General features: G+C 60.1%; 89 protein-coding genes, 21 pseudogenes and 1 riboswitch. Of the genes and pseudogenes, 81 read left to right on the forward strand and 29 right to left on the reverse strand.

What is annotated here, in order from left to right:
- Window positions 1–304, forward strand: a 304-nt coding sequence (locus tag IVB01_RS05175; RefSeq protein ID WP_247494285.1) for an efflux RND transporter permease subunit, incomplete at its 5' end; no start/stop codon positions are given.
- Between the two features lie 656 nt (window positions 305–960).
- Here IVB01_RS05175 and IVB01_RS05180 read toward each other — a convergent pair.
- Both IVB01_RS05180 and IVB01_RS05185 read right to left on the reverse strand, forming a co-directional pair.
- Window positions 961–1,388, reverse strand: a pseudogene (locus tag IVB01_RS05180) (ABC transporter permease); the annotation flags it as partial.
- A 103-nt stretch (window positions 1,389–1,491) separates the two neighbouring features.
- A pseudogene (locus IVB01_RS05185) lies at window positions 1,492–2,592 on the reverse strand (ABC transporter substrate-binding protein); the annotation flags it as partial.
- A gap of 26 nt (window positions 2,593–2,618) precedes the next feature.
- Here IVB01_RS05185 and istB point away from each other — a divergent pair.
- Window positions 2,619–3,250: pseudogene (gene istB / locus IVB01_RS05190) on the forward strand (IS21-like element helper ATPase IstB); the annotation flags it as partial.
- Window positions 3,251–3,349: 99 nt separating this feature from the next.
- Here the strand turns inward: istB and IVB01_RS05195 are convergent.
- Window positions 3,350–3,604: pseudogene (locus IVB01_RS05195) on the reverse strand (6-carboxytetrahydropterin synthase).
- A gap of 860 nt (window positions 3,605–4,464) precedes the next feature.
- Here IVB01_RS05195 and IVB01_RS05200 point away from each other — a divergent pair.
- Both IVB01_RS05200 and IVB01_RS05205 read left to right on the forward strand, forming a co-directional pair.
- Complete coding sequence (locus IVB01_RS05200; RefSeq protein WP_247336984.1) at window positions 4,465–5,898, forward strand: MATE family efflux transporter; 1,434 nt, start codon at window positions 4,465–4,467, stop codon at window positions 5,896–5,898.
- 612 nt (window positions 5,899–6,510) lie between these two features.
- Window positions 6,511–6,922 (forward strand): annotated as a pseudogene (locus IVB01_RS05205) (Glu/Leu/Phe/Val dehydrogenase dimerization domain-containing protein); the annotation flags it as partial.
- Between the two features lie 212 nt (window positions 6,923–7,134).
- On the opposite strand, the gene IVB01_RS05210 reads toward IVB01_RS05205, so the two are convergent.
- From IVB01_RS05210 to IVB01_RS05220, 3 genes are all read right to left on the reverse strand, one after another.
- Window positions 7,135–7,398 carry a hypothetical protein gene (locus IVB01_RS05210; protein WP_247494286.1) on the reverse strand — a complete coding sequence of 88 codons (264 nt, stop codon included), beginning with the start codon at window positions 7,396–7,398 and terminating at the stop codon, window positions 7,135–7,137.
- Between the two features lie 274 nt (window positions 7,399–7,672).
- Window positions 7,673–7,846, reverse strand: coding sequence for a recombinase family protein (locus IVB01_RS05215; RefSeq protein WP_247494287.1), 174 nt, complete (start codon window positions 7,844–7,846; stop codon window positions 7,673–7,675).
- A gap of 142 nt (window positions 7,847–7,988) precedes the next feature.
- Window positions 7,989–8,735: an IclR family transcriptional regulator gene (locus tag IVB01_RS05220; RefSeq protein WP_247494288.1), complete on the reverse strand. Its 747-nt coding sequence runs from the start codon at window positions 8,733–8,735 to the stop codon at window positions 7,989–7,991.
- A 106-nt stretch (window positions 8,736–8,841) separates the two neighbouring features.
- Between IVB01_RS05220 and IVB01_RS05225 the strand changes: the two genes are divergently transcribed.
- The 6 genes and pseudogenes from IVB01_RS05225 to IVB01_RS05250 all read left to right on the forward strand — a co-directional run bounded on the left by IVB01_RS05225 (window position 8,842) and on the right by IVB01_RS05250 (window position 14,540).
- Window positions 8,842–9,630, forward strand: a complete 789-nt coding sequence (locus IVB01_RS05225) for an ABC transporter ATP-binding protein (protein ID WP_247494289.1) — start codon at window positions 8,842–8,844, stop codon at window positions 9,628–9,630.
- On the forward strand, window positions 9,614–10,387 hold the full coding sequence (locus IVB01_RS05230; protein ID WP_247336973.1) for an ABC transporter permease: 774 nt from the start codon (window positions 9,614–9,616) through the stop codon (window positions 10,385–10,387). Before IVB01_RS05225 ends, IVB01_RS05230 begins: the two co-directional genes overlap by 17 nt.
- Window positions 10,388–10,420: 33 nt before the next feature.
- Window positions 10,421–11,443, forward strand: coding sequence for an ABC transporter substrate-binding protein (locus IVB01_RS05235; protein ID WP_247336971.1), 1,023 nt, complete (start codon window positions 10,421–10,423; stop codon window positions 11,441–11,443).
- Between the two features lie 53 nt (window positions 11,444–11,496).
- Window positions 11,497–12,762, forward strand: coding sequence for a CoA transferase (locus IVB01_RS05240; RefSeq protein WP_247494290.1), 1,266 nt, complete (start codon window positions 11,497–11,499; stop codon window positions 12,760–12,762).
- Window positions 12,763–12,817: 55 nt separating this feature from the next.
- Complete coding sequence (locus IVB01_RS05245) at window positions 12,818–13,645, forward strand: citryl-CoA lyase (RefSeq protein WP_247494310.1); 828 nt, start codon at window positions 12,818–12,820, stop codon at window positions 13,643–13,645.
- Window positions 13,642–14,540: pseudogene (locus IVB01_RS05250) on the forward strand (SMP-30/gluconolactonase/LRE family protein). The gene IVB01_RS05245 and the pseudogene IVB01_RS05250 overlap by 4 nt, the downstream one beginning before the upstream one ends.
- A gap of 463 nt (window positions 14,541–15,003) precedes the next feature.
- Here IVB01_RS05250 and IVB01_RS05255 read toward each other — a convergent pair.
- Window positions 15,004–15,312, reverse strand: coding sequence for a GNAT family N-acetyltransferase (locus tag IVB01_RS05255; RefSeq protein ID WP_247494291.1), 309 nt, complete (start codon window positions 15,310–15,312; stop codon window positions 15,004–15,006).
- Window positions 15,313–16,102: 790 nt separating this feature from the next.
- On the opposite strand from IVB01_RS05255, the gene IVB01_RS05260 reads away from it, so the two are divergent.
- The 5 genes from IVB01_RS05260 (at window position 16,103) to IVB01_RS35420 (ending at window position 22,356) form a co-directional block, all read left to right on the forward strand.
- Window positions 16,103–17,317: an EAL domain-containing response regulator gene (locus tag IVB01_RS05260; RefSeq protein ID WP_247494292.1), complete on the forward strand. Its 1,215-nt coding sequence runs from the start codon at window positions 16,103–16,105 to the stop codon at window positions 17,315–17,317.
- A gap of 618 nt (window positions 17,318–17,935) precedes the next feature.
- On the forward strand, window positions 17,936–18,139 hold the full coding sequence (locus tag IVB01_RS05265; protein WP_247297430.1) for a 4Fe-4S binding protein: 204 nt from the start codon (window positions 17,936–17,938) through the stop codon (window positions 18,137–18,139).
- Window positions 18,140–18,876: 737 nt separating this feature from the next.
- Window positions 18,877–19,044, forward strand: a complete 168-nt coding sequence (locus tag IVB01_RS05270; protein ID WP_247354624.1) for a hypothetical protein — start codon at window positions 18,877–18,879, stop codon at window positions 19,042–19,044.
- Window positions 19,045–19,220: 176 nt separating this feature from the next.
- Window positions 19,221–19,421: riboswitch (cobalamin riboswitch) on the forward strand.
- 99 nt (window positions 19,422–19,520) lie between these two features.
- Window positions 19,521–21,836, forward strand: a complete 2,316-nt coding sequence (gene metE, locus IVB01_RS05275; RefSeq protein ID WP_247494293.1) for a 5-methyltetrahydropteroyltriglutamate--homocysteine S-methyltransferase — start codon at window positions 19,521–19,523, stop codon at window positions 21,834–21,836.
- A gap of 385 nt (window positions 21,837–22,221) precedes the next feature.
- A complete protein-coding gene (locus IVB01_RS35420; protein ID WP_256464830.1) occupies window positions 22,222–22,356 on the forward strand; it encodes a hypothetical protein in 135 nt (44 codons plus the stop codon).
- Window positions 22,357–23,748: 1,392 nt separating this feature from the next.
- Here the strand turns inward: IVB01_RS35420 and IVB01_RS05280 are convergent.
- Complete coding sequence (locus tag IVB01_RS05280) at window positions 23,749–24,816, reverse strand: cytochrome-c peroxidase (RefSeq protein ID WP_247354616.1); 1,068 nt, start codon at window positions 24,814–24,816, stop codon at window positions 23,749–23,751.
- A gap of 2,006 nt (window positions 24,817–26,822) precedes the next feature.
- Here IVB01_RS05280 and IVB01_RS05285 point away from each other — a divergent pair.
- Window positions 26,823–27,116 (forward strand): hypothetical protein, encoded by a 294-nt coding sequence (locus tag IVB01_RS05285; protein WP_247494294.1) that lies wholly within the window; start codon window positions 26,823–26,825, stop codon window positions 27,114–27,116.
- Between the two features lie 263 nt (window positions 27,117–27,379).
- On the opposite strand, the pseudogene IVB01_RS05290 reads toward IVB01_RS05285, so the two are convergent.
- Both IVB01_RS05290 and IVB01_RS05295 read right to left on the reverse strand, forming a co-directional pair.
- Window positions 27,380–28,172, reverse strand: a pseudogene (locus IVB01_RS05290) (IS3 family transposase); the annotation flags it as partial.
- Between the two features lie 11 nt (window positions 28,173–28,183).
- Window positions 28,184–29,071, reverse strand: a complete 888-nt coding sequence (locus tag IVB01_RS05295) for an IS1 family transposase (protein ID WP_247494295.1) — start codon at window positions 29,069–29,071, stop codon at window positions 28,184–28,186.
- A gap of 83 nt (window positions 29,072–29,154) precedes the next feature.
- Here IVB01_RS05295 and IVB01_RS05300 point away from each other — a divergent pair, with 83 nt between their 5' ends.
- Together IVB01_RS05300 and IVB01_RS05305 are read left to right on the forward strand one after the other, a co-directional pair.
- On the forward strand, window positions 29,155–30,288 hold the full coding sequence (locus IVB01_RS05300; protein WP_247494296.1) for a helix-turn-helix domain-containing protein: 1,134 nt from the start codon (window positions 29,155–29,157) through the stop codon (window positions 30,286–30,288).
- 12 nt (window positions 30,289–30,300) lie between these two features.
- A complete protein-coding gene (locus IVB01_RS05305) occupies window positions 30,301–30,783 on the forward strand; it encodes a hypothetical protein (protein ID WP_247494297.1) in 483 nt (160 codons plus the stop codon).
- Here the strand turns inward: IVB01_RS05305 and IVB01_RS05310 are convergent.
- Complete coding sequence (locus IVB01_RS05310) at window positions 30,780–30,950, reverse strand: RNA-binding protein (protein ID WP_247494298.1); 171 nt, start codon at window positions 30,948–30,950, stop codon at window positions 30,780–30,782. The two genes, IVB01_RS05305 and IVB01_RS05310, sit on opposite strands and share 4 nt — an antisense overlap.
- A 509-nt stretch (window positions 30,951–31,459) precedes the next feature.
- Between IVB01_RS05310 and IVB01_RS05315 the strand changes: the two genes are divergently transcribed.
- Window positions 31,460–31,780, forward strand: a complete 321-nt coding sequence (locus tag IVB01_RS05315; RefSeq protein WP_247494299.1) for a hypothetical protein — start codon at window positions 31,460–31,462, stop codon at window positions 31,778–31,780.
- 23 nt (window positions 31,781–31,803) lie between these two features.
- Here IVB01_RS05315 and IVB01_RS05320 read toward each other — a convergent pair.
- Both IVB01_RS05320 and IVB01_RS05325 read right to left on the reverse strand, forming a co-directional pair.
- Window positions 31,804–32,172: pseudogene (locus IVB01_RS05320) on the reverse strand (transposase); the annotation flags it as partial.
- 23 nt (window positions 32,173–32,195) lie between these two features.
- Window positions 32,196–32,384, reverse strand: a complete 189-nt coding sequence (locus IVB01_RS05325; RefSeq protein WP_247494300.1) for a hypothetical protein — start codon at window positions 32,382–32,384, stop codon at window positions 32,196–32,198.
- 243 nt (window positions 32,385–32,627) lie between these two features.
- Between IVB01_RS05325 and IVB01_RS05330 the strand changes: the two are divergent.
- The 20 genes and pseudogenes from IVB01_RS05330 to IVB01_RS05430 all read left to right on the forward strand — a co-directional run.
- Window positions 32,628–32,952: pseudogene (locus IVB01_RS05330) on the forward strand (ISNCY family transposase); the annotation flags it as partial.
- Window positions 32,953–34,376: 1,424 nt separating this feature from the next.
- A complete protein-coding gene (gene nifD / locus IVB01_RS05335) occupies window positions 34,377–35,879 on the forward strand; it encodes a nitrogenase molybdenum-iron protein alpha chain (RefSeq protein WP_247494301.1) in 1,503 nt (500 codons plus the stop codon).
- A gap of 80 nt (window positions 35,880–35,959) precedes the next feature.
- A complete protein-coding gene (nifK, locus tag IVB01_RS05340) occupies window positions 35,960–37,519 on the forward strand; it encodes a nitrogenase molybdenum-iron protein subunit beta (protein WP_247279069.1) in 1,560 nt (519 codons plus the stop codon).
- A gap of 119 nt (window positions 37,520–37,638) precedes the next feature.
- Window positions 37,639–39,288, forward strand: a complete 1,650-nt coding sequence (gene nifE, locus IVB01_RS05345; protein ID WP_247494311.1) for a nitrogenase iron-molybdenum cofactor biosynthesis protein NifE — start codon at window positions 37,639–37,641, stop codon at window positions 39,286–39,288.
- A gap of 9 nt (window positions 39,289–39,297) precedes the next feature.
- Complete coding sequence (gene nifN / locus IVB01_RS05350; RefSeq protein WP_247297510.1) at window positions 39,298–40,680, forward strand: nitrogenase iron-molybdenum cofactor biosynthesis protein NifN; 1,383 nt, start codon at window positions 39,298–39,300, stop codon at window positions 40,678–40,680.
- A 22-nt stretch (window positions 40,681–40,702) separates the two neighbouring features.
- Window positions 40,703–41,098, forward strand: coding sequence for a nitrogen fixation protein NifX (nifX, locus tag IVB01_RS05355; RefSeq protein WP_247279038.1), 396 nt, complete (start codon window positions 40,703–40,705; stop codon window positions 41,096–41,098).
- A gap of 10 nt (window positions 41,099–41,108) precedes the next feature.
- Window positions 41,109–41,579: a NifX-associated nitrogen fixation protein gene (locus tag IVB01_RS05360; RefSeq protein ID WP_247279039.1), complete on the forward strand. Its 471-nt coding sequence runs from the start codon at window positions 41,109–41,111 to the stop codon at window positions 41,577–41,579.
- 7 nt (window positions 41,580–41,586) lie between these two features.
- Window positions 41,587–41,786 (forward strand): annotated as a pseudogene (locus IVB01_RS05365) (CCE_0567 family metalloprotein).
- Between the two features lie 13 nt (window positions 41,787–41,799).
- Window positions 41,800–42,084, forward strand: coding sequence for a ferredoxin III, nif-specific (gene fdxB, locus IVB01_RS05370; protein WP_247279041.1), 285 nt, complete (start codon window positions 41,800–41,802; stop codon window positions 42,082–42,084).
- Between the two features lie 642 nt (window positions 42,085–42,726).
- Window positions 42,727–43,035 carry a hypothetical protein gene (locus IVB01_RS05380; protein ID WP_247494302.1) on the forward strand — a complete coding sequence of 103 codons (309 nt, stop codon included), beginning with the start codon at window positions 42,727–42,729 and terminating at the stop codon, window positions 43,033–43,035.
- Window positions 43,036–43,148: 113 nt separating this feature from the next.
- Window positions 43,149–43,316: pseudogene (locus IVB01_RS05385) on the forward strand (cytochrome); the annotation flags it as partial.
- Window positions 43,317–43,410: 94 nt separating this feature from the next.
- The gene (locus IVB01_RS05390; protein WP_247419172.1) at window positions 43,411–44,700 is read left to right on the forward strand and encodes a cytochrome P450; all 1,290 of its coding nucleotides are present in this window, start codon (window positions 43,411–43,413) and stop codon (window positions 44,698–44,700) included.
- A 1-nt stretch (window position 44,701) separates the two neighbouring features.
- The gene (locus IVB01_RS05395) at window positions 44,702–45,010 is read left to right on the forward strand and encodes a ferredoxin (protein WP_247297517.1); all 309 of its coding nucleotides are present in this window, start codon (window positions 44,702–44,704) and stop codon (window positions 45,008–45,010) included.
- Between the two features lie 16 nt (window positions 45,011–45,026).
- Window positions 45,027–45,563, forward strand: a pseudogene (locus IVB01_RS05400) (SDR family NAD(P)-dependent oxidoreductase); the annotation flags it as partial.
- 260 nt (window positions 45,564–45,823) lie between these two features.
- On the forward strand, window positions 45,824–47,167 hold the full coding sequence (locus IVB01_RS05405; protein ID WP_247297519.1) for a cytochrome P450: 1,344 nt from the start codon (window positions 45,824–45,826) through the stop codon (window positions 47,165–47,167).
- 148 nt (window positions 47,168–47,315) lie between these two features.
- Window positions 47,316–48,314 (forward strand): polyprenyl synthetase family protein, encoded by a 999-nt coding sequence (locus IVB01_RS05410; protein WP_247297587.1) that lies wholly within the window; start codon window positions 47,316–47,318, stop codon window positions 48,312–48,314.
- 281 nt (window positions 48,315–48,595) lie between these two features.
- Window positions 48,596–50,146, forward strand: a complete 1,551-nt coding sequence (locus IVB01_RS05415) for a hypothetical protein (RefSeq protein ID WP_247297589.1) — start codon at window positions 48,596–48,598, stop codon at window positions 50,144–50,146.
- Window positions 50,143–51,044, forward strand: a pseudogene (locus IVB01_RS05420) (hypothetical protein). The gene IVB01_RS05415 and the pseudogene IVB01_RS05420 overlap by 4 nt, the downstream one beginning before the upstream one ends.
- An 85-nt stretch (window positions 51,045–51,129) precedes the next feature.
- The gene (gene fni / locus IVB01_RS05425) at window positions 51,130–52,179 is read left to right on the forward strand and encodes a type 2 isopentenyl-diphosphate Delta-isomerase (protein ID WP_247494303.1); all 1,050 of its coding nucleotides are present in this window, start codon (window positions 51,130–51,132) and stop codon (window positions 52,177–52,179) included.
- Between the two features lie 417 nt (window positions 52,180–52,596).
- On the forward strand, window positions 52,597–52,881 hold the full coding sequence (locus tag IVB01_RS05430; RefSeq protein ID WP_247334074.1) for a hypothetical protein: 285 nt from the start codon (window positions 52,597–52,599) through the stop codon (window positions 52,879–52,881).
- Between the two features lie 165 nt (window positions 52,882–53,046).
- On the opposite strand, the pseudogene IVB01_RS05435 reads toward IVB01_RS05430, so the two are convergent.
- A pseudogene (locus IVB01_RS05435) lies at window positions 53,047–53,805 on the reverse strand (IS5 family transposase).
- Between the two features lie 193 nt (window positions 53,806–53,998).
- On the opposite strand from IVB01_RS05435, the gene IVB01_RS05440 reads away from it, so the two are divergent.
- The gene (locus IVB01_RS05440) at window positions 53,999–54,229 is read left to right on the forward strand and encodes a hypothetical protein (RefSeq protein WP_247297526.1); all 231 of its coding nucleotides are present in this window, start codon (window positions 53,999–54,001) and stop codon (window positions 54,227–54,229) included.
- A 271-nt stretch (window positions 54,230–54,500) separates the two neighbouring features.
- Here the strand turns inward: IVB01_RS05440 and IVB01_RS05445 are convergent, their stop codons facing one another.
- Window positions 54,501–55,091: a hypothetical protein gene (locus tag IVB01_RS05445; protein WP_247279047.1), complete on the reverse strand. Its 591-nt coding sequence runs from the start codon at window positions 55,089–55,091 to the stop codon at window positions 54,501–54,503.
- Between the two features lie 327 nt (window positions 55,092–55,418).
- Here IVB01_RS05445 and IVB01_RS05450 point away from each other — a divergent pair, with 327 nt between their 5' ends.
- The 13 genes from IVB01_RS05450 (at window position 55,419) to IVB01_RS05510 (ending at window position 66,396) form a co-directional block, all read left to right on the forward strand.
- Window positions 55,419–55,739, forward strand: coding sequence for an iron-sulfur cluster assembly accessory protein (locus IVB01_RS05450; RefSeq protein WP_247279072.1), 321 nt, complete (start codon window positions 55,419–55,421; stop codon window positions 55,737–55,739).
- A gap of 39 nt (window positions 55,740–55,778) precedes the next feature.
- Window positions 55,779–56,072 carry a NifU family protein gene (locus IVB01_RS05455; RefSeq protein WP_247279048.1) on the forward strand — a complete coding sequence of 98 codons (294 nt, stop codon included), beginning with the start codon at window positions 55,779–55,781 and terminating at the stop codon, window positions 56,070–56,072.
- An 18-nt stretch (window positions 56,073–56,090) separates the two neighbouring features.
- Window positions 56,091–57,284 (forward strand): cysteine desulfurase NifS, encoded by a 1,194-nt coding sequence (gene nifS / locus IVB01_RS05460; protein ID WP_247494304.1) that lies wholly within the window; start codon window positions 56,091–56,093, stop codon window positions 57,282–57,284.
- A complete protein-coding gene (gene nifT / locus IVB01_RS05465) occupies window positions 57,281–57,502 on the forward strand; it encodes a putative nitrogen fixation protein NifT (protein WP_247279050.1) in 222 nt (73 codons plus the stop codon). Before nifS ends, nifT begins: the two co-directional genes overlap by 4 nt.
- 480 nt (window positions 57,503–57,982) lie before the next feature.
- The gene (locus IVB01_RS05470; RefSeq protein WP_247494305.1) at window positions 57,983–60,094 is read left to right on the forward strand and encodes a prolyl oligopeptidase family serine peptidase; all 2,112 of its coding nucleotides are present in this window, start codon (window positions 57,983–57,985) and stop codon (window positions 60,092–60,094) included.
- A gap of 643 nt (window positions 60,095–60,737) precedes the next feature.
- The gene (gene nifB, locus IVB01_RS05475; protein ID WP_247334067.1) at window positions 60,738–62,294 is read left to right on the forward strand and encodes a nitrogenase cofactor biosynthesis protein NifB; all 1,557 of its coding nucleotides are present in this window, start codon (window positions 60,738–60,740) and stop codon (window positions 62,292–62,294) included.
- A 17-nt stretch (window positions 62,295–62,311) separates the two neighbouring features.
- Entirely contained in the window at window positions 62,312–62,536 is a 225-nt protein-coding gene (locus tag IVB01_RS05480) for a 4Fe-4S binding protein (protein WP_247297545.1), read from the forward strand.
- A 1,116-nt stretch (window positions 62,537–63,652) separates the two neighbouring features.
- Entirely contained in the window at window positions 63,653–63,973 is a 321-nt protein-coding gene (locus IVB01_RS05485) for a nitrogen fixation protein NifZ (protein ID WP_247297548.1), read from the forward strand.
- On the forward strand, window positions 63,970–64,209 hold the full coding sequence (locus tag IVB01_RS05490) for a nitrogen fixation protein NifZ (RefSeq protein WP_247279054.1): 240 nt from the start codon (window positions 63,970–63,972) through the stop codon (window positions 64,207–64,209). The genes IVB01_RS05485 and IVB01_RS05490 overlap by 4 nt, the downstream gene beginning before the upstream one ends.
- 11 nt (window positions 64,210–64,220) lie before the next feature.
- Window positions 64,221–64,580 carry a hypothetical protein gene (locus IVB01_RS05495; RefSeq protein ID WP_247279055.1) on the forward strand — a complete coding sequence of 120 codons (360 nt, stop codon included), beginning with the start codon at window positions 64,221–64,223 and terminating at the stop codon, window positions 64,578–64,580.
- A 135-nt stretch (window positions 64,581–64,715) separates the two neighbouring features.
- Window positions 64,716–64,853: a hypothetical protein gene (locus IVB01_RS35640; RefSeq protein ID WP_247448739.1), complete on the forward strand. Its 138-nt coding sequence runs from the start codon at window positions 64,716–64,718 to the stop codon at window positions 64,851–64,853.
- A 709-nt stretch (window positions 64,854–65,562) separates the two neighbouring features.
- On the forward strand, window positions 65,563–65,826 hold the full coding sequence (locus IVB01_RS05505; RefSeq protein WP_247279056.1) for a hypothetical protein: 264 nt from the start codon (window positions 65,563–65,565) through the stop codon (window positions 65,824–65,826).
- A 117-nt stretch (window positions 65,827–65,943) separates the two neighbouring features.
- On the forward strand, window positions 65,944–66,396 hold the full coding sequence (locus IVB01_RS05510; protein ID WP_247334066.1) for a hypothetical protein: 453 nt from the start codon (window positions 65,944–65,946) through the stop codon (window positions 66,394–66,396).
- Between the two features lie 257 nt (window positions 66,397–66,653).
- On the opposite strand, the gene IVB01_RS05515 is transcribed toward IVB01_RS05510, so the two are convergent.
- Window positions 66,654–67,208 (reverse strand): peroxiredoxin, encoded by a 555-nt coding sequence (locus IVB01_RS05515; protein ID WP_247334065.1) that lies wholly within the window; start codon window positions 67,206–67,208, stop codon window positions 66,654–66,656.
- Between the two features lie 522 nt (window positions 67,209–67,730).
- Between IVB01_RS05515 and nifH the strand changes: the two genes are divergently transcribed.
- The 9 genes and pseudogenes from nifH (at window position 67,731) to IVB01_RS05560 (ending at window position 76,590) form a co-directional block, all read left to right on the forward strand.
- Window positions 67,731–68,621, forward strand: a complete 891-nt coding sequence (gene nifH / locus IVB01_RS05520) for a nitrogenase iron protein (protein ID WP_026233535.1) — start codon at window positions 67,731–67,733, stop codon at window positions 68,619–68,621.
- 66 nt (window positions 68,622–68,687) lie between these two features.
- On the forward strand, window positions 68,688–69,416 hold the full coding sequence (locus tag IVB01_RS05525) for a nitrogen fixation protein NifQ (protein ID WP_247334064.1): 729 nt from the start codon (window positions 68,688–68,690) through the stop codon (window positions 69,414–69,416).
- Window positions 69,417–69,995: 579 nt separating this feature from the next.
- Window positions 69,996–71,143 (forward strand): annotated as a pseudogene (locus tag IVB01_RS05530) (homocitrate synthase); the annotation flags it as partial.
- Between the two features lie 118 nt (window positions 71,144–71,261).
- Complete coding sequence (gene nifW / locus IVB01_RS05535; protein WP_247279060.1) at window positions 71,262–71,594, forward strand: nitrogenase stabilizing/protective protein NifW; 333 nt, start codon at window positions 71,262–71,264, stop codon at window positions 71,592–71,594.
- 1,147 nt (window positions 71,595–72,741) lie between these two features.
- Window positions 72,742–73,854, forward strand: coding sequence for an electron transfer flavoprotein subunit alpha/FixB family protein (locus IVB01_RS05540; protein WP_247334088.1), 1,113 nt, complete (start codon window positions 72,742–72,744; stop codon window positions 73,852–73,854).
- Window positions 73,855–73,864: 10 nt separating this feature from the next.
- Window positions 73,865–75,172 carry an FAD-dependent monooxygenase gene (locus IVB01_RS05545; RefSeq protein WP_247334063.1) on the forward strand — a complete coding sequence of 436 codons (1,308 nt, stop codon included), beginning with the start codon at window positions 73,865–73,867 and terminating at the stop codon, window positions 75,170–75,172.
- Window positions 75,173–75,213: 41 nt separating this feature from the next.
- On the forward strand, window positions 75,214–75,510 hold the full coding sequence (locus IVB01_RS05550; RefSeq protein ID WP_247279062.1) for a ferredoxin family protein: 297 nt from the start codon (window positions 75,214–75,216) through the stop codon (window positions 75,508–75,510).
- 206 nt (window positions 75,511–75,716) lie between these two features.
- On the forward strand, window positions 75,717–75,905 hold the full coding sequence (locus IVB01_RS05555) for a hypothetical protein (protein ID WP_247334062.1): 189 nt from the start codon (window positions 75,717–75,719) through the stop codon (window positions 75,903–75,905).
- A 250-nt stretch (window positions 75,906–76,155) separates the two neighbouring features.
- On the forward strand, window positions 76,156–76,590 hold the full coding sequence (locus tag IVB01_RS05560; RefSeq protein WP_247494306.1) for a hypothetical protein: 435 nt from the start codon (window positions 76,156–76,158) through the stop codon (window positions 76,588–76,590).
- Window positions 76,591–77,598: 1,008 nt separating this feature from the next.
- Here IVB01_RS05560 and IVB01_RS05565 read toward each other — a convergent pair.
- Window positions 77,599–77,715, reverse strand: a complete 117-nt coding sequence (locus IVB01_RS05565; protein WP_346659329.1) for an RMD1 family protein — start codon at window positions 77,713–77,715, stop codon at window positions 77,599–77,601.
- Between the two features lie 155 nt (window positions 77,716–77,870).
- Entirely contained in the window at window positions 77,871–78,416 is a 546-nt protein-coding gene (locus tag IVB01_RS05570; RefSeq protein ID WP_247334060.1) for a hypothetical protein, read from the reverse strand.
- Between the two features lie 541 nt (window positions 78,417–78,957).
- Here IVB01_RS05570 and IVB01_RS05575 point away from each other — a divergent pair.
- From IVB01_RS05575 to IVB01_RS05585, 3 genes are all read left to right on the forward strand, one after another.
- Window positions 78,958–79,704 (forward strand): energy-coupling factor ABC transporter permease, encoded by a 747-nt coding sequence (locus IVB01_RS05575; protein ID WP_247334059.1) that lies wholly within the window; start codon window positions 78,958–78,960, stop codon window positions 79,702–79,704.
- A gap of 454 nt (window positions 79,705–80,158) precedes the next feature.
- On the forward strand, window positions 80,159–80,680 hold the full coding sequence (locus IVB01_RS05580; RefSeq protein ID WP_247297568.1) for a thermonuclease family protein: 522 nt from the start codon (window positions 80,159–80,161) through the stop codon (window positions 80,678–80,680).
- Between the two features lie 1,340 nt (window positions 80,681–82,020).
- Window positions 82,021–82,140, forward strand: coding sequence for an inorganic phosphate transporter (locus IVB01_RS05585; protein WP_247334058.1), 120 nt, complete (start codon window positions 82,021–82,023; stop codon window positions 82,138–82,140).
- Window positions 82,141–82,362: 222 nt separating this feature from the next.
- Here the strand turns inward: IVB01_RS05585 and sugE are convergent, their stop codons facing one another.
- From sugE to IVB01_RS05605, 4 genes and pseudogenes are all read right to left on the reverse strand, one after another.
- Entirely contained in the window at window positions 82,363–82,677 is a 315-nt protein-coding gene (gene sugE / locus IVB01_RS05590) for a quaternary ammonium compound efflux SMR transporter SugE (protein ID WP_247279066.1), read from the reverse strand.
- 112 nt (window positions 82,678–82,789) lie between these two features.
- On the reverse strand, window positions 82,790–83,497 hold the full coding sequence (locus tag IVB01_RS05595) for an SPASM domain-containing protein (protein ID WP_247334057.1): 708 nt from the start codon (window positions 83,495–83,497) through the stop codon (window positions 82,790–82,792).
- Window positions 83,498–85,499: 2,002 nt separating this feature from the next.
- The gene (locus IVB01_RS05600; RefSeq protein ID WP_247494307.1) at window positions 85,500–85,682 is read right to left on the reverse strand and encodes a hypothetical protein; all 183 of its coding nucleotides are present in this window, start codon (window positions 85,680–85,682) and stop codon (window positions 85,500–85,502) included.
- A 375-nt stretch (window positions 85,683–86,057) separates the two neighbouring features.
- Window positions 86,058–87,407: pseudogene (locus IVB01_RS05605) on the reverse strand (IS701 family transposase).
- 836 nt (window positions 87,408–88,243) lie between these two features.
- Here IVB01_RS05605 and IVB01_RS05610 point away from each other — a divergent pair.
- The 3 genes from IVB01_RS05610 (at window position 88,244) to IVB01_RS05620 (ending at window position 90,517) form a co-directional block, all read left to right on the forward strand.
- Window positions 88,244–88,852: a hypothetical protein gene (locus IVB01_RS05610; RefSeq protein ID WP_247334055.1), complete on the forward strand. Its 609-nt coding sequence runs from the start codon at window positions 88,244–88,246 to the stop codon at window positions 88,850–88,852.
- 391 nt (window positions 88,853–89,243) lie between these two features.
- Window positions 89,244–89,975: a hypothetical protein gene (locus IVB01_RS05615; protein WP_247334052.1), complete on the forward strand. Its 732-nt coding sequence runs from the start codon at window positions 89,244–89,246 to the stop codon at window positions 89,973–89,975.
- Window positions 89,976–89,977: 2 nt separating this feature from the next.
- Window positions 89,978–90,517, forward strand: a complete 540-nt coding sequence (locus IVB01_RS05620) for a GNAT family N-acetyltransferase (protein WP_247334051.1) — start codon at window positions 89,978–89,980, stop codon at window positions 90,515–90,517.
- Here the strand turns inward: IVB01_RS05620 and IVB01_RS05625 are convergent.
- From IVB01_RS05625 to ligD, 4 genes are all read right to left on the reverse strand, one after another.
- Window positions 90,470–91,048 (reverse strand): AAA family ATPase, encoded by a 579-nt coding sequence (locus IVB01_RS05625; RefSeq protein ID WP_247334050.1) that lies wholly within the window; start codon window positions 91,046–91,048, stop codon window positions 90,470–90,472. The genes IVB01_RS05620 and IVB01_RS05625 overlap by 48 nt on opposite strands.
- Entirely contained in the window at window positions 91,045–91,440 is a 396-nt protein-coding gene (locus IVB01_RS05630) for a hypothetical protein (protein ID WP_247334049.1), read from the reverse strand. The genes IVB01_RS05625 and IVB01_RS05630 overlap by 4 nt, the downstream gene beginning before the upstream one ends.
- Window positions 91,418–92,473, reverse strand: coding sequence for an N-acetyltransferase (locus IVB01_RS05635; protein WP_247334048.1), 1,056 nt, complete (start codon window positions 92,471–92,473; stop codon window positions 91,418–91,420). Before IVB01_RS05635 ends, IVB01_RS05630 begins: the two co-directional genes overlap by 23 nt.
- A gap of 281 nt (window positions 92,474–92,754) precedes the next feature.
- Window positions 92,755–93,696, reverse strand: coding sequence for a non-homologous end-joining DNA ligase (gene ligD, locus IVB01_RS05640; protein WP_247494308.1), 942 nt, complete (start codon window positions 93,694–93,696; stop codon window positions 92,755–92,757).
- 135 nt (window positions 93,697–93,831) lie between these two features.
- On the opposite strand from ligD, the pseudogene IVB01_RS05645 reads away from it, so the two are divergent.
- Both IVB01_RS05645 and IVB01_RS05650 read left to right on the forward strand, forming a co-directional pair.
- Window positions 93,832–94,032: pseudogene (locus IVB01_RS05645) on the forward strand (cell envelope biogenesis protein TolA); the annotation flags it as partial.
- 86 nt (window positions 94,033–94,118) lie between these two features.
- A complete protein-coding gene (locus tag IVB01_RS05650) occupies window positions 94,119–94,319 on the forward strand; it encodes a hypothetical protein (RefSeq protein WP_247334046.1) in 201 nt (66 codons plus the stop codon).
- Window positions 94,320–94,803: 484 nt separating this feature from the next.
- Here the strand turns inward: IVB01_RS05650 and IVB01_RS05655 are convergent.
- A pseudogene (locus IVB01_RS05655) lies at window positions 94,804–95,603 on the reverse strand (DNA ligase); the annotation flags it as partial.
- Window positions 95,604–96,064: 461 nt separating this feature from the next.
- Between IVB01_RS05655 and IVB01_RS05660 the strand changes: the two are divergent.
- From IVB01_RS05660 to IVB01_RS05695, 8 genes and pseudogenes are all read left to right on the forward strand, one after another.
- Complete coding sequence (locus tag IVB01_RS05660) at window positions 96,065–96,586, forward strand: thermonuclease family protein (protein WP_247334045.1); 522 nt, start codon at window positions 96,065–96,067, stop codon at window positions 96,584–96,586.
- Window positions 96,587–96,720: 134 nt separating this feature from the next.
- Window positions 96,721–96,903: a hypothetical protein gene (locus IVB01_RS05665; protein ID WP_247279078.1), complete on the forward strand. Its 183-nt coding sequence runs from the start codon at window positions 96,721–96,723 to the stop codon at window positions 96,901–96,903.
- 503 nt (window positions 96,904–97,406) lie between these two features.
- Window positions 97,407–98,363, forward strand: a complete 957-nt coding sequence (locus IVB01_RS05670) for a zincin-like metallopeptidase domain-containing protein (RefSeq protein ID WP_247334044.1) — start codon at window positions 97,407–97,409, stop codon at window positions 98,361–98,363.
- A 105-nt stretch (window positions 98,364–98,468) separates the two neighbouring features.
- Window positions 98,469–99,590: pseudogene (locus IVB01_RS05675) on the forward strand (ParB/Srx family N-terminal domain-containing protein).
- Between the two features lie 179 nt (window positions 99,591–99,769).
- Window positions 99,770–104,119, forward strand: a complete 4,350-nt coding sequence (locus IVB01_RS05680; protein ID WP_247494309.1) for a bifunctional class I SAM-dependent methyltransferase/DEAD/DEAH box helicase — start codon at window positions 99,770–99,772, stop codon at window positions 104,117–104,119.
- Window positions 104,119–105,180, forward strand: a complete 1,062-nt coding sequence (locus IVB01_RS05685) for a toprim domain-containing protein (RefSeq protein ID WP_247334042.1) — start codon at window positions 104,119–104,121, stop codon at window positions 105,178–105,180. Before IVB01_RS05680 ends, IVB01_RS05685 begins: the two co-directional genes overlap by 1 nt.
- A 332-nt stretch (window positions 105,181–105,512) precedes the next feature.
- A complete protein-coding gene (locus IVB01_RS05690) occupies window positions 105,513–106,436 on the forward strand; it encodes a DUF2493 domain-containing protein (RefSeq protein ID WP_247334041.1) in 924 nt (307 codons plus the stop codon).
- A gap of 251 nt (window positions 106,437–106,687) precedes the next feature.
- The gene (locus IVB01_RS05695; RefSeq protein ID WP_346658362.1) at window positions 106,688–107,056 is read left to right on the forward strand and encodes a hypothetical protein; all 369 of its coding nucleotides are present in this window, start codon (window positions 106,688–106,690) and stop codon (window positions 107,054–107,056) included.
- On the opposite strand, the pseudogene IVB01_RS05700 reads toward IVB01_RS05695, so the two are convergent.
- Window positions 107,031–107,191, reverse strand: a pseudogene (locus tag IVB01_RS05700) (DUF736 family protein); the annotation flags it as partial. The gene IVB01_RS05695 and the pseudogene IVB01_RS05700 overlap by 26 nt on opposite strands.
- Window positions 107,192–107,600: 409 nt before the next feature.
- Between IVB01_RS05700 and IVB01_RS05705 the strand changes: the two are divergent.
- From IVB01_RS05705 to IVB01_RS35425, 3 genes are all read left to right on the forward strand, one after another.
- Entirely contained in the window at window positions 107,601–107,921 is a 321-nt protein-coding gene (locus IVB01_RS05705; RefSeq protein ID WP_247278035.1) for a DUF736 domain-containing protein, read from the forward strand.
- Between the two features lie 662 nt (window positions 107,922–108,583).
- On the forward strand, window positions 108,584–108,829 hold the full coding sequence (locus IVB01_RS05710; protein WP_247334040.1) for a hypothetical protein: 246 nt from the start codon (window positions 108,584–108,586) through the stop codon (window positions 108,827–108,829).
- A gap of 79 nt (window positions 108,830–108,908) precedes the next feature.
- Window positions 108,909–109,031: a hypothetical protein gene (locus IVB01_RS35425; protein ID WP_256464831.1), complete on the forward strand. Its 123-nt coding sequence runs from the start codon at window positions 108,909–108,911 to the stop codon at window positions 109,029–109,031.
- 408 nt (window positions 109,032–109,439) lie between these two features.
- On the opposite strand, the pseudogene IVB01_RS05715 reads toward IVB01_RS35425, so the two are convergent.
- Window positions 109,440–109,659: pseudogene (locus IVB01_RS05715) on the reverse strand (IS5/IS1182 family transposase); the annotation flags it as partial.

Here is a 109,659-nt window from a genome sequence, read left to right on the forward strand (position 1 = left end):
CGACCGCCGCTCGGCCATCGAGATGTCGGCGCGCATTCGCCTGCGCCCGATCCTGATGACCACGGCCGCGATGGTGACGGGTCTGATCCCGCTCCTGACCGCGACCGGCGCGGGCGCGGCCAGCCGCTTCTCGATCGGCCTCGTGGTCGTCGCGGGCATGTCGATCGGCACGCTGTTCACGCTGTTCGTGCTGCCGGCGGTCTATGTGGTGCTGGCGACCGACCATCGCGCGGCGGCCGATTCAGAGCGGAACAAGCAGGTCAACGAGCTCGATCTTGGCTCCAAGGCCTTGCGGCCGACCTGAGGCGGGTTCAATCGAAGCCGAAAAGCGGCAATGGCAATCGCTGTTGCCGCTTTTTTGTTATGCCGTGCTAGTCTCCCGCCGGGTGTCGTTGTGCCCCGGCACGGACATCATGATGAGGCGCCGCGAATTCCTGGGCGGGCTCGGTTCTGTCACGCTGCGGCGGCCGTTTGCGGCAGCAGCGCAGGCGGGCAAGGTCTATCGGCTCGCGACAGTGACGCTGAACGCCCCGGCCACCGAAACCAGCCCGGCGGGCCAAATCCTGATCAAGGTGTTGGGCCAGCGCGGTTTCGTCCTCGGTCAAAACCTGACCTTCGAGCCGCGCGGGGCGATGAGCGATGTCGCAAAGCTTCCCGGGCTGGTTGCCGAACTGAAGACGCACCACGCTGATGCCATCGATCGGCTAGCTGACCGCAATGGCTGCCAAAGCGGCGGGCATTCCCACCGTGACGGCCAGCGGTCGCTTCCGTCCTTGAACGGGGAAGCGTGGTTGGGCGTACATTGCTCGATGGCAAGACGGTCCACGTCCCGGATGTGCAGGCCGACCCCGAATTTGCGCCCTCGTCCGCGCGAAGGCGTTCTAACCCACGTACGATGCTTGGGGTGCCTCTGCTCCGAGAGGGGCTTACCGATTGGGGTGTTCGTCCTGCCGATCAGGAAGTCGGCAGTGAGATACCGATAGCGAAACCGCCTGGAATAATTTGGCCAGCACGGTGCCGCGCTTGAGCGCCGAATAGACGCCCATCAGGATGCCGAAAACCATTGCAAATACGGTCGCCCAGATCGCAAGTTCCAGTGTTGCAGGCATACGCTCCATAAATAGCGTCGAGACCGGCTGGCGGAACTGATAGGAGACGCCGAACTTGAACTGCGCGGCATTGCCGAAATAGCGCATGGACTGCACTGGAACGGGGTCATCGAGACCGAGCGATTTGCGCACGGCTTCGCGTTCGGCCGCCGACGTATCGATCGAGACGATCTGGTTGACGGGGTCGCCGGCGAAGCGGAACGTCGAGAACGCGATGATGCCGACGGCGAACATGACGCCGATGGCCTGAACGGCGCGGCGAAGAGTGAAAGCGAGCATTCCTTCCACCTTCCTGGGTGTGTGTCTGGCTGACGTCTTTGTCAGCCGGAAAAGGAAAGGTCCCGGAAGCCTGACGCTGCCGGGACCCTGGGTTCAACTGGCGCTATTCCTGCTTGGTCGCCCAGTGGAACATGACGAGGTTGTCCGCGTGCTGCGGCAGGTTGACCTTTTTCGATACGCCCCAGGCCAGCGCCTGCTGGTGCAGGGGGATGTAGGCTCAGTCCTTGATGCTGATCTCATACGCCTGCTTGATCAGTTGATTGCGTTTGGCGGTGTCGGTTTCGACCAGCACCTTGTGATGGCGTCGAACTCCTTGCAATGCACCAAGATTGGCCTCGCCACGCGAGGATTTCGCATCGTCACGGCACCCCATGTGTCATTCAGCACATTGTGGGAATCCATCGTGCTCGGCGTCCAGCCCAGCATGAAGAACGAGGTCTGGTAGCCACCTTGCTTCAGCACCTTGGCGAAGTACTGCGCCTTGGGCTGTGCCAGCAGATTGATTTTGACGCCGATGCGGGCAAGCATGCCGACCACGGCCTGGCAGATCGCGGCATCGTTGACATAGCGATCGTTCGGACAATCCATGGTGACCTCGAAGCCGTCGGGGTAGCCGGCCTCGGTCAGGAGCTTCTTGGCGCCGTCCAGATCGAATTTCGGCGGCGTAAAATCCTTGGACCGTGCGAACAGCTCCGGCGCGATCATCAACGCGGACGGCGTCGAAGGGATTCCTGCCCTTGATGTTGGAGTAGAGCAGTTCGTCGCGGGTCTGATCGAAGCCGATGAAGATGGTGCGCAGCTCCGGGGCCTTCAGCACCTGGGCATTTGGGCTGGAATCGACGCGGGAGATGTCCTGGATCGGCACCGGGTCGATGGCGTCGACCTCGCCCGAGAGCAACGCGGCGACACGGGTCGCGTCGGAGGCCATCGGGGTGAAGATGATCTCCTTCAGGTTACCTTCCATCTTGCCCCAGTAATTGGGGTTGGCCTTGAACACCTTCTTCACGCCGGGCTGATGTTCGATGATGAACGGACCGGTACCATTCTCGTGTAGCGAGGCGTAGCTCGGCGAGGTCGCGGACACCGGCGTCGGCTCGACGGCCTTGTTCTCCTCCGCCCATTATTTGTTGTCCAGAATGTACCAGACATCCCATGCCGAATTCAGGATGGGATTGGGCGAGGGTAGGATGAAATCGACAGTGTACGCCGCATCGAGGTGGCGCGGACACCGCACACTTCCCGGCCGTGAAGGAGCTTGCGAGCTTCGACTTCGAGGCGCAGCCGTCGATCGATCCAAAGCAGATCCGTGACCTGGCCGCGTCACGATAGATCACCGACGGCGAGAACGTACTGCTGCTCGGGCCGCGCGGCGTCGGTAAGACGCACCTGTCCATTGCACTCGGGCGAGAGGCAATCCTGGTCGGGTATACGGTGCAGGTCACCACGGTGACGACGCTGGTCGCTGGCCTCGCCAAGGCGCACTGCGAGCGACGCCTGGACGAGAAACTGCTCGCGTTGTCGAAGCCAAAGCTGCTGATCGTCGTCGAACTCGGTTACCTGCCGCTGGAGCCCGAGGCGGCGCATCTGTTCTTCCAGCTAGTTAGGTTAGCCGCCGCTACGAAACCGGCGCCATGCTGATCACGTCGAACCGCAGCGTTGCCGAATGGGGCACCCTGTTCGTCGATCCCGTGGTCGCCACCGCCATCCTCGACCGGCTCTTGCACCACAGCCACGTGCCGAACATCCGCGGCGACAGCTACCGGCTCCGCGCCAAGCGAAAGAGCGCCCGCTGACGGCCCTCCGGTCGGCTCCGCCTCCCTCCGCCCGTCACCGGCGGAGCCAACCTTCAATCGACATCATGAACGCGAGGGTGGGGGCAGTTCTGCATGACGCAAAGGGGGCAGTTCCGAATGGCGTTTGACAGGCGCGCCGCATCGACACAGTCCCAACGAGCGCTGAATTCACCGATCCGGCCCGTCATATTCCGCCCAACAATCGGTCGTCTCGTACACCCTCACGCTCGAGAGTTGCACAAGGCGCGGTTTCGCGTGCTGCCAGATCCAGATGGCGATATTTTCCACCGTCTGATTTTCCCAGTCCCGGGACTTCATTCAGGCAATGGTGATCGAGTCTTTAGAAAGAAGGCCGAACGCTTCTTCCATGTTGAAGAAATCCATTACGAACCCGGTGCGCGGATCGACGGGCCCGTTCAGCACGATCTCGACGCGATAGGAATGACCGTGCGTCCGATGACACGATGTGTCTGCGGGACGTTTGGAAATCGGTGCGCTGCCTCGAACTTAAATACCTGAGATATCTTCATCTGATGCCGGGACGTGGGATTGCACGCTGATTCGACATTTCCGATGAGCGAGGCATTACGCGACGGCTTGCCGCATGGGGTCGACGGCGTCAGGGCCGTCTCGTGGGCCGAAGCAGAAATCGTCCGAGCTCCCTCTCATCGAACCGCCGGCATAGCTTCCGGCTGCGGCTACACGAATTTTGAGTTCGTGTCCGCGGGTGATGGCCAGCGCGGCGCGATTTGCTGACGCAAATCCAATTACCACGCCGGCCGGGACCAGCAGCCTGCCGTGGATCGTCGCCGAACCACAACTGTGGTTCTGGGCACGTTCCTTCCGTGTGCCATGCAGACGATGGAGCGTCTACTACAAGATCCGGTAGATGCCAAAGCCAACTTGTCGCCCTAGGGTCCGGCCGCGTTCCCCGCCGATCATCATCGAGGAAAAGAAATGAACGAAACCATGAGAAGTCAACAAAGGGCAGAACGGCACACTATGACTGGCAGAACCTGGGTGGCTACCCACGAACACCTCAATCAGGATCCTCGTTGTTCTGACTCAAGAGCCGCAGAAGGCTACGATTGGCGAGAGGCATATGCCTAGGGGAAAATCGACCAACGCAAAAATCAGCTTGTGAAACGTCAAATGGATCCACGCGATCACGGCGATCGATGGGCGCAGATAAACTTATGTACCACTGTGCAAGAGCAGCTCCGGCGAGGGTTGCGCTGAGTACGCGATCAGCGAATTTGGAAAAGCTCGCGACACGTTCATCCATGAATGAGCCGGATACAGAATTCGCGCTCGAGAGCGAGCGAAATTTGATGCCACAGAAGAAACAGCACATCGATCTATCGGACCCGAATCTCTCAAGCCTTATCCTGCGGCTCGCCATTCCATCTGTTGTTGGGTTATCGATCCATGCGTTACAGCAGGTCGTCAATGCGATCTTTGTTGGCGCACTTGGCGCGCAGGCGATCGCAGCTGTGAGCATGACCTTGCCGATCATGGTCCTGCTCGCGGCAGCCGGACAGGGGATCGGTGTTGGAACGGCGTCCTTCATATCTCGTCATCTGGGCGCTCGTGAGTACCTAGAGGCGAGTCGAGGCGCAAGTACAGCTCTCGCGCTCACCGCTCCGACTGGTATCATAGTTACCGTCGCTCTGCTTCCAAGTCTGCCAGCGATATTCGCAACCTTCGGAGCGACTCCAAGCATCATGCCCGTGGCGCTCGACTACGCGGGAACGCTTTTGTTCGGGAACACCCTGATGCTTCTAAACATCGTCAGCGGATTCATTGTCAGAGCCGAAGGCGATACGCGATTCAGCATGTGGGCAATGCTTACCGGGTTTCTACTGAACGCTGTGCTTGACCCCGTCTTCATATTCTTGTTTGACCTTGGTGTGCGTGGCGCAGCCCTCGCCACGCTGGTATCGCAGATCGCTGCTATCGGACTCTATATCGCGTATTTTACGAAGCTTGGCGGGACAGTTCTCGTCAGGATATCTCATATGTCATTGCGAGCAGATCGCATCAGACAGCTCGTGTCGGTGGGCGCGCCAGCGACAATGACGAGTATCTTATCGGCACTTGCGGTTATGCTCTTGTACGGAGCTGCTGCACCGTTCGGCGATGATTCCATCGCCGCAGTTGGAATAGCTGTGCGAATCTTGATGGTCGGCGCACTGCCTATCACCGGGTTCTGCATAGGCGCTCAAGCTGTCCTGGGTTTCGCTTGGGGCGCACGCGACTATGTTCGTATTCTGAAGGCTGCGAAGTTCATGCTCTTCGTGACGGTCGCATTCTCCATCGCGTATTCTGCGGCCGTTGTGGTTTTTGCAAGGCCTTTGGTGACCCTATTTAGCGATAACGAGAATGTCGCGGAAATAGCCGTCTCGTCCTGCATCGTGTTTCATCTCTTCTTTGGACTGTTTGGGGTTCAGAGTTTCGTGACGGCAATGCTCCAGGCGTTTGGGAGAGCACGCCTCAGTGCAACTGTGGCCCTGGCGAGGCAGGGCTATCTCTTCATACCGGCCGTACTGTTATTCCCGGTGGTTGCGGGTTTCGATGGACTGTTAGCTAGTCAAGCAATCGCTGAGCTGGGCGCCGGAATGATCGCTCTGTTCGTCATGTTCCACCAGTTCGGTGAGCTCAGACGAGCGCTCCAGCACCGTGGTTCAAAAGCGATCGGGATAGCGGGTTGGCCTTAGAACGGATGTCATCGAGCCCAGAGCATTGGGCGCAAGCCTCCTGACAAGCTCGCGGCAAGATGCGCTGCCAGTGGGCACGGATTTTGCGGGCTCGCGGGCGTGCGATCGGCACGGTCCTTTCCATCGGTGCTCCTCGCACTCGCGGATCGCACCGGCTCGCCTAGCGGACGGATCGGGCAGTTCGGCGAGCGATAGCCGATGTGCTCCCGCTCGCCAGGCGGGGTGCCTTTTTGCGAGCTCGGTTGGCGGGACGGCAAGGGTTCTACGCGCGAAAGGCTCGGCTTTAGCAGAGTGGGTGGTTTCTGCGCTTATGCAGGTTTGTCTCTTAACCCGGGTCTTTGGAGCTGACTTGAATGCCGCCGCTATGGGTCGACACTTCGCAGGATGCTCTTGAATTTTCGCCTGCCACGATTCGCTGTTGGGCCGTCGTGGCCGCCTCGGTCAATCTCGCTTTCATCGCATTGGTCATATTTTTGGCGTGACCGCGAGACGCAATCTTGCTGATTGGATTAGTTGTCTCGCCCACATCTGAAACGCGCAACACGCACTAGGGAGCTCGGTGCTCTGAAGCACAAGCAGTCCGATGTTTCATATCCAGCCTCATGAGCTATCGTGACTATCTACACTGGGCCAGTGTTTGAGATGGCCGTAAGGCAATTCGAACTGATCGCGAATTATCTGGGGATACCAGACGAGGTCAGACCCGCCTGCCGATGCCCGAAGCGATCTGTCACGGTGTCGTGCCCAATTCACCGTGATGACGGCACAACGGCGGTTTTTGAAGGCTCTCGGGTGCAGCACCTTACACTTGGCCCTACTAAAGGGGCACCAGATTCGGGCCAACCGTCGACCTTGGCGAAGTTGCAGCGCTTGCGATCTGGATGAGCTGGAAGTGTGCCCTGGTCGGATTGCCATATGGCGGCGCCAAGGGCGGAATTAACGTCGACCCTTCTAGCTTGTCGAACCGTGAGCTTCAGACTCTGTCGCGCCGGTATATGCGTATATGCTGGAAATGATCCCGTTTCCCGAAGACCATCGCACTGCGATTGGTAATGATGACGGGACCAACGCAAACCTCGTGCCGAAGAGAGTTCGAGGCTCTGCAGGCACTCCGTAAGGTGTGTAGCGTCAAGTTGCTGACATTTGCTCGAGACTGACAGTCTGCGCTGCTATCGTCCGACAGGACGTTGCGCTTCGAACAGTTGTCCCATCGCCCCTCAATACGCGGAACGCGCGTTAATGTAGGGCATTCAACTCCGCATCGTTCAGCGCGGTGATCGAGGAAGCGCTGCTCGGCGCCATCTGTCCCGGGGCGATCGCCGCTACAATCGCGGCCGCCAAGATCAGGTGCGTGATGCTCTCCGCCGACGTCATCCAGCCGTGCGCCAACTGGTGCTGATCGCCAGCGACGATCTCATTGCTGGCCTCCTCAATCGCAATGGCCTCAACACCGGCAACGGCAATCGCGTACCCGCGAGCGCGCCACATCAATGCGCTCAAACAACCACATCCCGGTGTTTAAGCCCGCCGATGGCGGAGTAGTGTGGTCGCCGCCGGGCCGTGTCCCCGTTGGTCTGCTTCACCGGCAGATCGACATTGTACTCGTGGGGGGCCAGCAAAGCGCCTGTCGCGCGCCGCCCAGTTCCTCGACCTTGTCGAACACATCTTGATCGCTTCCTGGACACGCCGATCCGGGTCTTTCACATAGCGGTCGCCGGCCTTCATGAAGCCGACGGGCGCTGCCACAACCAACTCGCCCGCGGCGCGCCTTCTATTAGCGTGCCGAGAGCGAGGGCTGGCGCAACAGATCCGGTTCGTACTCGTTGAGGCTGCCCTTGAGCCCGAGCAGCAGGCGGTCGTTTCCATGCGTCGATGCGTAGATGGTCTCGGTATCAACCACGCGGCACATCTCGATGAGTTGCTGCCAATCCCGACTGAAGATCCTCATCGAGCGCGTGCAGGATTGCGAGCGAAGCGCGAGACCTCGAGGGCGCAAACCGCACCAACTTACCAAGGAAAACTGCGCTCAGGAGAGGCCCTTGCGGCACCCGCTGAGCTGTGCGTCATAAACGGAACGCTGCCATTGTAGCTCAGCGCTCGCTTGCAGGCAGCAGACCGATCAGCGCTTTAGCCTCGGACTTCAGAACTACAATCGCAGCCTTCCGAGCATCTGCATCAAAGCGCGTCCGAATGGCGGAGACCGAGAGGGCGCCGCGCAATTGGCCATGAACGTCGATCACAGGCACAGCTGCGGCCGCGACCTCAGGATCCCGCTCGCCGATCGAGACGTAGGAGCCACGATCTCTGACCTTCTTTCCATCGGCTGATGCAGAATCGCGGTAGGCGGTAAGAACACGGCCGGCAGCGCCGCGGTCAATCGGCAATCGCTGACCCTCTTCGAGGTGATGCCGGACCGAACGCGGAGAATTGACGCGATAAAGGCAGATGCGCTCGTCGCCGTCCGCGATGTAGAAGGATGCGGTCTCTCCGGTTGCCTCGACCAGACGATGGAGCGAGGGTCTGATCAGGTCACCGAGGTCGAGCCCGCGCTGATAGAGCGCCCCAAGGCGCCATAGCTCCGGTCCGGGTCGAAATAGCCGGTCCGTACCCCGCACCAGGAAGCCATCCGCCTCCAGAGATGCGGCAAGGCGAAGGACTGTGCTCTTGTACAGGTCAGTCGCATCCGCAATCTCCGTCAGCGTCATCGCGGCGCGCTCCGGGTCGAACGCCTTAAGGATTGCCAGTGCCCGCGCGACCGCATCAACCCCTGTTCTTACCATCGATACCTCTGGTTCTGCTGTGCAGAACCAATAGTCAGAATGACGCCAGGAGTCCACCCAGTTAGCGCGAGGGCCATTCTGCACATCAGAATACGATTGACTCCTCGTGAGAACGCGAGCTACTCGGTTCCAGGTGCCAGAACAAGTTCTATGGAGCGAAACAATGGGGCGGCCGGGACTTGCCGTGGACTTGCACGAAGTCATGATTCGCTTTGGCGACTTCACGGCCGTCAAAAGCATGAACCTCCAGGTGGCCGAGACTGAATTCGTTGCAGTGGTGGGGCCGACCGGCTGCGGAAAATCCACCATTCTCAACACTGTCACCGGACTGCTGAAGCCCGCCGCCGGCGACGTTCGCATTTTCGGCAAGTCTCTTACGGGCCTGAACGGTCAGTCCGGCTACATGCTTCAACAGGAAGGGCTGCTGCCCTGGAAGACCGCCCAGGACAATGTCGGCCTCGGGCTCGTCTTTCAGGGCAGCTCGATCCCGAAAGCGCGCGAGCAGGCACGGCCCTGGCTCGCCAAGGTCGGATTGAAGGGATTCGAGAAGCGCTATCCGCATCAATTGTCCGGCGGCCAGCGCAAGCGCGTTGCGATGGCACAAACGCTGATCATGGAGCCCAAAATCGTTCTCATGGACGAGCCGTTCTCCGCGCTGGACGTTCACACACGCCGACTCATGCACCGCATCCTGCTCGACCTCTGGCAGGCGGACCGGCGCTCGCTCATCTTCATCACCCATGATCTCGATGAGGCGATCACGCTAGCGGACCGCGTCGTTGTGATGTCTGCCGGTCCCGCCAGCCGCATGGTTGCCGACGTCAGGATCACGCTGCCTCGTCCGCGCGATGTTTCTGCGCTGCAGACCACCGACGAATTCGTCGCGCTCTATCGTGAAATCTGGTCGCTGCTCGGCGCCGAAGTGGAGAAAAGCTATGTCACGCAGGGGTAGGGTCGCTCTCACGCAGTTCGCCATCCTCCTTGGCCTGATCCTGATCTGGGAATTGGGCGTGTGGGCCGGACTGATCGATCCCTTCTTCTTTCCGGCACCGTCGACACTTGTCGTAAGGATCGGGGAGTGGATGTCGATGGCGGACTTTTGGACCGATATTGGCATAACATTGCTGGAGACGGTCCTGTCGTTCCTGGCTGGCATCGGGATCGGCACAGCACTTGGTATCTGGCTGGGCTTAAGCCCGTTTGCTGCCGAAGTCGTTCAGCCCTTTATCAAGATGTTCAATGCAATCCCGCGGATCTTGCTTGGACCCATTTTCGTCATCTGGTTCGGATTGGGCCTCACCTCCAAGGTTGCGCTCGGCGTCACGCTGGTTCTATTCGTCGCATTCTTCAACACCTTCCAGGGCGTCCGCGAGGTCAATCCGGTCGTGCTGGCGAATGCCCGCCTGCTACGTGCATCGAAGTCCTCCCTGCTACGGCACGTCTACCTGCCGTCCGCCACGACGTGGATTTTGTCGAGCCTGCGGGTGTCAGTCGGCATGGCCGTGATGGGAGCCGTGGTCGCCGAATATCTCGGCTCGTCCGCAGGATTGGGGCACTTAATTGCGCAGGCCGAAGGCGTCCTCGATGCGACCGGAGTGTTCGCAGGAATTGTCGTTCTCGCCGCCTTCGTCGTTGTCCTCGATGCCATCGTCGACTGCGCGGAAAAGCGGCTCCTGGTCTGGCGGCCGGCGCCTGCGCACGAAAGCTGATCGTACGCTCTCCCATCAATCATGGAGGTTCGCATGCACGTTTCCATAAGACTGACGCCGGTCGTGGCGCTGGCCGCATTCTCGGTCATTTTGGCGCATGCCACCGAGCCCGAGAAAACAAAATTGAAGATCGCCGTGGGGTCACAGATCCTCAACTATATGCCTGTCGAAGTTGGAGTGAAGCTTGGCTCCTTTAAGGAGGAAGGCCTTGACGTTACCGTCGAGAACTTCCAGGCCGGTGGCTCAAAGGCTCTGCAGGCCCTGATCGGCGGCTCCGTCGACGGGACTATCGGCTTTTACGATCACACCATTCAGATGCAGGCGCAGGGTAAACAAATTTCCTGCGTGTTCCTGCTGAACGACATTCCCGGCGTCCTGCTCGGTGTCCGCAACGACCTCGCCGACAAGGTCAGAACCGCCGCCGACCTGAAGGGTCTCAGGCTCGGGATCACGGCGCCGGGGTCATCGACGGAGACTATGGCGCGTTACTACATCAAGAGATCAGGGTTGGGTCCACGCGATGTCAACATCATTGCCGTCGGCAGCGGCGCACCGGGCATGGTGGCGCTTGAGGCCATGAACGTCGATGCCTTGGTCTATTTCGATCCCATCGCGACGCTTCTCGCGCGCAAGAAGAGCGCGACAGCGCTGTTCGATGCGCGCACGATCGAAGGCTCAAAGCAGGCCTTCGGCGGATCCTATCCGACCGCGTGTCTCTACCTTCAGCAGTCCTTCATCGATAAAAATCCAGAAACGGTCCAGCGCCTGGTCAACGCCTTGCTCAAAACTCACCGCTGGATCAACGCAACCCCGACGGAGCAGCTCGTCGATACGATTCCTCCTGGTTACAAGACTGACAATCGCGAGGTGAATATCGAAATCATGAACGCATCGAAAGCGCTGTTCTCGCCGACCGGGCAGATGGACATTGAGGCGGCCAAGGTCCCGCTGGCTGTCCTGAGCGACTCTGATCCAAAAATCGCTGCCGCAAAGATCGACTTGAACAAAACCTTCACCAATCGCTTCGCGGAACGCGCCGCTCAACAACTGAAATAGCTGCTCGCAGACCAAGCCCTCACCATCGGATCACCTAAGGAAGGCTTCTTCAGATGTCTCTGCCGCTCACCGGCATCCGCGTCCTGGACCTGTCGAACGTGTTGGCCGGTCCGTTCTGCGGTTATCATCTCGCGCGTCTTGGCGCGGAGGTCATCAAAGTCGAAAATCCGAACGGCGGCGACCTCGCGCGGCGCCTCGGCGCCGATCCGCAAAGGGCAGAGCGCCTGCAGGGCCTCTCTTTTGTCGCGGTGAACGCCGGCAAGCAATCCGTGGCGCTGGACTTGAAGTCGGAATCGGGCCGCGAGGTATTCTTGCGGCTCGTCAAGGAAGCAGATGTGGTGCTCGAAAACTTCCGGCCGAAGGTGATGGAACGGCTTAGCCTAGGCTTTGATGTGCTCAGCAGGCAGAACCCGCGTCTGGTGTACTGCGCGATCTCCGGCTTTGGGCAGAGCGGGCCGTGGTCCGCCCGTCCTGCCTATGACCAGATCGTTCAGGGTCTGTCTGGTGCCATGAGCGTCACTGGCGATATGGCCTCGGCTCCCCTGCGCACGGGCTTTCCGATCTCCGACACGATTGCGGGACTGACTGCTGCCTTTGCCATCGCCGCGGCTCTGGTCGACCAGCGGTATAGCGGCCGCGGTCGGTTCATTGACGTGTCCCTGCTCGAAGCCACCGTCGCAGCGATGGGATGGGTCGTCTCCAACCACCTGAACGCTGGTGTCGAGCCGCAACCCATCGGCAACGAGAACTTCACCGCGGCTCCCTCCGGCACGTTCCGCACCGCAACAGGCCCGCTGAACATTTCCGCCAACGAGCAGAAGCAGTACCAAGCCCTATGCGACCTGATTGGCCGACCGGACCTGAAGACGGATCCACGCTTTGCTGGGCGCGAGATGCGCAAGGTCAATCGCGCAGCGCTGAACACGGAGTTGAACAAGGCGTTGGGTTGCAAGCCCGCTGACGAATGGGAGGCCCAAATGAATCTGGCTGGAGTCCCCGCAGGCTGCGTGCTGACGGTCTCGCAAGTTTTGCAGCAGCCACAGCTCCTCGAGCGCGGATTCGTCGAGACTTTGGCCCCAGAACAAGACGGTGCGCAGCCGTTACGAATCACGCGGCCGGGCTTCCGGCTGGATGAGGAGTTTTCGGTGCCTTCACCACCTGCGACGCTCGGAGCAGACACCGAGCGATGGTTGCAGCGGCTCGGCTATTCGTATGCGGAGGTCGAGCAACTGGTCTCAAGCCGGGCCGTCGGGACACCAAAGCAAGGAGGGGCTGATTTCCGGCCCGTCCGCGTGGCCGCGGACGGACCAATATCATGATATTCGACGGCTTGCGGCGGTTGGCAATCGGCAGGTTGAAGGGGCGGAACCGGAAATGAGCGAAGAAGAATTGCGACAGCAAGCGGCCCGTTGGTGGCGAACCTCCATCTGCGACATCGCGCCCGGTCGCATCGCCTATCGGGGTTATCCAATCGAAGATTTGATCGGCCGGATTTCCTTTCCCGCCATGATCTGGCTGATGTTGCGCGGCGATCTGCCGACGCCAGCGCAGGAGCGGCTGCTGCAAGCTGCGCTGGTCGCGTCCGTTGACCACGGTCCGCACGCGCCCTCCATCGCAATTGCGCAAATGGCGGTGAGCTGCGGGCTGCCCCTGAACGGTGCGATGGCCTCGGCGATCAATACACTCGATGACGTGCACGGCGGAGCAGGGGAGCAGGCGGTCGAACTCTACGAAGATGTGCTGCGGAGGCGCGATGGCCTAGAGATCGGCGAGGCCGCGGCCGCCGCAATCGACCATTTCACCGCAAGGCGCGGCAAATATCTGCCCGGCTTCGGCCACCGGTTTCATACGGTCGACCCGCGCGCGGCACCGCTATTGGCGCTGGTGGAAGACGCAGGTGCTGAGGGCAGTGTCAGCGGCGACTATGCCAAGGCCGCCCGCGCGATCGAGCGCGTAATGCAGCAGCGCAAGGGCAAACTCATCCCAGTGAACATTGATGGCGCGACCGCGGTCATTTATGGCGAGCTCGGCTTCGCGCCTCCGCTGGCGCGCGGCGTCTTCTGCCTGTCGCGCGCGGTCGGAATCCTGGCCCACGCCTGGGAACAGACCAGGCGCAAGGATCGTAACAAGGGGCCGATGCCCAAGCAGTTTGGCTACAAATATGAGGGACAGCCGCGCCGCACGCTGGGGGGCGCGTCATGATGTATCTCGACAAGCCGCCTCAGCTGGTTGAAACCCGCGTGTTCTCGTCGATGCCGGCGGAATTTCGTCGCCCTGGTGTTTCCTCGAAATGGGCGGATGCCAACCGCGGGGGCCATCCGGTGGATTGTTTCATCGAGGGGCCGTCGTTCGACAAGGCCGGGAATCTCTACGTCGTCGATATCCCGCGGCCGCATTTTTCCGGATTTCGCCCGGCGGCATCTGGTCTCTGATAATCGAATATGACGGCTGGCCGAATGGTCTGAAGATCGCACCTGATGGCCGGGAGCTGGTGGCCGATTAAATGAACGGCCCCATGGAGCTCGATCCGCAGCGGGATACTATCAGCCCGCTTCTGGGGCACCGCAATTCCGAGCCCTTCAGAGGCTGCAACGACCTGCATATCGCGACCAGCGGCGACATCTATTTCACCGATCAGGGGCAAACTGGATTGCGCGATCCGACCGGCCGGGTGTTCCGACTGTGTTCTGACGGCCGGCTCGATTGCCTGATTTCGAACGGGTCAAGCCCGAACGGGCTGGTGCTCAGTCCCGACGAGGCCGTGTTGCTCGTTGCAATGACGCGCGACAACAGCATCTGGCGCGTGCCGCTGATGCGTGACGGTGGGGTTGGGAAGGTGGGACGGTTCAGCCTGTTCTTCGGGAACAGCGATCCTGACGGGCTGACGATGGATCAAAAAGGGCGGCTCTTTGTCGCGCACGCCTCCCTCGGCCACGTCTTCGTCATGGCGCCGAACGGCGAAACGATCGCCCGCATCAAGTCCTGCGCTGGCGCGACCTGCACGAACCTCCTATTGGAGGCGGCAAACGGCACATTGCTCATTACGGAATCCTCTACCGGATCAGTGTTGATGGCTGATCTCGCTCACTTTCCTTGAACGTTCGCCAGCAGGAGTGACAAGGTGGTACCGAATCCTTTTACGCGACGGTCCACCGAATGAAGATGCAGGAAGGAGCCGGTAGATGATTGGCTTGCCAGTTGCCGAGGCATTGTACTTGGCGACGAATGGACCGCATTTGTGTGCGGTGATCCGAAACCGGCGTCAGTAAGTCGCATTGTGTGGGAAGCACGAAAGAACGACTCGGCCATCGTTTGTAAGGCTGGGGTCGGGCTTCGCCCCCCAACGGGTCGCCGCCGACCTGGCTCCGCGCCTTTTAGCCGGGCAGGTTTCGGCTCGCGGGTCCACGAGCCTTGAGAAGACCATGGTATCGCTTCGCACCATGAAGAACGATTTGATCGCTGATACCCGCCAAGAAGGTCGAAGAGGTAATCCGCTCGCAGTAGGAGTAAGCACCGCATCAGCGTCGAGGTTCTCGATCATCCTCGGCCGCGACGCACTGTCATAGCCTCTTGCGCGCGCGCAATCCTCCAACCCGATATCCCCTCTCCTCGTAGAAACGACGTACCCGTTGTAAAGCTGGATAGCCATCCGGGGGCAACGCAACCTCAATCATCTGCCAGCCTCGGCGCTTCGCCTTCGAATGTACCGCCTCGAGCAGATGCCGACCGTGGTCAGAGCTTCGGAAGTCGCGAGAAATCCATAGCTCCTGAAGCACACCGTACGCTCCGGCTGCTCTCACGGCCTGTACGGCCGAGGTGGCAGCGACCCCTACAATCTGCCGGGTGGCTTGTTCCTCGACGACAAACATGAAGCCTCTTCGGAATCCTGAATCAGGCGCAAAGCAGCCTGCTTCGCGCCTTCAAGGCTGAACTCTGGTCCGGGGCCACCTAATTCAGAAAGTAGCTTTCCGACGGCTTCTGCGATCGCGTTCTCATCTCCTGGCACGCCTTTGCGCAAAGCCGTGCCCCGTGGGGCAGGCCTTGCGCTTCAGCGCCAACACGAACACCCGTTAGTTAGATGAGGATATCCATGCTTCAGAAGGATACAGAAAACGCAACTGAGAGCAACTATCAAGCTCGATAGGGAATAGGACGTCCGCACTCGCTATCAGCAACAGAGGTGAGGTAAGTGCAAGCTGTTGCCATTCTCAGAATCGACTGCGGCTTGACCCGCTGCGAACTCATGATGGACTTCCTTCGATTGGAAAGGAAATCCACGAGACGGCAGATTCGCGCGTGGGCAGGCCGGCCATGAAGATCAAACATTTCGTAAGAGTGATTTCCGATCATCACTCACGAGCGACTCGATTCAGTAGATCTTGCGGCATGGTAATTGCCGTGCCATAGGGCGCATCAGCTCCGCGCGTCCGAAGGTGAGATTCCCCACACTCGTGTGCGTCACTCGTACAAGGTTGCGCGAGGCGGGAGAGGTATCATACGCGTGCGCCCGACAAAATCGTCTGAACAACATCGCGAAAGATTTTGCACGCTAATGCACTATCTTAAGCTTACCTCGAAGAATCGAAAGATAATGGCAAGCACAGCTTGTTTACCTTCCCTCCTCGTTTAAGGGACCGTCACGGAACGGGAGTGGTTGCAATGGAGCATGGGCAGGCCGAACTAGTCGGAGGAAAACCTGTAATCTTCGGACAGCGTAAGGTGCGGCCGCGAGCGTGCGTGGCCGTCGGCAAGCGGCATCTGCGCGCCTTTCTTCGGGATGTGCTGGAGGATATGGGGTTTGTTATCAGCGAATGCGGGACTGCTGACGAGCTGTCGCACGTACTCGGCACGGACTTCCCTGATCTGATCCTGCTCGGCATTGGCTCGGATCGCATCGAGCCTGGACGATTGCTCGAGATACTCGTACGCGAAGGATTTGCAGGCGGAGTGCTGGCGTTCGGCGCCCGCGAGTCGATCATCATGACGGCAGTGCAGCAGGTCGGGGGCGAATATGGACTTGATATGCTGCCGCCGCTGAGGACGCCGTTTGCAGCCGAGACGCTGCGCGATCGGGTCGCCATGCTCTTGCCCAGAGAGCCGGCGCCCCGTCCCGCGGTCCATGTCGGGGAAGCCTTACACGCTGGCTGGCTTGAGCTCTGGTATGAGCCGAAGTTTGACGCGTGTACCCTCAGCCGCCGCGGCGCCGAGGCGCTTGTGCGAATGCGGCACCCGACCTGGGGCGTTGTTCCACCGGCCTATTTCATCGCGGAGGCTCACGATCCGCATTTCAGGGAGTTGTCGCAGTTCGTGATCGACCGCGCGATCAAAGATTGGCAGTATCTTCTGGAGCAGCAAACTTCGATCGATCTCTCCATCAATCTCCCGGCAGCATTCCTGATTGACCCGCAAGCGGTACGCGATCTCTGTCAGCGCATGCCCTCGCACCCCGCTTTCGGCGGCTTGACGATTGAAATCGATAGCGAGGAAGCGATCCAGAACCTAGATCTCCTGATCGAGGTCGCACGTGAGGTTCGCTTTCACAACATTGGCCTTGCAATCGACAATGTCGGCGCCAATTGGCCGCAGCTGATGGGGATGGAAAAATTCCCGTTCATGAAATTAAAAGTGGACCGGCAGTACGTCGCCGGTTGCGGAAATGGACCCCTGAAGCGAACGGTGTGCCGCCATATCGTCGATCTAGCCAAAGAGTACAGCGTGCGCACCGTCGCCGCAGGTGTGGAGAGCCACGCCGACCTGATCGCTGTGACCGAACTCGGATTCGACCTTGCGCAGGGCCATCTGTTCGGAAAGGCCATGCCGCTGAAGCAATTTGCACAGTCATCTTTCAGCCCTGTTCCACTTCGTCCAAAATAGTTGCATGAGGAGTGGCTGAGCAGAGCCAGGCAAAGCGTACCAGCGCTCGCCCGCGCCGCCATGCCTACTCGGCACCAGGCATGCGGCTGACTGCAATTAAATCGGTCACTTTGCAAAGCCAGTAACGCTTCTCCCGGCGGAACTTCATTTCCCTCCGAAGCGAGCCCGAAAGTTATTGTAGCACAAACCCTTTTTATCAGGCGTCCAGCGAGTCAATCCGCGGAGTTAACGTTGCAGCCGTGAGCGAGGCTTGCACAAAACCTCCAGTCAGGGCGTGTGACCGGAGGTTTGCCGAGATCCGGTGTAGACGTGCGTCGGCTCGCGGCTTTTAGTCGCGCCGCCGGTTTCGGAATCGTCGAGCGTCGCTTGGCCCCGCGCTGCCATGCAAGACAAACGACGGAAGCGCCCAGCGGTCGAGTCGCGACTGACTCTCGGAGTAGGGCCTGAGGGCTCGCATAGCTTGAAATTGAAGTGGCCCGTTGCTGTCGCAGATGCAACATGGTCTCAGACCCGGGACAGCACCCCTGGGCAAATTGACCATCATTGAGCGCGTCTGTCCTTGGCACGGCATTTGAAAGGGATCGCCAATGGCATCGCTCGCCTAAGGAGTCGCAAGGCATGGCTTACAAGATCGTCGCTTCGCAATGCACCGTTTGTGGGGCATGTGAGTTCGAGTGTCCCAACGCGGCGATCAGCCTCAAGCGCGACATTTACGTTATCGATGCCAAAAAGTGTACGGAGTGCGAGGGCCATTCCGACACGCCGCAATGCGCGGTGGTCTGTCCGGTGCCTGACACCTGTGTCCAGTCTAAGACAGCATAGGCAGCCCGCGTCCAGAAGGCTTCACCGCTCGATTTTGCGAACGAAGTAATAGATGTCGCGCTTGAGAAGGCCGCCGACCGCGTGGGGCGCATCGAGGTCGATCAACATCGTTATGAGTTTAAGGCGCTCATCGACTCCGAGAAACCATCGAAGGGCTCTGTCAGAGAACACCGTCAAATTTGTCTCGAATAAGGACAAAGCCGCCTCGATGCTCCAGTCGCCGTGTTGGGGCTTATCGTCGCTGGCTGAGGAGACGAGGCGAGGTGGACGGGCGTCGACATCCCAAGATCGACTTGCAGGATATCTAAAGCTACGTCACGGCCGAAGCCGAAGAGACGGTCTCCACGCGCGACGAGATCGGTCCGGAGATCTTGAAGACATACGAGAAGCTCGGCATCCGCGCACCATGCACGAGTGCATGGAGCCTAGGGTCATAGCAGATCCCCGCCGCCCGCGCTCTCGCCGCTTACTCCAGTTTCGCAAGTCAGCGTGCATCCTGAGGTCCGGAACTGTTCCCGCGATGTCGCGCATGCCAACGTCCAGGCTGCACTACTCGCCAGCGGCGACGGAAACAACGAAGGCGCGCCAAAGTCGCTCAGCACGTAAGTGCTTGGCGCACCGAGGAGATCATCTTGACCAACGCCACGGAGGCGATCGAGCTCGCGGCTCGTCGCGGGGTCCGCCGAACACAGGCAGTCCGACCTGATCATCCGTGCGATCCTGGAGCAATCCCGGCCTTGGCAATTCCTAAGGAGCCTCATGGCGCTGTGTTCAAGCGGATGTCGGCCGAGCATGATCGCAACTTCCTCACGGGCGAGTTCGAGAAGCTGCTGACGGAAAAGAGCAGGCTTGTCGCGATCACGCAGATGTCGAAGCGCCCAGCGCATTCGTTCTGCTCGCGTTAGCTCACGACTACGCCAAGAGGGCGTTGAGCGGACGCATTCATAAGCGGAGGCTTCACAGATCCACGCGTTTTTACCAGGCCGGGAGTAAGACCGTTGTGCCCTACCTGGTACAGCTGGCAATCGCTTGGGCAATATCGCGGCAACACTTAGTAGGTTGACGGATCGATCCTCGTGCGTCTAATGCCAGCCGTCGTGGTCTTCGGATTTCGTTTGATCCGGAGCTAAGAGGGAAGCCGGTGCAATGCCGGCGCTGCCCCCGCAACTGTAAGCGGCGAGCCGATGTCCAACGAAGTCACTGAAGCCATGCGGCTTTGGGAAGGCCGGACAGCAGCGACGACCCGCGAGCCAGGAGACCTGCCTCGACATTATATCGTCCACGGGCGGGGTGTCCCGGTGTGCGCCAAGCAGCTGTCGCTCACGCGATATTCGCTGCACGCGTCCGCCATGGCCTTTGCCCCAATTATGGGGTCTGATCTATGTCTATTCTTTCGCTTCCCGTTGCCACATTGGGGACGTCACGCATCGGCCCACGACGCGAACTCAAGTTCACGCTCGAGAGCTACTGGGCGGGAAACTCCAGCGAAGCCGAGCTCCTCGAGGCGGGGAGTGGACTTCGTGCCGCTAATTGGGCACGGCAGAAATCCTGCGGTGTGACGGTCATTCCTTCCAATGACTTCTCGCTCTACGACCAGGTGCTCGATACCAGCGTAATGGTCGGAGCCATTCCCGACGTCTACGGCTGGACCGAAGGTCCTGTGTCGCTCAAGACCTACTTCGCCATGGCACGTGGCGCTCAGGACGGTGATCACACTCAGCATGGGCCTGGCGTAGCAGCACAGGAAATGACGAAGTGGTTCGATACCAACTACCACTACATGGTGCCGGAATTTCACCAGGATCAGATCTTTAAGTATTCCTCTCGAAAGCCGATCGAGGAATATGAGGAGGCAAAAAGCCTCGGCTACCAAACGCGCCCCGTCTTAGTTGGCCCAGTCACTTTCCTGAAGCTCGGCAAAAGCGCAAATCCCGCATTCAATCCGCTGTCGCTGCTTGATAGGCTCCTCCCAGTCTATGTCGATGTTCTCCGCGAACTAGCCTCGCGCGGTGCGGAATGGGTTCAGCTCGACGAGCCATGCCTGGTGATGGACGTCGACGAAGCGTCGCGGGCGGCCGTCCGCCGGGCCTATGCTCATTTCGCAAAGCTTGTGCCGGCCCTTAAAATCATGTTGGCCACATATTTCGGGGCTATCGGCGACAATCTTGAAACAGCCCTTGCCTTGCCCGTTGCCGGGCTTCATGTCGATCTGGTTCGGGCACCCGACCAATTGGACGCAATTGTCGCCACAGCCCGCAGAGATCTCGTGGTCTCGCTAGGCGTCGTTGATGGTCGCAACGTCTGGCGCTCCAATCTTGCGGCGCTGCTCGACCAACTTGCCCCTTTGGTCAAAAAGCTGGGTAGGGACCGTGTTCAGATTGCTCCTTCCTGCTCGCTGCTTCATGTTCCGATCGACATTGAGCTAGAGACCGATCTCGATCCCAATCTGAAGACGTGGCTGGCGTTCTCAGTTCAGAAGATCAAGGAACTTTCGATATTGGGCAAAGCGCTGGCCGGCCATGCTGCCGAGGTGGCCGATGAACTTGCGCTTTCCGAGGACGCAGCCGTGACCCGCGAAACATCGCCCGAGATCCACAATGCGAATGTCGCCGGACGAATGGCCGCGATCGACGATAGCATGCGTCGCCGTCGCAGTGCGTTCACCGAGCGTGCCGACGTCCAGCGGGCCGCGTTCGCATTACCGATGTTTCCAACGACGACCATCGGATCCTTCCCGCAAACGGTCGACGTCCGGAATGCGCGTGCGGCTCATGCGCGGGGAGCGCTGAATGACGCGCAGTACGAGCAGCTTCTGAAAGCGGAGACAGCCCGTACCGTGCAGTGGCAGGAAGATATCGGCCTGGACGTGCTCGTACACGGTGAGTTCGAGCGCAATGACATGGTTCAATACTTTGCCGAGCAGCTGTTGGGATTCGCTTTCACCAAGCACGGCTGGGTTCAGTCTTATGGGTCGCGGTACGTTCGTCCGCCTATCCTGTTCGGAGATGTCTCCCGGCCGAAGCCGATGACCGTTGAATGGTGGCGCTACGCGCAGTCTCTGACCAAGAAACCCGTCAAGGCTATGCTGACCGGACCGGTGACGATCCTGAACTGGTCGTTTGTCCGCGACGACATCTCGCGGAGCGAGACATGCCGTCAGATCGCTCTTGCGATCCGAGATGAGGTGATCGATCTTGAGGCGGTTGGAGCGACTATGATCCAGATCGACGAGGCTGCGTTGCGGGAGGGATTGCCGCTACGCAAATCGCAGTGGAGGAACTATCTCGATTGGGCAGTGGACAGCTTCCGCGTTTGCTCGTCCGCTGTCGCCGACGGAACTCAGATCCATACCCACATGTGCTATTCCGAGTTCAACGAAATCATCGATGCGATCGCAGCAATGGATGCTGACGTCATTTCAATCGAGACGTCGCGTTCTAAGATGGAATTGCTCGAGGCCTTCAAGAGCTACAAATATCCCAATGAGATCGGGCCCGGCGTCTATGACATTCATTCACCGCGCATTCCCGCAGCGGCGGAAATCAAACAGCTGATTGTGTTGGCGCGGCAGCGAGTTTCCGATCGGCAGCTCTGGATCAATCCCGACTGCGGACTGAAAACTCGAAGCTGGGAGGAGGTGCGTCCCGCGCTCGTCAATATGGTGGCCGCCGCACGCGAGTTGCGGGCTGAGCCATGATGGTGCGGAGCGTTTCGCAAACGCGTTTGTGAACAAGATGCACGCGCTTTGGGGGCTTACGATGTCCTTGCGAGCTCCCAAAGTTCCCAGCGCCTCGGAATGCCGGCGGGCGTCGGCGGAGGCGGTCGCATACAGCCGGCGACAAGCTCGATTCTCGACCCGACGGCCGACAGCATGCCGGCGACGTCCGATCAGGTCACATATTGCGACGTCATTAACGCTCCACGCGAAGCACAGCCCTACTTTTTCATTTATCCATCGCGTGGATGCGTCCCATCACAACAATCTATTTTACCGTCCTTACGGAACGTCATACGAAATTCGCCTCCTGGCACGCGCTCCGGGAAAGGTAATCGAGCGTTGTTGATGTTTGGGGGCGTGCCAAATGCTGCTGCGCGACGGCAAACTGCCGCTTGTGTTTCAGGGCACGGCAGCCAAACGCGCTTGCGCGAAGGATCCCAGCTCGATCAAGGCACTGACGTCCCAACCGGACAGCGGGCGAGTGGTGGACAAGTCGTGAAGTTTCCGACAGGAGCGGAAGGCAAGCGGCTCCAGATTTCGCGCGGAGTGATATCCGTTTCTCCTTTTTTGACGGCGAATGCCCTCGCCGAAATCGATCGCCGGTAAGTCCTCCCTACCGACGAAAGCTGGTGCGATGCATAAAGCAGCGTCGTTCCTGCGTGACTTTCGCCCGGCCTCCGGAGGAGGCCGGGCTTTTTTTGGTGCGCCAGGCATGGCGCGGACCGCGTGACTGGCGCGATTCGACCGGAGTAGTGTCCGGTCCTAACTTGGAGGTCAGAGTCCTTTCCTGGGCATCATCAACTTCTTGATGTGCAGCAATTCAAAGAAGTCATGCTCTTTCAGAGTGTTGCGCTGGCCCCGACTGTGTAACAATGGGGTGTAACATTGCTGTTCAGGGTTGTTCGGCGATGCGCCGGACGGGTCTCGCTTTCCTGCGGGCATTTAGCTGGCTATTCCGCTCGGTGATGATTTCGTTTTTGTGACGCCTAGCGAGAGCGCAGGCCGTTCGATTTCCCCTCCGCACCCCAGACAGAGCCCCCCGAAGCGAAGTCGCGCGTGGAGTCGCCGTGGCCAATCTAGAGGGTGTTTGGCAGGCCGTCCGCGATGACGCTCCCATGCATCCGACCCACCGCCAGGCGACAGCCTTAGCAGGCGAACTCTAGCGTCTGGGCGGACAGCGAGAGCCCCGCCCGGAGTGTCGCCATGGTTCACGCGCCCGGTGTCGGCTGGACGCCGGACACTGAGATTCACGAGGAGCAGGAAGCTCACTGGACGGCCGTAACGAAGATGTGGGAGAGGGTCGGCCAAACAATTAGAGAAGCTGCTCGGGCCCATCGTGGACCGCCTCTTGCTGACCAAGGGCATCCGCGGCGTGGACAGCGAATCGCGCGCTCTGTTGCTCACCGCCTTTTGATGGCGCTGAGCGACGCGTTCGCAAGCCGGCACCGCAACGCTGGCGGAGACTATTCGTCCGACCCCAAGGCCGGCCTTTGGCGCCCGTGGAAGCGACCACGGACACGTGCCAAGCGCTTGATGCAACGTGGGCTCGATCCGGGGTGGGCATGGCAGTCGGCCTTCAACGGTCCCGGCCCATGGTGGAATGCCGGCGCCAGCCACATGAACGATGCTTATCGCACCGCCTTCTTCGTGCACCTCGGTCTGCGGTTCCTCATTGGACTGCACCGCCATGTCAATCGTGCTTGACGAACCGCCGTATACGGGTCCGTACGTACGGTGGTGTGGGAGGGGGAGGCCGCGAGGCTTGCTCCTACCCGATCGCTTGGTTATGAGTGACAGCACGGGATCATTCATTTTAACGTCATTGCGGGACGCCGGGTTCTGCGCCGCATCTGTTCTCATTCGGCAAGACATGATGCCGGTGCTGTTAATCCTACCTGTCTATTGAAGGCTTTGGCGTCGTGTTCGTACGGGTGGGTAGTATTGGATACTCGATCTTAGGTAGCCGCCCGGTAAGCGAATTCAGAAACGCCACAATGTCGTTTTCTTCCCCGTCGCTAAGCTTGGCGCCGAGCTGGATTTCACTCATCAGGGCAACAGCCTGCTTTAGGCTCCAAACCTGGCCCGAATGGAAGTAAGGGGCTCGCAAAGCAACGTTCCGCAACGGCGCCGCGCGGAAGACATATTCGTCGCCGACCGCCTTGGTGACCGCGAATCGGCCCTTATCGGCTTTCGGAAGCAGGGTTGCGTCCGGCTTCTTCATCACGCCGAACTGGAAGTAGGCCTGTCCACCGACATTGATTCCATTGTGGCAAGAGGAGCATCCCTTCTCCATAAACAGCGCCAACCCTGACTTCTGCTGATCATCGAGAGCATGTGTATTGCCCTCCAAATACTGATCGAACGGGGCCGCAGGTGTGATGAGGGTGGCTTCAAAAGCCTCGATTGCCTTCGCAAAGTTTTCAAAGCTGACCGGGCTCGCCTCGTTCGGGAAAGCATTTTTGAACAAGACGACATAGCTGGCCATTGAGTTCAAAGTGTCGAGCACATGATCCGGAGTCGCATTCATTTCGGCACTCGCCTGCACAGGGCCAGTTGCTTGCGCCTTGAGGTCCGCGGCGCGTCCGTCCCAGAATTGCGCCGCATTGAACACCGCGTTGTAGACGGTTGGGGCCCGACGTAGGCCGACCTTCCAGCCGTGACCGACTGAGGTCGGACCGGCATCGACTCCGCCGCTGGCGAGATTGTGGCACGTATTGCAGCTAATGATCTCGCTTGCCGATAGCCGCGGATCGAAGAACAGAATCTTGCCAAGCTCGACCTTTTCATGCGTGACTGGATTGTCCTTTACCGCAGGAATGACTGAGGGGATCGGATGGAAGATCTGCCTGGCAGTTCTCATCAGATCATCGTCCGCGCTAGCTCCTGACGGCATCAGCAGCCCAATCGCCAAAACAGATGCTTCAGCGACAAGCCGAAGCTCCCGGATCGATTTGTTCATACACCCGCCTCATCAGTTCTGATTGAATCAAGGAAACAGTCGAAAGCGATGCCACACTCTGTTCCCTCAACGGGCCGGCGCAGCATGCACCGGATCCTGTGAAGCGAGGCTGCATCGAATGTTCGATTTCGAGGTGCTCGCTGCCGGCGCTCGCCCAAGAGGCTTTAAGCCGTTATTTGATTCGCGAGTTCGCTTTGAGCTTAGATCACGACCTTGGTAGATCAGACTAGCGCCTCAACCTTCGAAATGACGACCGATCTGACAACAACAAGCGTGCCGAAAAAGGATAATCTGTCCGGTGGCCGCATCGGTTCTCCATTGAGCGATTGGGTGGCCAATACGCTCCAGCGAAGTTGATCTATCCGTGTTGCACCGCTGGTCGCGCTCAGCGCTCACGGTGCCGCTGGACAATAGCAACCCCCATGCCAGTTGCATCTGACATGCAAGCTGCTGATTTAGCTACCAAACGAATCCGGGCTACCGAACAACGTCGGATGTCTTGTTTTGATGAATACATACAGTGTCACAGATGCGACAAGCGCCAGTCCCGGCTAGACATCATCGCACAGAAAGCTTTGTGATGAGATCCAATCGCCAGGCTTGCCGGCCACACGTGCGACGGCGGTACAAAGATCTACGCTGGCCTACGGCGAGACACTGAGCCGAGGCGCCCGGCGGTGCGCATCGCTCACGATTTCGCCTCGCCCTGCCAACTGAAGGCTCTCCGACCTCATATCCGGGCCGGCTCTTTGCGCGCCGCCGCCGAAATCCCGCTCGTTTGTAACAGACGAGCCCCGAAGCCTGACATGGCTTGTCTGGGTTCGCTGGCATGGCAGTTGCGGCGTCAAAACTGTTACCCAGAGTATGACGGTACGACCGTCCGATTTACTCGGATACTCTCATTCGACACCAGCTTAAGTCCCGGCCTGACACCTGATCGGGCCGCCTGTGGGTTGGGATAAAAACCATTTCGACCCACTCACGGCCGAGTGGCAGCTCTTGAAATCCTGCGCGCTGATCGCAAAAATCGCAGAACTTCTGCAGAAGCAATTGTCACTTCGTGCTCTTGCGTTAAAAAGACTTCGGTACAAGAGGACATGTTGGTAGGAGATCTTTACATCATGTCCGCAGATGGCACGTCGTGAGATCTCATCGGCATCTTACCGAGGGAACGACGTGATTGACCAGTTGTCCATGGCTGGTTCAAGTTAGAAATGGTGTCCGTGATGGCTTCAATTGACGATCGATTGAATGAGATCCGAAACGTGCGGAATGACATTTGGCGCTGTCGAAGAAAGCTTAAAAGCGAGCTAAGTGATCTCGAGCGTAAGGTTCTCGAAGATCGCCTGCTTGAGCGGCAATCTGCCTTTGAACGGCTCCTAGCGACCACGTTTCCTTTTGCATTGACACTGTCAAGCAAAATTCGGGACCTGCCGCGGGTCATTGGCGCGCAAAATGGCGTCGGCTCATAGAACGCATGCGCGTCAGAAACGTAGGCTCCGTCGCCGCGGACCGCCGCGCTCATCATGGCCGCCGCTGAACTGAAATGCGCCGGTCCTCGGCCTTGGTTCACCGATGTGCTGGCCCGCGGCGCACCGTGAGCGTCGATAATGAAACCGTTCCGGCCGCCCATCCAGGACCACGGCTGGGGGACACCGATTGCGCCGTTGTCTGCGAAACCGCGCTCACCATGAGTAGCTTTCATCCGACAGAGCGATCGAAGAAGCTTGAATCGGCCGTAGCGTCAGATTGTACAGAGCACGCGAACGATACTCCAGACTAGGTGTGGCCGAATGAGAAGACCCGTTATCGCTTTTGTATTATGTTCCGCTCTCGAGTTGCTCGGGCTAAGCACGGGCGCGGTTGCGGACACAAGGCGGTACGCGTGCACGATCACTGCCGCCGATAGGGAGCCGGCCGGAGTTCGGAACGAGCGGGTCATTCTCACGGTTCAATATGGCTGTCGGATCGCGGATGGTCTCTCGAGGGACGCGGGGATTACAGCAGTGTCGGTCAGCGAGTGGGCTGCTGATAAAGGAACGTACCTAGCGTCCCTGGAATTGCACCGCGCGCTGGAGGGAGTTGCAATTGGGCAACTCTCCGACGCGACCGGCTTCTCTAGCATGGAAGGCGAGCAAGGCATTGCGGTCGCAACTTCCGGCACGACAGTATTCAAGTTCGCATCTGGCTCATTGGCAGCCCTTTCAGGGAAGACCCTTAAATTCACCACCAAACTTACTGGCCTACGTAGCTTCGAATTGGAGTTCACGGATTGGCCAGAATCTCTTTTTTGGAAGTGACTCGTGTCTCACGCTGATTTCCGCGAGCGCTCGGGCGGACGAGCCATTGTCGACTCTTAACTCCACACGATGAATGCCGCTCCGGCCTGTGTGCCGTCCTCAAAGACGAGCACACCGCAACAAAGGTTGAGCCCAAACTCCGAAGGCACTTAAAGGCGCTAGACTACTTCCCAGCGCACATTAGGTCGACGCAGTCTGAATTCAGAGTCGGCCGGTCGGCGGAAAACTGCAAGTGAGCTGCTGCCGGTTTGATGGACACCCGGTTAAGCTAATCCCAGCTTGCGCTCGAACTCAACCGGGCTGAGATAGCCGATGGTCGAATGCCTGCGGGTCGTGTTGTAAAATCGTTCGATGTAGTCGAACACATCGGCGCGTGCCTCATCTCTGGTTCGGTAGACCTTGTTGGCCGTACGCTCGGTCTTGAGCGAGGAGAAGAAGCTCTCCATCGTCGCGTTGTCCCAGACGTTGCCGGAGCGGCTCATGCTGCAAACGATGCCGTGGTCGGCCATCAGGCGCTGGAACTGTTCGCTGGTGTACTGGCTACCCTGGTCGGAGTGATGCAAACAGCGCATCCGGCTTGCCGCGCCGCCAGACGGCCATCAACAATGCGTCGGTCACGAGCTGCGCCGTCATGGCGGCACTCATCGACCAGCCCACCACGCGGCGTGAGAACAGGTCGATCACCGCTGCCACATAGAGCCAGCCTTCGGCCGTCCAGAGATAGGTGAAGTCGGCGATCCATTTCTGGTTCGGACGCTCGGCAGCGAACTGCCGGTCCAGAAGGTTGGCCGTCTCGAGCTGTCGATCGCCGCTGTCCTTCGGCAAGCGCCGACGTCGCGGCCGTGCCCTCAAGCCTTGCAGGCGCATCAGCCGCTCAATCCGGTGCAGGCCACAGTCCGCCCCATCGGTGAGCAGATCACGCCACACCCGGCGCGCACCATAGTTGCGGTCGCTGGCGGCGAAGCTGGCCTTGACCCTGCCGCCGAGCTCCTCGTCGCTGCGGGATCTGGCGCTGGGAGAGCGGTTCAGCCAGGCATGGAAGCCCGACCGCGACACTCGGTAGTGTCTCAGTTTGAATTTTCGACCGCTTCGCGCTTCTTGTAGGGACCTCGAACAGCCGGTACCGGGTTGGCGGCGTCGATCAGCGCAATCACGTCCGTCATCTTCATAACCCGGTCGATCAGGCCCGATGCCATCGCCGGCGTTGCGCCAAGCGTCTTGTGAACGCGGCAGAAGTTGTAGAAGACGAAATAGAGCGCCAGCGCGTGGCAGTGGTTCTCGAACTTCTTGCTGAACGCATTGGTGAGGCGGGTAAAGCGGCGCATTGATATGCGCATGGTGAGGTTCTGGCGCTCGGCAAAAGACGTGTTGACCAGCTCCGGATCGGGGTTGCCCATGATGGGGTTCTTGATCGCGCCGATGCACTTGGGCGGGCTGTAGCGGCCGGGGCCAGCGTAATCGGTCGCGAAAATCTTGTTCAGCATCGCGTAGTCGGCGTCGAGGCCCGCCTCAAGGACGGCTTTCAAATAGGCCTTGTGGCCGTCGGTGGTGAGCTGGACGCGATTGGCGAGGCGGGCCTTAAGGTCGTGCATGAAAGCCGTGCCAGTATGCGCGCCACGGTCCCCGACATGCCAGGACACGATCAGCTTTGAGTCGGCATCAATTGCCGTCCAAGTCCAGACGTCGCCAGCTGCATCCGGGGCAGCCTTGGCGAACTTGACGTTCTTCTGCTTGGCGTAGCTGAACGACCAAATCTCGTCACACTGGGCGGCCTTGGAAGGCACGTTGCGCACGGTCGCGTCATGGAAGGCGGCGCAACCCATCCCGGCATCCACCAGCAGCTTAGAAACCGTATTGATCGATACCCCGGTGACCCGAGAGATCGACCGCATGGTCGATCCCTCGCAGAGCATCTGGAGGATTTGAACGCGGGTTTGGAGAGGCAGCTTGTTCATGGCTTCATAATGAGCCTTATGCTTGCAGCCAAGCTAGAAGTTCAGTTTGCGTTTTTGCGCAAGTTCGCTATATTGCAATAATCATGCTTGATTCCCAGAATTTTCGCTCGCCCGGTCAGTTTCTTCACGCGCTATTGGAGCAGAGGGGCTGGTCCCAGCGCACGCTCGCTGTCGTGCTGGACATTGGAGAAACAACGGTAAACAAAATAGTCAGTAACAAGCAGGCTATTGATGCCGACTTGGCCCTGGTTTTGGAGGAGGTGTTTCAGATTCCTGCGGAGCGCTTTCTTGCTCTTCAAAAGGACCTTGATCTCGCGCAGGCCCGCATTGTCGCGAATCCCGATCCGGGGCGGGCAACCAGAGCGTTGCTGTACGGTGATCTCCCCGTAGCCGAAATGATCAAGCGCGGGTGGATTGCCGCAGAAAACGTAAGAGACAAGAAAAACGTTGAAGCCGGGCTGATCCGGTTCTTTGGCGTGAACCGTTTAGACGACATTGAAATATTGCCCCATGCAGCCAAGAAAACCGAGGTCAACACTCCGCTGACACCCGCGCAGTTGGCTTGGCTTTACAGAGTTAAGCAGATCGCCAGCGACATGCTGGTTGCCCGCTATTCGCCGCAAGCCCTTACTGCTGCGCTTGGAAAGCTCCGGCAGTCGATGCTTGCCGCAGAAGACGTCGCCAGAGTTCCGCGCATCCTGATGGAATGCGGTGTTCGCTTTGTTATCGTTGAATCCTTAACTTCTGCGAAAATCGATGGCGTTTGCTTTTGGCTCAACGAACGCGCGCCAGTGATAGCCATGTCGCTCCGGTATGACCGGATAGACAACTTTTGGTTCGTCCTTCGACATGAAATCGAGCATGTCCTTCAGATGCATGGGACCATGCTGGATGTTGAGCTTGAAGGAGACCGCGCCGGCACCGGTGAAGGTGTGGCAGAAGAAGAGCGCGTCGCTAATTGCGCAGCGCAAGAGTTTTGCGTTCCATCCAAGATGATGAAGGATTTCGTAGATCGTAAGGCGCCGTTCTTTGCAGAGCGCGATCTGATCGCATTTGCTCGCATCCTAAAGGTTCATCCCGGAATTGTAGCTGGGCAATTACAACGGAAGACGGGCCGATATGATCGCTTTCGAGATCATCTCGCAAAGGTCCGCACGCTTATCTTACCCAACGCAATCAAAGACGGATGGGGCGACGTAGCTCCAGTCGGCTTCTAACAGGGAATTACAATGAGCAAGAGACAAGAGCGGCAGCGTTTCCTCCGGCACTATAAAGACGTCACCGGAGAGCAAGAGATTGACATGCACAAAGTGGCTGCCTTCGCTAAGAGCCACGGATGGACCATGCCAAAGCCTCCGTCTGACGTCGAAATGCTGGCGAAGCTGTTCGCTGACGATGCTCAGGCAGAGCGGAAATACGATAAGGCGACGGGTAAACCGTACCGCGCCTATCAAGCCATTCCCGTTAAGAGTGGCCAGCTTAATCTGTTCGTTTACGTCGATACAGACGAAGCAACCCGTTCTCAGATGATGAAGTCAACCAATCATCGCCGCGAGCAGATCGTCACAGACGCATACACTTTGACGTTAGATTTGGATCATTGGCACAGCGTCAATCCTAACGAGGAGCCGATCCAACTGCCTCTCGACCTCACGTTTGACGTTGAACTTCGTAAGGCAGCGGACGATGAAGGCTCCACAGATACGGGCTAGCCCTTCTTCCATCGGGCGTCTGCTGCCGCTCTGGCAATCTCGGCCCGCTGCTCGGGAGTAAGAGCAGCGGCGCGCGCCTTGCCGCCTCGCCTCCCCAGTGCAGCAGCAGCCTTCGATTCTGGCGCGCTGCCTTCTTCAATCTCGCCGGTTGCGATCTTGCCGACCATGATCGCAGCTCCGATCACATCGCCGGGCCGCTTTTCGCCTTTAGGACCTCTTGGCATGGGCTCCACAACTTGTAGACTGCTTGCCGCTAAGCATAACGCGTATTGCGGTCCCCAAAAAGCGAAACCCCGCGAGGGCCTTTTGAGGGGCTGTCGCGGGGATCTATCTGGTCCGGTTTCGCCTAGCTAGGCGAGCACCGGCGCGCAACGGGACCTTACTTTGACGGACGCTTCTGCGCCTCGATGGGCAACTTATTTGGAAGCGGCTGGGTTCCAGGAATATAGCGAATTCCCTCTATCTCTGGAATGCGACTATTGGTCAGAGCCTGCATTACCCGCTGTAAGCGCTTGAAATTGCACTCAGAAATGTAATTCACGCAGCTATGACAGCCAGGCTCGGCGGAACTTGGTGGTCCGATCCAGCTGCCCGGCGAATTCTCGGGCTAGAGCGGTGTCAGGACATAGATAAGGCCGCTCAACGCCTACGCCGCAAATATGGGGGCGAGCCTCACATGGACCAGATCGTTGCTTCTCTGATGCTTGGATTTTGGGCCGCTATGCTCAAGAGGGAATACAACGAGCCGATTTGGGACCACGAAGTCGGAAATGCCTTTCCCCATCTGAACGGTTCGATTCGCGACGTAAGCGCCGCAGTAAACGCGGTCCAAGATTTGAGAAACCGCATCTTCCATCATGAACCGCTGATTGGACGGTCTCTCTCGGAAGATTATGGGCGCATCACAAAGGTGATCGGCTGGATTTGCCCCGAGACACGAAAGTGGGTTCGCCATCATTCGTCATTTCCAACCGTGCTTCGCCAGCGACCTCGCTAAAATTCAAACTGAGACACTACCCCTAGCGCATCGCATAGCCATGCCACACCGGCCAGATCGTTCGGTGCTTCGCGACGAAGGCGAACTTCATGTCGCTTCCTTCGCGAAGTAGGCTGCGGCCATTTTTAGGATATCCCGCTCGGCCTTTAGCTTGGCGACCTCACGGCGCAGCCGCTCGATCTCTTGCTGCTCGGGCTTCATTTGCCCGTGGCCGGGAAAGGCCTGCACCGGATTGGAGCCGAGCTCTTTCACCCATTTGCGCAGTACGTTCTCATGAACATCCAGGTCGCGCCATGCGCCACCGACACCCCGCGCTCCCTAACCAGCTTGACCGCCTCGATCTTTAACTCGCGACTGAACTTCCGTCTCTCATCGCCCACCTCCGGCTTCATGAAACATCTAATCCTGGTGTCCATCAAACCGGCAGCAGCTCAAAGCCGCGCGCGGCGAAGGGCACCAGGTGTTCGTGCTCACCGTGACATACGCCGGCGGCCGCACGCAGCAGTTCAGCGTACGTCACGAACGGGTCGCCGAGGTTCGTCGCTGGCTCGACAAATATCAGAAGCTGAAGCAGGCGATCGAGGGCATCTGCCAACTCAATCATGAGCTGCTACGTCCAGAGCCGCATCGAAGGCGCGCGGGGCGGCGAGATGATTGAGATGCGGCGGGCGCAACTCAGCTTTGGCGATGGGCTGATCGCCTAGCAAGTGAGTGATCTTCGCGAAGAGTGGATGCAGCACGCCGATCAGATGCTGGCGAACGAGCAGATCGTGGCCGCGGTGCACGAAGCACTAGCGAAGCGGTGCCCGAAGAGCCGCAGTCGTGGTCGGCTCGGCACGATCGCAACCACCAGGTCAAGCTGAGGCGCGTGCCGCGGCTGATGGCGACTGACGCCGGGTTCTACTCTGCCAGGAACGAGGCCGCTGCGAGAGCAATGGGGTCAAGGGGTATGCATTCCCAATCGATCGAGCAAAAGCCCTGAGCGCAAGCGCGAACAGAAGAAGCGCTGGTTCCGCGATGGCCAAAAATGGCGCACGCGATGTGAGGGACGCATCAGCGTGGTTAAGCGGCGAAACGGTCTCAATCGATGCTGATAGAAGGATGACGCCGGAATGCAGCGCTGGGTCGCCCTCGTCGTGATCTCAACCTCGTCAACATCGGCCGGACGATGAGCAGGCGAGCCGCTCCGTAGACCTCGCCCCCATCATTGCTCGCTTCAGACCCCCGCCGTCCACCCGGCCGGGTTTGTTTGGTCCATGCCTTGGCCAAAGGCTGGAAAACATCAATTTCGCGCCGGGAAGTAGACAAAAGTGGGCTATCCACGGGCACTATTTGCCGAACGGAGAATATGCGAAGCTTCATCGACCGACGATGAACCCTCAACGCGAAATTGAGGGTAGCCCGCACTGATCGAGCCGCTCTAGCGGTGTCCGTCTTTGGTGGGAGGAGGGCCTCGCGCTCATCAGCAGACCGCCCTCGTTGTCGCTGCACTCGGTGCCGGCTTCGGCTCATCGTGTCACGCTTCCGCAAGCGGCGATAGAAAAAGTCGACGCGCGCCCAATCAAAGTGCGAATTGCGTCGTGGCGTGTCTGACCGAGATGCTGAAGCGAGCTGCAACTGGACTGCCGAATGACAAGAACGGGGCCATTGTAGAACGCCGACCCCTTTACCCCGAACGACGAAGGGCCACGAGCTTGCGCCTTTAAGGCTATCGCGGGTTGAGAATCGATCAGCCCCACATGCTCTCCACGAGATCGGTGTCGCCACATTAGAGCGCGTCTCCACGAGATCAATTGGAATGACGAGCGAAGCGAAAGATCGCGCGTAAGTAAAAGAAAGCGTTCTGCTGACAACTGAGTTCTCTTACTCTTCCGGAAGAGATGGTGCAGCTCAATCACCACTTTCTTAGGATCGATCGCAAACACCATGCGCGCATCTACGTGCGCTGAAGTCCATCTCGAACCGATGGTGTTTGCGATCGCTCGATGGGTGCGCCAAGCAAAGCTGCCGCACCGGAGTGACGTCGGCGCGCGGGGAAGAATTTAGCCATCTCGCTGGCGGAGAGCGCAAGTGATTGTTTTGTTTCAGACAGGGCTTTAGCGGGTAAGCCTGTCGGTGCCACGCAGGGTCAGTTTTATAACAATCCGCATCCTAGCAGCTATCTAGCTCTACAGACGTGGGTTTTTGTATTCAACCACCGCTGGCACACTCGTTGCAGACCCTCGCGCAACAGGCGGCTGTTAGCCCCTTGCATCGACATGCAGAGGGGCAGGCCGCCCCCTGATGGCACGCGAGCGAGTAAAGAAGACGATATGACCAATCGCTGGAGGGCAGGCATGACATCACCGAGACGCGTCTTGGTCAGCGATTCCGTCGACAAATCAACAGCGTCACGCATGGTGCTCGCAAGCGCTTAGCCGAGATGAGCCGCAACATCCTGATCGGCCGCTGGATCCGGAAGCCCGCGAAGTTGCGTTCGGTAGGACCGGCCATGGAGATTTGCACGCTTTACACCTCAACGCCGGATCGGAAATCCGTCGATCTACCGGAAAAGCGTCGCTTCTTCATTTGAGACGACAATGGAAAGGAAATTCGTATGAGCCGAGCAACTACCGAAAGCGTCGCAGAGATCAAGGCGCGCAACAAGCAGCTAATTGATGAGGTGTTGAAGGTCTACCCAGAGAAGACCGCCAAAAGGCGCGCCAAGCATCTGAGTGTTCACGAGGCGGGAAAGTCGGATTGTGGCGTCAAATCCAATATCAAGTCCATTCCGGGCGTAATGACCATCCGCGGCTGCGCCTACGCGGGCTCCAAGGGCGTGGTCTGGGGGCCGATCAAGGACATGATCCACATTAGTCACGGTCCGGTCGGCTGTGGTCAGTACTCATGGGGCTCGCGGCGCAACTACTACGTCGGCACGACCGGCATCGACACGTTCGTGACACTGCAGTTCACTTCCGATTTCCAGGAAAAGGATATCGTGTTCGGCGGAGATAAAAAGGTCACAAAACTCGTCGACGAGCTGCAGGAGCTGTTTCCTCTCAACAGGGGCATTACCATTCAGTCCGAATGTCCAATTGGTTTGATCGGTGACGATATCGAGGCAGTCTCCAGAGAAAAGTCAAAGCAATATGGCGGCAAAACCATCGTGCCTGTGCGGTGCGAGGGTTTTCGTGGAGTGTCACAATCGCTCGGCCATCACATCGCGAACGACGCCGTTCGAGATTGGATCTTCGACAAGAGCGCCCCAGAAGCCAGCTCTAAATTTGAGCCGACCCCATATGACGTCGCCATCATCGGTGACTACAACATCGGCGGCGACGCCTGGTCGTCACGGATCCTGCTCGAAGAAATGGGCCTGCGCGTCATCGCCCAGTGGTCCGGGGATGGATCTCTCGCTGAATTGGAGGCGACGCCGAAAGCGAAGCTCAACATATTGCATTGCTATCGCTCGATGAACTACATCTCACGGCACATGGAGGAAAAATTTGGGATTCCCTGGTGCGAGTACAACTTCTTCGGGCCTTCCAAAATCGCGGAGTCGCTGCGCAAAATTGCAAGCTTCTTCGATGATAAGATCAAGGAGGGCGCCGAGCGCGTCATCGCGAAATATCAGCCGCTGGTCGATGCGGTGACCGCGAAATACCGGCCGCGGCTCGATGGCAAGACCGTAATGCTGTTCGTAGGCGGCCTACGTCCTCGCCACGTCATCGGCGCGTATGAGGACCTCGGCATGGATGTTGTCGGCACAGGCTATGAGTTCGGTCACAACGACGACTATCAGCGCACCGCCCAGCACTACGTCAAGGACGGCACGCTGATCTACGACGATGTCACCGGCTACGAATTCGAGCGCTTCGTAGAAAAGATCCGGCCCGATCTCGTCGGCTCCGGTATCAAGGAAAAATACGTCTTCCAAAAAATGGGCGTGCCGTTCCGCCAAATGCATTCCTGGGACTACTCGGGTCCTTACCACGGTTATGACGGCTTCGCGATCTTCGCCCGAGACATGGATATGGCAATCAACTCCCCGATCTGGGGGAAGACCAGCGCACCTTGGAAGGACGCTCCGCGGCCGAGCCTCATGGCGGCGGAATAGGAAAGCCGACGCTCGGGCCCTTTCTTCCGCAGAGGAGGGAAGGGCAGGAGAACGAACACAAGAACCTGAAGAGTGCCATGATGACACAGAACGCCGAACACATCCTCGACCACTCTGAGCTTTTCCGGGGAGACGAATACCAGCAGATGCTGGCCAATAAGAAGGCGCTATTTGAGAATCCGCACGATCCCGCCGAAGTCGACCGTATCAGAGAATGGTCCAAGACGCCCGAATACCGCGAGAAGAACTTCGCCCGCGAGGCGCTAACTGTTAATCCGGCGAAGGCCTGCCAGCCGCTAGGTGCGGTGTTCGCCGCGCTCGGGTTCGAGCGCACACTGCCGTTCGTCCACGGCTCCCAGGGTTGCGTCGCGTATTATCGCAGCCATTTGTCGCGGCACTTCAAGGAGCCGACCTCGTGCGTCTCCTCGTCCATGACGGAAGACGCGGCTGTGTTCGGGGGGCTCAACAACCTGACCGACGGGCTTGCCAACAGCTACAACATGTACAAGCCGAAGATGATCGCGGTCGCCACGACCTGCATGGCGGAAGTCATTGGCGACGACCTCAACGCCTTCATCAAAACATCAAAGGAAAAAGGTTCAGTCCCCGCGGACTACGACGTACCATTCGCTCACACTCCTGCATTCGTCGGTAGCCACATTACGGGCTACGACAACACGCTCAAGGGCATCCTCGAGCATTTCTGGGATGGCAAAGCCGGCACGGCGCCTAAACTCCAGCGCAAAGCGAACAACTGGATCAACTTCATCGGTGGCTTCGATGGCTACACTGTCGGAAACATCCGTGAGATCAAGCGCATCTTCGAGCTGATGGGGATCGGCTATACGATCCTCGCGGATAACAGCGATGTGTTCGATACCCCCACCGACGGCGAGTTCCGCATGTATGATGGCGGCACCACACTAAAGGATGCCGCGAACGCAGTCCATGCGAAGGCAACCATTTCCATGCAGCAATATTGTACGGAGAAGACGTTGCCCTTCATCAAGGGGCACGACCAGGAGGTCGTCGCCTTCAATCACCCGCTGGGTGTCAGCGCCACGGACGATTTCCTGATGACGCTGTCGCGTATCACCAACAAGGCAATTCCCAATGCGCTGGAGCGGGAGCGCGGGCGTCTGGTAGACGCAATGGCTGATTCTAGCGCGCATGTTCACGGCAAGAAGTTCGCGATCTACGGCGATCCCGACCTCTGCTATGGCCTGGCCGCATTCTTGCTGGAGCTTGGCGCTGAGCCGACGCACGTGCTCTCGACCAACGGAAGTAAGGCCTGGGAGCAGAAGATGCAGGCGCTGTTCGCGAGCTCGCCGTTCGGTAAAAACTGCCGCGCCTTCCCGGGCAAGGATCTCTGGCACATGCGTTCGCTCCTGTTCACAGAACCAGTCGATTTCCTGATCGGTAACACCTATGGCAAGTATCTCGAGCGTGACACTGGAACGCCGCTAATCCGCATCGGGTTTCCCATCTTCGATCGCCATCATCACCATCGTTATCCAGTGTGGGGCTATCAGGGTAGCATGAATGTGCTGGTCAAGATTCTCGACAAGATCTTTGATGAGATCGATCGAAAAACCAGCTCAGTTGGCAAGACAGACTACAGCTTCGACATCATACGTTGAGGCGAGCGCCCCGCCTCATTGTCCGCAGGAACAGCGGCGCTGTGGCGGGGATCCCGGGTTATCCGCCGGACCATCCTCTTGGTCTGTGCGAATGTCTTGACATCCCCGAAAGAGACGCCATGACTTCGCTTCCCACGACCATACAGGACGTCTTTAACGAACCGGGCTGCGCCAGGAACGCGAGCAAGTCGAACGTCGAGCGCAAGAATGGATGCACCAAGCAGCTGAAGCCGGGCGGCGTCGCCGGTGGGTGTGCCTTCGATGGCGCCAAAGTCGCACTGCAGCCCTTCACCGATGTTGCCCATCTTGTGCATGGTCCAATCGCCTGTGAGGGCAATTCCTGGGACAATCGCGGTTCCGCCTCCTCCGGCTCCGATCTGTGGCGCAGAAGCTTCACCACAGATATGAGCGAGACCGACATCGTGTTCGGCGGCGAGAAGCGGTTGTACAGGGCAGTCAAGGAGATCACAGAGAAATACGACCCGCAGGCCATCTTCGTCTACCAGACATGCGTGCCCGCAATGATCGGTGACGACATCGATATGGTCTGCAAGGCGGCCTCCGCCAAATTTGGCAAACCGGTCATTCCCATCAATGCACCGGGATTTGTGGGGTCGAAGAACCTTGGCAACAAGCTCGCGGGCGAAGCACTGCTGGAGCACGTCATCGGTACCGGAGAGCCCGATTACACCACTGCGTATGACATCAACATCATCGGCGAATACAACCTGTCCGGCGAACTCTGGCAGATCAAGCCGCTGCTCGATGAGCTCGGAATCCGGGTCCTGTCGTGCATCTCGGGGGACGGCAAGTATCGCGAGGTCGCTTATTCGCACCGAGCCAAAGCCGCGATGATGGTCTGCTCAAAGGCAATGATAAACGTCGCACGCAAGATGAGGCAGCGCTACGGCATCCCGTTTTTTGAAGGCTCGTTCTACGGTATTGAGGATTCCAGCGATTCACTGCGCCAGATCGCGCGCATGCTGATCGAACGCGGCGCGCCGGCTGAGCTGATGGAGCGCACGCAAGCCCTGATCGCACGCGAAGAGACCAAAGCCTGGGCTGCGATTGAACGTTTCAAACCACGCTTTGCCGCCAAGAGGGTTGTTCTCATCACCGGTGGCGTGAAATCCTGGTCGATGGTGGCCGCTTTGCAAGAGGCCGGGCTCGAGATCGTCGGCACGTCCGTGAAGAAATCGACCAAGAAGGACAAGGAACGTATCAAGGAATTAATGGGCCAGGACGCCCACATGATCGAGGACATGTCGCCTCGCGAGATCTACAAGATGCTGAAGGACGCAAAAGCCGACATCATGCTCTCCGGCGGCAAGTCGCAATTCGTCGCACTAAAGGCGGCGATGCCGTGGCTCGATATCAACCAGGAGCGCTGCCACGCCTACATGGGGTATATCGGGATTGTCAATCTCATGGAGGAGATCGAGAAAGCGCTCTACAATCCGATATGGGATCAGCTCCGCCAACCCGCGCCATGGGATGAGTTCGACCGGAAGCGTCAGGCAAGGACAGTTGCGCAGATGTATGCGCAAGCCGCTGATCCAGTTCGGGACGCGAGCAAGAACGGCGTCAATACGATAAGTTCCTCCAATGAAGGTGAGGCCGGCGGTGGTGAGAGCGCGATTGAGGCGCATGGCCCGAATCTCGCCAAGCCCGCCAGGACGTGGCCGTGCACCAATTCCACCGCACGGTGCGTTGCTTGTAAGGACATTTGTTCCGATCTGCAGCCCCCGGCACTGCAGGCGGCGGAGTAGGGGAACGACATGGCGATCGTCACGACCTCGAAGAAAGCCTGTTCGGTCAATCCGCTCAAAATGAGCCAGCCGATCGGCGGCTCATTTGCCTTCCTGGGCCTGCGCGGCGCGATGCCGCTTTTGCACGGCCCGCAAGGTTGCACCTCCTTCGGGCTGACGCTGTTCGTGCGCCATTTCAATGAAGCCGTGCCGATGCAGACGACCGCCATGAGCGAGGTTGCCACCGTGCTCGGTGGCCACGAGAATCTCGAACAGGCGATCCTCAACATCTACAATCGGGTCGAGCCCGAGATCATTGGCATCAATTCGACTGGCGTCACCGAGACCAACGGCGATGACGTCGAAGCCTTCATCCGGTTGATCCGACAGAAGCATCCGAAGCTCGAAAAGCTCCCCCTTGTCTACGTCTCGACCCCGGATTTCAAGGATGCCTTTCAGGATGGCTGGGGCAAGACAGTGGCGCGGATGATCGAGGTGCTTGTGGCTCCGGTCGACACAGCGAGACCGCGCGATATCTCCCGCGTCAACGTACTACCTGGTTGTCACCTCACGCCCGGCGATCTCGACGAGCTTCGCACGATTTTTGAGGATTTTGGGCTCAAGCCCTCGTTCCTGCCGGACGTTGCCGGTTCGCTGGACGGTCACATCCCCGACGAATTCACGCCTACCACGATCGGGGGCATTGGAGTGGACGAGATTGCGACCATGGGGCAGGTGGCCTGGACGATCGCGATCGGCGCACAAATGCGCCGTGCGGCCGAGGCCATGCAGGTGCGGACAGGCACGCCGTTCCGCCTGTTCGAGCGGCTCTGTGGCCTTGTCCCAAATGACGAATTCATCGCCTTCCTGAGCCAGATCAGCGGCCGGTCGGTGCCCTGGAAATATCGCCGGCAGCGTGGACAGCTGGCAGACGCCATGCTGGATGCACATTTCCATATCGGCGGCCGCAAGCTCGCGATCGGCGCCGAGCCGGACTTGTTATTCGATCTCTCCAGCTTGCTCCACGAAATGGGCGCACAGGTAAGTGCTGCGGTGACGACGACGAACTCACCGGTGCTCCAGCGGGTCAGGACCGAGGACGTCCTGATCGGCGATCTGGAGGATCTTGAAGAGCTTGCCAGGTCGCGTGACTGCGACCTCTTGATGTCGCATTCACATGGCCGCCAGGCCGCTTCGCGACTCAATGTCCCGTTCTTCCGGGTCGGCTTTCCGATGTTCGATCGCGTTGGCGCTGCGCACCTCACGATCGCTGGCTATCGCGGCACGCGCGATCTGATCTTTGACATCGCCAATCTGATCATCACCGACCGCGAAGCCAACCATGGGCCGACGTCCGACACCTGGCGATCAACCTGCGGCGGGCCGCAGGCCAATCCGCCCCAGTTGCATTGAGCAGGTAGAGAAAACAACCCGGATGAAAGTTGCATTCGCCACTCAGGACTTGAAGCACGTCGATGCCCACTTCGGCTGGGCCAAGAACATCGCGATCTACGAGGTCGACCCGGACGGGCATCGGTTTATTGAGGCGATCCAGTTCGACGGGGACCTCACCGAAGACGGCAATGAGGATAAGCTCGCGCCGAAGATCGAGGCGATCAGGGAGTGCGCAATCCTCTATGTTGCGGCGATTGGCGGCTCGGGTGCTGCGCGAGTCGTCGCCAGGAACATCCATCCCATGAAGGTGCTGCAGCCAGAGCCCATCCACGATCTTTGCGTCAAACTCGAAACCGTGCTGAAGGGGTCGCCGCCGCCCTGGCTGCGGAAGCTGCTCACCAAAAGCCGTGAACGTACGCTGGATTTCGAAGCCTGAAGGAACAAAGATGGCCGATCCGTCTGAAGTCACTCCAGCCGCCGCCGCGGCGGAGGGGCCATTTCTGAAAGAGCTCATCAAGATCTGGCGCGCCCAGGACACCCACTGCGCCTGGGAGGGCAAAACGGATCTCGAGCTGCTCGAACCCTACGTTCTCGACAAGCGCAAGCGCCGTGCGCTGCCGATCGTCGGCAATCCCGACCCGGACACGACATGGCGGCTGGAGCTGTTCTTCGACGCCGTTGCGCTCTCGATCGAGAAGGCGACCGGTGTGATGATCTCGCCAATGCTGAAGATGCATCACGAAGGGTTCGGTCGGATCGTGCTGATCGGCGGCCGGCTCGTTGTCGTGAGCAAGCACCTGCGCGACGTGCATCGCTTTGGTTTCGACCATCTCTCTGATCTCGCCAATCAAGGCGACAAATTCGTCAACAGTGGCGTTCAGATGATCCGTAAGTTCCCGGAAGTGGCGAGTTGTTGAGGCAAGTGTGAGCGACATCGAAATTCTGAAAGCGGAAATAAAGAAGCTGTCGGCCAAGGCGGCTCAGGCCAAGATGGACCTCCACGACCTCTCCGAGGAGCTGCCGGTCAACTGTCGTCGATCCTGAGCGTGGCCCAGAAGGCCCACGCTGCCTTCAGCGAGCTCGAAAGCAAACGCCAATATCTCCAGGCGCTGGACAAAACATAACGGACGGTTAGCCATGTCATTCAGGACCCGCGACGGTCGCAATTGGAGGCCGGACTACCTGGTTGCTATCGATCCCAAGAAGTGCATCGGCTGCGGCCGCTGCTACAAGATCTGCGGCCGTGAGGTCATGACGCTGAAGGGGCTAAGTGAGGGTGGCGAGATCATCGATCTCGACGAGGACGACGATGAGCTCGAAAAGAAGGTCATGGTGCTGAAGGACGAAGGCGCTTGCATCGGCTGCAGCGCCTGCGCCCGGGTGTGCCCAACAAACTGTCAGACCCACACACCACCTGGTTGACTTAGCTTTCTCCGACGAGATCGACGAGCCAGTTGTCAGATAGTAGCTGGTAGGGAACGCCCAGATCCTACCTGTTCTGGCGTGAAGCCGGCAGTTTCCGAATCGGCCGCGACCTCGCATGGGCCCCGGCGGCGAAGGCCGGCAGGATCGTGAAAACGACAACGCCGACACCGTCGTTGAAGAGTGCCTCGCCCTGCATCTCGACCTTTCAGGTGCCTTTACATTTTGAGCGTACCCATGACCGCCACCGCATCGGTCAGGCTGATGAGCGCGCCAAACACCAGCGCCCAGGACAGCGGCAGCGACTGACCAAGGAGACCAGCGGCCTGCCAGAATAGAAAGCCACTACGGCGCGGCTTACCAATGTTGCGAGATCGACGTGGAGCGCTCCCGCGAAGAGCTAGAATTCTAGCATCCCGTTCATGACGACCGACGTGAAGTCGATCTGGAGCACTGTCTTTGTTAGCGCTTCGAACAGATGCTGTTCTGGCAACGAACGCAGAGATCCCGCGTTTACCTGACGCTTCTAGCTCGATCGCAAGGCTCGCGAATAGTGATGACGAAACAGTGGATCAGCATACCGTAAACCCTGTGCAAAAAAAGCGCGCTTCGTGCCCCAACCATTTATTGGGAACGGCGTGCGTGGATCTCATCATGGCTTGGCTGCAACAGCGGCGAGAGGCCGGATATACTAAGCAACTGGAATCGTCATTCAGGAGAACTGATAAAGAAGGTGTCGCCGGTCTGACGTCTGATGACTATCCGACACTGTTCTGTCGCCTTTGTTGGTCCGCGACACCGGCCTATTTCGCCGAGCTCTTGTCTGGCCGCAGGCTAAACGCTGAAAAGCAATCACAATCTTTTCTTCTGCTGGTCGGCCAAATTGGCACGAGTTTTGAAACCCTTCGTTGCGAGCTGGGAGCCGCCGACCGACCTTCATTTCGTGGATGACATCGCGATCGATGGAGCGAAGAAAGAAAAGCAAAATGGCAAATCCGCATCAGATAGCATTCTATGGGAAGGGGGCCTCGGCGAAATCGCCCCCTAACAAACAGGCTCGCCGCCCGCACTACTGCATCGTCGTGGCGCTGGCCAGGCTTGAACTCAAGGTGGTGTTCGGTTCGATCTTCCAGCGCTTTCCCGCGCTGCGCCTGGCCGTGGCGCCCGAAGGAGCGAAGTTGCGCAAGGAGATCATCACTGGCGGGTTCGAGGGGTTCCCGGTGCTCTGGTGATGCTCGGACGCCGCCGGGAATCGCGATGTTCTCCGCAATTTGCCGGCGCGCCTGGCGCGCGCCGATCAGATCAGCCAGCCAACAGGTAACCAAGATGGACGTGCAAGAAACCACGGCAGCATGCCGGGACGCCTTCGCCGAACTGGCGTCGCCAGCGCGCATCCACGACCCGTATCCGTTTATGCACTGGTTGCGCGAGCACGATCCCGTGCATCGCGCGGCGTCGGGCCTCTTTCTGTTGAGCCGCCACGCCGACATCTACTGGGCGCTCACGGCCACGGGCGATGCGTTTCGGGCACCGGCGCCGGGCGAACTGGCGCGCCACTTCCCGCGTGCGGCGACCAGCCTATCACTCAATCTGCTGGCGTCTACACTAGCGATGAAGGACCAGCCGACGCATACGCGTCTGCGCCGGCTGATCTCGCCCGATTTCACCATGCGCCAGATCGACAACCTGCGGCCGAGCATCGCGCGCATCGTCGCAGCGCGCCTGGATGGCATGGCGCCCGCGCTGGAGCGCGGGGAGGCGGTGGACCTGCATCGGGAATTCGCGCTGGCCTTGCCCATGCTGGTCTTGGCCGAACTGTTCGGCATGCCCCAGGACGACATGTTCGGGCTCGCCGCCGTCATCGACCCCATTCTGAAAGGCCTGGGCCCGCACGCCAGCGACCCCCAGCTCGCCACGGCGGACGCGGCCAGCGCCAGGGTGCAGGCCTACTTCGGCGACCTCATACAGCGCAAGCGCACCGATCCACGCCACGACATCGTGTCGATGCTGGTCGGCGCACACGACGACGATGCCGACACGCTGTCGGATGCGGAGTTGATCAGCATGCTTTGGGGCATGCTGCTGGGCGGCTTCGCAACCACTGCTGCGACCATCGACCATGCGGTCCTGGCGATGCTGGCGTATCCCGAACAGCGGCACTGGCTTCAGGGAGACGCCGTGGGGGTGAAGGCATTCGTCGAAGAAGTCCTGCGCCGCGACTCGCCCGTCATGTTCAGCGCCACTCTGCGTATCGCCCAGCGCGACATCGAATTGGGCGGCGTGGTGATCCCGAAGAACGCGGACGTGCGCGTGCTGATCGCGGCCGGCAATCGCGACCCGGACGCCTTCGCCGATCCCGACCGCTTTGATCCCGCGCGGTTCTACGGCACCAGTCCTGGCATGTCGACCGACGGGAAGATCATGCTGAGCTTCGGCCACGGCATCCGCTTTTGCCTCGGTGCGCAACTGGCCAGGGTGCAGTTGGCCGAGAGCCTGCCGCGGATCCAGGCGCGCTTCCCCACGCTGGCATTGGCCGAGCCGCCGACGCGGGAGACCTCCGAGTTCCTTAGGACGTTCCGCGCGCTGCCGGTGCGGCTGCATGCGCAGGGGGGCTGAGATGCGCATCTTGGTCGACCAGGATATGTGCGCAACCAGCGGGCAGTGCGTGCTGACGCTGCCGGGCACCTTTCGCCAACGCGAACCCGACGGCGTGGCCGAAGTGTGCGTGGCGACGGTCCCGCAGGCGCTGCACGCCGCCATGCGACTCGCGGCCAGCCAGTGCCCGGTCGCCGCCATTCGGGTCATCGAAAGCGACGATGGTGATGACGAGTGCGCCAGCGTCGACCCTGCGCCTTCTCCTGCGGAGGCCGAGCGACATGCCGCGAAAGACCAACGCAATCCAGGAGGACACGGTGGCACGGTTTGAAGGCAAGGTGGCCGTAGTGACCGGCGCCGGCGCCGGCATTGGCAAGGCATGCGCCCTCGCCATCGCACGCGAGAGCACCAGAGTGGTGGTGGCCGACATTGATGGCTCGGCGGCGATCGCCTGCACCGCGCAGATCGCGGCCGAAGCGGGCCACGCGCTGGCCCTGGCCATGGACATCGCCGATGCGCAGGCGGTTTCAGCGCTGCTCGAGACGGCGGAGCGGCACTTCGCTGGGGTCGACCTGCTGGTGGAGTGACATGCATCTGACCCCGCGCCACCGTGCGATCCTCGACCTGGACCTGGCGGCCTGGGATCAGACCATGGCGACCAATCTGCGCGGCATGCTGCTCTGCTGCCGGCAGGCCATATCGCCCGCGGCGGTGGCGCGATCGTCAACATGTCGTCGTGCCAGGGGCTCAGCGGTGACACCGCGCAGACGTCCTACGCCGCGTCGAAGGCGGCGATGAAAATGCTGTCGGCCTCGCTCGCTACCCAGTACGGTCATGCGCAGATCCGCTGCAACGCGATTGCGCCGGGTCTCGTCATGACGGAGCGTCTCCTCGCCAAGCTGCACGAGTGCATGCAACGGCATCTGCGCCGGCACCAGCTCCTGCCGCGCGTCGGCTGGCCCGAGGGACGTGGCCGCGCTGATGGCATTCCTGCTCTACGACGATGCTGCGTTCATCACCGGCCAGGTCGTGTGCATCGACGGCGGCATGCTGGCGCATGTGCCGACGTACGCCGACGATGGCAACAGCCGCGCCGCGCGGCCTGCCGGCACACCGCCGAAGCGGCCGCGGCGCCGCGCTGCTGATGGACATGCTGCTCAACCCGCTGGACCGTCGGCACCGGCTGCGGCACGACATCCCGGTCGTGCCCGGCGCGTTCCCCCTGGTCGGGCATCTTCCCGCCATCGTCTGCGACCTGCCGCGCCTGCTGCGGCGCGCGGAACGGACGCTGGGCAGCCACTTCTGGCTGGATTTCGGCCCTGCCGGACACCTGATGACCTGCGTGGATCCGGATGCGTTCGCACTGCTCCGGCACAAGGACGTGTCCTCGGCGCTGATCGAAGAGATCGCGCCCGAATTGCTTGGCGGAACGTTGGTTACCCAGGACGGCGGCGCGCACCGGCAGGCGCGCGATGCGATCAAGGCGGCGTTCCTGCCCAAGGGGCTGACCCAGGCCGGCATCGGCGACCTGTTCGTGCCCGTCATCCGGGCACGGGTGCAGGCGTGGCGCGATCGCGGCGACGTAACCATCCTGCGCGAAACCGGCGACCTGATGCTCAAGCTCATCTTCAGCCTCATGGGAATCCCCGCGCAGGACCTGCCGGGATGGCATCGCAAGTACCGGCAAGTGGTGCAGTTGATCGTCGCGCCGCCGGTCGACCTGCCCGGACTGCCCTTGCGGCGCGGCCGCGCCGCCCGCGACTGGATCGACGCGCAGTTGCGCCAGTTCGTCCGCGACGTGCGCGCGCATCCCGCGCGCACGGGGTTGATCAACGAGATGGTGAGCGCTTTCGATCGCAGCGAAGATGCGCTCTCCGATGACGTCCTGGTCGCCAATATCCGCTTGCTGCTGCTTGCGGGTCACGACACCACTGCCTCAACGATGGCCTGGATGGTGATCGAGCTGGCGCGGCAGCCTGTGCTGTGGGACGCCCTGGTCGAGGAGGCGCAACGCGTGGGCGCGGTGCCGACCCGGCACGCGGACCTGGCGCAGTGTCCGGTCGCCGAGGCGCTGTTCCGCGAGACGCTGCGCGTGCATCCGACGGCCACGCTGCTGCCGCGTCGCGCGCTGCAGGAATTGCAACTCGGCCAACGGCGCATTCCCGCGGGCACCCATCTGTGCATCCCGCTGCTCCATTTCTCGACCTCGGCGCTGCTGCACGAGGCGCCTGATCAGTTCCGCCTGGCGCGGTGGCTGCAACGCACGGAGCCGATCCAGCCGGTGGACATGCTGCAGTTCGGTACCGGCCCACACGTCTGCATCGGCTACCACTTGGTATGGCTGGAACTGGTGCAGTTCTGCATCGCCTTGGCGCTGACCATGCACAAGGCCGGGGTGCGGCCGCGGTTGCTGAGCGGCGTCGAAAAAGGCCGGCGCTATTACCCGACCGCACATCCGTCCATGACAATCCGCATCGAATTCTCATGAGCTGGCATCGCATCCCCGTGTGGCGAGGCAGCGGCGCCGGCGACGCGCGGCATTGCTGCACTCGGCGCGTGCGCTCGGTGCGACGCCGGCAACACCGCGGCGGCTCGGCGCTCGCCGTGGCCGTGTCAGGTACAAGGACATGAACAACATGCAGACCGGTTCTACGCTACAGGACGACCGAACTGGCGTTTCCGCGCTCGGCGGATTGGGCGCGCAGGTGCGCGGCGCGTCCGGCAGGCTGCTGCCGGAGATCTGGATGCAGGACGGCGCAAAGCGGGTCGAACAGACGCTGGCGCGTCTTCTCTGCGCCGAAGACAATGGTGAGACCGAGCTGATGGCGGCGATGCGCTACGCCACCTTGAATGGCGGCAAGCGCACCCGCGCCTTGCTCTGTCTGGCTGCCGGCGCACTGGCTGACACGCCGGCGCACATGCTCGAGAACGTCGGCGCCGCCCTCGAGATGATGCATGCCTGTACCCTGGTCCACGACGACCTGCCCGCGATGGACGACGACGTGCTTCGCCGCGGCCTCCCGACCGTGCACGTCAAGTTCGGCGAAGCCACTGCGATCCTGGTCGGCGATGCGCTGCAGGCGCACGCCTTCCTGACCCTGGCGAGCCTGGATGCGCCGGGCGACAACCGTATCGCGCTCGTGCGCGAACTGGCGCAGGCGGTGTCCGCCGAGGGTGCCGCAGGCGGGCAGGCCATGGATCTGTCGCTGGTCGGAAAGCACGTCGAGCTGGACAGGATCGTGGCGATGCACCGGATGAAGAGCGGAGCGCTAGTGCGCGCGTCCGTTCGCATGGGCGCGCTATGCGCCATCGCGGAGGATGCCGCGCACGCTGCGCTGTACTGTGCGCTCGATCGCTACACCGCCTGTTTCGGCCTGGCGTTGCAGGTGGTCGACGACATTCTCGACGCGACAGCTGATACCGCGACGCTGGGCAAGACCCCCGGCAAGGACGCGGCGGCGCAGAAGCCGACCTGCGCGTCGATCATGGGGCTGCAGGCAGCGCGCCAGTTCGCGCTGGATTTGTTGCGCGACGCCGGGGAGGCCATCGCCCCGCTGGGCCCTCGTGCGGAACGGTTGGCGCAGATGCTGCAGCGGGCCAACGCGTATCTGTTCAAGCACGCGCCATGCGCATGAGCGCGCCCGTCCGCATGGAGTCGCCCCTGTGCCGCTGCGATCGCCCGGCGGCAGCGGTGCATGCTGCATTGTGTCCGAATCCGCGGCGCCGATCGCAGCCGTTGCCCAGCACGGCCGCGGCGCGCTGCGCGCAAGCCTATGCGGCGGACCGGCGCCAGCATCGGCGCGTCGCCGCGCCGGAGCAGGGCGACCGTCCGGCGCTGCCCATGCGCCGGGCCGCGACGGGCCTGCGGCGACGTGCGCGGCGTCTGCCCGAACCGTCTGCAGAAGGAACATCCCGAGTGAACGCGCTGTCTGAACAGATCCTTTCCGAATTGCGCCACCTGCTGAGCGAGATGAGCGACGGCGGCAGCGTCGGCCCGTCCGTCTATGACACGGCGCGAGCTCTACAGTTCCGCGGCAACGTCACCGGTCGGCAGGACGCATACGCGTGGCTCATCGCGCAGCAACAGGCCGATGGAGGATGGGGAAGCGCGGACTTCCCGCTGTTCCGTCATGCGCCCACTTGGGCGGCGTTGCTGGCATTGCAGCGTGCCGATCCTCTTCCCGGCGCTGCCGACGCAGTCCAGGCTGCAACCCGGTTCCTCGAGCGCGAGCCCGATCCCTACGCGCAGACGGTGCCGGAAGACGCGCCGATCGGCGCGGAGCTGATCCTGCCGCAGTTGTGCGGCGAGGCCGCATCCTTGCTGGGCGGCGTGGCGTTTCCGCGCCACCCGGCGCTGTTGCCGTTGCGGCAAGCGTGCCTGGTCAAACTGGGGGCGATGACGACGTTGCCGAGCGGCCATCCGTTGCTGCACTCCTGGGAAGCCTGGGGGACGTCGCCGACCACCGCATGCCCGGATGACGACGGCAGCATCGGCATCAGTCCGGCGGCCACCGCCGCGTGTCGTGCGCACGCCGTGACACAGGGGAGCACGCCGCAGGTCGCGCGCGCCGACGCGTATCTGCAGGCGGCATCGCGGGCGACGCGCAGCGGCATCGAAGGTGTCGTTCCCAACGTCTGGCCGATCAATGTGTTCGAGCCATGCTGGTCGCTCTACACCCTGCATCTGGCGGGGCTGTTCGCGCATCCCGCGCTCGCCGAGGCGGTGCGTGTGATCGTCGCGCAGCTCGACGCCCGCCTGGGCATGCGCGGTCTGGGCCCGGCCTTGCACTTCGCGGCCGATGCGGACGACACCGCCGTTGCGTTGTGCGTCCTCCGCCTTGCAGGCCGCGACCCGGCGGTCGATCCGTTGCGCCATTTCGAAATCGGCGAGCTGTTCGTCACCTTCCCCGGCGAGCGCAATGCCTCGGTGTCGACCAACATCCATGCCCTGCATGCGTTGCGACTGTTGGGAAAGCCCGCCGCCGGCACCAGCGCCTACGTCGAGGCCAATCGCAACACGCACGGTCTATGGGACAACGAAAAATGGCACGTTTCGTGGCTGTATCCCACCGCGCATGCGATCGCTGCGCTGGCGCAAGGCAAGCCCCAGTGGCGCGACGAGCGCGCGCTGGCGGCGCTGCTGCAGGCGCAGCGCGACGACGGCGGCTGGGGCGCCGGTCGCGCGTCCACATTCGAGGAAACCGCCTATGCGCTGTTCGCGTTGTACGTGATGGACGGGAGCGAAGAGCCGACAGGGCGCCGGCGCATCGCGCAGGCGGTGGCGCGTGCACTGGAGTGGATGCTCGCCCGCCATGCGGCGCATGCATCGCCGCAGACGTCGCTGTGGATCGGCAAGGAACTGTATTGCCCCACCCGGGTCGTGCGCGTGGCCGAACTCGCCGGGTTGTGGCTGGCGCTTCGTTGGGGGCGGCGCGTCCCGGCCGAGGGAGCAGGAGCGGCGCCATGATTCAGACCGAACGCGCGCTGCAGCAGGTGCTGGAGTGGGGGCGTTCCCTGACCGGGTTCGCCGACGAGCATGCCGTGGAAGCGGTCAGGGGCGGCCAGTACATCCTGCAGCGCATCCACCCGAGCCTGCGCGACACCAGCGCCCGCACCGGCCGCGATCCGCAGGACGAAACGCTGATCGTGGCGTTCTATCGCGAACTGGCGCTGCTGTTCTGGCTCGACGATTGCAACGACCTTGGCCTGATCGCGCCGGAGCAGCTCGCTGCGGTGGAGCAGGCGCTGGGGCAGGGCGTGCCGTGCGCGCTCCCCGGATTCGAGGGCTGCGCTGTGCTGCGTGCTTCGCTGGCCGCGCTCGCCTACGATCGTCGCGACTATGCTCAGCTTCTCGACGATACCCGGTGCTACTGCGCGGCGCTGCGCGCCGGACACGCGCAGGCGGCAGGGTCGGAACGCTGGTCCTACGCCGAGTACCTGCACAACGGCATCGATTCGATCGCCTACACGAACGTGTTCTGTTGCCTGTCGTTGCTGTGGGGGCTGAACATGGCGACCTTACGCGCGCGTCCGGCGTTTCGCCAGGTCCTGCGGCTCATCTCCGCGATAGGGCGCCTGCAGAACGATCTGCATGGACGCGACAAGGACAGGTCGGCCGGCGAGGCCGATAACGCGGCGATCCTGCTGCTGCAGCGCTATCCGGCTATGCCTGTGGTGGAGTTCCTCAACGACGAGCTAGCCGGCCATACGCGCATGCTGCACCGGGTGATGGCTTCAGAACGCTTTCCCGCGCCGTGGGGACCGTTGATCGAGGCCATGGCGGCCATCCGCGGGCAGTACTACCAGACCTCGACCAGCCGCTACCGCAGCGACGCTGCGGGGGAGGCCAGCGTGCGCCGGCCTGAACGCGCGGGAGGCGGCGGCGTGCGCGCGCTGCCGTCGGTCCGATCCGACGCAACGCTGTCGCCCGATGCGACGGATGGAGCGAGCATGAGCGACACCGCCCTGAGCCGGCGCAAGGACGACCATCTGGACATCGTGCTGGATCGGCGAACGGCGCCGGCCACGATCGCCGCCGGCTGGGAGTACATCCGTTTCGAACACTGCGCATTGCCCGAGTTGGACCTGACGCAGATCGACCTGCGCGCCTCGCTGCTGGGCAAGACCATGCGCGCGCCGCTGCTGATCAGCTCTATGACCGGCGGCACGTCACGCGCCGAGGCCATCAACCGGCATCTGAGCGAGGCAGCGCAAGTCTTGGGGATCGCCATGTGCGTCGGTTCGCAGCGCGTGAGCCTGCAATCCCGCAACTCCCAGGGGCTGACACGCGCGCTGCGCCGCCTGGCCCCAGACATTCCCTTGCTGGCCAATATCGGCGCTGCGCAACTGCGCGAGACCGACGGCCTGGACCTGGCGCGCCGGGCGGTGGATGCGCTGGAGGCCGATGGACTCATCGTCCATCTCAATCCGCTGCAGGAAGCGGTACAGCCGGAGGGCGACCGCGACTGGCGCGGCGTCCTAGCGCAGATCGCTCGCGCCGCGCGCAGCGTGGGCGTGCCGATCGTGGCTAAGGAAGTGGGCTCGGGCCTGTCCGCCTCGGTGGCCTGTGCGCTCGTCGAGGCGGGCGTGGCGGTGATCGATGTTGCCGGCGCCGGCGGCACCAGTTGGGCCGCGGTGGAGGGCGAGCGCGCCCGCGATGCCGCCGACCGTGCAGTGGCGATGGCGTTCGCCGATTGGGGGATTCCGACCCCGGCCAGCGTGCAGGCGGTACGTCGGGCGCTGCCAACGGTGAAGCTGATCGCGTCGGGCGGAATCCGCGACGGCGTCGACGTAGCCAAGGCCATTCGCCTGGGCGCGGACATCGCCGGGCAGGCGGCCGGCGTGCTGCGCGCGGCTACGGTATCCACCGAGGCGGTTGTCGCGCATTTCGAGATCGTCATCCGCCAGTTGGCCGTCGCCTGCTTCTGCACCGGCTCGGCTGATCTCGCGGCGTTGCGTCAGGCGCGCTTGTTGCCCTCGGCGCATCTGCCCGCCGGTTGATGCCGGCGTCACCCGCACGTGGCGGCGGGCGCCTAGTCTTACTGAGTCAGAAAGTCGCGGATGCGGGTGGATTCGCGCTGGCGCGGATTTGTTAGGGTGTTGCTTCGTGATCAGGGAAGCGCCCGGCGATGCCCGACTGGACAGCTCAGAGTGAAGCCGCATTTGACGCTTATGTCGATGCTTTGATCGGGGTGATCGGCCAAGCCGAACGAGCTGAGCCCCTGAAGGGGTCGGAACAAGGTGGGCCGGGAGACCGGCAAGGAGTAGATGGTGCAAGTCCATTGCAATGAAGGAGTAGCGATCCACATTGACGCCCAGTCATGCGCGGTCGGTCGTGAGGAGACCGGTAACTTCTCTGGGGTCAAACACGGGTTGTTAGGCTCGAGCAGTCCATCAGCATCGTTTTGAGACAAAGCGATGGCGGTGGAATGGACGCTTACGATCGAGGGCCGGAACGAATTTGGTGAAACATGCCGGAAGGAGGTCCGCATAGACAAGAGCTGGGAGAGCCTATTCGACGGCGACATCGGCTTGTCGATCGGCGATAGCAAGAAGATCATGGCAGCGCTGCAGAACGCGGTCGTGAATCATGAGGCGGAGACGTATGCCCTTCTTCGCCGGGTTTGCCCGGAGTGCCATACGTTCCGACCGCGTCAAGGACTACACGACACGCCCGATCCGAACCGTCTGCGGCACCGTTGAGGTTCGCAATCCCCGGATGCTGTGCCGGGAATGCCGTCCAGGGATGGTCGGTGCTTTCCGCCGCCGAAGGAAATTTGTCCCGATCGAGCGACACCGGAGCTGATGGAACTGACGGCGCGGCTAGGAAGCATGCTGCCCTACCGGCAGGCGCCGAAGGTGCCAGACTCAATTGAGCCAATATGCGACGAGAGCGGCGAGATGAACAGTGGCCAAGAAATTCCCGGCCAGCTTGTCGTATCGGGTGGCGATGCGGCGGAAGTCTTTAGCCTGCAAAAACAGCGCTCGATGACTTTCGGCCTTTGTAGGCGCGTTTGTTGAAGCGATGGATGACAACGCGGTTGGATTTGTTAGGGATGACGGGCTTGGCGCCGCGACGAACAATTTCGCCCCGAAGGTCGACGCCGTCATACCCTTTGTCAGCGAGGAGCGCGCTCGTGGGCCGCCCGAGCGCCAGAACATCGGCCGCGATATCGGCATTCTGGCCTCGGGTCAGATGCCGGACGACCGGCCGGCAGAGCGGATCGCTCAGCGCATGGATTTTTGTCGTGCGGCCTCCGCGCGCGCGGCCGATTGCTTGATTGTGCTCCCCCCTTTTCCGCCGGAGGCACACCGGTGAGCTTTAATCGAGGTCGAGTCGAGCGACAGCACGACGCCGTCTTCGCCGGGCTTGGCCAGCGCTTCGAAGATTGCGCACCATCGCCCGCGGTTGGCCCCGCGGTTGAAGCGATTGTAGACGGCCGTGTAAGGGCCGTATTCAGGCGGGCAGTCGCCCCATCGCGCACCCGACTGCAGCGTGTGAATGATCCCGGGTCGTCGTCCCGATCCGGCCCCGTCAGTCCCGTCGGCAGATGAGGCTCGATACGTCCCCATTGCCGATCATTCAGCCAAAACAAACCCGCGCGCATTCTCTCGCCCCCGAATCAAAAACTCGCAGGAGAGGGAATCACCTGGCGCTATTTAGGTACAGGTCCTGGGACAGCTTCGGTTGCGGCATTCTGCATAGCTTCGCTTCGTTCTCACAACATTGAGGACGGCGGCCAAGTCTGCTCAGCTATCGCTTGGCTTGGCTCGATCGACCGGCACCCCGCCGTCGCATTTTGAGGCTCTGCGGAACTGCATGTACGAGGCAAACCGCTCGACGCTGGCTCGCTGGGTTCTCTCGAGCGATGCAACCTGCGCGTTACCCAATCCCCGGGTCGGTTTCCATCGTCCATGGGCGCAGCTCGTCGACAACTGTCGGCTGGCGAGCATCGACGCGCGACATCTCTGCGCCACGCAGGCTGGCAAAGGCCTGGCGCACAGCGCGAAAGCCGATCCATACATCGTCGATCCGCCCTCTGAAATGTGACCGCGATCATGAACCGATGAGCACTGGAATGTCCGGATCCCCATGGATGCAGTCAGCCGGACCGTCGCGGCCAGCCGCTCCTCGGTGCAATTGACGACAGTGCTCTTGACCAACACACGCTTAGCAGAGTGGCGGTGTGTTCTCTCCCGAAAGGTAGGCCGATAAGTCCATCACCAGGGTTTGTCAGAGCCAGTCCCGGCGAAGCGGGTGCAGTGACTCTCTCTGCGGCATACTCGTCGAGCTGGTGAGAGAGAGGGTCTGAGGCGATGCCTCAGACGGGACGGTTTTCGCTTCTGTTCTTCACCGGCTCCATTTTGGCCAGGCCGTCCTCGTATGAAATTTCCGTGTATGATCCACCGATGTCCTTGGCCGCGTCGAGCAAGTAGTCGAGCCTACCGGCCGTACCGAGCTTCTTGATGTCATTCTTGTCGACGCCGGCGAGGTCCATCATCTCCTTCCATACAGTTGATTCGTCGCAAGGCAGAATGCGGAAGGTGATGTCGCCTATCTTAGTGCGGTACTTCGCGAGCAGATCAATGTTGTTGCAGAACATGAAATAGCTGCCTTTGGGGCTCAGCCTGCCATCCAGAACCTTTGCGGCCTGAGGTAGATAGGCGAAGGAATGCAGATATCCGGCAAGGACTGGGATGGTCGGTTCGCCTTCCTGCGCGATTGCAAGAACTTGTTCGATGGAATAGTCCGGCGGTCGTTTTTCGTCGGCGAGCTGGGCTTGGAACTTCAGCGCGATGTCGCCCCGAAATCCAAATCGCCCCGACTTCGTTGTCTCGGTCTTAAGCACCGCATTCAGCAACCGCCCCTCCTTGTCCAACTGGCCAAGAGCGGTGTTGTCGATCGACGTCATGGAAGGCTCCTCATCAATCTGTCGTGTACATTCATCGCCGAACGCGGCGTGTCCGCTAACCCTATGCAAGTTGTTTGCCGTGCGCCTATGTCTGCAGCGACGCACAGCGTAAGCGGCGGCTTGGCGCAATGTGCATGAATACGTGCCGGCACCATCACGAGGTCTCGGCCGGATGAGGTCGGGACGCCGGAAAACCGCCTGTCGCAAAGCCGACAGGTCGCAAATCGTATGGTCGCCGCCTGCAAAACCAATTGATTTCAGCTGCATCTCGACTGGCATGGGATTTGCGAATTGTGCCTCGCGACAGAAACTGAGAGCGAGCCAGAAATGATCAACCTAACGGATAGCGCCATCAACGCACTGAAGGCCGCAATCTCCTCGACAGCCCAGCCGGCAAGCGGTTTGCGGGTCATGGTCGAAGGCGGCGGTTGCCAAGGGTTCACATACAAAATGGGTCTTGCTCATGAGCCGGTCTCCGATGAGCCCGTGTTCGAGCAAGACGGGATCAAAGTCTTCGTCGACAAGGCGAGCCGGGCGCATCTCAACGGCACCACGATCGACTTCGTGGTGTCGCTCGAAGGATCAGGGTTCCGCTTCGATAACCCAAATGCCAAATCGAGCTGCTCCTGCGGCAAATCGTTCAGCTGAGCCGCCTTCGGACCATTCGCAATGGAAGGAGCATCGAACATGGGCCTGAAGGCTGAACGAACGAAGCAATCTTCGACTGCAGAGCCTTCCGATCGCCAGCGGATTGTCCGCGCCGTGCTCGATGAGAGTCGGCCAAGGCTCAGGCGTGATCGTGGGGATTGTGAGCTCGTCGAAATCGAAGGCAACAAGATCATGGTCAGGCTCACCGGCGCCTGCATGTTATGCAAGCTTGCGGGAACGACGCTCGCGGCCATTCAAGCGCGCCTGATCGTGCGGCTCGGCGAGTTCGTCCGCCTGATCCCGCTCCCCGGAGCTGCCAAAGTGGGGCCTTAAGTGCAGAGCGGACAGTCCGTGCGGCCGATCTACCTGGATAACAACGCGACGACCCGTGCCCATCCTTTGGTGGTCGCGGCAATGCTGCCGTTCTTCTCTGGGCAATTCGGCAATGCGTCGTCCGCGCATGTATTCGGCATTGAGGTTGCGCCCGCATTGAAGCAAGCGCGCCAGAAGCTGCAGGCCCTCGTTGGCGCGGCATTCGATCACGAGATCGTCTTCACGTCGGGCGGGACTGAATCCGACAACACAGCGATCCTGTCCGCGCTCGCCGTGCAGGAGGGGCGCGACGAGATCGTCACAACGGCCGTTGAGCATCCAGCCGTGCTGTCCCTTGCCGAGGAGCTGGGCCGACGAGGAATCAAGACCCATGTCATTCCGGTCGATGCAAGCGGCCGATTGAACATCGAGGCTTATCGCAACGCATTGTCGAGGCGCACGTCAATCGCCTCGGTCATGTGGGCCAATAATGAGACCGGTACGATCTTTCCGGTGAAATCCCTCGCCAGGATGGCGCGCTCAGTCGGCGCGCTCTTTCACACCGACGCGGTCCAGGCGGTCGGGCGGATTCCGATTGACCTGAAGACTACGGACATCGACATGCTGTCGCTCTCCGGCCATAAGCTCCATGGTCCGAAGGGGATCGGCGCGCTGTATGTGCGCAAGGACATCAAGTTCCGACCGCTGATCTTCGGCGGCGCACAGGAGCGGCATCGCCGAGCTGGCACCCAAAACGTTCCGGGCATTATTGGGCTCGGCAAGGCGGCGGAACTCGCTGCGGCACACCTCGTACAAGAGCAGATGCAGATAGGCGTCCTTCGCGACCGGCTGGAGCAAGGCATTCTCGCTCTCGGCTGTTGCATCGTGCTTGGTCATATCAAGAACCGCTTGCCAAATACGTCTAACATTGCATTCGAGCATCTCGAAGCAGAGGCCATCGTCGACCACCTGAACCGCAACGGAATTGCCGTCTCACTCGGTTCAGCCTGCGCGTCCGGCTCGATGGAGCCGTCCCATGTCCTGCGCGCGATGAGAGTACCACCGGCCTTTTTGCGCGGTGCGGTTCGCTTCTCGCTGTCGCGCGAGACGGCGGCGGATGAGATCGATCGTGTCCTGCAAGTCCTGGCGGACATCAATGCCAAACAGAGAGCCTTGTGGCGTGCGTGTCAGGAGCGCGCGGGCGAGAGATCACAACCTGCGGAGCTCCTATGAAGGTCATGATTCGCCGTTCGCCCGAGACGGGGCTTTCGATTTATGTGCCCAAGAAGGATCTTGAGGAGTCGATTGTCGAATGTGAGCACGAGACGCTGTGGGGTGGTTGGATTCGAATCGCGAATGGCTGGGTGCTCGACCTACCCGCGATGGCGAGTGACACCATCCTTCCAATCACTATCAACGCCAAGAAGCGCGGCGGCGAGGCAACCGAATGATGAATGCTAAGACTCCACAGAACCTCGCCAAACCGGCGGATGCGGAAGCTATTCTTGGCGAAGCGGTTTGGCCCCTGCGAGGAAGTCCACATCATTCTCTGGCTTTGGCTTGGCGTGACCGAAGGTTCCAGCCGAGCGTGCCGATGACTCCGGAAGCGCTCGAAGCATTCTTGGGAACCAAGAAGGCGCCGACGCGCGGTGCCACACGCAATATCTCGGCCTAGGCCAGCACTGAGGCGTTGGGCCAACGAGATGGCGTTGGTGGGAAGGCCCTCGCGAGGGCCCATTGTGCTGACATCGCCAGCCCGGTCGTTGCATTCCGCACATCTTAACAGCGTCAGGCCAATTGCTGCAACTCCGCAAGATTCATTTTCGAGAGGATTGAATCTCGGGCCAGCTCGTAGCTTGCAAATCTTGATGCAACGTTCGCGATGCAAATCCTTGAATCAGTCGAACTACGCGTCAAGACTAAGGTTGTAAATGAAGCATGGTCAGACAAGGAGCGTCGATGGCGCGCGAACTGGAAGGCCAACGCCCTCCGCTCCTGACGATGATCCCTATCTATGGTTGGAACAGATCGAAGGCGCGCGGGCGCTGAACTTCGTCGAGCGGCAGAATAGCAGAACCCTGGAGGTGTTTGGCGGACCCGCAGCCGAACGAGACGGAGATGCGCTGACAGCGATTTACGACCGACCTGACAATATCCCCTATGTCAGCCGGCGCGGCGGGTATCTCTACAATCTGTGGAGGGACGCCACTAATCCACGCGGCCTCTGGCGGCGAACCACTCTGAAAGAGTATCGCACGCTGAAGCCGTCATGGGACATTCTGCTCGACCTCGATCAACTTGCCGTCAGCGAAGGCAAAGACTGGCTTCTGAATGCCACGGCCGCACCGCCTGGAAATCACTCGCGATGGATCTTGAGTCTATCGCGCGGCGGAAGCGATGCCGTCACTTTGCGTGAATTCGATTCAGACACGAAGCTCTTCATCCACGATGGCTTTATCTTGCCGGAAGCCAAAGGCAGCGGCGTATGGCTCGATTCCGATACGCTGGTGTTGTTAAGCTCCCATGGCGATGGCATGGCCGCGACCACCGGCTATGCGCGCACGGTGAGGCTGTGGCGGCGTGGTATGCATGTTGACAAAGCGGCAGTGATCTTTGAGGCCAAGGCCGCTCATGTGTCCGTCGGTTGCAGTGTTGACGACACTGTCGTGCCGCCCAGGATCTGGTTCCTCGATGCGACAGACGTCTCCAATTGCGTGGTCTGGCTGGGCGATGAAACGGGCGCCAAGACGAGGCTCGACTTGCCAAGTAACATCTGGATGCGGTCGCATCGCAACTGGCTTGCCCTGAAGCCGCGCGAATCCTGGTCTGTGGCAGGGCAGACCTATGCCGCGGATACGGTGCTCGTCATCCCGCTGCCGGCATTCCTGGCGGGCAGCCGCCAGTTCGAGATTCTCTTCGAGCCGGGGCCGCGCCGTGCGCTGCAGAGCTTCTTTTGGAGTGCGGGCAAAGTTGTGCTTTGTATTCTCGACGAACTCCGGCCAGTCTTCGAGATCTGCACGCCATCCGATCATGGCTGGATCCGCGAGCAATTGGGCGGGCTTCCTGATCTTGGCGTGGTCGACATCTGGTCTCTCGATCGCAATCCGTCCGAGAGCAATGGCGACTTGCTGGCTCACGTCGAGGATCCGCTCACCCCGCCGTCCCTCATCCTGATGGAGCGGGGCGTTGGCAGTCCCGCCGTGCTGAAGCAGGCGCCGAAGACGTTTGCCGCGGAGCACTGCGTGGTCACGCGGCACGAGGCCATCTCGCTCGACGGTGAGCGAATTCCCTACCTACAGACCGGCCCGGTCAGACAGACCGGCAACGCGCCGGTCCATCTGAGCGGATATGGCGGGTTTGGGATCTCCGTGAAACCGTATTACAATTCCGCGCTCGGTAAGCTTTGGCTTCACTGCGGCGGCACCACGGTTCAGGCAAATTTGCGCGGCGGCGGTGAGTTCGGCACGCGCTGGCACGACGCCGGCCGGCTGGCCGGCAAGAGATTGTCGCATGACGATTTCGCAGCCGTCGCCGCCGATCTCGTTAAGCGCGGCGTGACACAGGCCAAGCGGATCGGGGCCGAGAGTGGATCGAACGGCGGCATCCTCATTACCAACATGCTCACGCGATATCCCGGGCTCTTTGGCGCACTGTTCTGCACCGTCCCGCTGATCGACATGCGCCGCTACACCAAACTGCTCGCCGGGGCGAACTGGCTCGCCGAATATGGCGATCCCGACAACGCTGAGGAGTGGGAGTGGCTGAAGACCTATTCTGCCTATCATGCCGCAAGACCCGGGCAGTCCTATCCACCGATCCTGATGGCCACCAGGCGGCGGGACGATCGCGTCCATCCCGGACATGCGCGCAAAATGGCAGCGAAGCTGCAGGCGATGGGCTATGAGGCTTATTTCTACGAGCATGCCGCCGGCGGCCACGGCTATGGCAAGGACAACAGGGAGCACGCCAGCTTGTTGGTGCTGGGCCTGCGTTTCCTGAAGAGCAGGATCGGCTGGCTGGATACCGAGACGTCAGCGACGTAGTGTAGTTGTTGGACGGCGGTTCGTGCGATGTCGACCGAGGCGGCTGCAGCCTTACGAATCTGATCGGCGTCCAAACCCGCACGACCTTTTCGAGATGCCAACCAACGTTTGGACGCACGGTCCAATTCATGGCCGTCGGCACCCTGGCCACTCGGCGTTTTCTCTTCACCCCGACAATGCCTTCCGGAGTGTCAGGGCAGGGGCCCGCGTGATCTTCACGACATAGGTCGGCAACAGGGGGGCTGCTTCTTGTCTGCATCTACGTAGGATCGCCGGTTCAAGTTGTCCTTCAAAGCGTCCGGAAACGTCTTTTGCGGATTGTGCTTTGCATACGCGTCACATTTCGGCGACAAGATCAACTTTCAACGACACCAGCCGCCATGCTCTTGGCCCAAGGGCATAGATGAAGCAGCGTACCCGCCGTCATCATAGCGCGGCCAGCGGTCTTGTGATCGCAATCTCTGTCAGCTTTCCAACATGAGTTGATAAAACGGACATTCGAGCAGGCGTTATCTAACTGCTTGAAGCGAACCAAAAAATTCGTTTGTTGGCAGGTATGGCACGCCAGTTGCTCTTGGCTTTTCAGAAACGATTCTGGGGATGCTTGCCTGGAAGGATTCGACTTGCGAAGAGAATTGGAAAAATGAGTACTTCAGCGCAACACCAGGTATCCTGCGGCGGCGGCGAGATCAGCGAGACCATGCAAGTCATGGCTAAGCACAAGAGCTGCGGTACGGTCGGTGGAAGCGGCAAGGCGAGCTGCGGATCTCAGGCCGGCATCGGCAATGTGCCAAATGAGGTCTGGGAAAAGGTGAAGAACCATCCCTGCTACAGCGAGGAGGCGCACCACCATTATGCCCGCATGCATGTCGCGGTCGCGCCCGCCTGCAATATTCAGTGCAATTACTGCAATCGTAAATACGATTGCGCCAACGAATCGCGCCCCGGCATTGTCAGCGAGAAGTTGACGCCGGAGCAGGCCGCCAAGAAGGTGCTGGCGGTCGCTTCCGCGATCCCTCAGATGAGCGTGGTCGGCGTTGCTGGCCCTGGCGACCCCCTGGCGAATCCGGACAAGACATTCAAGACGTTCGAGCTCGTCAATAAACTCGCGCCAGATCTCAAGCTGTGCCTCTCGACGAACGGCCTGGCGCTAGCTGATCATGTCGACACGATCGCAAGACTCAAGGTGGATCACGTGACGATCACGATCAACATGATCGATCCCGATATTGGCGCAAAGATCTATCCCTGGATCTTTTACCGCCACAAGCGCTACACAGGCATTGAAGCTGCAAGCATCCTCAGCAATCGGCAGCTCCAGGGCCTGGAGATGCTCACCGCGCGCGGCATCCTTTGCAAAGTCAACTCGGTGATGATTCCCGGGATTAACGATCAGCATCTGGTTGAGGTTAACAAGGCCGTGAAGTCGCGCGGCGCCTTCCTGCATAACGTGATGCCGCTGATATCGTCGCCCGAGCACGGCACCGTGTTCGGTCTCAGCGGGCAACGCGGCCCGACCGCACAGGAAGTGACAGCATTGCAGGATAGCTGCGAAAGAGAGATGAACATGATGCGTCACTGTCGCCAGTGCCGCGCCGACGCCGTCGGACTACTCGGGGAGGACCGCGGCGCGGAGTTCACCATGGAAAAGATCATGGCCATGGACATCAAATATGATGAGCAGGCCCGAAAGGAGGATCAGGCCAAAGTCGAGAAGGCGCGCATTGCAAAGCTTGCGGCCAAGCAGGAGCAGGTTGCGGGGCTCGCCAGCGCGTCCAGCGAAATCAAGGTGCTGGTGGCGGTTGCAACCAAGGGCTCGGGATTGATCAACCAGCACTTCGGTCATGCCAAGGAGTTCCAGATCTACGAGCTCTCGACTTCAGGCGCAAAATTCGTTGGTCATCGTCCTATTCATCCCTATTGCCAGGGCGGCGATGGCGAGGACAGCAAGCTCGAAATCGCCATCGGCGCCATCAACGATTGTCATGCCGTGTTCGTGTCAAAGATCGGCGGCTGCCCGAAGGCCGAATTGATCAAGGCCGGAATCGAACCGGTCGATCAGTATGCCTACGAGTTCATTGATGGCTCGGCGATCGCCTGGTTCAAACTCTATCTCGATAAAGTCAATGAGGGGAAGATCAAGCACATTGAGCGGGTCGATCCGGCGGCCCGCCGCAATGCGCTGATTTCCGCCGCCTGAGAGGATGGGTTCAGACAATGCCGTTCAAGATCATCGCCTCGCAATGCACGGGCTGTTCGGCGTGCGAAACGCAGTGCCCGAACTTCGCTATTTCCGAGCGAGCCGGCGTTTTCCTGATCGATCCTGAGAAATGCACCGAGTGCGCCGCCTACTTTGATGAGCCGCAATGCGTGGCGGTTTGCCCGGTTGACAATACATGCGTGCTCGACACGGCACTGCCGCGTCACCAGGAGCCTGCTTGAGGGCTACGATGGATGTCACTACGACACTAAAGGTTCAGAAACTCGGGCGGATGATGCTCCGCCTTGACGAGGCGCCGGTCGCGGCTTTCGCCTTCTCTGACCAGGTGGACGGCTGGCCCTGGTCGCAAACGTTTTCGCAAGTTGCCAAGTCATATTCTAGCGACGAGCACGTCGGCGGGAGCGCGTCGAGCTATTCCTGTCGGCCCCAAGGCCTCCGTCTTGAGCGTGGAGGATCGATTTCGCCGATGGGCCCACGAAGAGCGGACGCGTCTTCCGCGACATCAATCCAGGCACCTGCAGCCATTGTTGATCAGGCGACATTCATGCCCGAGGCCTTCTTCAGTTGGTCATCCGAAAGAGGGCGTCCTCGCCGAGTCCTGTCTTGGTCGCACGGTGTCGACTCAGCCGAGCATCATCCCAGGGCGACAGGGCTATCCTATCACCTCGATGAAAGTGCAGAAAGTACACCTGCGCCACGCCAAGGCGTTCGCACCGGATCACGTGATGCGGAAACGAATTTCTTGCCACTCGTGCGGTGGGCGCCACCAAGCCGGAATTCGGCTGCTATGAGAGTACCTCGTGTGGGTCTTCCTGTTCTCGCTCGACGCATATTGCCGACTTGCAGATGCGTCTCGGGCAACTGGGGAAGGACGGCAGCTGTCGGGAGACTGCTGGGGCTTTGCCCCGCGGACAGGGCTGGCGCCAAGGTGTTGTTGGGCACGCTCGAGCGTATGGGCGGGACCGTGAGTGATGACGTCCACAATGCCATCGGTTGCCGGGGTAATCAGGTCGACTCTGTCGGCTGTGCGCATCCCGCGCTGAAGCACGCGCCTCGCCGCCGGCTCAAGCACGCCTCCCTCGATGGCAGACGCGCGTGCCGCGTCGATGGCTTCTTCAACATCAACCATGGGCCCACGACAGTCTCGAGCATCTGGAGTTTAGGTTGCGGGCGTTGATGTTGCTGCACCGGGACCCCGACAGGCTCATGCAATCCGTGATCGCAAGCGCCGCCGTGCGGGAATGGAGGGGGTTGATCGAGCATCATGATAGGGTGGTCCGTAAGGCCGGGCGCCTGCAAGGCGCGGTACAATTGAACTATGGAACAGGGACGGCAGCATGAGCAACATCGCCCGTGACAGTGACATCGTCGAGCTGACGGACGCCCCCTTCTTTGATTATGGTGACAACGTGCGGGCCAACCGCACCATCCGTAACGACGGCACCTATGTGGGCAAGGACATCGGTGAGGTTCTGGTCAAGAAAGGCGAGCTTGGCTATGTCATCTCGATCGGCACGTTCCTGCAACAATTTTATATCTATGGAGTCGAATTCCTCGGCTCCGGCAACCGCGTCGGCATGAAATGCAAGGAGCTCGATCTAGTCACGCCAAGCCACGAAGGCGAGGAGCCGTTCTTGCCAGGAGCGGCACCCCGATGATCGAACCAAGATCGCCAAAATACCGGTCAGGCCAACGTGTCAAGGCGGCAATCGATCTGCTCAACGACGGTTCCTTTCCCGGCGCGTCGGCGGAAGAGTGTCTGGTCAGCGTCGGGTACATTGGTGAGATCGTCCAGGTCGGTCGCCATACGGAAGCGAACCTACCCATTTATATGGTCGACTTCGGCAAGCACTTGGTGGTTGGCTGCCTCGAGGCAGAAATCTCTGCAGTCTAGGATATCGCGCAATGAACGCCGCAATCATCAGACGACATCATTCCGGATTGCCTGCGCATCCCAACGAGCTCGACCGGTGGCGGATCGTGCGCGCGCTGACGAAGCGCGAGCACTACCGATATGTCTCGCCAAAGGTGACAGCGGTTGCTGGCGGCTATCTGGTCGAGAGCCCGTGCTGCTCAGGCAATATCAATGCGGAGGGCGACCTCGTCGACGTCGCGCTGCTGCACCACGATAGGACTGGGGCGGCATGGCAGCTGCTCCGCAAAGATCACCGCAAGGGCGTCTGGGAGTGGCATTCGACCCATCAACGGCTTGGCTTGGCGACAGCGGTTCTGAACGCCGACCCTGAACGTTTGTTCTGGCAATAAGGATTGTGGAGATGGTGCTCGAAGGCGACTTGACAGAGATCGAGCAGACGCTCGCCGCTATTGATACAGCCTCTGAGCCCTGCCTGACGCTCCGGCAGAAAGTTCCACATCTTGCCTTCTTGCGAGGCGTCCGACATGACGCAGAGTCCGTTCCGCCGGCTTGGAAAGTTCGACCTGCATCTGCTCGACAGTGGAGATCACTGTGTACAGATCACGAATGATCCACACCGCGCCGCCGGCATTGTGCTGGCCAAGCGCTCTGGCAAGTCATGATCAAGCAATCGCCTTCCGGTGCCAAGCTCACACACGACGGCTAGGCCCGCGGGTTGCTTGCCATGCCGTAGTGCCCGGCCCGGGAAATATCACGATCAGGTCGCTCGCTCGTTCATCGGGTCCATGTGACGGGGGCAGGCGATGGTCTCGCAGAAGTGTTCGCTGAGGGCGGAATTGCCTGGGTATCTCAACGTGGCTTATTACACCGAGGATACTGCGGTCAAATGGGGATGAGCGAACCGTGCTCGATCAGCTGACGAGGAGTAACGGTCAGGCATTGCAAGATTTGGCTTTGTGAGTACTCGCCCTTAAGTCCGCAGGACTTGAGAAAATAGGAGAAGACGTTTGCTCTTCGCGCGGTAACGCCGTGCACTCGCCGTGAAGGCCCGTTGATGCGCGCGCAAAGTGAGGCAGTGCGACTGTCCCGGCCGATCCGCGCTACTCCATCAATAGTATTGGCGCCTGGAAATATCATACTACGAAATTGGTGAGTGAAGTCGGCGCATTCAAGCAAGAAGCGCTTTTCGAGTTGTTTTTCGAAGACGCATCGAGCGTCCCTTCTCTATGGCTTGCTTCCATGTTGAAGGGGCTGACGTGCACGTCGAAAATCGGGTTTGTCACGCGGATAAAGATCCAGAGGACAGAGGACAAATTCGCGTGTAGTTCCAGTTCTTATCTCGAAGAGAAAAATCCGCTTGAATAGTTGTCGATGACCATTGATATGGTAATGGGAAGCAGTTGCGTCTTCGCCAAAAGCAAGACGCTGCAGGCAAATGTGCAAAGCGAAATCGGAGAACACGTGGCAAAAAGCACCAAGCGCAAAGAGTATAGTAAGGATGACGTCAAGCTGCTCAAAGCGCACTCAAAGGCCCGCACCCCTGTAGCTAGGGTTTCAAAGCTTATGAAGCGATCCGAGGGCTCTCTAAGACAGAAAGCACGTACCTTGGGGATTGGCTTGGGTCACCAGCGCTGAGATACGCGTGAATGTTCGGAAATTGACCGGCGTGATGATCGAGACGGCCAGGCGGCTTACGACCGCCGGGCCACCTGATCTTTTTCAGGTCCCTGCGCCCGAGGAGCAGCTCGCGCGATGAACGAGCTGACCGGTTTGCTGAGCGGCTTACATCGTGAATATAGATTTACTGAGCTGGGAAAACACGGTCCGCGAGCGTGCCGGCGGATCATCATCTCGGCCGGTAGACGTCATTCGGCGCTGAGCCATCTCCCTCTGCCTCCATACTTCTCGAGGCGCGGCGACTGGAACCTAGTTGCCCCCAAGAGGGAGCTTGGCACCATTTTTCCGAGTCCGGGGCCGACATCGTCGGCCTACAGCATTAGCGGCCGGCGGCTGACGCAGATCGCTCTGATGATGCTGCCGGCCGGCAAGCCGCAGAAAGAAGGGAATAGCCGCGATCCGGCCTACGGCGACAACATAGGTAGTCCGGCAGGAGATGTGCAGACAGCAGGCGCAGAAGCGTACAAGCATTTTGTATGTTCATGCGGAGCCGCGCCGGCATCCTCTTGTATGCGGGATTTGTTGTGAGGTGAGCAAAGCAGTGGTGAACATTGTTCATCGTTATCATCGAGACCGTCGATTTCGCCGCCGCGAGTGCCGCGCGCGGACAGCGCGGCGGCCGCGGCAGACTCCATGTCGGCAATGAGAATTGAATTGCGGGCCGCACTCGCTAGCAGCTGGCCGCATTTGCGGTAAGATCGTCTCATCTGGTATCCGACCAACGATTGAATCTGACGTCCTTCGAATGCGGGAGCTGCTCCTTGCTGCACTTTCGATATGTTGCCTCAGGCAATTTTAAGCGTGTCGCCGCCGATTTCGCGGTTGCAAGGGCAGAGCTCATCAGTCTGTGTCGCATCCAGAACGCGTAACGTGTCAGTCGGGCTGCGGCCGACATTGAGGCTTGTCGCATAGACATGCTGGATCGTGTTCTCAGGATCGACGATGAAGGTGTAGCGATGCGCGATGCCATCACGCGATCGCACTCCAAGGCCATCGACCAGTGCGCCCTTGGTGTCGGCAAACTGCCAGATCGATAGACGGTGCAGATCCTTGTGCTCACGCCGCCAGGCGAGCTTGCAGAACTCGTTATCGGTCGAGCCACCAAGCACGACTGCATCGCGATCGGCGAAATGCTTGGACAGGCGAGCAAACTCAGCGATTTCGGTTGGGCAGACGAATGTGAAATCCTTCGGGTAAAAAAAGATGACTTTCCATTTTCCGGGGAAACTCCTCTCAGTCAGCGTCTCGAAGGCGCTCTGCCCGTTCTCCTCTTGCAGGTGAAAGCCGGGCTTCACGCCTGTGATGTCGAACGGCGGCAACTTACTTCCAATTCCAGGCATATTGTCCTCACAACATCGCGTTACACGGAAACAGCGTTCCGCGACTGGCAAAGCAAGCGATATGCCACCCATCTGCCGGCAAGTACCCATCATGCCGGTCGTGGAACATTCGCCTTTGATGCTGGCGTGTCCTCGAACCCCATCTGCACCGGATGGTCCTCAATTGACTTGGCCCGGCATTCCCCGTTCCGCGCTCTTTCGCCCGGCACTCGTAGTGGAATCCACGCGCCGGCTTTGTCGGGTTTGTCTCAGAGCTCTTGCCGCTGTCGGGTCCGCCACAGCATCCAGTCTCGGACGCTGCGCTATTAGTCGAGCCTAGTCAGATGCTTAACGCGCGTGCGAACGAATGGCACGCCAGTTGCTAACTGGATGCAGCAACAACGAGTGAGGGCTGAGGGCACGCCGACGCCGATGGCGAGCGATGGCCTCCTTCCCGAAACCCGTGTGCCCACGTTTCTGAGAGAGAGAAACAGCCTCGCGCGTTCCGCGCGAAAAATTGGCAATCGGTTGATGGAGAGCAACATGTCTTCGCTGAGACAAATCGCGTTTTATGGCAAGGGTGGCATCGGTAAATCGACAACGTCGCAAAATACGCTGGCGGCTCTTGCTGAGCTGGGTCAAAGGATTCTCATCGTTGGCTGTGATCCCAAAGCGGACTCGACTCGCCTCATCCTGCACGCCAAAGCGCAGGACACCATTCTGAGTCTGGCGGCGAATGCCGGCAGCGTTGAGGACCTCGAAATCGAGGACGTCATCAAGCTCGGCTACAAGGACATTCGATGCGTCGAGTCCGGCGGTCCAGAGCCGGGGGTGGGGTGCGCCGGAAGAGGCGTGATCACTTCGATCAACTTTCTGGAGGAGAATGGCGCCTATGAGGACATCGACTATGTCTCTTACGACGTGCTCGGCGACGTTGTCTGCGGTGGCTTCGCGATGCCTATCCGCGAGAACAAGGCACAGGAAATCTACATCGTGATGTCCGGCGAGATGATGGCGATGTATGCCGCCAACAACATCTCCAAGGGTATTCTGAAGTATGCGAATTCCGGCGGCGTGCGCCTCGGCGGCCTGATCTGCAACGAGCGGCAGACGGACAAGGAGCTGGAGCTGGCAGATGCTCTTGCCAAGAAGCTCGGCAGCCGGCTGATCTACTTCGTGCCACGAGACAATGTCGTGCAGCACGCGGAGCTGCGCCGCATGACTGTGCTGGAATACGCGCCAGAGTCCAAGCAGGCGGATCACTATCGCAATCTCGCGACCAAGATCCACAACAATGCGGGACAAGGCGCCATCCCGACGCCAATCAGCATGGACGAGCTCGAGGATATGCTCATGGAGCACGGCATCATCAAGCCTGTCGACGAGAGCCTGGTCGGCAAGACCGCCGCCGAGCTCGCCGCTGTTTCGGCATAGTTGATGTTGTCGGCCTTCTCGACCGGGGAAGGCCGACATCGTCCACTCAGAAGCTGGGGGACCTTCATGATTGGCACACAAAGCAAATTGGCCGATACGATGTCATCTCCTGTATCAGCAGCTCACATCGCCGAGCAGCGCGACGCAAGTGAGCTCTACGGGCTTCTGACCGGGCGCCATCCAACAGAAGTCGACATCAGCGACGATGACGATTTCGATCGCCATGTGCTCGCTTGCGTTCTCGCCGCATCCGCTATGGATGGCGGCCAACTTCCCGAACGGGCTGGCTTGACTAACCAGGAGCTCGATGCGCTCTTGGTGCAATACTTCCCATCCACCCCAGTCAGGAGTTGTACCTGGCGCGAACAGTCCGCGTTACCGGCTCCTGACGAGACGATTATGGTGCGCGACCTCCTGCTTGCGCAACGTTCCACTCATGGCGAGGTCGGCGGTTGGCTCGCGACGATGATCGCGCGGCGCGCCATGGAGCCTAATCACCTGTGGGAAGATCTCGGTCTGCGGGAGCGGGACGAATTGTCCCGCCTCCTGATGCGCCATTTCGGGCCGCTGGCGGCTCGCAACACCAAGAACATGCGCTGGAAGCGCTTCTTCTATCGCACGCTATGCGAAGATGACGGTCTGGTGGTGTGTACCACGCCGGTCTGCACGGAATGCAATGATTTTGATCTTTGCTTCGGCGAGGAGAGCGGGGAGAGCCGGATGGCCGGACGCCGGCGGGATCATCTGCGTCGTCTCGATGACTCAGTCCAAGCCATCCCAAGTTCGCAAGACTGAGCTCATAATGGATGCCCCCTCCAGGCGCGAGTCCGGGTGTATCGGACGAGCTTTCGGCTAGCTGTCACATGACGAGACGGGTTTTAAAAGACACAAACAACTTCGCGCAGGCGGCCTAAGCAGGACGCGGCGGCGCCTGATGATCGCGGCTTGATAACTGGCGGAGGCGACCGTCACATTTACCGCCGAGATGTTCTATGTTGACGCGATGATCGACGCCAACATCCGCCTCTTGATCGCGCCCCGCTGAACTTATTTACGAACACCGACTTGTGGTTGGACCGAACCCGATGGCTCAAAAATCTTCTTAAGCGCCGGAATGCACGCGTCTTCCCCGAAGTGCTGTAGCTTGAGGTGAGGCCCGAACCGTTGGCCGGCTAGCAAGCTTCCAAGCTCGGCGCCTGCCTTCAGCTCGGTCGCAAGCGCACCGAACCTGGCGCTCCGCCGTTTCCACCCTGTCGGATTTGCGACACACCCGACTAATCTGAAATTCGGCGTCATTCACAGGTTCTTGGGAATTCGAGCGGGTTGGCACAGCAGTTGCTGAACAGCTTCCGGAATAAACATACGGAGCCGCTGATGGCGTTCGCCGCCGCAATTACCGGGCCCGACAAAGATCGGTCGAGGTCCATAGTCCTTAACGACACCACCTTGCGCGACGGCGAACAGACACCCGGCGTGGCCTTCACGACACCGGAAAAGGTCTCGATCGCGCGTGCGCTGGCCGCGGCCGGAGTCACGCAGATCAAGGCCGGAACGCCGGCGATGGGTCAGGAAGAGATTACCGCGATCCGAGCGGTCGCCGAAGCGGGCCTTGCGGCCACGATCATCGGCTGGTGCCGATGAAACCCGCGGACGTCGATGCGGCGATCGAGGCCGGTGTTTCGATGGTCAGCCTATCGATTCCATCGTCCGACGTGCAGATTGCGGCGAAACTCGGTGGCGGCCGCTTGGCCGCGCTGGAGCGGGTGATGCGCGTCGTGGCCTATGCTCGCAACAAGGGACTGTATGTCGCGGTGGAGGGCGAAGACTCCTCGCGTGCCGATGTCAACTTCATGATCGACCTGATCGCAATCGCCAAGGCGGCCGGCGCGCGGCGCTTTCGTGTCGCAGATACGCTGAGCGTGCTCGATCCCGACGCGTCCTTCGCGCTCGTGGCCGCACTGCGCGCCAGCACCGATCTCGAGCTCGAATTCGACGGCCATGACGATCTTGGGCTAGCGACGGCTAATACGCTGGCGCCGATCAAGGCCGGTGGGACGCACGCCTCTGTGACGGTCATTGGACTGGGCGAGCGAGCCGGCAATGCGCCGCTGGAGGAAGTTGCCGTCGCAGATAGGCAGCTCTACGGCCGTGATACCGGCGTGCTGGTATCTGAACTGGACAAGCTCGCGGCCGCCGTTGCAGCCGCAGCGTGCCGCACCATTGCGCTCAACAAGGCGATTGTCGACGAGCATGTCGTTACCCATAAACCCGGCATCCACGTGGGCTCTCAAAAAGACCGGCCCACCTACCAAGCGCTCGACCCGGAGTTACTCGGCCGCTCCCACCGCATTGTGATCGGCAAGCATTCAGGCCTTGCCGCTATCACTTCGCTCTTGTCCGAGTTGCAGGTTTCGGTCACCGCCGAGCAAACCGAAACCATTCTCGCGCGCGTCAGCAAGCATGCCATCGAGCACAAAGGCCCAGTTTCCCAGAAAACGGTGGTGGCGATCTGGCGCGACATTCACGAGAGATCGCTCGTCAACCGAGGGCGATCGGGTGGTCAGCAATGCGCATCGCGCGATCAGGTTGGAACATTCGAGCCAGGACGGTTTCTCGGCGCGGATCTAATGGAGGTTGAAAATGACGACGGACGGGATCCTTTCGCAATTGAACAAGGCCTCGGCGGCAGAGGAGTTTTTTGCACTGCTCGGCGTCGAGTACAATGCGAAAATCATCGACGTGGCGCGGCTTCATATCCTTCGTCGCATGGGTCAATATCTCGCCGGCGAGGAGTTTACCGGTGCATCAGATCCTGACATCGCCTCGCGTTGCAAGGCCACGCTTGAGCGCGCCTATGCCGACTTCGTCACGTCCTCCCCGATCGAACAGCGCGTGTTCAAGGTCCTGAAGGATGCGGCCGCACCACAACCGAACAAGCATCCAGCATTGGTGCAGCTCGGTTCTTTGGAGTGAATTGAGTTTATATCTCGTGCTCTGGAGCGTGAAGGTTCAGAGAACCTGCCAACGACCCAAGTTGCAGTTACGGGCCTCGCGGATCCGCAGCTTGGACTCGGCTCCTTAAGGTAATCACGGCTCAGCCCGGATATTTCCGTCGTTTCAAGCTGGTCTCATGGTGCAGCTATCTCCTGCAATGGTACGCCGGCAGCGGGGAGCGCATATTTAGCGAGGAAAGCGCAGCAAGGTTCGGATGACTGTCTTCTGTCGCATTCCGGACACGGGTCAGCACGGTTTCGAATGTTCCGATCCTCGTGAGAGGCTGCCAATCCGATTTCCTTCAGTAAGATTCTGTATTGGCGGTCAATTTTCACCGTCTGCGCAATTGGTACGACAATTGCTGACATATGCTCAGCTAGTCTGGAGAAGCGAATGCACATCTTGGTCCGCATCGAGTTTGTTTTGGACGCCGCGCAGTTTCGCGCGCGCTGCCTGCCGGCATCATGATGCGTCACGACGCCAAAGCGATGGTTGCATATTCCGGCCTGGCTGAGCTGAAAGCTGCGCTTGATCCGCGCCAAAGATTCGTCGACGAAATCACTCCCGTTGGCCGATCTATGGCCGAGACTTCCCGGCGGGACACCTTGCTCTCCAGCGCCGGCCGCGCGGCGCCGTTGACGGGCGGCTTCACCGCCGGCCCTTGTGCCCTCGCCAAGAGTTGCGGGCGTGTCGCTGCAATCGGCAAGATTGCGAGGGCATTCAGAGTAATGGATCGCGTTTTCACCGGCAAGCTCGCGGCCGACAATGGCGCCAGCCGAGCCTCACGTAGGTCCTCGATCTGTTCCAGCTCGGTTGCATCTCCAAGATGAGGGGGAGCAATCGATCGGCTCGCGTGACCGCGCGGTTGCGCGCCTCACTAGTTGCCAAATGGTGGCCCCAGAATGCCGAACCCGGAAAGAACCCGAAGCGCGTGCTTCCGGGCTCGTCGACAAAAGTCCAGCAATGGGTGTCTCGGCCCCGCGCTGCTGCCAGGCGGTGTTGACAAAATGAGAGCGTGCACGCGGCCGAACGTTAACTGAAGCAATCTTCACCCGCGAAGTCAAAGCTGGAGGCGGAGCACGCTTCGCTGGCGAGCCGCTACTGAACACGGATGGGAGTACAGATGATGAGCACCGCACCCAAAAGCGCAGCTCCGGCCGCGGGTGGTGGTCGCGCGGCGACCAAGAGGGAGCTGCCCGAACGATTCAAAGCGTATAAGCACGTCTGGGTCTTCATCGAGCAGGAACGCGGGATAGTACACCCCGTCTCCTGGGAGCTGATGGGTGCCGGCCGACGGCTTGCCGACAAGCTCAACGTTGACCTCGCCGCGGTTGTCATCGGCCCAGTCGGGGAGACAACGCAGCAGGCGGTCGCCGAATCCTTCTGCTACGGCGCCGACCTCGCCTATATCGTCGCGGATGATCTCTTGGCCGATTATCGCAATGAATCCTACACCAAGGCCCTGTCAGAGCTGGTCAATACGTACAAGCCGGAAATCCTACTCCTAGGGGCAACTACACTCGGCCGCGATCTCGCCGGTTCAGTGGCCACCACACTGCTCACCGGCCTAACTGCCGACTGCACCGAACTCGATGTCGATGCCGACGGCTCGCTTGCAGCGACCCGGCCGACGTTTGGCGGCTCACTATTGTGCACGATCTACACACTGAACTACCGTCCACAGATGGCAACCGTCCGTCCGCGCGTGATGCCGATGCCCGAGCGCGTGACCGGCGCGGTCTGGCGCGTCATCTCGCATCCGCTCGGGCTTGTAGAAGAAGATATCGTCACAAAGGTGCTGTCGTTCCTGCCAGACCGCGATTCTAAAAAGTCCAACCTCGCATATGCCGACGTGGTCGTCGCTGGAGGGCTCGGTCTGGGGTCGCCTGAGAACTTCCAACTGGTACAGCAGCTCGCGGACGTGCTTTGCGCCGAATATGGCTGCTCGCGGCCGCTGGTCCAGAAGGGCTGGGTCACCTCGGACCGACAAATCGGCCAGACCGGGAAAACCATTCGGCCAAAGCTCTATATCGCGGCCGGTATTTCCGGCGCGATCCAGCATCGCGTTGGCGTGGAGGGGGGCGACCTCATCGTTGCCATCAACACCGACAAGAACGCCCCGATCTTCGACTTCGCCCACATCGGCATCGTCACCGACGCCATTCGACTGTTGCCCGCATTGACCTCTGCATTCCGCGCGCAGCTGTCGCCGCACTCGCACGACCGCATCGCTGGATAGGGGAGCTTGTATGATCGAGGAAAGATTCGACGCGATCGTCGTCGGTGCTGGCATGGGCGGGAATGCGGCAGCGCTGATCATGGCCGAACGGGGCCTAAAAGTGCTGCAGCTGGAGCGCGGCGAGTATTCGGGGTCGAAGAACGTGCAAGGCGCCATCCTCTATGCCGATATGCTGGAGAAGCTGATCCCGAATTTCCGAGAAGATGCACCGCTTGAGCGGCATCTCGTCGAGCAACGCTTCTGGATCGTGGACGAGCGTTCGCACACCGGGATTCACTATCGCTCCGATGACTTCAACGAGGAAAAGCCGAACCGCTACACCATCATCCGCGCCCAGTTCGATAAATGGTTCTCGCAGAAGGTCCGCGAGGCCGGCGCCACGGTGCTGTGCGAGACCACGGTGACCGAGCTCCTCCAGGATTCCGATGGGAGGGTCGTCGGGGTGCGCACAGATCGAGATGGGGGTAAAATCCATGCAGATGTCGTCGTGCTGGCCGAGGGGGTGAACGGAGTGCTGGGAACGGGTGCGGGCTTAAGAACGCGGCCGAAACCGGACAAGGTCGCACTCGCGGTCAAGGAGATGCATTTCCTATCGCGCGAGACAATCGATGCTCGCTTCAATCTAAAAGGCGACGAGGGGCTCGTCATCGAAGCCGCCGGAAGCATCTCCCGCGGCATGACCGGTATGGGCTTCATCTATTCCAACAAGGAATGCATATCGCTCGGTATCGGCTGTCTTGTTGCCGACTTCCAGCGTACCGGCGAGACGCCTTACGGCCTGCTCGAGGGGTTCAAGCGTCACCCGTCCGTCGCGCCGTTGATCGAGGGTTCGGAAGTAAAGGAATATTCCGCGCATTTGATCCCCGAAGGTGGATACAAGGCGATCCCGCAGCTTTGTGGTGAGGGCTGGGTCGTTGTCGGAGACGCCGCCCAGCTCAACAACGCCATCCATCGCGAGGGGTCCAATCTGGCGATGACGTCGGGCCGTATCGCCGCGGAAGCGATCTGCCTTATCAAATCGCGAAATGATCCGATGACGGCCAAAAATCTTTCGCTTTACAAAAAGCTGCTGAATGATTCGTTCGTGATCAAGGACCTGAAGAAGTACAAGGATATGCCGGCACTGATGCATACCCACTCGCAGAACTTCTTTCTCACATATCCGCAGCTCTTCTCCAAGGCGATGCAGGATTACGTGCGCGTCGACGGCACACCAAAGCTTGAGAAAGAGAAGCTGATGCTGAGCTCGTTCATCAAGGCGCGGTCGTGGAGTGGACTGTTCAGCGATGCCCTGCGCATTGCCCGGGCCTGGCGGTGATCACAAACCAAAGACAACGACGAACGACGGAGCCAGAAACAATGCCGAGCGAGCCATCCCGACGTGTCGAGGACAAACTATTCTACAACCGCTATCTCGTTGATTCCGGCCGTGCCCATATCAAGGTGCGGCCGCACACCACACCATCCTCGCGGCTCTTATCGATGCTGAAGGCCTGCCCTGCACGGTGCTACGAGCTCAGCGATAAAGGTCATGTTGAGGTGACAGTCGACGGATGTATCGAGTGCGGTACCTGCCGGGTGATCTGCGAAGAAAGTGGCGATATCGAGTGGAGCTACCCACGTGGCGGTTACGGTGTGCTATTCAAATTTGGTTAAAGCTTCGGGGCAGGGCTGATTGGCAGGCTGCGGCGTTCTCGCCATACAACGAAATCACGCGCGAAGTTGAGATTTCACCTGATTCAATCGAGTCCCAATGTTTGCATCTACCGGGGGGGCCTTGCCATCGCTATAATATGCCCCGGAGATAGGCAAAGCGAGCGGATCCGAAACAGGGCGCAGCGCATTGGCGGATTAGGTCGTCCATGTCGGATCTGTCGACGGATCCTGCTTCTCTTCCCCAATATCTGGCCGGTTCGTCCTCCTTGGAGTTCGCGGCGATCCGCCTGCCGCCACTGCCTCGCGACGCTGCCTATCACCTACAAACGGAACGCTCGAAGCAGGACTTCGCTTCGCGCCGCCGGCCCGACGAACGTGCCACGAGCGCCTTGTAGACAGACAGGCACGAGCGGATCACAGAATTAGCGCTTTGTGACTCCTTCGCGCGACCGGCGGTTGCGCGTTCGTCAGGCGGGCTGCGCGCATGCAGCACACAAGTTTGCACTTTCATTCGCCTGTATCGCTGGGATATATGATCGGCCGGAGAGCATGACGATGGTTCGATTACAAAAGAGCAGGGCAGCCGCTAACGCGCGGCGAGCAGAGGCACGCTGTGAGAGTTCGGTCGGCGACGTTCGGGCCTGCATGGCCGAACTGAGAAGCTTGCCGCGCGAGAACCTCGCGGATGCGGTGTTCATGCTCTCGATGAATGCAAGACGGCAGGGCGAGCTGATAAGACATGCGATCGAGAAGCGCGCCGAGGTCGACTTGGACTTTGATCCGCCGCCGAATGCTGATTTGGCGACCTATCTCGCGAATGATGTGGTCTCGACCCTACGCCACCACCTTGCTGACCTTCCGACCCTGCTGGACCTGTTGGTTGAGCGAGCGCCTGACATCTGCTTCACCGTCGATCGGGAGGAGGCCGTTTCGCTGCTGGCCGCAATCATTCGCGAACAGCGGCTCGAAGGAGTCCTTGAGGGCCTCAGGCTCGCCGGGCTCCTGAACGAGCCAGCGAAGGATCGCCATGCCGGGATCGGTTCAGAAGCGGATTTGAGAGGAGCTGCCGAGGGCGCGTGAGTGTCCAGGCGCTTTGAGGGACAGTCCTGCAGATGAAATGTCCAGAGCGGATGGGGACGTCAGAAAATCTCGGCGCCTGCTTGCGAGCTCAAAACCGCGTCGAAATTCGCGGCGTAGTTCCTTTGTCATCCGTTTAGTATTTATCGCTGACGCGGAGCCGCTATGCACGCCCGGTCGCAGCCCCGGCCGCGTCAAGCTCGGCGACCTTCGCGTTCGCGAGGGCAGATCCGCAGTTCTGAGCTTTCATGTCCAGTTGCAGCGCGCGTTTTCGCGCTGGCGGATCATGCAACCGTTCGCTAACAGCCACGCAAGGGAAATCACGGCAGGACACGTCGACCGAGCCGCGGCGATGTGGCAAAGCGGCGAAAGGCAGTCGCTCAACTCAGTGAGGCGTCCTGGTGAAATCGACCGACCTTGTTTCGGTAGTCGCTGGCTGCGCCTGGGCGGCGGAGGCCTGGCAAGTATTCCGCGACCAAGTCGAGAACAGCAGAGAAGCTGAGTGGCGGCCCGCTGCAAATTGGGCAAAACGGCCTTCTTGGGTGACGCTGGATCGTCGACATGAACGCTCCGCCGCGCGTCTGCCATACACCCCCTATCCTTGCTCGATCCTCGGGAAACGAACTCGCCTCGGCTATTTGCTGTGTTCGCGAGCGCCCCGGGATTTCGCCGAACCTCGCGTCCACGAGCACGGAAGACATAGCCGAAATCCGCAGCTGAGTGCGGCCGAACGGCGCGTCCCACGTCAACGCTTGGTCAGGTCGGTCAGTAGGCCCGCTCAAACCCCACGAAGGCGCCTTCACGCGCTACGGCCAGCCGCACTCAGTGAGCTGCTGTAATAATCTGAAAGCATCCGATCGCAACTTCCATCACGATCAGCACGACTATAACGCATTCAAGACGCAGCGAGCGCCGTGTGTCGATGATGTCCGTCAGTGCGTTAGCCGTTCCGGATATGGCCGACAGCTAGCGCTTAAGCATCTCAAGACGCTCCTTCAGTTCGTATTCGTCTTACAGACGCGAATAGAGCCGCTCGAGTTCCGGCTTCTCCCAGAGTGCGTCGGGCTTTTCGGCAATGGCGACGCGGCCCGCGACGTGCTGCTGGACCAGGAGCGCATTGCCGATCAGTTAGAGAATGCCCTTGCGGCCCGCGGCGTCCGGCCGCGCTCGGCTAGTTCGCGTGCAAAGGGTACGACCACGTCGAACACCGCGGCGACACGGCACTTATCTCGCTCCAGCGCCGTGCTCTTGGCTAGCTATCGGCGATCGGCAGCCGATCGTCGCTAAATTCTCTGAGACAAAATCCGCCCGCCCGGCAGGATGACCTCGGCGCTCTGGTCGTTGCAGAGCTGCGCCTGCGCGCTCTCCTCCTCATAGCAGCTGAGTTCACCGATGGCCCGCGATATCAGGGTTTCGATCAGAGCGGTTCCTTCCGAGGGCGACAATCCGATGAGCACTACAACGCCATAGCGGAAGATCACGACAAGGCCCGCATGAATGCGGAAAGCGATCGGCGTCGAGGACACTAGCGTTCCGATTTCGAGAGCCGACGGGCTGATGCGATCGCCCAGCATGACTGCGCGAATGCTCAGCATCGAGGCAGCCGCCGTCTGATCGGAGACGGCAGGCTTACCGGACGTAAGTTGATCCATGTTCACTTTAGCATCCGGTTTGACTGCGACACGATAGCGTCTCCCGGGACCTTCAAACACGTCCAGAACTTCGTCGCAGATGGTGCAGCGGAATTTGCCGGGCGCGTCGCTGAGAGATGATGCTGCGATCCAGAAAATTCCGACTCCAAGTTTGGATGGGTGCGTCGCCATTTCCATGTTCGTGCATGCTTGGCCGCAAGGTCAATCGAACGACCCAGCAAGCTCTTGGAGGATTTCGACGACCCGGGCCGCCAAACATTTGGCTGCGCCATAGGCGTCGTCCTCGAAACAAGGTCGAGCAAGATTGATGCCGAACCGGTGTCTTCGCGCCAACGGCGTCAGGAGTTTCCGCTTCAATGGGCGAGCGAAAATGATTGTCTGAAACGGCACAGGTTGACCAAAGACTGGCCGCGATGTGTGTCCAATTTCCTCCAGAGCATGTCGGCTACAGAACACGACGAATCCTGCGCGCCGCCGGATGCTTCAAGGCAATCAGAGCCTTAACCGCCGCAGCGGCGCTGGCATAGCTGTTGCTATGAAATGTCGCAATGACCGAGCGAAGGCGGAGTGCACACCCGGTCCGATCTGGCGAAAACAGGACGTTACAAATGGACCGAGGGTGGCGAAGGTGAAGTGCCATTTCCAACCGTCAGAGACAACGCTCCCGGCAAATTCTTGAGCGAAGGCCCGAGTACAACGGCAGAAAGGACTCAAGACCGTGCATATCGAACCCGGAATAGTAACAGACGCCAAGCTCGTGTTGAGGTACGCGACAGGCATTGCGACGGGCTGCGTCATCGCCAAGCTTGTGGTCGAGACCATACGCGAGCGGGGCGCAATGTCATTTGCTGTGCAAGCCATCGCCGCGACGGGTCTTGTGTTCGCGTTTTTCGAAATCCTGCCGCACTTTGCGGTTGGGGTCTCCGAAGTGCAATTCGTCCTGCGCTCGACGCTGTCACTGTTGTTCGGCGCGGCGCCGGCTGCCCTTGGTCTTGCGCTCGGCCTTTTGCTGCAAGGCGTGCTCTTTGTTCCGACCGACCTGCCGCAATATGGTATGAATGCCACGACGCGTCTAGTGCCGCTGTTTGAGATCCGGGCGCTCGCCAAGCGGCTCATTCCATCCAAGGCTGCCTATCGCGATCTGCAGTACAGTAATGCGATTGCGCTCTCGACTGCGTATCAATCTGCTATCGTTGTCTCGGTCGCGTTTTGGGCGCTTTATGGCGCGGGCTTCGGTGCCGCCAACCTCGGTGACGTCCCATCGTTCGCGGTTTCCTATGCAGTTGTGGCCTTGGTCGAGCCGCTGGCTGATCTGGTTGTGCTGGCGCTCGCGAAACCAATTGGGCGGCGTGAGTGCGAGGGCATCTGTCGCCCACCGCTCTTAAAAGGCATGTTGCTGTTGATAGCAACGATGGCCGTCATGTCGCCCGTTTTGCTCAAGCGATGCGTACGCTTTCCCCGATAGCAGCCGGCTGCCGCGATCCCGGGCGACGCGCGCTCGCTGCTATCCGTGGCAGCGAGGGGGCTGAGCTTATGCTCATTCCGCACAAGGCGACCAGGAAATCATATCTCGACGACTTGCGGCCGGCCGTCCGCGTCGGTCCGGTCGCTAGTGAGCGGACGCGCACTACCGAGTTCGACCGGCTGGTGCGTGATGCGGCCAAAGCGAACTACCGCAACGACCTGGAGGAATGGCGGGATGCGGTCAGCGCAGCAGCCTGGTCGCAGAACATCCGGGGCGAGGTTGGACGCGAGGGGAGTCTTGCACTGCTGATACACGGGGATTCATCCGTCGAACGAGCTTACCCATGCAACATTAGCAGCCTCCTCAGCACAGCCGCGATGGCACGCCGTTCGGCGGCTTCCCATGCTCTGCAGCACTCGGCCGGAATGTTCGTAGTTCGACAAAGAAGATCGCCATGTATGGATTGATCGTGGTGTTGACCATGCTCGCACTGTGCAGCATCGTGTTTGCCGGCGAATTGGCGGGGCCGGCAAAGGTCATCAGCACCGACACCCTTGAAATTCACGGGACACGCGTTCGGCTCTGGGGCATCGACGCGCCGGACAAAACTCAAATGTGCCGAGATATCAACGTCAATCAATATCGATGTGGCCTCAGGGCCGCGAGCGATCTTGAAAGCTTCGTTGCAGAGCGCGAAGTCAGTTGTCTGTCAGTCCTGGAGGATGAGTGTGGACGGACGATGGCGATCTGTTCAGCTGATGGCATCGATCTCGCAGAATGGTTGGTGCGTAACGGTCTCGTGCTCGATTGGGCGCGATACTCCAGGGGACGATACCACGCTGCGCAACGCGCGGCCGATCGTGCCGGACGGGGCTTGTGGGCGGGCAGCTTTGCCGTACCTTGGCTATATCGAGCGTGCATTCGGTTAGGTGGTCGACCAGCCAGCTGTTCTGACGACGCGAATGCACACCCTTGACTCGTATTCCCCACACCAGAATATATGCCAGAGTCGGTTCCGCACAGAGTGGCAGTCACGGGCGAGCTGGCCTCGACCGGCAGTGAAGCTTACCACTGCCGCCCAACCATGCTCAAAGAAGTAGGATGGTCTCAATCGTAAGCGCGAAAGTCGCAAGACAGAAATCGCAAGCGCCGCAGGAACGCCATCGTTCTCGGCGTAATTCTTCGGAACCATGGACTCGCGGTCATGCCAAGGCGGCGCCTTTTCGAGTTCGAGAGAGAGCCGCATTTACTCGGAAGAATGGTGGGCTCTCCGGAGCCTAAACAAGACAAAGGCGTGGCACGGAACAACAATCAGAGTCCGCTGGGTACAGGTTGAGCGGAAGAAAGAAGGCTACTGGCGTTCAAGGCACCACTGGGCGAGGTAGGCAACACGAATGAGGCTTGGGATGCAGCCTACCTCCACGCCATTCGCCTCAAACTTTTAGGTTTTGACATGCCCAGAGCGCGCAGCTGTGCCCAAAGGTCGCCAGATTGCTGTCCCGCCAAAACTCATACACTCGCGCTCAAATCTGATGGACCAAGCAGGTGCGACGCTTGCTCAACGCCGCCTCCCAGGGGCCATCGAAACGACGGTAGTCGAATTGCGCCCTTTGCCGCGGGAACGCCGCATAGGTACCTTTCCGGACTTCGCTGCTGTTGGCGATATCGGCCGCGATTGCCTTTTCAAGCCACGGCTGCTCCGACATAGGCCAGCATTTGGCCGGGCGGGTAAGAAGCCTAACACCGCATGAGCGGTTTCGGTGACAAAGACGTGTGGACCTGCCTTGCACGCGCCGATCACAACAATGCCACAGAAGACAATGCAGCTGTTCGTTCGGTTGGAAACAGCATGGCTCTCTGACAACTGGCTGGAGATCCGCTGAATGAGCAACACCGCATGCGACGAGCGCAACTGCTGCGGCAGCCCGAACAAAAACGTCAGATCGCATATCACCTCCCGAACACGAAGTGCGCGCCTTCCAGAACGAAGCGTGAGCCACTGAACTCGCAGCGTCGCTCCCATGCCCTCGTTGTGTGCAGACTCTCTGCCGACGGGCACGATGCAAGCTCCCGGCGTGTTTCAATCGCGATGTCGTCCACGCGACAATAGCGGTCGTTGTTTAAACAAGCCGCGGGTCTGAGGTCGAACACGAATCGAATGCCGTGCGCCGGTGATTTCATGAACGCTCCTGCGAAAGAGATTGGGTGATGGAGCTTCTTTGGAACCACACAATGAAGTCGCACCGGTGATTCGAGGAGCGGAGCTGAGCTCACTCAGAGATCGCAAGCTCACCTGACTGCGATCAGCTGGGTTCATTGCCGTTCTATTCGCACGGCGATCTCGGCAGCGAATTCTTCGTGCCGTTCTGGGTGGTGCTATTGTGCCAGACCGATGCCGGTGGGACCCTGATGGGCGGCTGGCGTATCGTGCGCTAGGGCTTTCGCGTCACGACCAGGTCGCGGCCAGATGGTCTCGGCCCACAGGCCTTGCATCAGCATCTTGTGCTTGGCCACTTTCCTCGCCATTATCGGCGCCGCGCCCCTCAGCGGTGCGCTGGAACGTGGCCAGCTCGATCGTCTATGCCTGCAGAATGACGTGCCGGCCTCGGCGATCCTTGCGGCGCTGACCTGGTGGGGTCAATGCTTTCGATGTTTTCGTCAGGACACGAGCTTCAGCCCGACAATGCCGGCGACGATCAGCCCGATGCTGGCAAGGCGAAACGCGGCGGCCGGTTCTCCGAACAGGATGATCCCGAGCGCTGCGGTGCCGACCGCACCGATGCCGGTCCAAACCGCATAAGCAGTTCCAATGGGCAGCGTCTTTAGCGCAAGGCCGAGCAGGATCACGCTGCCGGCCATGGCCGCGAGCGTGAGCACGGACGGAACGGGCTTGGTAAAGCCCTCAGTGTATTTGAGGCCGATTGCCCAGGCGACCTCCAGCAGGCCGGCGACCAACAAAATGCTCCAGGCCATGGCGGCCCTCCGTTCATGGCAGGGTCGTCCCGCGGCTGATGTGGTGATGAGCTGGAAGGCCACCCTTGCCAGGGCTCGCGATTCGCTTCGAGGGGTCAACTTCTCTCAAAAATCAGCATTCCGACGTTATTGGTTCGGCGAATTCACACGATCGACAAAGTAGAAAGCCGTCCGTTCCGTTCATGCGATCGGCAATCTTGCAAAAAGCTGCCCCTTCGAAGAGATCCTTGTACCTGTCGCGGAGAAGGTTGCCCAGAACGTGTCGTCGCTCAAAATCCATGCAGCAGAAAGTAACGTCGCCGTTTGGGAGAAGAACATTACGATATTGCCGTTCGTCAGGGCATGTCAGTGCTCCAACGATTGGCTGCCGCGCTCCAACCATCTTCTCGCTGTTGCCAGCCCTGCTGCCCGGCGGACGCGAGCGAACCAGCGCTTCGTCAGGAATTATGCCGACAAGTTCGGGATGCACCTCGCCCATGACTATGAAGAGCAACGATGAAATGTCGGCATCGACAAGTTGGCGCATCAAATCGACATAGTTGCGCCTAACGAGACCACTATCCATGTGCGTGCCGTCATCAAAAACATGCACCAGGAAAACGCGGAACTGCAGCGCACGCAAGCGTCTTAGATCCCGCCCGTTCATCCCTACCAGGGTTGTGAAAATTCGGATTCCATGGCCACAAGCATAGGCATGCTCAACCATTTCGGTGCAAGCCGGATTGAGCCAAGGCTCCGAATACCCGGAAAAGCTGATGTCGACAGCTGCTGGTACGCGCGCCAGACATCGCTTGAAATCTTGGAGAGAAAGATGCTTCACGTCGGATATCGCTCTTTGCCGTTCGGCAAACTTGTCCTGCGGGCAATAAGAACATCCGACGACACAGCCCGTTGTCGTAGTTATCTCCAAGACCCTGCCGCCACTGATTGCGGATCGCAGCTCCTGTAGAGTCATCGATTCTATATTGTCCACTTTCGCGCTCCGCGTTTGGAACAAAGAGACCTTGGGGGACCGTCGATTTGCATCTCATGCCGGTTCGCCCATGCATCATTCTCGATTCGTCGTCCATCAGCGCGAAACGGCACGGTCGCAAGCGCGATCGCGACAGATGAAGAAAGCGGCACGGCTCTCTCTCCTTAGCGCCCCAGTCCAGCAGCATTGGACGGCTGTCGAGTGCACATGCGTCGATGGGGTTGGTCTAACGTCTCGCTTATTCCAACAAGCATCAGTCATGCCATTGACGGTACTGTCCATAACTCGATACGTCCGCGATAAATGTCGTCCCAAATGCCGCAACCGAGGCGCAACTCTACGCAATCGATAGCGTACAATATGACGCTACGTGCGATTCAAGCTCTCTCGAGAATGAGTTGAATGGCAGCTTTCTTATGAAAAGTGACGGTGTAGCCGCCGCCCCGAGCGCCACGTCATCATGATCAACGTGGCCGGCATCGACCCGCGAAGTTCCGATTGCGAGTGCCATTGGTCCCGTCGAGAATGCAAAGTCTTCGCCTTGATCCAGCAAATCGCGAATTTCAACAGTTGAAAACGCTACTCACCATAGGAGTGAGCGGGCGCGATTTGCGCGAATCGGGACACGGATTAGCCTATCTGCCGACGAGGTGCCGATACGGCCGGGAAGTCCTCTCTTCAGCAAGCTAACACAGATTGTGAGCTCCGCATGTCGCGAGCCACCCGTCGAGTTTTGCGATCGAGAGCTTTCACCAGCCGGGAACCACTCATCCTTTCATCATCGACGCCTGCCTGGTATGTGTTTGGCCTCAGGCCGCGGTAATATCATGATCGCGATGACAATCTCGTCATCGAGCCTGACCCACAGGCTATTCACAAATTCCAGGAAAAGCAGAGTCCCTTGGGCTTCTCTTTCCCGCCTGCTGCGTGGCGCGTCTCCGCGGCATTGTTCAGCAATAGCGGCCCCGAACCTAAATCGCGGGAGGAGGGGCATTCGCAATGGTGCTCGGATGCTCCTCGCCGGGGGCACTCGGGAAAGGGGCTCGCCTTCGGCGATCGCTATCACTGCCCCGTTCCCGGGTGCCGCTGTTAACCGGTCGCGTCGCTGCACTCGGACCCGCGTGCCCCTTCGGGTCGCTATGCTCACGCTCTCCGGGTGCCATTTTCCGCTGAGGCGATGCGCCGTTGGCGCACGCCTGATCAGGCTTGAGGTGCGAGGGATCGACTTTGAGCTGAAAGGCACTTTTCAGCGCTTCCGCCGGCGCCATTTAGCGACCTTAGCGTCTCATCCCAAATTTGAATGGCATCGGTCAGATAGGCACTGCGCGTGACCGTCAGACCGCCTCTAACGCCTCCGACAGAACCATATCCGGGACGCTGCAGAAGAGCATCGTTTTCGCAGTCTGCTGAAAGACAAGTTCGCCACCAATCCCGTGATCGATTTCCAGGTGGAGACGCTCGGATTATGAATGTCAGGGTAGGTCCTTCGAGATTTTTCGGTTGCTCAAGAACGTGGGGCCACAAAAGGCGGTCCCTTCAGTGCGACGAGGTGGCGCACGTTGTCATCCTCGGCGGCTACCCCCATTTCGCCGGATCCGGCAACGCTGGTCCGCTCTTGAACCCACTTTTCGGAAGTCTGTTTCCGGAGGGCAGCTTAAGCCAGTGTAAGTTTTGGTAACTCGCCGAAAGGCGCCGTTCGTACGCTATCCGTCGCCGGCCTATACATCCAGACGCGCCGAGACAGTTTGCCGCTTTCAATGCGAAGCCCGCTGTGAGCCGCGCCAACTTCTCCGAGATGAAGGCGCGTGCTCCAGCCTCGACGTCCCGAGCGTTTGGCTCGCGCTCCTATTCAAGGATGTCTTGCTGGATCGTTTTCCGAGCCAGGGTTGGCACGATCTTCTCGATGGTCTGCATTCGGCATCGAGGCCGGGGTGACTTCTGCGGTGATCGTATTGCTTGCCGAATTGACCGCAAGCAGATCCCGCAAGCGCTCCATTCGAGCGATCTGGAATGGGTGGGGAGGCTTGGTCATTTGGGCAGCTACCTCCGATCAGAGGACATCGACAATCGAGCAAATGATGAGCGTGGCCACAAGGAGCATCCGCTGCCTTGACTGATAATTGTAGCATGACCCCAGCCCGCTCCATAGATGCGTGCCATTTCGCGGTGAGCGTTCTTGACAAAGGCGCGCTCGATGCAACGTACGACAATGAGTGAAGCGACTAACGCGAAGCCGCAAGCTAGAAGTGATTGATAAAGCCCCATATAAAGCTGCTGCCGGCGACCGTGCCGAAGATGAGCGCCGCGCCGGCATAGCGAAAAAGTACAATCACGATGTCCCCCTCAGGCCTGAATTGTCTGAAGGACTCTACACTACTTTGGCAGAATCTGTTTGCGCCACGGTTTTTCAAGGAGTTGTTTTCGGCAGTACGGGCACTGCTGAGACGGCGGTCGAAGGATGAGATCGACGATGGCGTGGCGTACGGCGGGCATGGTTGGTTGAGGCGGAGGCCCGTTGATTCTTTTTTTCCGCCCCGCGTGTGCGAGGCGGCGGTGTTGCAGGAAGGCGTATGCAATCATAGTCATCAGGGCGTGACGATGAAGACCTTGCCACGATCGCCCTTCGAAGTGATCGAGTCCAAGCTCCTCTTTCAACTGCTGATGCGCCTGCTCGCAAATCCATCGTGCCTTGATGGTCGCGGCCAGTGTGCGCAGATCGGCCGCCGCGGGCAGATTGGCCAGATAGTATTTCTTCTCCCCTGAGGCGCGTTGCTCGCCAATGAGCCAAGCTTCGTTGCCTGGGAGATGCTGCTGACCCTTATCCCATATCCGCTGCGGAGGTCCGTCGGCGGTGCGGACACGGACAGCAGCAAATCGGGCTTTCAGTCGACCTTTCGTCCCGCTGCGCGCCAACTCACGGTCTTCCACTTGGCGCTCGCCAGCATGTGTTCTGCCGCGATCGATAAAATATCTGGCACGTGGTGCTTTCGTGGTCGACCTCGAACTTTGGTCACCGGCCAGATGAGCTGCACATCAACAGGCTATACTTTGAGATGTCGAGGGATGCCGACGGCCCAGGCCAATCCGCGTGCCGTCAGTCCTTGTCGAAACGGCGCGCTATGCCCGTATCCTGCATCCGCCAGCACGCACCCAAAGCGCACGTTGGCCGCGATCGCGCGGTCAATCTCGGCCAAAGCAATTTCCGGCTTGGACCGTGGGGTTCGGTGTTCGACCGGCACGCGGGCGCGCTTCAAACGAGACACATTGCTTGTCCAGCTCTCGGGCAGAAAGAGACGCAGCGCGACCATTACCGGCACTTCGCCGCGCGCAAGTGTCAGTGACACCAGCGTTTGGCAATTTGCCGTTTTGCCAAGAGCCGACGCATATTGAGCCGCGACACCGACTGAGCGATCACCCTTCTTCGGCATTGCCGTGTCGTCAATAACGAGCACGGCATCCTGGCCGCCGACAAGCCGGTCGGCCTGATTGAGCAGTTCCGATTCCAGCGGTGTCGCGTCCCAGACACCATCGGCGATGAAATGGTGCAGTTGATCGTAGTTGCCCGATCAACGCGCTCCGCCATCGGTTGAACGCTCTTGCGATCGCGGGGACCGATTAGCCCCGCAACGTACAGCGGACACATCCGCTGTCGGGTCTTATGACCCAGCCGATCCAGGAACGGCTTCAGCCAGCGTTCGAGTTCGTCTTCCCATTCTGCCATGGTCAGCCCTCCAAGAGCCGACCACCCATGAATCATTGAAAAATCGATTCGGGAATCCTAATAAAAGGCTCAAATCCAACAATCTGCCAAAGTAGTGTCTAGCTCTGCAGCCATAGCGATCAGCGGCGTTTATGGCAGTCAATCGCAGCTTTTCTTCTTAGGGCCGGGATACGAAGCTCTTCTTTGGATCGGCTCCCCGAAGCGCCGCCGCCCGATGACCACGGGATGTTAACCAACGCACTACCGGCAATCTCATCTGCCCATTGCGGACATAACGATCAATGGCGGATTTGCCGGCGGTTTGCTAGCCACCGAGACCATCTATAGGTCGTGCAATATTTCCCTCGGCTTTGAACTGGCCACACAAATCCTCGGAAGCTACAGACCGCCCCATCCTGAATTGTTCGAGTTAACAGGAGTGGAGTTATCGCGCCTGCATTTCAACGCGTACTCAGCCGCCGCGGCGAAGGCATTCCTGGATTTCGTTCGCGCTAGCGACGCGAACGGGGCGTTCACATGTCAAAATCCATCCGAGCGCGGCTCACGCCTTCTTTCCTGTGGCTCAGTGCCTCATGCGCTGGAAGAAATCGTTTATTGTTCAAAACGGCAGGAATTCTGCATCAGTGTCCTATAAGGACCTTGTAGTGCGTGGAGCGTCGAACGAGAACGAGTTGCTCGTCACGTGCAGCAGACCCCAGCCCCGTAAAAAATCTGCAATCCGCATACCTTCTCCTTTTCAGCCAAGCGAAGCGTACCGCACTTGGAAGGAGCGCGGCGGGGGATAACGTGAGTGGTTGGCTTGAAGGGAAGATGCAACCACTGGTAAATGATAGTGATGCTAATGCTGATGCTCAACCGCCTTCGGTAAGCGCATGATGAGATCGTTTATCGTTGCCGCATATACGCTGGTGCTGGCTGGCTCTCTCTCGGCCATCCCGTCTAAGGCCCAGCAATCGCCTGCTCCGACCAAAGGCCCTGCTCCTGGAGCTCAAGGTTCTACGCCGGCGCCGGGCGGGGAGGCCATCGCCGCCAGTGATCCACAGAAGCAGTGCGTGCAGCCCGGCGAGTTTGCCGTGCAGTTGCGATCTGGCCGAAATCCGGTAGGTGCCCCCATCGTGATTGCCACGAACTTTCTGCCGACGAACCAACGCGTCGACGTTGGTGTGCGCGCGCCATTCATAGATGGTGTGCGATACTTCGCCGGCATTGACTACGGCGATGAGACTTACCTCTTCAAACGTCAGGACGCCGTAACTCATCGCGCGACAGAGTCCGATCTGCTGGTGCAGAAACACCTCCTCGAGCCGGATCAGACGATCGTCACGCTGAACATGAGTGACGATCTGGCTTGGTTTTGGAGCAGAGTTAATCTGTATCTCTACACGTGCAACAATCCGGTCGGACAATCGCCTTGGCGTGTCTCATCAGTGAGTGTCCGCCTTAGTCCGTATTGGCTTAGCATATTCGCCGGTGGCGGCTGAGGTCCTGGTCTTATATCTTTGGACCGCGTTTGGCGGCGCATTCACCTAGTTGCGGTCTGAGGGGGCTAATATGAGTAACGATGGAAGTGTTGCAGTCTGGTGCGTCCATCGGACCAGGCAAGGAGGAGCCACGGCTGAGGTTCACTGCAATTATTGGCGCGTGGCTGGTGATGTCGATTTTAGAGGAAGGAACGGTCGAGTTCGAGACTTTTTGGAGTTGGGTGTCTGGCTATGCGAGCCTACTCAGGTAGGGAAGGTAAACATCTTCCTTCCATTCTTTTTGCCGGTAACAGCTATTGAGGATTGTGCGCCGTACTTCGCACGGGTTGAAATTGCGCAGGGGATCTTCAATGAGCCTCTAACCTGCAATTCGCGAAGAGGCCCACAGTGCGTGGAATTGCTCAAGGAGGGAGCTCCTTTTTGCCGCGTCCATATTTTTGTGACGGAAGATGGAGCGCTAGATGAGAGGCAACTTGCGGTCTCGGAGAATTCCGGAGGCACTTTGCTCACCATCACAAGGCAGGCCATCGATGAGGTGTGTACGAACCTAACGCCAGGATCGCCCGTGTATTTTCGGCTCCGGATGTATATCGACAATAAGGAGCCGTTTGTTCGAACAATTACTCCGCGTGATCGTCTGTTTCAAAGTGGGTTCGATGAGGTCGAATACGTCGACTTGAGGCTCAACGAGGCGCGTACGTTGCCGAATCGAGTAGAGAATCTTATGCTTGCTGACGCCACCGATAGGCCGCCGGTGACCATTACCAGGGTCGCATTTTTGACTGCCGTTCCTGTGCTTGCCGACGTGACGCTCAGTAGCCGGCTTCTTCATAAAAGCCGCCTGTTGGAGCACAATTTTTGGAATGATTATGTCCCAAGTGGAATTCCGGATGGTATGATGGTTTACCACTGGCGGGAGATAGACCCGGTCGGGATCAAAGATTTCTCGGCGTTTGTGAAGATGCAGACGCGGCGCACAGGACGCCAAATTTTGAAGAATTACTTGGCGATTGCCTTTGCGTTTGGCGTCTTGGGTAACCTTACAGCGTCGGCGATTGAGCCTTCGCTGACAGCTATCCTTAAGAGCGGGCTCTCATCGCTGACTTCTTCGTTTGGAAAATGACAATGACGAGTGCAACTGTCCTTCTGAACGGCAGCTCCATGGAAGCGCCCCTGACTAGGCAGGAAAGCGAGGCGTTGGCCTTCCTGATCCCACTTTCGTACGATTATCCGGGGATTGAGAGTTGGTTTCGTACAAAGGTCGTTCCCGGCCTTCGAAACGAAAGCCGAATATTGCTTCGTGTCGAGAGACACGGGCAGTTGGTTGGATTGGCTATCGGAAAACGAGAGCCCGAAGAGAACAAGATCTGCACTGTTCGGATTGCGCCTAGCCATTATGGGCGCGGTATTGGCGTTCGCTTGTTCGATGCAGTGCTTCGCTGGCTGGATGACGACAAGCCACATCTGACGGTCAGTGAGAATCGGTTACCGGCATTTGAACGCATTTTTGATTTCTATGGATTCAACCTGACATCGGTCCAGCAAGGGCTATACGTGCCGAATACCTCAGAAATTGTGTACAACGAGCATGTCACTCCGCAGCGCTACTTAGGTGCGCTAATCGATCCGTCTTCGGGCTACGATGCGCTCGATAAGCGCTTCTAGATCGCCGCCGTGCGACGTCGTTCCAATCTCTAGAGGTACGCCCAGTTCGTTTGCGTAACTTTCGCAAACCGTACGGGCGACTTCCATCTGAATTTTGAGTTCTTCGGCCGTCCGAGAGGGCCGAAAGCGACGGTCGTTTTTTCGTCTTTCTATTATCAGTTCTGGCGGGGCCTCTAGAAGAACTAGGCCCTTGGGTTCCATGAAGCGAACGACATCAACGGGAATTTTGATCAGCTCATGATCGTTGTCGATGACGCTATGTGCGTCAATCAATATGTCTGATGTTTCGCGGCCCAACCGATAGCGTTTGAGTGCCTCTCCGATAAGATGCTGATTTTGCAGTATGTTGCCTGCAACATCTGTTCGGAGAAGCGCGCTGTCAATGTTTTTCGCGGCCTGCAATAACTTTCCGGCGCTCGTGTGCAAAACCGACGGATGTCGCGAGACGTAGGAAGCGCAAGCGGTCGACTTACCTACCCCAGAGATACCAAAAACAAGCACAACCCCGATTTTACCACTCAGCTGGTTCAAAGAAGGGACGCTCCTCGATGGCCGACATACATGAATGACTGAGGTGGGGTGAAGTTTTCTACGAGTTGAGTAGGGTTTATGTGCTCTGCAAAAGGCCTGACAGCGCCAATCTTGAGGGCATAGGCCTGTGTGCGCCCGCAGAAATAGCCATCATAGTATTCCTTTGAAATACCCGAGCCTGACCTAGTTTTGAGCCACAGCTGCTCCGGATGGCCCTCCAAGATCTCCGCAATGTCAAATTCGCCTACCAGCCGGCCGACAGGGCGCGTGCAGTAAATGAGCACCGTCTTGATGTCCCGCCGCGAGAATATCTTTCGCCTAAATTCAAACGTTTTCGCGCCAGAGAGGATGTTCTCAACGTGAGTAGGCTTAATCGATAACAATACGCGCATTTACGTCTCCCATCTCCACAATTGCGCGAAATTGCGTCGGTGTAAGTTCACGAAGATCCCATCGAGGATGTTCTGTGACATGCGCCTCTTCCATTAACCGGCCACGAGTGATGCGCCTATTAAAAGCGACATTGTATGTCATGCGCGCAACATACAAGCGGTCGCTTTCCTCGTACTGCTCTCGCAGTTCGTCCTCAGTGAAAACGCTGTGGGGAGCCGTGTAGTCCAAAAATGCCTCGATATTCGCGAAGTCTCTCTTACGACGAACTTCTTCTATGATGCAAATGGATGATGCAACAGAACGGTAGTATGCTGGCCCTTTATGATCCGTTGTCCGATAGATCACTACCGCATCGCCCGGAGACATGCGGGTCAGCGGTATCTTGCCGATATAAACCTTATGGATAGTGTTCGTGTGGGAGACGTCCCGAACGATGTCGCGAGGCTCGTTATTCAGGATTGAGTCTGGCAAGAGCTGCGTGTGGAATTCGGGGTATACCGCGAGCAGCCAAGCCTTCTTTCCAGCAGTGTGCACGAATGGATAATCACTGATCATGCCGCCCGAGAATTGATCGAGGCGTCTAGCGTATACCAGTTCCTCGCCGCTATCTGTTGTCTTCGTCCCAACCTTCTTAAAACCATAGCGTTCAAACAAACGGATAAGGTCTTCGTGCACATCGAAGATGGTCACGTAGATGCCGTCCATATTCTCGTCGATGGCGGTATCGAAGATTTTTTTGAGCACCCGCTCGCCCAATTTAGTACCCCGTCCCTCTATCTTCAGGGTGCCTACTTTCAGCCATTTGAGCTTCGGTAAGGGCGGGGTGACGTCAGACACTGCGCCCTCTTCGGATTTGAGGTAAATCATGCCGCTCAGGACGGAAGCGTCGTCCTCAACTACATAAACGTCCGCGTCCGCTTTTTTGGCAAACCAATCCGCGAAATCGACGTAGCCTCTCTTAAGACTGTCAAAGAATGGGTCGCTTAGACGGAGTTCTCGGAATTTCGTTAGTCGAAGCTGTCTGGTTACCACGTTGCCTCCCCATGCCAAGTGATCACAACTTTTAGACTGATTTGCGCCGCCCTTACAATCTCCTGTACATCAGGTAGGGCTTTCTTGCGCCGGGGATTCGGGGGGTGAGGTTCGTGCGACAGGAAGCAAAGATGTACCTTCATCCCAAGGATTAATGGTGCCCGACGAAAGGCATTAGCGCGGCTGGAGGCGACTGAGCGCACCACCGCGCTGGGAATTCACAGCGGAGGAGGCGAATGCGTTAATTCGTTCCGTTTGCCGGTCACATTCGAAGGGAAGCGTTATTTGCGCGGACGTTCTCGCTCGCGCACGACTTCCTTCGCCCGCTTGTCGGACCGGAGCCCGATGTAGACGGGCTGGCGCAGTTCGCCCTTGCTCGTCCACTCCGCGAACTTGACCTCGGCAACGAGCGAGGGCCTGACCCAGGTCGTGGCGGCCTCGTCCTTCACTTTGGCAGGGAACGGCGATTTAGGGGCCGTCAGCTTCACGAGCTTGCCATGCAGGTCTTCCAGGATTTTGTGGCTGAAGCCGGTGCCGACATGTCCGATATAGCGCCATGCGTCGTCTTCCCGCACGGCGAGGACCAGGGCGCCGAAGAATGGCCTGGTGCGCCTGGGTGCCGTGAAGCCGGCGATCACCACTTCCTGACGCTTTGCCGTCTTGATCTTCAGCCAATCCGCCGTTCGGCTTCCTGATGTATACGCGCTGTCTGCGCGCTTCGCCATGAGGCCTTCCAAACCCTTCCGCTCGGCATCGACGAAGAATTTCGTGCCGTCTCCTTTGCGGTGAGTGCTGAAGGCGATCAGCCTGTCGCGCGGCAGAATCGCCTTCAGCCGCTTCTTGCGCTCGAGGAGAGGCTGCCTGCGCAAGTCCACTGCGTTCTCGAACATGAGGTCGAAGGCGCAATACAGGAGCTTCGCTTCATGGCGCCGCGCGTTTTGAAGCAGCTGGAAATGTGAGACGCCGTCCTTTCCGATCGCGACGAGCTCACCGTCGATCACGGCGTCGCCCTTCACGCCCTCCAGCGCTTTAGCGACCTCGATATAGCTGCGGCTGATGATCTTGCCGTTGCGGCTGTAGAGTGCAACCTTGCCCCGCCGGATTTCTGCGATCATCCGGAAGCCGTCATACTTGTCCTCGAAAACCCAGCCGGGGTCGTTGAACGGCGCGTCGGTGGCGAGCATCGGCTGCAAACGCTTGGGCAAGGGCGACGTCGGGCTCATTCGAGGTCAATCCTTCGGAGCGCGTTGCGAAATGCATGGACGTCCTTCAAGGATTAGGGAACGCTTCGAGGCCGCGTCGTGTTCCGCAGGCGTCGTGGCGTGAGCACGATCGATCGCGGAGGGCGGATCGGACCGATGGCCAGAAAACTGAAGACCTATCAGACCTCGCTGGGCTTCGTCGGTCAGGCGATCGCCGCTCCCTGCATGAAAGCGGCTCTGGAAGCGCGGGGCGCAGATAGCAATCTCTTCCATCAGGGCGCGGCAAGGGAGAGCCACGATCGGGACGTCGTCGCCGCGACCATGGTAAAGCCCGGCGTCGTTCTCAGGCGGCCGGCCTGATCCGACAGATCTTCAACGACCCGACCGGAACCGAACTTACCTTTCGCGGTTTGGAAATCGTATTCAACACTAGGGAGCGCCCCATGGGAGAGCGCCGCAGAGTGAAGCAGACCCGCTCGCTTGAAGAACGAATGGCCGAACAGGCCAATAAGCTTAAAGAACGGGCGAGCCAGTTACCGGCTGGTACGGAACGTGAGAGTTTACTTAAGCGAGCCAGGATCGCCGAGACCGGCGCGCATCTAAGCGACTGGCTGACGTCGCCCGAATTGCAGCCACCCAAATAAGCCTTCGGAACGACTGTTCACTTTGGTACTCTCAGGAACATCGACACGGCACGCGGTGATTCGATGCTCCAAATGATTTTGATAATGTGCGGGATTGGGACTGCACTGGTCGGCATCCTAATCAGCGTATTTGAGTGGGGCGCATTGGTGGGCTATTGGCGCCTAAAGAGGCGCCCCCCGGGAAATTTCGACATGAAGTAAGACCGTCTCAGTTGGCGACCTCGTCGTTATTGTAGCGCGTCCTCTGTTGTCCCATCGCGGCATTTGATGCGGTTGAACAAAGGCGGTCGGGGTCGAGGCGGACCGGACATCGACCCAGATCTGTGAGTACCCTAGTACGCCTACTGCGGCTTGGTTCACGGCGGCGCGGTCCCGTCGCTTCTCAGGAGCGAGCTCCATGACGGCCCGATGTAGCTCGGCCGGTATCGTGCAGTTGGCTTTCCAAGGGATTGTTGGCCCACTGCCAGGCGATCGAATGCATCCATCACAGGTCCTCCCGCAGGCCCCGGTAGAACGGGTGCCGGACCTTTCCCTCGGCCGACTTCGCGCGATACTCGGTCTCGGCGAGCAGCTTTGGTTCGACCCAGATGCCCTTATGTGCGATCCGCTTCGTGTACGGTTGCGTCTTCCGGATCAGCGGCATCAGTTTCTTCTGGAGGTCAGCGGCGGACGTCTTGTCAAATCCGTGGTCGACCTTGCCCGCATAGACCAGATCGTCGCCGTTGCGGCGATCGACATCGATGCCGTCCCATTTTCCCTCGTCGAGTCAGCGATCGTCAGTGTCTCGCGCTGGATGCAGGTTTTCTTCACCCAATCGCCTGTACGCCCCTTCGGATAGGGAGCGTCTCGCACCTTCGAGACGACGCCTTCCAGACCGAGTTTTCAGGCATGCGCGAACATCTCGCGTCCCTCGATCTCGAAGCTTTCGTTGAACTGGACGTCGGTACCATCGACGATTTTCTTGAGCTCGGCTTTCCTCTGGATCAGCGGCAGCTTTCGGAGATCGCGGCCATTCAGGTAGAGCAGATCAAAGACCACCAGCACAATGCTCGTTGACTTGCCCTTGAGCTCGTTCTGCAGCACCGAGAAATCCGTGGTGCCGTCGGCGGCGGGGACGACGATCTCGCCGTCGATGACGGCTGAGCTCGCGCTGATCCGCCACGCGTGATGGGCGACCTTCTTGAAGCGGTGGGTCCAGTCATGGCCGCGGCGCGTGAAGACCTTCGCCGCCTCGTTGGCCAAGTAGATCTGGACCCAGTAGCCGCCGAACTGGATCGTGTGGATCGGCGCGGTCCTGCATCCAGCCGTGGTACTCACACTCGCGGATCGCGCCTGCCTCCTCCAGCACGGCTACCGCCCGCCCGCGTACCGTGCGGGTCGCCGTTCGCCTCTCCTTGGTCATCAGCATCAAAATCGCTCCTGCGCGAGGGGCGAATCCTTGCGGCCCTCAATCCGTTCCGGCTGCTAACACAGAGCAGGGATTCCAAATCGTCGGGGCAGGTGCTTTTCCACGTGTTCCGCCGCCCTGTGCATAGGCTGTAAGCTTGTCTTCCTTGTCGCGCCTCGTCCGGCAAAGGGTGCTGCAGCGCCTTTGCCTCATCCCAAGCGGCGCATTGGGACACAACTTTCCTCTTCGGCCGGTTGACCAGCCTACCATCTAAGGCGAGAACCTGCCGACGCAGAAACCACTCGAGAACTGGCCAAATCCAATCCGCGAGATTTGATATAGCTACAAGGTCATTGGAATGCGTCGAACCTCTGTCGCTTTGATTCTCACCATTCTGTCGGGTGTGGCGCTGGCCGACGATTTTGTTGGACAGGCGAGCGTGATCGACGGTGACACGCTCGAAATGCATGGGGTGCGCATCCGGCTTTGGGGCATTGATGCACCGGAGAGCAGTCAGCTGTGCCGCGGCGAAGACAGCTTACAATATCGTTGCGGTGCACAGGCGGCGAACGACCTTGATGCCTTCATTGCCAGCCGTCCCGTCAATTGTGTTCCTGTCAGCCTCGACCCGTATGGCCGCACGGTTGCGACCTGCTCGGTCGCAGGCAGGGATCTCGCTGAATGGCTTGTACGGAGCGGTCTTGCGTTGGATTGGCCTCAATATTCGAAGAGAAGATATCACAAAGCTCAGCGCGAGGCTGAGCGTACCGGCCAGGGACTCTGGAAGGGCAGCTACGTCGAGCCGTGGCTCTATCGTGCATGCATTCGGGCAAGTGGAAAGCCGGCCACCTGCTCGGATGACACAAATGCCCATCCTTGATGCGGTTCCGGAGAGATGCCGATCCACAACGTGTATTGGCCTATCATCACAGGTTGGGCAGGTGGCTCTGGCGCGGTTTGGGCGACTCACGCTACCCATGATTCCCAATCACCTCACTGCACAATGGGAATGAAATGGTTGCAGCAACCCGTGAATTGCCGACCTCTGGTTACGCGATTGAAGTGGACGGCCGGTTCAAAGCCGAATTTACAACCAGAGACGGCGCCAAGGCGGCTGGCGAAGAACTAAAGAAGCGTTTTCCGTTGCTTCAGATCAGGATCTACGACGCGCAGACGCATGCTCGCGAGGAAATCTAGATCGCCGGTTCGAGTCTGAGCGGAGTTCTTCCGCTTGCGCGCGTGCGGCTTTCGCCGCATCGGGCTCTCGTGAAACCGAGCCGCTTTGCGTCTCGGCGCCCGGCTTCGATCCCTCGCGCCAAGAGCTTCGGAGCTCCTCGCCGGGGGCACTCGGGAAAGGGGCTCGCCTTCGACGATCGCTATCACTGCCCCGTTCCCGGGTGCCGCTATTAACCGGTCTCGTCGCTGCACTCGGACCAGCGTGCCCCTTCGGGTCGCTATGCTCACGCTCTCCGGGTGCCATTTTCCGCTGAGGTGATGCGCCGTTGGCGCACGCCTGATCAGGGCCTGCGGCCCTGGGCGGTCAAGGCCAAAGCCCTATGACGAAATGGACGGAAGGCGGGCCGCCTCGTAGATTTCGCACTCTCTCGCGGAGAGGCTGAGAGTAAGAGTGTCGCGCGGATTTGCCGTGACGGGTTACAGGCTGCGAGAGAGGCTCGCACCGCCCGTCGCGGAGATCCGCGATGTCCAGATATTATCCTCGGGCGTGCACCGGTGAGGACCGGGCGAGCCTTTATGACGAAATCACCAACAAGATCATCGCCGAGCTGGAAGCCGGCGGAGTGCCGTGGGTGCAGCCATGGGGCTCCGCGGCGGCGAAGGCGCAATTGGCCTTGCCGAAAAGCGCCGCGACCGGTCGCCAATACAGCGGCATCAATATTTTGATCCTCTGGGGGGCCGCCACCGAACACGCATTCACAGGTCAGAGCTGGCTTACATTTCGCCAGGCGCTGTTGCTCGGCGGTCACGTCCGCAAGTGCGAGCGCGGCACGACCGTCGTCTACGCCAATCGTTTTGTGCCGGCTGACGAAAAGCGGCGCGCGAGCGAGAGCGGTGAGGAAGCGCAGGCCATTGCATTCCTCAAGCGTTTCACGGTGTTCAACAGTGATCAATGCGAGGGCTTGCCTTCCGAGATCACAACGACGGCACCGCCTCCGCCGCCAGGCCTGATCGAGCCCCGGGTCGAAAAGCTTATCAAGGCGACTAGCATCGACTTCCGGATCGGCGGCAATCGCGCCTTCTATGTGCCGGCAGAAGATTATGTGCAGGTGCCGCCACCGCAAGCCTATTTCGAGCCGATCAATTGGCATCGAACGGCCCTGCATGAGCTGGCGCATGCCAGCGGCCATCCGTCACGTCTCAACCGCGACTTGTCAGGCGGCTACGGGACCAGGAAGTACGCGTTTGAGGAACTGGTTGCGGAGATCTCGTCTGCGTTCAGTTGCGCTTCGCTCGGTATCGTGCCGACGGTGCGGCACGCCGACTATATTGGCTCCTGGCTTGAAGTGCTGCGAGAAGACAATCGCGCGATTGTGCGAGCTGCTTCACAAGCCAGCAAGGTTGCGAACTATCTCCTTGGATTCTTGCCGGAAGTTGTTGTCGACATGACGACCGAGAGAGCGGAGCAGGAGGCAGCGTAAAGATCTTGCCAGTCACTTCGGAAACGAGAGTGAGAGGGGAGATGCGGTTTTCGCGACGGGTTGGAGGCCGAGAGAGAGGCTCCCGGCCGCCCGTGGAGAATCCACATGACCAAGGCTGTCCAAAAGATCACGCTGTCGCCCTCGCGCGACATTCCGTTCAACAAGCTGGTGCTCAGCCAGTCGAACGTGCGGCGCGTGAAAGCGGGCGTTTCGATCGAGCAGCTCGCGGAAAGCATTGCGAGGCGCACTCTCTTGCAGAGCCTGAATGTCCGGGCTGTACTCGATGGAGGGTAACGAAACCGGCATGTTCGAGGTGCCAGCGGGCGGTCGGCGTTATCGCGCACTGGAACTTCTCGTCAAGCAGAAGCGCATGGCGAAGACGCGGGTCGTTCCGTGTGTCGTGCCCGAAGCCGAGGAGGATGATGAAGACCCGGCAAGCCCGTTGCCAGATCGGCTCATCATTGAACTGACGGCACACCGTACGCTGGCATTGCGGGATGCGCTGGCCGAAAATCCTGCGATCGCGTTCCAGGCAGTGCTGCACAACTTCGTGCTGACGGCCTTTTACAGGTTTGCTTCGTCCGGGAGCTGCCTTGAGATTTGGCTGCGCACGCCAACCTTTCCTGCTCAAGCTCCGGGCTTGAGGGAAAGCGTCTCGGCTAAGTCTGTCGAGGTGCGGCATGAGGGCTGGAACGCACGGTTGCCGAAGAGCGAGAACGATCTCTGGGATGCGCTGACGGCTCTCGATGGTAGTGCACAGGCGTCGCTGTTCGCCCACTGCGCGTCCTTTGCGGTCAACGCCGTCTATGAGCCGGCCAATCGTTACAATCAGGGTCGCGTCTCAGCCCACGGCGTCCGCACGCGTCTCGACCAGGCCAACGTGCTAGCGCGCGCTGCCGGAGTTGACATGGTGCAGGCTGGCTGGAAGTCAACAACTACATCGGCCCCGTCACTAAGCCTCGCATTCTGGAGGCGTTGCGGGAAGCCAAGGGCGAGTCGTCGGCGCAACTGATCGACCATCTGAAGAAGGCCGACATGGCCAAAGAGGCCGAGCGTCTCCTGGATGGCTCGGGCTGGTTGCCGGAGCCGCTGCGCCTCGACGGTTCCAGCCCGTCTTCGGCGGAGCCGGAAGGTGAAGCGGGCCCGCTGCCAGAATTCCTCGCTGGCGAGGAGGATCCGGAGAACGGCAGCGACGAGCATCCGCAACAGCTCGACGCGGCTGAGTGACAGCATAAGGGCTGGCTCCGGCTGGCCTGCGCTTGCTCGGGGACCGATGCACAGCGTCGGTCCCCATTCTTATGACCGAGGCTGAGAGGGAGAGTGGGGCCGGGATGAGTTTGAATCGCCGTGGTCTTGAGGAGAGCGCCGGGCGATTCGACCCGTTCCTGCTCTCCGAAAGAAATCCCATGACCGACTCTCTCGCAAGCGGCGCTGCCGCCGCGCCGCTCCCGATGCGTGCCGCTGCCACTATCACCGCCGCTGCAGTCAGGGCTGCGCGACAGCTCTTGACCGATCTCGAACGCGGCCGGCGCATCGATGCCGCCGTCCTGCGTGGCGCCATGGAGGCTGCCTTCGGCGCCTCGGATGCGGCAGGTAGCTGGAATTGGAAGACCGCCTATGACACCTGCGAGGCGGCCACCGTTCTATTTCTTCGCAAGTTCGGTCCGGCGATGGGGACCAAGGCTGGTTCGACGGCGGCGATGTTGCCGATGCTGGCGAGAGTAGCCAGTCTCCTGCCGACGCACACGCGGCGTTCCGAGGACAGCCAGGCGCTTCAACAATTCTCGACGCCGATCCCACTGAGGCTGGCTGCATGTACCGCGGCCTGCGTCACGCCTTCCGACTGGGTTTTGGAGCCGTCTGCGGGGACCGGCTTGCTCGCCATCTTTGCCGAGCTCGCCGGCGGCGCATTGGTATTGAACGAGTTGTCCGAACCCCGTGCGGAGTTGCTGGATCACCTGTTCGCCGGCCTTGAGGTCACCCGGTTCGACGCCGCCCAGATCGATGATCACCTCGAAGCCGATTTCGTACCTAGCGTCGTCTTGATGAATCCGCCGTTCTCGGCGCTGGCGAATGTCGATCGGCGAATGGCGGACGCGGCGCTCCGGCACATCGCTTCGGCCTTGGCGCGCCTTTGCGACGGTGGGCGTCTGGTCGCCATCACCGGTGCAAGCTTCGGGCCGGACAATCCGGCGTGGCGAGATGCCTTCGTTCGCCTTCAGGGACGCGCGCGAGTTGTGTTCTCTGCCGCCATCGATGGCGCTGTCTACGCGAAGGACGGAACTCAGATCGATACAAGGCTGCTTGTGATCGACAAGCAGCCCGCGGCGGACCCGAATGTCTTTCCTGCCTCGCTCGGCATGGCGGCCGATGTCGCTACCTTGCTCGACTGGGTGACCCAACATTTGCCTCCGAGGCTAGCTGTTGCCGCCCCAGTCGTGATCAGGGTCGCTAGACGCCCCGTGACGTCACGGTCCCTCGGCGCCTCTGCACCATGTCCTCCCTCTACTTCCAGCGGCGCCGCGCAAGAAGGCGTCGAACTTTCGTACGAGACGGTCGGGTGGTTGCCGCCGGAAGGCGCCAGGCTTACCGATGCGCTTTATGAGGAATACGCATTGCAATCGATCCGTATTCCGGGCGCGCATGCACACCCGACCAAGCTCGTGCAATCCGCCGCGATGGCCTCGATCGCGCCGCCGAAGCCGTCTTACCGACCACATCTGCCGGCCAATCTCGTCGCGGATGGTATCCTGTCGGACGCCCAGCTTGAGAGCGTCATTTACGCCGGCGAGGCCCATTCCGAATTCCTCGCGGGCTCCTGGACGGTCGATGCAACCTTTGACGTTGTCGCGGCCGCGCGCGACGACGCAGAAAATGCCGTCCGCTTTCGCCGCGGCTGGTTTTTGGGTGACGGCACCGGTGCGGGTAAGGGGCGGCAGGTCGCTGGCATCCTGCTCGACAACTGGCTCAAGGGCCGGCGCCGCGCAGTCTGGATCAGCAAGTCGGACAAGCTGATCGAGGATGCACAGCGCGACTGGTCCGCGCTCGGCATGGAGCGATTGCTCGTGACGCCGCTGTCTCGGTTCCGGCAGGGCACAACGATCCGGCTTTCGGAAGGCGTCCTATTTACCACCTACGCTACGCTGCGAACCGACGAGCGCGGTGAAAAGCTGTCGCGCGTTCGGCAGATCGTCGAATGGTTGGGCTCCGATTTCGACGGAGTGATCGTCTTCGACGAGAGCCACGCGATGCAGAACGCGGCAGGCCAGAAGGGCGAGCGCGGCGACCTCGAGGCGATTGCTTGCAATCGCCCGGGGGCAGCCTCTCAGCAGGGGCGTGCCGGCCTGAGGCTCCAGCATGCGTTGTCGAATGCCCGCGTGGTCTATGTGTCGGCAACCGGCGCCACGACGGTCCACAATCTCGCATATGCTCAGCGGTTGGGATTGTGCGGCGGCACCGACTTCCCGTTCGCCACCCGCGCCGAGTTCGTCGAGGCGACCGAGGAGGGTGGCGTTGCGGCCATGGAAGTGCTGGCGCGCGACCTTAAGGCGCTCGGTCTCTACGCGGCCCGCTCGCTATCTTACGAGGGCGTCGCGTACGAACTCATCGAGCACCAGCTCACGCCGGAGCAGGTTCGCATCTACGACGCCTATGCCGGCGCGTTCAGCATCATCCATAACAATCTCGATGCGGCCATGCGGGCCGCGAACATCACCGGCGAGACCGGCACGTTGAACCGCCAGGCCAAATCGGCCGCGCGATCGGCCTTCGAGAGCGCCAGGCAGCGTTTCGTTAGTCACCTCCTGACCTCGATGAAGACGCCGTTGCTGCTCCGCTCGATCGAAAGCGATCTCGAGGCCGGCCATGCCGCCGTCATCCAGATCGTCTCGACCGGCGAGGCGTTGATGGAGCGCCGGCTCGCCGAGATTCCGACCGAAAAGTGCGGCGACGTCCAGGTCGATATCACCCCGCGCGAGTATGTCCTCGATTATCTCGCCCATTCCTTTCCGGTCCAGCTTTACGAGCTCTTCACCGACCAGGACGGCAACCTCTGCTCCCGGCCTGTCTATCGTGACGGTCAGCCGGTTGAGAGCCGGGAAGCTCTCGCTCGCCGGGACCGTCTCATCGAAAAGCTCGCCTCGTTGCCGCCGGTCCCGGGTGCGCTGGATCAGGTGATCCAGCGCTTCGGCACCGACGTGGTCGCCGAAGTCACCGGCCGCCCACGCCGCATCGTTCGCAAGGGCGAGCGGCTGGTCGTCGAAAACCGGGCCGGTTCGGCGAAGCTCGCCGAGACCGCGGCGTTTATGGACGACGTCAAGCGGATCCTCGTGTTCTCCGACGCGGGTGGCACGGCCAGGAGCTACCATGCAGAATTGTCGGCGCGGAATCGCCGCCTGCGGGTCCACTATTTGCTCGAGCCCGGCTGGAAGGCGGACGCCGCGATCCAGGGGGTCGGCCGCACCAACCGGACCAACCAGGCGCAGCCGCCGCTGTTTCGCCCGATCGCGACCGATGTGAAGGCGGAAAAGCGCTTCCTCAGTACCATTGCGCGCCGGCTCGACACGTTGGGAGCCATCACGCGCGGCCAACGCCAGACCGGAGGGCAGGGCCTGTTCCGGCCCGAGGACAATCTCGAAAGCCAGTACGGCCGTGACGCGTTGCGCCAACTCTACACGCTGCTGGCGCGCGGCAAGGTCCAGGGGTGCTCGCTCGAGAGATTCGAGGATGCGACCGGCCTGAAGCTCACGGAAACCACTGGGATCAGGGATGACCTGCCGCCGATCACGACGTTCCTGAACAGGTTGCTGGCGCTCACGATCGAGCTTCAGAACATCCTATTCACCGTCTTCGAGCAGCTGTTGACCGTCCGGATCGAGGGTGCAGCTGCATCCGGCACCTACGACGTCGGGCTGGAAACGCTCCGCGCAGAGAGTTTTGTGGTCACAGACCGACGGACGATCTATGTCCATCCCGGCACTAGCGCCGAGATCCGGCTGCTCACGATTACCCAGCGCCAGCGCAATCATCCTGTGAGCCTGGATGATGCCCTTGCTCGTCTTTCGGATCCTCGCGCCGTCCTGCTGATCAATGAGCGCTCGGGGCGGGCCGCGGTGCAGGTTCCAGCCCCAAGCTTTATGCTCGACGACGGCGAGATCGAGCGGCGCGTGCGCCTGATCCGCCCCATGGAGCAGCACAGCGTCTCCCTCAAAATGATGGCGGAAAGCCATTGGGTCGAAGCGGATCGTGAGCGTTTTGCCGCAGCCTGGCTGGCGGAGCTCGCGGAGGTTCCTCAGTTCACCGAAAGCATGATTCACGTCGTGGCGGGCTTGCTACTCCCCATCTGGAAGCGGCTGCCGAACGAGTCGACGCGGGTCTATCGGCTCCAGACCGATGCGGGCGAGCGCGTCATCGGCCGCAAGGTCTCCGCGACCTGGGTCGCGAACGTCCTCGCGGCTGACGCGCTTTCGCTGACGCCCGACGCTGCCTTGGCCGTGTTGATGAAAGGACGGACTGTCCTCGAGCTAGCCGAGGGGCTGCAGCCTCGCCGTGCGCGGGTGATGGGCGCATACCGCATCGAACTGTCTGGCTTCAACGACACGATGCGCGATCGGCTGCGCGCCTACGGCCTCTTCGGAGAGATCATCTCCTGGAAGCTGCGCATGTTCGTGCCCACCGATGCGAGCGGCGTCGAGATCCTGGTGAAAGTGCTTGAGCAGTATCCGGTCGCGCGCGTCAGTGAGCGTGAGGCCGCCTGATGCCGCGTGATGCCTCCGACCTGGCACGCCGCCTCGCGCGCGAGGCCGAGGCGGTGTGCCGACACTATCTCTCCCATGGCAAGCGGGCGGGGCGGTACTGGCTGGTCGGCGACGTCCGCAATACCCCGGGCCGCTCGTTGTTCGTGCGGCTCCAGGAATCGACGAAGGGGCCTGCCGGCAAATGGACAGACGCCGCGACCGGCGAGCATGGCGATCTCCTCGACGTCATCCGCGAAAGCCTGGGATTGCGTGACTTCCGCGAGACCGCCGAGGAAGCAAGACGCTTCCTGAAATTGCCTCGCGCTGAACCGGAACTCGCCTCAAAGCCCGTCGGTCCGGCAGCACCGGCCGGATCGCAAGAGGCCGCCCGTCGGCTCTTTGCAATATCCAGCCCGATCGAGGGGACCGTGGTCGAGACTTATTTGCAGGGGCGCGGAATAGCCGACGTCCATGATGGCGGCAGTCTGCGTTTCCACCCACGCTGCTACTATCGGCCGGACGAGCACCAGCCGACCGAGACTTGGCCGGCGATGATCGCTTCTGTCACTGACTTTGATGGCAGGATCACCGGGGTACACCGTACTTGGCTCGACCCGGTCGGCTTTGATCGCGTTCGGCTGGGCAAGGCTCCGATCGATACGCCACGACGCGCGATGGGCGACCTCCTCGGCAATGCCGTTCGTTTCGGCGTGGTGGACGATATACTCGCCGCCGGAGAGGGCATCGAGACCATGCTGTCGCTGCGCTACGTGTTGCCGACAATGCCGATGGCCGCTGCGCTTTCGGCCAACCACCTCGCGGCCATGTTGCTGCCGTCTGGCTTGCGTCGGCTCTATATCGCTCGCGATGCCGATGCCGCCGGTGATACGGTGCTCGCGCTTCTGACCCAGCGCGCAGCAGACGCCGGCATTGAAGCGATCGCGTTGTCACCACGGCTGGGCGATTTCAACGAAGATCTGCACGTCTTCGGTCTTGACGGTCTCCGAGCGGCCTTGCGGATTCAGCTCGTACCTGAGGATGTCGTCCGCTTCCTGCATTCGTCGACGGTGCCCGCGGAATAGGTCACGACGGTTCGATCGACCGTGACAGGTCGGTCATGGGCGAGGCCAATACCGGAAGGGGACGCGACCTTGCGCCTTCTGGAGGGCGATCGGACGGCAAGCGGCCCGGGCCGGCAATGGCTGCGTCCGGCTATTTTCCGCCGCGCCGGCGATTGAAACGCACGTCATATGTCTAGTCAGCGCGCTTTGCATCGCGAAGCAAAATAGCCGGCCTTCGCCATCCTCCGCTGCCGCTTCGGCCCTTCGGGTTCTGGCCTGTTCCGCCCGCCGTCTGAGTGATCGCCACGAAGGCCGCGAAGGGCGCGGCCAAACCCGGCAAAGGACCTCCTTCCATGACCGACCATGACGACGTCGAACCGCCGCACGCCTCTTCTCCGACCGACCACGTCCTCACCAAACTACAGCTCTTCGGCTACCGTCCCTTCGACGACCAGCCTGACCCGAGACCGCTTCCCGAAGGCAAGATGATCTCCGGGGCCGTGGCCGACATCTTCGACGCCCTGGTTGCGACCCTGAACGACACGCGGCTCGAGCCGGACCTTGACGATCTGCTCTGGTCGACCGTCAACTTGTTCCATCGTGCCGTCGATCGCATCGAACGCCAGCTCGACGACAACGAGCAGGCGCAGCACAAGAGCCAGCGCGAGCAGAACGGCTCCGAAGTACGATCGGTCGAACTCGAGCGCCTCACGGCTGAAGGCATCACGCTGATCGAGCGCCGCAACTGCCTGGAACTCTTCCGCGACCAGGCCATCGAACGCTTTGAAGTCCACACCGGTTCGTCCTGGCGTCCGCGGTCGGGGTCACTGGTCAACCACCGCACGCTAACCGCGGCAATGATCGACTCCCGCGACTTCATCGCAGCGAAACGCCGCGCCGAGACCGAGGTCCTGGTGCCGCCAGGACCCAAGATCGCACTCACCGGCGGGCTCGACTTCAACGACCACCACCTCATCTGGGATCGCCTCGACAAGGTTCACGGGAAGCATCCCGACATGGTCCTGCTCCATGGCGGCTCCCCGAGAGGCGCCGAACTCATCGCCTCCAAATGGGCGATCAATCGCAAGGTACCGCAAATCGCCTTCAAGCCCGACTGGACCAGGCACGCCAAGGCGGCACCGTTCAAGCGCAACGACGCCATGCTCGGGCTCCTGCCGATCGGCGTCATGTACTTCCCCGGCACTGGAATCCAGGACAATCTCGCCGACAAGGCGAAGCGGCTCGGCATTCCCGTCTGGAAGTTCGGCGGCGCGTGAGCGCCGTCTTGCTCGCATCTAAGATGGCAGGGTGGAGTTGCACGCCGCAACTCCGCCTCGTTTCGATATCAGGTCCGAAGCCGCGCCGCGGTGGTGGTGGGAGGCGCGACCAGTACATCTATGCACTAGAGCCACCGCCATGCTTGCCCTTGGACTTGTCCTCAACACATTCGGCATCGGCTTGTTCTGCTGGCTGATCTTTGCGCTGGCGGTCTATGCCTTGTCGTTTTTTCGTCGCACTCAGTGTCTGGATGTCGGCATTTCGTGATGGCGCGGGCGTTTTCGGTGCACTGCTCATCGGAATTGCTTCCGGCGCGCTGACGCTTGCCGCTGGTCAGGTCGCCATCGCCCTCAGTCGGATCCGGACGTTGCGCATCACGATCGCAGCCGCATTCGCCGTCCCTGCGGCTATCGCTGGCTATCATGTGATGTTCGCCCTGTCGCAGATCGGGGTGCCTTCGCTAGCTTGGCGCGAGGCCTTCGCTTGCCTGCGTGCGGTTTGCATCGGCGGCGCGGCATGGACGCGCTTGAGAGTTTTGGCGAAGACCCGCCCACCCGAGTCAGGTCGGGCGGTGGAGCGGTTCCAGCCAGTTCTTACCGCCACTCTCCGCAAGGGATGACCCTTGCGCCTTCATCATCGAACAGGTTCGCGTAGATCGGTACGTTGAATGAGGGATCATCGGGACGCGAGCAGGGAGCCAGTCCTTCTCGGAGTGCCTTGACCAATCCGCGTCCATTTCGGCCCAACCCACGTAGCTGCAGCGGTGCGGCGTGCCCCTTGATCATTCCTTCGAAGAGGACAGCGCCCTTTGCAGCAGATTGTTTCTCTTTCTACGCCGGATCGTTCGCCGCTCTTGTTCAGAGGAACCGAGATATGCCACGTCTTCTCCTTATTGCGGTTCAGCACGCGACGCACGTGGCCTCTTTGATGGCTTGATCTCGCCCAAGACCGGCTGCGCCTCGATCGTCTGAGCCGCAACGCCGTTGATGCGACTTTCTTCCCCTGGGCTTCGCCCATTCCTCGCGAGACAAGAAAGTCGCCACAACGGCGTCCTCCGCTGCGCTCCGGCCCTTCAAGCGGGTGCGTCGCCGATCGTCTTCGGCTTCAGATCGCCATCGAGGCCGCGGTGGTCGCGGGCTCGAAACACAAACAGGAGAAGTAACATGGCTAATATCGGTTCGTTCAAGAAAGTCGGTAACGAGTTTCACGGCGAGATCGTCACCCTGAGCCTTCAGACCAAGGGCGTCCGCATCGTCGCCGAAACCAACCGCTCCAGCGACAACGCGCCCAGCCACCGCATCTACGTGGGCCGGGCGGAGATCGGGGCAGCCTGGTCGAAGCGCTCCGAGGAGGGCCGCGACTACCTCTCGCTCAAGCTCGACGATCCCTCCTTCAACGCACCGATCTACGCGAACCTGTTCGATGACGAAGGCGGCGAGGGGTACACCCTGCTCTGGTCGCGGCCGCGCAAGAACGGCGAGTGAAACTCGCTCTAAAGCCCGCCCGAGTTGATCGGGCGGGTTCCTTTGGAGCCTAAAGTCGAAAACATCAACGCTGCGCCGCTGCATCGCAGCAGTCGATTTTCGTGATTTCGCCTTCTAGAGCTCGCAGTGCCACTACCGATCCGGGTGGTCATAAAGTCGCTCTTACGCAGCAGTGCTATTTCTTCTTGGAACTGGCTCGCCGGCTTGCGACCTTAGGCGAGTCCTTCGGTGTTGTCGCTCCTCTGGGTGGCTGAACCGAGCCTTCAGCATAAGTGAACACCCAGCGTGTCGGCCAGCCAGTCGAGAAACATCAATTCTCCGGTTCTCAGATTGCCTCTCGAGGCCACCATATATGAGCGGTCACTGCCGGCACTGTAGGCACGTGGCTCTTGGGGAACCGAGGCCTTGCCGATGCTGGTCCCAGTTGTGCGGAGCGCGTCTGCCTCGCCGCTGCGCAACCGTCTGCTGATCTTGCATCGGGCAGCAACAGACAGGCACCCACGGTTGGTGTGCTGTAGTGCGCATTCAGAGAGAGCAACATCACCTTTGGTTCAAAAATGCGCCGCGGCCGGTGTCCCGAGCCACAAGTCCCCAATCGTAGATTTGCATTAGATTTGCGTCGCTGTGCCAAGATGGAGGATGTAGCAGGGACGGAGAATGTGATGGCGCTCCGGCAACTTGCCTCCCTGACATTGAGCGATGAAGTTCGTGCCGAACAAGTCGCTGACGAGCGGCGGAAGACGGTTCTGGTGCTGGCGCTGCGAGCGCGAATCGTGCTGACCTGCGCGGAAGGCGGTCAGAACAAGGAAGTGGCGGCCAAGCTGGGCCTTGACGAGTCGAGGGTAGGCGGCGGCGTTTTGTGGAGCGGCGCGTGGACGAGCCACGCTTCGGGCGCCGCGTACGATTGAGGATGCCCGCATCGAAGCCGCGATCGTGAGGACATTGGAGAGTTGCCCTGAGAACGCCATCCATCGGAATTCCCGCGGCATGGCGAAGGCCAGCGGCCTGTCGGTGTCGACCGTGCAACACATCTGGCCGGGCTTCGGGCTCCAGCCGCACCGGACGGAGACCTTCAAGCTCTCCACGATCCAAACTTCATGGCCAAAGTGAGCGACGCTGTGGGCCTTTACGTCCGGCCGCCGGAGCTCGGTGTCGTTCTATGCGTGGATGAGAAGTCCCAATCCGGGCGCTGGACCGCAGCCACCATGCTGCCGATGCGTCCCGGCCAGCCGGCCCGAAGGAAGGATGACTAAAGAAGATATGGCACCACATCGCTGTTCGCCGCTCTCGACATTGCGACAGCACGAGCCAACGGCGAAGTGCTAGCGAGGTCGCCGTGCTGCCAAATTCCGTCAGTTCCACGACGAGATCGAGGCCGCTGTGCCGCGCGAACTCGAGGTCCATCTCGTCATGGACAATTACGCCACGCATAAGTCGTCGTCCGTGAAGAACCCTGAATTCAGGCTGGATTGATTCCGGTCGGGCGAAGAGGATGGCCAGGATTTGCCACAACGAGAGCCTGAGCCAGCAGATCAGGCCGCGGAAGTTGTAGCCGACGGCGGCGAGGACGGCGTTGCTGGCGTCGCCCTCGCGATGCCAGAGATAATTGCGGCCCATTCGATGCTCGGATTTGAGATGCCCGATGACCGGTTCGACGGCGGACCGCCTTCGCAGCTCGCGCGTGATCTGTGGCGTCACCCGCCGCTTCTGCCCTGACGTGAACACCCTGAACTTGTAA

The organism is Bradyrhizobium sp. 164 (assembly GCF_023073715.1).
GTDB lineage: Bacteria > Pseudomonadota > Alphaproteobacteria > Rhizobiales > Xanthobacteraceae > Bradyrhizobium.

Excerpts from the sequence above, each read along its gene's own strand:
- IVB01_RS05200 (WP_247336984.1), top strand. The coding sequence starts at position 4,465 with ATGAATGAGCCGGATACAGAATTCGCGCTCGAGAGCGAGCGAAATTTG.
- IVB01_RS05215 (WP_247494287.1), bottom strand. The coding sequence starts at position 7,846 with ATGAGGATCTTCAGTCGGGATTGGCAGCAACTCATCGAGATGTGCCGC.
- IVB01_RS05225 (WP_247494289.1), top strand. The coding sequence starts at position 8,842 with ATGGGGCGGCCGGGACTTGCCGTGGACTTGCACGAAGTCATGATTCGC.
- IVB01_RS05230 (WP_247336973.1), top strand. The coding sequence starts at position 9,614 with ATGTCACGCAGGGGTAGGGTCGCTCTCACGCAGTTCGCCATCCTCCTT.
- IVB01_RS05235 (WP_247336971.1), top strand. The coding sequence starts at position 10,421 with ATGCACGTTTCCATAAGACTGACGCCGGTCGTGGCGCTGGCCGCATTC.
- IVB01_RS05240 (WP_247494290.1), top strand. The coding sequence starts at position 11,497 with ATGTCTCTGCCGCTCACCGGCATCCGCGTCCTGGACCTGTCGAACGTG.
- IVB01_RS05245 (WP_247494310.1), top strand. The coding sequence starts at position 12,818 with ATGAGCGAAGAAGAATTGCGACAGCAAGCGGCCCGTTGGTGGCGAACC.
- IVB01_RS05255 (WP_247494291.1), bottom strand. The coding sequence starts at position 15,312 with ATGTTTGTCGTCGAGGAACAAGCCACCCGGCAGATTGTAGGGGTCGCT.
- IVB01_RS05260 (WP_247494292.1), top strand. The coding sequence starts at position 16,103 with ATGGAGCATGGGCAGGCCGAACTAGTCGGAGGAAAACCTGTAATCTTC.
- IVB01_RS05265 (WP_247297430.1), top strand. The coding sequence starts at position 17,936 with ATGGCTTACAAGATCGTCGCTTCGCAATGCACCGTTTGTGGGGCATGT.
- metE (WP_247494293.1), top strand. The coding sequence starts at position 19,521 with ATGTCTATTCTTTCGCTTCCCGTTGCCACATTGGGGACGTCACGCATC.
- IVB01_RS35420 (WP_256464830.1), top strand. The coding sequence starts at position 22,222 with ATGCTGCTGCGCGACGGCAAACTGCCGCTTGTGTTTCAGGGCACGGCA.
- IVB01_RS05280 (WP_247354616.1), bottom strand. The coding sequence starts at position 24,816 with ATGAACAAATCGATCCGGGAGCTTCGGCTTGTCGCTGAAGCATCTGTT.
- IVB01_RS05295 (WP_247494295.1), bottom strand. The coding sequence starts at position 29,071 with ATGAACAAGCTGCCTCTCCAAACCCGCGTTCAAATCCTCCAGATGCTC.
- IVB01_RS05300 (WP_247494296.1), top strand. The coding sequence starts at position 29,155 with ATGCTTGATTCCCAGAATTTTCGCTCGCCCGGTCAGTTTCTTCACGCG.
- IVB01_RS05305 (WP_247494297.1), top strand. The coding sequence starts at position 30,301 with ATGAGCAAGAGACAAGAGCGGCAGCGTTTCCTCCGGCACTATAAAGAC.
- IVB01_RS05310 (WP_247494298.1), bottom strand. The coding sequence starts at position 30,950 with ATGGTCGGCAAGATCGCAACCGGCGAGATTGAAGAAGGCAGCGCGCCA.
- IVB01_RS05315 (WP_247494299.1), top strand. The coding sequence starts at position 31,460 with ATGGACCAGATCGTTGCTTCTCTGATGCTTGGATTTTGGGCCGCTATG.
- IVB01_RS05325 (WP_247494300.1), bottom strand. The coding sequence starts at position 32,384 with ATGATTGAGTTGGCAGATGCCCTCGATCGCCTGCTTCAGCTTCTGATA.
- nifD (WP_247494301.1), top strand. The coding sequence starts at position 34,377 with ATGAGCCGAGCAACTACCGAAAGCGTCGCAGAGATCAAGGCGCGCAAC.
- nifK (WP_247279069.1), top strand. The coding sequence starts at position 35,960 with ATGACACAGAACGCCGAACACATCCTCGACCACTCTGAGCTTTTCCGG.
- nifE (WP_247494311.1), top strand. The coding sequence starts at position 37,639 with ATGACTTCGCTTCCCACGACCATACAGGACGTCTTTAACGAACCGGGC.
- nifN (WP_247297510.1), top strand. The coding sequence starts at position 39,298 with ATGGCGATCGTCACGACCTCGAAGAAAGCCTGTTCGGTCAATCCGCTC.
- nifX (WP_247279038.1), top strand. The coding sequence starts at position 40,703 with ATGAAAGTTGCATTCGCCACTCAGGACTTGAAGCACGTCGATGCCCAC.
- IVB01_RS05360 (WP_247279039.1), top strand. The coding sequence starts at position 41,109 with ATGGCCGATCCGTCTGAAGTCACTCCAGCCGCCGCCGCGGCGGAGGGG.
- fdxB (WP_247279041.1), top strand. The coding sequence starts at position 41,800 with ATGTCATTCAGGACCCGCGACGGTCGCAATTGGAGGCCGGACTACCTG.
- IVB01_RS05390 (WP_247419172.1), top strand. The coding sequence starts at position 43,411 with ATGGACGTGCAAGAAACCACGGCAGCATGCCGGGACGCCTTCGCCGAA.
- IVB01_RS05395 (WP_247297517.1), top strand. The coding sequence starts at position 44,702 with ATGCGCATCTTGGTCGACCAGGATATGTGCGCAACCAGCGGGCAGTGC.
- IVB01_RS05405 (WP_247297519.1), top strand. The coding sequence starts at position 45,824 with ATGGACATGCTGCTCAACCCGCTGGACCGTCGGCACCGGCTGCGGCAC.
- IVB01_RS05410 (WP_247297587.1), top strand. The coding sequence starts at position 47,316 with ATGCAGACCGGTTCTACGCTACAGGACGACCGAACTGGCGTTTCCGCG.
- fni (WP_247494303.1), top strand. The coding sequence starts at position 51,130 with ATGAGCGACACCGCCCTGAGCCGGCGCAAGGACGACCATCTGGACATC.
- IVB01_RS05430 (WP_247334074.1), top strand. The coding sequence starts at position 52,597 with ATGGCGGTGGAATGGACGCTTACGATCGAGGGCCGGAACGAATTTGGT.
- IVB01_RS05440 (WP_247297526.1), top strand. The coding sequence starts at position 53,999 with ATGTACGAGGCAAACCGCTCGACGCTGGCTCGCTGGGTTCTCTCGAGC.
- IVB01_RS05445 (WP_247279047.1), bottom strand. The coding sequence starts at position 55,091 with ATGACGTCGATCGACAACACCGCTCTTGGCCAGTTGGACAAGGAGGGG.
- IVB01_RS05450 (WP_247279072.1), top strand. The coding sequence starts at position 55,419 with ATGATCAACCTAACGGATAGCGCCATCAACGCACTGAAGGCCGCAATC.
- IVB01_RS05455 (WP_247279048.1), top strand. The coding sequence starts at position 55,779 with ATGGGCCTGAAGGCTGAACGAACGAAGCAATCTTCGACTGCAGAGCCT.
- nifT (WP_247279050.1), top strand. The coding sequence starts at position 57,281 with ATGAAGGTCATGATTCGCCGTTCGCCCGAGACGGGGCTTTCGATTTAT.
- IVB01_RS05470 (WP_247494305.1), top strand. The coding sequence starts at position 57,983 with ATGAAGCATGGTCAGACAAGGAGCGTCGATGGCGCGCGAACTGGAAGG.
- nifB (WP_247334067.1), top strand. The coding sequence starts at position 60,738 with ATGAGTACTTCAGCGCAACACCAGGTATCCTGCGGCGGCGGCGAGATC.
- IVB01_RS05480 (WP_247297545.1), top strand. The coding sequence starts at position 62,312 with ATGCCGTTCAAGATCATCGCCTCGCAATGCACGGGCTGTTCGGCGTGC.
- IVB01_RS05485 (WP_247297548.1), top strand. The coding sequence starts at position 63,653 with ATGAGCAACATCGCCCGTGACAGTGACATCGTCGAGCTGACGGACGCC.
- IVB01_RS05490 (WP_247279054.1), top strand. The coding sequence starts at position 63,970 with ATGATCGAACCAAGATCGCCAAAATACCGGTCAGGCCAACGTGTCAAG.
- IVB01_RS05495 (WP_247279055.1), top strand. The coding sequence starts at position 64,221 with ATGAACGCCGCAATCATCAGACGACATCATTCCGGATTGCCTGCGCAT.
- IVB01_RS35640 (WP_247448739.1), top strand. The coding sequence starts at position 64,716 with ATGACGCAGAGTCCGTTCCGCCGGCTTGGAAAGTTCGACCTGCATCTG.
- IVB01_RS05505 (WP_247279056.1), top strand. The coding sequence starts at position 65,563 with ATGACCATTGATATGGTAATGGGAAGCAGTTGCGTCTTCGCCAAAAGC.
- IVB01_RS05510 (WP_247334066.1), top strand. The coding sequence starts at position 65,944 with ATGAACGAGCTGACCGGTTTGCTGAGCGGCTTACATCGTGAATATAGA.
- IVB01_RS05515 (WP_247334065.1), bottom strand. The coding sequence starts at position 67,208 with ATGCCTGGAATTGGAAGTAAGTTGCCGCCGTTCGACATCACAGGCGTG.
- nifH (WP_026233535.1), top strand. The coding sequence starts at position 67,731 with ATGTCTTCGCTGAGACAAATCGCGTTTTATGGCAAGGGTGGCATCGGT.
- IVB01_RS05525 (WP_247334064.1), top strand. The coding sequence starts at position 68,688 with ATGATTGGCACACAAAGCAAATTGGCCGATACGATGTCATCTCCTGTA.
- nifW (WP_247279060.1), top strand. The coding sequence starts at position 71,262 with ATGACGACGGACGGGATCCTTTCGCAATTGAACAAGGCCTCGGCGGCA.
- IVB01_RS05540 (WP_247334088.1), top strand. The coding sequence starts at position 72,742 with ATGAGCACCGCACCCAAAAGCGCAGCTCCGGCCGCGGGTGGTGGTCGC.
- IVB01_RS05545 (WP_247334063.1), top strand. The coding sequence starts at position 73,865 with ATGATCGAGGAAAGATTCGACGCGATCGTCGTCGGTGCTGGCATGGGC.
- IVB01_RS05550 (WP_247279062.1), top strand. The coding sequence starts at position 75,214 with ATGCCGAGCGAGCCATCCCGACGTGTCGAGGACAAACTATTCTACAAC.
- IVB01_RS05555 (WP_247334062.1), top strand. The coding sequence starts at position 75,717 with ATGTCGGATCTGTCGACGGATCCTGCTTCTCTTCCCCAATATCTGGCC.
- IVB01_RS05560 (WP_247494306.1), top strand. The coding sequence starts at position 76,156 with ATGGCCGAACTGAGAAGCTTGCCGCGCGAGAACCTCGCGGATGCGGTG.
- IVB01_RS05570 (WP_247334060.1), bottom strand. The coding sequence starts at position 78,416 with ATGGAAATGGCGACGCACCCATCCAAACTTGGAGTCGGAATTTTCTGG.
- IVB01_RS05580 (WP_247297568.1), top strand. The coding sequence starts at position 80,159 with ATGTATGGATTGATCGTGGTGTTGACCATGCTCGCACTGTGCAGCATC.
- sugE (WP_247279066.1), bottom strand. The coding sequence starts at position 82,677 with ATGGCCTGGAGCATTTTGTTGGTCGCCGGCCTGCTGGAGGTCGCCTGG.
- IVB01_RS05600 (WP_247494307.1), bottom strand. The coding sequence starts at position 85,682 with ATGACCAAGCCTCCCCACCCATTCCAGATCGCTCGAATGGAGCGCTTG.
- IVB01_RS05610 (WP_247334055.1), top strand. The coding sequence starts at position 88,244 with ATGATGAGATCGTTTATCGTTGCCGCATATACGCTGGTGCTGGCTGGC.
- IVB01_RS05620 (WP_247334051.1), top strand. The coding sequence starts at position 89,978 with ATGACGAGTGCAACTGTCCTTCTGAACGGCAGCTCCATGGAAGCGCCC.
- IVB01_RS05630 (WP_247334049.1), bottom strand. The coding sequence starts at position 91,440 with ATGCGCGTATTGTTATCGATTAAGCCTACTCACGTTGAGAACATCCTC.
- ligD (WP_247494308.1), bottom strand. The coding sequence starts at position 93,696 with ATGAGCCCGACGTCGCCCTTGCCCAAGCGTTTGCAGCCGATGCTCGCC.
- IVB01_RS05650 (WP_247334046.1), top strand. The coding sequence starts at position 94,119 with ATGGGAGAGCGCCGCAGAGTGAAGCAGACCCGCTCGCTTGAAGAACGA.
- IVB01_RS05660 (WP_247334045.1), top strand. The coding sequence starts at position 96,065 with ATGCGTCGAACCTCTGTCGCTTTGATTCTCACCATTCTGTCGGGTGTG.
- IVB01_RS05665 (WP_247279078.1), top strand. The coding sequence starts at position 96,721 with ATGGTTGCAGCAACCCGTGAATTGCCGACCTCTGGTTACGCGATTGAA.
- IVB01_RS05670 (WP_247334044.1), top strand. The coding sequence starts at position 97,407 with ATGTCCAGATATTATCCTCGGGCGTGCACCGGTGAGGACCGGGCGAGC.
- IVB01_RS05680 (WP_247494309.1), top strand. The coding sequence starts at position 99,770 with ATGACCGACTCTCTCGCAAGCGGCGCTGCCGCCGCGCCGCTCCCGATG.
- IVB01_RS05685 (WP_247334042.1), top strand. The coding sequence starts at position 104,119 with ATGCCGCGTGATGCCTCCGACCTGGCACGCCGCCTCGCGCGCGAGGCC.
- IVB01_RS05690 (WP_247334041.1), top strand. The coding sequence starts at position 105,513 with ATGACCGACCATGACGACGTCGAACCGCCGCACGCCTCTTCTCCGACC.
- IVB01_RS05695 (WP_346658362.1), top strand. The coding sequence starts at position 106,688 with ATGTCGGCATTTCGTGATGGCGCGGGCGTTTTCGGTGCACTGCTCATC.
- IVB01_RS05705 (WP_247278035.1), top strand. The coding sequence starts at position 107,601 with ATGGCTAATATCGGTTCGTTCAAGAAAGTCGGTAACGAGTTTCACGGC.
- IVB01_RS05710 (WP_247334040.1), top strand. The coding sequence starts at position 108,584 with ATGGCGCTCCGGCAACTTGCCTCCCTGACATTGAGCGATGAAGTTCGT.
- IVB01_RS35425 (WP_256464831.1), top strand. The coding sequence starts at position 108,909 with ATGGCGAAGGCCAGCGGCCTGTCGGTGTCGACCGTGCAACACATCTGG.